Source organism: Pseudomonas sp. rhizo66, from assembly GCF_031931925.1.
Taxonomy (GTDB): Bacteria; Pseudomonadota; Gammaproteobacteria; order Pseudomonadales; family Pseudomonadaceae; genus Aquipseudomonas.
Genome location: NZ_JAUJWZ010000012.1, coordinates 113,686 through 196,083 on the forward strand (window position 1 = coordinate 113,686; position 82,398 = coordinate 196,083).

The following is an 82,398-nucleotide window of genomic DNA, read 5'->3' on the forward strand; positions in this document are numbered from 1 at the left end:
CTTGCAGGATTTCGCGCACCCACGCAGGAAGATCAGGGTTGAGGCGGTAATAGACCCATTGCCCCTGACGGCGATCAAGCAGCAAACCATTGCTGCGCAGTTGCGCGAGGTGGCGGCTGATTTTTGGTTGGCTGTCGTCGAGCGCACACATCAGCTCGCAGACGCAGAGTTCACCTTGATCGCAAATGAGCAGCATGGCGCGGGCGCGGGTTTCGTCAGCGAGGCTCTTGAAGACTTCGGTGGGGGTGATCATGGGATAGGCTCGACACATATGGAAATCCGAATATACGGATATCCATATGTACGGTCAAACAAGATCAAAAGATCGCAGCCTCCGGCAGCTCCTACAGAAATCGTTGTAGGAGTTGCCGTAGGCTGCGATCTTTTGATCTCAAAGGTTAAGCAACAACCCCTGCTCCGCCTCACACAACCCCACCACATAATCCCAAACCACCCGCAGGCGCACCGACTTGTGCAACTCGCGCCGCGTGCTGATCCAATAGCTGCGCTCGATGCTTTCATCCGGCAGCAACGGCACCAGATCGGGATCCGACTCGGCCATGTAGCAAGGCAACACCGCAATGCCCAATCCCGACCGCGCCGCCTCCTGCTGCGCGATGACGCTGGTGCTGTGAAACACAACCCGAGGGCTGCGACAGAAACTGTTGAGAAACATCAATTCCTGGCTGAACAGCAAATCGTCGACATAACCGATCCACGCATGCCGCCCGAGGTCTTCGCGGCTGTGCAGTGGCGGGGCTTTATCGAGATAGCGCTGGCTGGCGTAGAGCGCCAAGCGATAGTCGGTGAGTTTGCGCGTGACCAGCATGTCCGCCGCCGGGCGCTCGAGATGAATGCTGATTTCCGCCTCGCGGTTGAGGATGCTGACAAAGCGCGGCACCGCGACCAGTTCCACTTCCAATCCCGGATAGCGTTCGAACAAGCCGATCATGCGACTGGCGAGAAACTTGATGCCCAGCCCTTCGGTGACACCGACGCGAATCTTGCCCAGCGGCGCGGTGGATTGGGTGATCTCTTCCTGCGCCAGCAACGCCACGTTTTCCATCGCCTCAGCGTGTTTAAGCAGCGCCTCCCCTGCCGGGGTCATTTCGTAGCCTTGTGCGTGCTGGACGAATAGCGCGGTGCCGAGGCTTTTTTCGATGGCTTCGATATGGCGGGCGACGGTGGCGTGGGTGGTGTTGAGGCGGCGGGCGGCGGTGAGCAGGCGGCCGCTGCGTTGCAGTTCGAGAAAAAACCGCAGGTCGTTCCAGTCGAACATGGCGTGTCCTTGTCGGCGATGGTCAATGCAGGCTGTTTAAAAACGCACAGCGGCTGCGCAAAAACTAACATTCTTTTAACGAAAGCTAACAACTAGAGTGTCCGACAATAAAAACAAAAAGCGAGGTCAGGGAATGCAGACTTCCCTTGATGAATACGACTACATCGTGGTCGGCGCCGGCCCTGCCGGGTGTTTGCTGGCCAATCGATTGTCAGCGGATCCGCAGCAGCGCGTGCTGTTGCTTGAAGCCGGCGGACGCGACAACTATGCGTGGATTCACATTCCTGTCGGTTACCTGTTCTGCATCGGTAACCCGCGCACCGACTGGTGCTTCAAGACCGAAGCACAACCGGGCCTCAATGGCCGCGCGCTGAGTTATCCGCGCGGCAAAGTGCTCGGTGGCTGTTCGTCCATCAACGGCATGATCTACATGCGCGGCCAGGCCAACGACTACGATGGCTGGGCTGCCGAGGGCAATCCGGGCTGGGCCTGGAACGACGTGCTGCCGCTGTTCAAACAAAGCGAAAACCATTTTGCCGGTAACGCTGAATTTCACGGTGCCAAGGGTGAATGGAGGGTCGAACAACAGCGCCTGTCGTGGCCGATTCTGGATGCCTTTCGCAGTGCCGCCGAGCAAAGCGGCATCGCCAGCATCGACGACTTCAATCAGGGCGACAACGAGGGTTGCGGCTACTTCCAGGTCAACCAGAAATCCGGCGTGCGCTGGAACGCGGCGAAGGCTTTTCTCAAGCCTGTACGCGATCGGGCGAATCTGACGGTGCTGACCGGGGTTGAGGTGGATCGGGTACTGCTGGAGGACGGACGCGCCTCGAAGGTCAGTGCGCGTCATGAAGGTCAGAGCAAGCAGTTCAAGGCGCGCAAAGAGATCATCCTGTGCGCCGGCGCGGTCGGTTCGCCGAGCATTCTGCAGCGCTCCGGGATCGGTCCGCGGCCTCTGCTCGAACGCTTGGGCATCGGCGTGATTCATGAGCTGCCGGGCGTCGGCGAAAATTTGCAGGATCACCTGCAATTGCGCCTGATCTACCAACTGGAAAATGCCCGCACGCTGAACCAGATCGCTGGCAGTGTCTGGGGCAAGATGGGCATGGGCCTGCGCTATCTGTATGACCGCAGCGGGCCGCTGTCGATGGCGCCGAGTCAGTTGGGCGCGTTTGCGCGTTCGGGGCCGGAGCAGACTTCGGCGAATCTGGAATATCACGTGCAACCACTGTCGCTGGAGCGTTTTGGCGAGCCGTTGCACAGTTTCCCGGCGTTCACCGCGTCGGTGTGTGATCTGCGACCACAGAGTCGTGGGCGCATCGAAATCCGTTCGGCGGACCCGCAGGAGGCGCCGCTGATTCAGCCCAACTACCTCAGTCACCCTGAAGATTTACGCGTGGCGGCGGATGCCATTCGCCTGACCCGGCGCATCGTCAGTGCCCCTGCCCTGCAAGCGTTCAAACCGGTCGAGTATCTGCCCGGCGCCAGCCTGCAAAGTGATGAAGAGTTGCAGGAAGCGGCGGCGAAGATCGGTACGACGATTTTCCATCCGGTCGGCACCTGTCGCATGGGCAATGACGGTGATGCAGTGGTCGATGCGCAACTGCGCGTCCACGGCGTGCCCGGCCTGCGCATTGCCGACGCGTCGATCATGCCGCGCATTACCTCGGGCAACACCTGTTCGCCTACGCTGATGATTGCCGAGAAAGCCGCACAACTGATCCTCAACCCCAACACCAGGAGCAGCACCGCGAAATTGGAGCTGGCCCACCCCCTGTAGGAGCTGTCGAAGGCTGCGATCTTTTGATCTTTGGATTTTCCAGATCAACAGTAAGATCAAAAGATCGCAGCCTGCGGCAGCTCCTACAAAGAACCGCGTTTGATTCAAGGCATCACCCGGACACGCAACACCAGTGGAACAACAAAAACAATCACTGTGAGGGATACCGATATGTCAGAACACGCTCAGACGCTGGGCGCGGCGAGCAGCGCCGAGACCAGCAATGCCACACAAAAAGTCATCTTCGCTTCGTCACTGGGAACGGTCTTCGAGTGGTATGACTTCTTCCTCTACGGCGCCCTCGCGGCGGTGATCAGCAAACAGTTTTTCGCCGGGGTCAACGACACCACGGCGTTCATCTTTGCGCTGATGGCCTTCGCTGCTGGCTTTATCGTGCGGCCGTTCGGGGCGTTGGTGTTCGGTCGATTGGGGGACATGATCGGGCGCAAATACACCTTTCTCGCGACGATCATTCTGATGGGCGTGGCGACCTTCTGCGTCGGCCTGCTGCCGACCTACGCCAGCATCGGCATCGCCGCGCCGATCATTCTAGTGGTGCTGCGCATGCTTCAGGGTCTGGCGCTCGGCGGTGAGTATGGCGGCGCAGCCACCTACGTGGCCGAGCACGCGCCGATTGGCAAGCGCGGTTTCCACACCAGCTGGATTCAATCCACCGCGACCCTCGGCCTGCTGCTGTCACTGCTAGTGGTGCTCGGTTGCCGCTACTTTACCGGCGATCAGTTTGAAGTCTGGGGCTGGCGCATTCCGTTCCTGCTGTCGATCGTGCTGCTGGGCATTTCCACCTGGATCCGCCTGAGCCTGCACGAGTCGCCGGCGTACCTGAAGATGAAAGAGGAAGGCAAAACCTCGAAAGCGCCGATCCGCGAATCCTTCGGCAAGTGGGAAAACCTCAAAGTCGTGCTGATCGCCCTGTTCAGCATCAACGCCGGGCAAGCGGTGACCTTCTACGCCGCGCAGTTCTACGTGCTGTTCTTCCTCACCCAGTTCCTGAAAATGGACCCGGCGGTGGCCAACACCTTGCTGATCATCAGCGTGGTGATCGGTGCGCCGTTCTTCATCATTTTCGGCTGGCTGTCGGACAAGGTCGGACGCAAACCGGTGCTGATGCTCGGCTTGCTGCTGGCCACGGCGCTGTACTTCCCGATCTTCAAATCCCTCGCCCACTACGCCAACCCGGCGATCGACCAGGCCAGCCGTCAGGCGCCGATCACCGTGCTGGCGGATCCGGCGACCTGCACCTTCCAGTTCGACCCGGTGGGCAAAGCCAAATTCGACAGCCCGTGCGACAAGGTCAAAACCTTTCTGGTCAAGCAAGGCCTGCCCTACTCCAGCGCCGCCGCCCCGGCCGGCAGCGGCGTACAGGTCAGCATCGGTGACGTGAAGATCGACGGCTACGACGAAGCCGCCCTGCGTGGCGCCGTGACCCTGGCCGGCTACCCGCAACAAGCCGATCTGCAGCAGATCAACAAACCGATGATCGTGGCGCTGATCGTCGCGCTGATCATCATCTCGGCCATGTGCTACGGCCCGCTTGCGGCGCTGATGGTCGAACTGTTCCCGACGCGCATTCGCTACACCTCGATGTCGCTGCCGTACCACATCGGCAACGGCTGGTTTGGCGGGTTTCTGCCGACCGTGTCGTTTGCGCTGGTGGTGTACACCGGGGACATTTTCTATGGGCTGTGGTACCCGGTGCTGATTACCGGGGTGAGTCTGGTGGTGGGGATGATCTGTTTGCGTGAGACGAAGAATATTGATCTCGACAAGAACTGAAACTCACCCAGACAACTCAATCGGCGAGGGCTTTACCCTCGCCGTTTTTTTGCTCAGGCATCAGCCTTGATCACTTCGAACTTCACCTGATCCGGATAAAACGCCACGTAGTCGCGGATCGGCGCTACTGACACTTTCGGATTTTCGTAAGTCCACACCGCATTCGCCCCTTCATGCCCCGGCACTTGCAGACTGAAGTAGTTGGCATCGCCCTTGTACGGGCAATAACTGGTGTGATCGGTGCGGGCGAAATACTTTTCGTCGATGTCTTCGCGGGGGACGTAATAAACCGGCGGGTAGTTGGCTTCGTTGAGGATCAGCACGCGGGAGGACGTAGCGACCTGGATGCCGTGGAATTTCACCACCAGGCACCCGACAAGTTGTTCGAGGTTTATGACGGGACTGAGGCCGGAGCTTTTCATGGGGTTCCCCTGAATACGGCGAAGAGACCGGTTCAGGTATAGCCCATCGGTTCTGGTTGGGGTGGTTTTACAGCCGAACGGCCCATCAATTTCAAAAGCCCCTCACCCCAGCCCTCTCCCCGAGGGAGAGGGTGCCTACGGGGGTGTCTTTCGTTCTACATCGACCTGAAAGTCCTGCTTCGATTATGGATTCGGCAAAGCGCTATCAGGTCAATGTACTTCTGTAGCATCCCTCAATCGGTCTCCTCTACCTCTGGGAGAGGGAAGCGATGGGGGGATATTGGCGAGATTCACCGACTTGAACGATTGGCTTTGAATCCATAATCGACTCGGTTTTTCAGGTCGATGTATTTCGCCAGACAACTCGGTCAGTCCCCTCTACCTCTGGGAGAGGGTTAGGGTGAGGGCCGATCTTCAGGCATCACGCCAGAATATCAGTCGCCACCGCTTGCCCCACCACACCCACTGCAAAGTCCACCGAACCCTGCCCCGTCAGGTCAACCATCAGGCTGGTCTGATTGGTCTGCGCGAAGTAGGTCAGGATCGCGTCGCCGGCATGCCCGGTGAAGCCGCTGACAAAGTTCAGCGACGCCGCACCCGTGGCGAAACCAGCGATCCCCGACAAGTCGATCTTGTCCAGACCGCTGGTGAAATCCATGATCCAGTCCGGCGCGGTCATGGTCGAATCGCTGGCCGCGCCAAACACAAAGGTGTCTGCGCCTGCACCGCCCCACAAGGTATCGCCACCGCCACCACCGTAGAGGATGTCGTTGCCGGCACCGCCGAACAGATCATTGGCGGCCGCGTTGCCAATCAGCAGGTCATTGCCCGAACCGCCCACCGCATTCTCCACGGTCACACCGTAAGCAATCGACACGTTGCCCACCAGACCGCCGACATCGGAGAACGAGCCTTCATTGAGGTTGATCTTCTGGTTCTGGCTGAAGCCGGAGAAATCCAGCGTGTCGTTGCCGCCGCCATCCCACACCGAAAACACCACTTTCGACGACGCCGAAGTGGCGCTGTAGAAATCGCGCTCGGCGTTGGAGTTGAAGCCGTAAGTGGTGTCATCGGCACGGGTCGCGTAGTTGGCGCCATAGAGTTTTTGCACAGCGACGATATCGTCCAGCAACGGCGCCGAGGCGTACGCGCCGCTGCCGTCCTTGCTGAAGTTCTGCTCGGTATTGGCTTCGCTCCAATAGCTCATCAGGCTGTAGCCACGGGTGTCTTCAGCGTATTTGGCGTCGTTGTAGGTCGGGTTGCCGTTACCGGCGTTGTAGGCGCCCGGGTGCGACAGGCCGAGGGTGTGGCCGATTTCGTGGGTCAGGGTCTGGCGCCCGTAATTGTTGGTGTCCGGGGTCTTGTTGACCTGATATTGATCGTTGATCAGGTACCACGACTGGCCGTCATAACCACCGCCGCTCGGCAGATAAGCGAAAGCCGCGCCACCCGTGCTGACGTCATAGTTGCCGAAGGTCATGTGGCCATCGCCGCCCTTGCCTTCAGTGAAGGTGACGTTGGCGACGTCGGCCCAGGATTGCATAGCCAGCACAGCCTGAGCTTTTTGCTGGGCGCTGAATTCGCTGAAGTTGCCCAGCTTGACGTTGTAGTTCGCCGGTTTCTCGGTCAGGAACGTATAGCTGAGGTCGATTTTGCCATCAGCGTTCTTGTCGCCCCACGACAGGCCTTTGCGCAGGATTTCGTCAGCGGCCTGATCGGCAGTGAATGAGGGTTTGCCGTTGACCAGCCCGACGCCACGGTCATACAAGTGGCTGAAAGCATCGACCTGGTCGAAGGCGCTGGTGGTTGTGGATTTGGCTTGAGCCATGGTGGACTTCCTTGTTTCTGAGTAGTCAGTGTCGACAGACCACGGCGATCTTCTGGCGAGATCGTCCTGTCACTCGCGTGTTTGAATCGCTGAAAAACCTGACACAAGTGCAAACCGCAGGCTAATCAATTTCTCGATAGCCCAGGCTGCGTCCCGGTATTACCCGTCACGTGCTGCAATCCTTTTTATCTGTATATCCATACAGATAAAAGTTGCCGCTGAAGCCAAGTCCGGCCATTCTGTGCACCTGTGCGGATCTTGATCGACGTGGGTGGTTATGCGGTTGTACCTCTGTGAAAAACCTTCTCAGGCCAAAGACATTGCGGCCGTGCTCGGCGCCAGGCGTCGGGGCGACGGCTGCTGGCTGGGAACGGACGTCACGGTGACCTGGTGCATCGGCCACTTGCTCGAAACCGCCCCGCCGGATGCCTACGACGCGCGCTACAAGCGCTGGGTACTGGCCGATCTGCCGATCATCCCGGACAAGTGGAAAATGACCGTCAAGCCGCGCACCGCCAGCCAGTACAAAGCGGTCAAGCGCCTGCTCGGTGAAGCCAGCGAGCTGATCATCGCCACCGACGCCGACCGTGAGGGCGAGATGATCGCCCGGGAACTGGTCGAACATTGTCGCTATCGCGGGCCGATCCGTCGTTTATGGCTGTCGGCGCTGGACGAAGCGTCGATCCGCAAGGCTCTGGCGGCACTGAAACCGGGGGCCGAAACGTTCAGCCTGTATCACTCGGCGCTGGGCCGCTCGCGGGCGGACTGGCTGATCGGCATGAACATGAGCCGGCTGTTCACGCTGCTGGGGCGGCAATCGGGTTATCAAGGCGTATTGCCGGTAGGCCGGGTGCAGACGCCAACCTTGCGTCTGGTGGTGGATCGCGACCGCAGCATCGCCGATTTCGTGCCGGTGCCGTTCTGGGCAATCGATGTCGATTTGCTGCACAACGGCATCCCGTTTACCGCACAGTGGCGCGCGCCGCCGGACGTCTGTGACGATCAGGATCGCTGCCTGAATCAGGCGCTGGCCCAACAAGCCGCGGCAGCGATCCGCAGCGCTGCCAGTGCCCGGGTAGTGAAGCTGAAAACCGAGCGCATGCGTGAAGTGGCGCCCCTGCCCTTCGATCTCGGCACCTTGCAGGAAGTCTGTTCGAAGAAACTCGGCCTCGGCGCGCAGGAAACCCTCGACATCGCCCAGGTCCTCTACGAAACCTACAAAGTCATCACCTATCCGCGCAGTGATTGCGGCTATCTGCCGCTGAGCCAGCACAGTGAGGCGCCGGGGATTCTCGCCGCACTGCGTCAGGCCGATCCGGGTCTTGAGGCGCTGCAAGGCTTTCTCGAACCCCAACGCCGCTCCCGGGCATGGAACGACGCCAAGGTCAGCGCGCACCACGGCATCATCCCCACCGCTGCGGCGAAAAACCTTGAACGCCTGAGCGGCAAGCACCGCGCGGTCTATACGTTGATCCGCGCACGCTATCTGGCGCAATTCCTGCCCAATCACGAATACGATCGCACCCAGGCCGATTTCGATTGCGCCGGTGAAGCCCTGCGCGCAGTCGGCAAACAGATCATCGAACCGGGCTGGAAACGCGCACTGCCCGAAGCGCTGGCACCGGCCAAGGGCCGCGAAGCTCCGGCGCCACAAACCTTGCCGGCCCTTAGCCAGGGTGTCGAATGCGCCATCGCCGCGGTGAAACTCAAGGACCTGTGGACGCAACCGCCCAAGCCCTACACCGAAGGCGATCTGATCAAGGCGATGAAAAACGTCGCCAAACTGGTGGAAGACCCGCTGCTCAAACAGAAACTCAAGGACACCACCGGGATCGGCACCGAAGCCACCCGTGCCTCGATCATTCAGGGCTTGATTGATCGGGGCTATCTGGTGAAAAACGGTAAGGCCCTCGCCGCCACCCCGGCCGCGTTCAGCCTGATCGATGCGGTGCCCCGCGCGATTGCCGACCCCGGCACCACCGCAATCTGGGAACAGGCGCTGGACATGGTGCAAAGCGGCGAAATGAGTCTGGAAGAGTTCGTCACCAAACAAGCGGCATGGATGAGCAAACAGGTGACGCGCTGTTCCAGCCTCAGCCTGACCATCAGCGGCCCGCCACCAGCCGGTAAAGCGGCGGCCCCGTGGAAGAAGAAACGCAAATCGACCCGCAGCAAAACCACGGGCACCACCAAACGCGCGGCGAAACCGGCAGGCAAATAAAACGCGCTACTGTTTCTGCAAGGCTCAGCACTTTCAGGAACCCGGCGCATGGCCAATATCGAACTGCACCCCGCCCAACGCGATGAGCTGGACATCATCGAAAACCTCATGCAGTTCTACATGTACGACTTCAGCGAGTGGCTGCCGCTGAAGCTCGCCGAGCACGGCTTTTTCTCGATTCAGCCGAAAATCGACTACTGGCGTCACTCGGCCACCCAACCCTTCCTGATTCGCGTCGACGGCGAACTCGCCGGTTTCGTGACCGCCGACAACGAAACCCATCTCGCCGGCGCCGAACACAACATCGGCTACTTCTTCATTGCACGACGCTTTCGTGGCCAAGGCGTCGCGCAGTTTGTCGTCTCTGCCCTCTTGAGCCGGATCCCCGGTCAGTGGCAGATTTTCCATATCGACGCCAACCTGCCGGCACAGCGCTTCTGGGCTGGGCTGATCCCTTTGTTGACCGGCGGCGATTTCACCCGGCAGCAGCGTGAAGTGGACGGCTATCCGTGCACGTTCTATCGCCTGCGAACGCCTTTTTCCGTTGTCTGAACGGATTCTTTCTCATTCCAAAACAGCTTTGTCCGACAATATGTAGTGAACAAAAATAATCACTACAAAACCGTTGACGGCGTCGTTTTGCTTTTGCATGATGAAGACGTTCCCCGATCGGGAACACGCGTAACACGCTTGAGCAAACTCGTCTGACCGCCGAGTTGTTTTTTCCGGATACACGCTGCCCACAAGGCAGATTGAAGAAGCTGACCTGGCCTGAACGTCCAGTACAAGGACGAGAAGCGCTGGCGAAAATTCTCAAGACGCTTGTGGCCGACACGGTAAATGTCGTCAAGGAGCCTCCCGGTTTTCGCTGCTTCTCCTCGTTGTGACGCTATTGCGTAGCAGTTATTCAACACGACTACATGCAACAGATGCACGACCCCGTACTTCATACGGGCGAGCGCTGACGTCCTGGTTTCGGTGCCAGGGATCAACTAACCGATGGGCTACCTGTATTAGCGAATCAACTTTGAAAGATCACCAGACTGGTCAAGGGGCAATATCATGAATCTGAACAATCAACCTACTATCGAAGAACTGGCTCGTATGTTCGCTGCGCAGAAAGACAGCCACGACAGCCATATTCTGTGGATCAGCAAGTCGGGTCAGGTACATATCGACTGCCTGGCGACCCATGCTGACGAAGACGAGTTCGACCGCAACCATCAGAACCTGCTGGCCCGCTTGAAGATGTACCGCCGTGGCCACGGTTATGTTGGCAAGAAAGCCGCGGCCGACAAGGACTTCATCGGGAATGTTCTGCAAACGCTGAAACAGGCGTGGGATTCGATGCAGAACAACAACGAAGTTCGGGTGATTGATCGGTTCTGCTGAGTCAGTCATTAAATAATTGAAAGGCCTGCTTCCTTAAAGGAAGCAGGCCTTTTTTGGTTCGCTCGCATTGATATGGCGTGACTGGAATTGTAGCCCCTCACCCCAGCCCTCTCCCGAGGGAGAGGGAGCCGATCGAGTTGTATAAAGTCATTCGTCAACAGGGAACACCGAGTTGATTATGGATTCAGCAGAACACTTTCAGGTCGGCGTATTACTCCAACATCCCTCGGTCAGTCCCCTCTCCCTCTGGGAGAGGGTTAGGGTGAGGGGCTTCCCATGCCCAACACCAATTCCACAAACGCCACTGCCGCCGCACTGTGATAATTATTGCGCCGCCGCAACACCGCCGCCCCACGTTGCGGCGCCTCGCTCTCGACGCGCAACCGGCGCAACGCCCGATCCTCCGTCGCGATCGCCTGCGGCAGCATCGTCGCCACCGGCGAATGACGCACCACCTCCAGCAATGTACTCACCGAATTCACCTCGATCCGCACCTGCGGCGTAATCCCGTGCTGACGGAAATATTCATCCACCGATAGCCGCGTGATGAAGTCCGGCGCCAGCAAGGCGAAATCCAGTGAAGCGATATCTTCCGGCGTCAGTACCGAGCTGGACTCATACAGCGGGTGCTCACGCCCGACCATGATCGCCAGCGTTTCGGTAAACGCCGGAATGCATTCGATATCGGCGTTGCGCACGGGTGTAAAGGCAATCGCAATATCCAGCGAGTCATCCGCCAGACCCGCCTCGATGTCGTCCATCGACAGCTCGAAAATCTGCAAATGAATCCCCGGATACCGCGCGGCAAAGTCGCGCACCAACGGCCCGACCAGATACGCCATGAACGTCGGCGTCATCGCCAGGCGCAACGTCCCGCGAGAAAGATCCTTCACGTCATGCAACGCGCGCTTGCCCGCCTCCAACTCCACCAACACCCGTCGCGCGCATTCGATGTAGGCCTCGCCGGCATCGGTGGGTTTGACCGTGCGCGAAGTGCGATCAAACAGGTTCACCCCCAGGGTTTCCTCCAGTTGGCGAATCTGCTGCGACAGGGTCGGCTGCGACACGTGCAATGCCTCGGCGGCACGGGTGAAGCCGCCGTGATCGGCAACAGCCAGCAGATAACGCAAATGTCGCAGCAGCATGGGAACACCATCTATAGGCAGGGCTTATGCGAAGCATTGTATATCGGTCTTGGACGCTATGGATCAATCGGCAGAAGATGAATCCCACACAGCAAGCCAACCCCTGAAAGGAGTGACACCATGCAACAGTCCCACGCCTACAACGACACCAGCCTGGCCCTGACCACCCGCATTCTCGACGCCAAGGCACGCAAAGATCTGTCGTGGCAGGATCTCGCTGACGACACCGGCCTGAGCCTGGCGTACGTCACCGCTGCCCTGCTTGGCCAGCACCCGCTGCCGGAGAACGCCGCCCAAGTGGTCGGTGACAAGCTGGAGCTGAGCGCTGACGACGTCGCGGCGATGCAGATCATCCCGCTGCGTGGCAGCCTCAGCGGTGTGCCGACCGACCCGACCATCTACCGCTTCCACGAGATGATCCAGATCTACGGCACCACCCTCAAAGCGCTGGTTCACGAGCAGTTCGGCGACGGCATCATCAGCGCGATCAACTTCAAACTCGACATCAAGAAAGTCGAAGATCCGGAAGGCGGCTCCCGCGCGGTCGTTACCCTTGACGGCAAGTTCCTGCCCCTGCGTCCGTTCTGATCCGCACCAGCCCGCACACCGCGTGCGGGCCACTCTCCCCAAAAAGGTTACCTGTCACCACTGCGTCTGGAGGCTGTCCCATGCAAAAAATGCTACTGACCCTGGCCCTGCTCGGCGGTTTTTCCGTTCAGGCCTTTGCCGCTGACGAGGCCGTCGCCTACCGCTACGGCATGCAACTGGATATCGCCCAAGTGCTGAGCATCACACCGGCTGCCGACGTGTGTGGCGTGGTCCCGGTCGAGATGACGTATCTGGACAGCCACGGCGGCAAACACATTCTTCAATACAGCGAATTTGGCAGCGGTTGCTCGAACTGAGAGGACAACACCATGAAAAACCTGATTGATGGCTTCCTGAAATTCCAGAACGAAGCGTTTCCGCAACGCACCGAACTGTTCAAACACCTGGCGACCACGCAACAGCCAGGAACTCTGTTCATTACCTGCTCCGACAGCCGTGTCGTGCCAGAATTATTGACCCAACAAGAACCCGGTGAGCTGTTCGTGATCCGTAATGCCGGCAATATCGTGCCGTCCTACAGCCCGCATCCGGGCGGGGTTTCGGCGACGGTGGAATACGCAGTGGCGGTGCTTGGCGTAACTGACATTGTGATCTGCGGGCATTCGGACTGCGGCGCGATGACTGCAATTGCCCAGTGCAAATGCATGGATCACCTGCCCGCCGTCAGTGGCTGGCTGCAGCATGCCGAGTCGGCAAAAGTGGTGAATGAAGCGCGGCCGCATGCCAGCGACGCGGCGAAATTGAGTTCGATGGTGCGTGAAAACGTGATCGCGCAACTGGCGAACATTCAGACCCACCCGAGCGTACGTCTGGCTCAGGAGAAAGGCCTGCTGAATCTGCATGGCTGGGTGTATGACATCGAGACCGGTTCGATCGACGCGCTGTCCGCCGACCGCCGCACGTTTGTGCCGCTGGCCGAGCAACCGGCGACGTGCGCGATCCACGCAAACGCCCCCGCAGCCGCCTGAAATTCAAGCCATCCCTGTAGGAGCTGCCGAAGGCTGCGATCTTTTGATCTTGTTTTTAACAGCAAGATCAAAAGATCGCAGCCTTCGGCAGCTCCTACACGGGATCAGCGTTTTATTGTGAGATCGATCTGCGTCATCCGGCTACGAACAGTAAACACGCCGTCACCAGAAAGAATCGCACTGCGCGCAAACAAGCGCCCGCTCTCCCAGTTCGAAAGCCCCAGTTCCGGCTTGTTCAGCGCGTACTGGCCGTCAACCCAACGGGTAATGCCGTTGCCCACGAACGGCGCGTTGACCACGTTGTAGAAACGCTCTTGTACGGCTGCATCCTCACTGATCAAAGACACGGTGAATTGCGGGCTATAGCGGTTGAACAGCGCAATCGCCTGATCCAGATCATCGACGATCATCAGGCTGACTTCCGGGGTTTCTTCCCATTCCCACTCGCGGCCCAACGCCGATTCCGCCAAGGGTTCGGCCAGTGCTTCAGTCTGATAACCCTCGGCGCGATAGACCTCGACCGTCGCGTTCTGCCACTCACTCGGCAAGCAACCTTCGCTGCCTTCGACGATGTGTAATTTGCAGCCCTGGCCACGCGCGGTGCCGGCCTGTTGCAGCGCATCGAGAAACAACGGCACCAGTTCTGCCGCGCGATCACGCTGGATCAGGCACACGTTGAGGGTGTTGCACACCTTGCGATCCAACGAGTTGCGCACCACGGCGGCGAAACGTTTGGCATCGGCAGCGAGATCCGCGATCAACCACGCGCCCCCCGTGCCGTGCAGGCTGACGGCGGTGCCGGCCTGCTGGGCAATGCTGCCCAATTGACTGACCGCACGCCCCGAACCGCGCGCTACCGCCAACGACAAACGTCGGTCAGCGAACATCGCCCAACCGGCGGCATGATTGACACTTTCCACCAACGACACCGCACCGGCCGGCAGACCGGCATCGGCCAGTGCCGGGTTCAACGCGTGAGTAACGATGGCTTGCGCAGTGCCCAACGCATCGCTGCCAATACGCAGCACGGCGGTGTTACCGGTGCGCAGGACACCCGCCGCGTCGGCGAAGACGTTCGGCCGGCCTTCAAAGACAAACGCGACGATGCCCAGCGGCGAGACCACTTGTTCGACTTTCCAGCCATCGTGTTCGACGCTGCTGATGACTTTTCCCCGCGTGGCGGCGGCATCCCGCCAGGCACGCAGGCCGGCGATCATGTCGCGGCGCATGCGCTCATCAGCGAGCAGTCGGGTGGTGGAACGACCGCGCGCCTTGGCCCGCTCGATGTCCGCCAGGTTGGCGGACTCGATCTGCGCCCAGCACTCCGGACTTTCCAGACGTTGCGCAAACAGGTCGAAAAACTGGCTGATGGCCTCATCGGACACCGCCGACAACGCAGTGAATGCCGCTGCCGCACGCTCGATCGCCACGGACGCCGCTTGCTGATCCGCCACGGGGATCAACAGCAACTCGCCACTGACCTGCTCGACCAGCAGATGGTCACCGGGCTGAAAGCGCGCGGCCAGTTCGGGGCTGACCACGGTGACGCGGTTACCAGCGAAAGGGATCGGCGTGCCAGCGACTAGACGTTCGAGCGCGAGAGACATGAAGCGGATTCACCATGCAGGGAGCGGCCGGAAAATGTAGCGGATTACTCGATGAAATACACCTCCTCAAACACTAAAGAAACCTGTGGGAGCTGGCTTGCCAGCGATAGCGGTGGTTCAGGCAAATTCATAGTGACTGACAGGGCCACATCGCTGGCAAGCCAGCTCCCACAGGGTTTTGTGGTGTTTGGCAGATCGGGTCAGAACACTGACCAGCCAATCCGCGCGCTAAGCATCTCCAGCGCCGCCATCCCCGCCAGCGAGTTCCCGGCGGCATTCAGCTCCGGCGACCACACGCACACCGTGAACTGCCCCGGCACCACCGCGACAATCCCGCCGCCGACGCCACTCTTGCCCGGCAAGCCGACGCGGTACGCGAAGTTGCCCGCTTCGTCGTACAGCCCGCTGGTGGCCATGATCGAGTTGACCTGCTGGGTCTGCCGGCGCGTGAGGATCTGTTCGCCGCTGTGTTTGCAAAAACCGTCGTTGGCCAGAAAGCAGAACGCCCGGGCCAGATCAATGCAGTTCATGCGCAACGCGCAGTGGCTGAAATAGCTGCGCAGCACCGCTTCGACGTCATTGTGGAAGTTGCCGAACGACTGCATCAGGTAAGCCATCGCCGCATTGCGCGCGCGGTGCTGGTATTCGGAGTCGGCCACTTTGCCGTCGATCATGATCTGCGGATTGCCCGACAGGCGCCGGACGAAATCGCGCATCGACAGGGTCGGTGCGGCGAAACGCGACTGGTTGATGTCGCAGATCACCAGCGCACCGGCATTGATGAACGGATTGCGTGGCCGGCCGCGCTCGAATTCCAGCTGCACCAGCGAGTTGAACGGCTGCCCGGACGGCTCATGACCGAGGCGCTCCCAGATTGCTTCGCCGGAATGATCGATCGCCTGCACCAGGCTGAACACCTTGGAAATACTTTGCACCGAGAACGGCGTCTCGGCGTCACCGGCGCAGTACATCTCGCCGTCGTTGCCGTACACGGCGATGCCCAGTTGATTGGCCGGCACGGTGCCGAGGGCGGGAATGTAGTCAGCCACCTTGCCCTGCCCGATCAACGGGCGGACAGCGTCAAGAATCTCGTTCAACAGCGCTTGCATGCCGGGTTCCGAAGTCTCGCCCCATGGGATTGCGGGGACACTGGGGCTAGACGCTGCGCCCGCCCGTCGAATCACACCGGCCGCCATCGCACTGAATGTTCTAGGCTCAACCGCACATTCAAAACGGGAGAGCACCCATGCATCTCGAAGGCTCCTGCCATTGTGGCGAGGTCACATTCAGCCTCACCAGCACCCACCCCTACCCTTATCAACGCTGCTATTGCTCGATCTGCCGCAAGACCCAGGGCGGCGGCGGTTATGCGATCAACCTCGGCGGCGACGCAACAAGCCTCAAGGTGCGCGGGCGCAAACACATCAGCATCTACCACGCGAAGATGAAAGACGATGGCGCCAAGCGCGCCCATCGCAGCAGCGCCGAGCGGCATTTCTGCTCACTGTGCGGCAGCGGCCTGTGGCTGTTCAGCCCGGAATGGCCGGAGCTGATCCACCCGTTTGCCTCGGCCATCGACACGCCGCTGCCGGGGCCGCCGGAACACACGCATCTGATGCTCGGTTCGAAAGCAACCTGGGTGGAAGTCGAGGTTAAAGCGAAAGACAAACAGTTCGACGTCTACCCCGAGGAATCCATTGCCCAGTGGCATGAACGGCTCGGACTGACCCGTTAAATTCGCCACCTGCGCTGCCCTGTAGAAACTGCGGTGTTTTGACGTTGAAGGTCAGGATCAAAAGATCGCAGCCTCGTTTCACTCGACAGCTCCTACAGGTTTTGTGTGTGACAAAAATCCAATCGGCGCCATAAATCAATGTGGGAGCGCGCCTGCTCGCGAAGGGGCCGGTACAGGCACGGCATTAATCCAGATGCGCCCAGGTCATCCGGAACGACGCCCCACCCCAAGGCGAATCACCCACTTCAACCTGGCCGCCATGGGATTGCGACACTCTTCGCACCAACGCCAGGCCCAAGCCAAACCCGCCGGTACGCCGGTCCCGGCTGGCGTCCAGTCGCGAAAACGGTTCAAAGATTTTCTCCCGCCCATCCACCGGCACACCCGGCCCATCGTCATTGACCCGCACCTGGTAATAATCGCCCGTGCGTTCCAGCGTCACCTCCACGCGCTGCTCGGCATAACGAATCGCGTTGCGCAGCAGATTGATCACCGCCCGCGCCATGAATCGCGGTTCGATGCGCACCGTGTCGATCCGGCAATCAGCAATCAGCAACTGCACCCCCGCCGCCTCTGCTTCCAGCGCCACGCTGCCAACCACACTGTCGAGCCAATTGGCGGCCTCGATGTTTTCGCGTTTGATCACCGTCGCGCCGCGCTCAAGGCTGGCGTAGGTCAGCAGTTCCGAGACCATTTCTTCCAGCTCACCGAGGTCGGCGTACATGTCGGCAATCAGCTCGCGGTTCTGGCTGGCGTCCGGCTGCTGCTTGAGCTGGTCGAGCTCAAACGACAGCCGCGCGATCGGCGTGCGCAACTCGTGGGACACGGCGTTGGTCAGTTCCCGCTGATTGGCAATCAGCCCTTCAATGCGCGCCGCCATCAGGTTGAAGTGTTCGGCTAGGTCACGGATGTTCGAACGCTTCGACAACTGGATGCGCACCGACAGGTCGTTATCGCCGAAACGCTCGGCGGCCAGGCGCAGTTTTTCCAGATCGCGCCAGTGCGGACGCACCCAGAAAAACAGGACGATGCCGATCAACACGGCAATCATCAGGTAGGCAGCGGCAATATAAAACGGCATCAGGCTCGGTTCGGCCGGCAAGCGGATGCTGAGCAACTGCGGCCCTTCGTCAATCGCGGAAATATACTGGTTGTACTTGTCGCGGATCACCAGCAGCCCTTTGGCCAGCTCGGCTTTTTCCTCGGCGCTCAGGGCCAGTTCAGAGGCGTCGACCAGCGTCAGCCCCAAACCGTAATGCGGGCGGATGGTTTCCAGCTGTTGTTCCCGGGCCGGGCCGTCGAGGTCACGCAACTGCTGGCCCAATGTCCATGCCTGCCCACGCACGGCCTCGCGGTTGTAGTCCTGCATCTGATAATCGAGCAAGGCATCGAAGGTACGCTCGACCGTCTGCAAGGCCAGCACCAGACCTAACGTCATGACCAGAAACAGCCCGAAAAATAACCGCAGCATCTACAACTCCCACGCGAACGGATTAAACAGATACCCCTTGCCCCACACGGTTTTGATGCACATCGGTTCGCGGGGATTGTCTTTGAGCTTGTTGCGCAATTTGCTGATGTACACGTCGACACTGCGATTGAGCCCGTCGAAGGCAATCCCGCGCATGCGATTGAGGATGTCATCACGCGACAGCACTTTGCCGGCCGCGCTGGCCAGCAACCACAGCAGCTCGAACTCCATGGTGGTCATTTCGATAACCTCGCCCGCCAGTCGCACTTCACGGCAACTGCGGTCGACGCTCAACTGACCAAATTCCATGAAGCTCACCACGTTGCTGTCCGGCACCTGCCGTCGTTGTAGCGCTCGCAGCCGGGCCAGCAACACGGGTGGTTTGATCGGCTTGATCACGTAGTCATCGGCGCCGGACTCCAGACCGAGGATATGGTCGAGGTCATCTTCCTTGGCCGTCAGAATCACGATCGGCGTGTCCGACACGCTGCGAATCTCCCGACACACGTGCAAACCGCTCTGCCCCGGCAACATCAGGTCAAGCACCACGACTTTCGGCTTGAATTCCAGAAAAGCAGCCACGGCCAGATCACCGCGATGCACCGTGCGCACCTCGTAGCCGTGTTGTTCGAGAAAGTGGGCGATCAGCGCGGCGAGGCGCTCATCGTCTTCCACCAGCAGGAGTTTGCCAAAACCCAGGTTATCCATATCGACCATGTGCCGCCCTTGTGTGAAGTGGTCGGCATTATGGCGGCTTTCGTGGCGCAGGCGTTTGTTCCAGGCAGCAAAAACCGGCCGCTGGGGCCGGTTTTCGGTGATGTTTCATACTCTTAAGAGTTTTTAACATTCATGCACTGATCGCTATATCTGTAGGAGCTGCCGAAGGCTGCGATCTTTTGATCCGGCTTTTTCAAGAGCAAAAGATCGCAGCCTTCGGCAGCTCCTACACGGAGTCATGCGGTGACAGGCACACCGCTGTGGAAGCGGAATTCTTCATCCGGCGACTCGATCAGCTCCTGCTCGGCGGCGCGGACTTTTTCGATGACCTGAGCAATATCCTTCGCATCGCCGTACTGATAGGCCAATTTCAGATACCCCTGAAAATGCCGCGCCTCGCTTTTCAGCAGGCCAAAGTAGAACTTGCCGAGTTCTTCGTCCAGATGCGGCACCAGCGCCTCGAAACGTTCGCAACTGCGCGCTTCGATAAACGCGCCGACTACCAGGGTATCGACCAGTTTCACCGGCTCGTGGCTGCGCACGACCTTGCGCAAGCCCGAAGCGTAACGACCGGCGTGGAGCTGGCGCAGTTCGATCTTGCGCCGTTTCATGATGCGCATGACCTGCTCGTGGTGCACCAGTTCTTCCCGGGCCAGACGCGACATCATATTGATCAGATCGACGTGGGAATGGTACTTGGCAATCAGGCTCAGGGCGGTGCTGGCGGCCTTGAACTCGCAGTTCTTGTGATCGATCAGCAGGGTTTCCTGATCGGCCAGGGCAGCCTGAACCCAGGCGTCGGGGGTGCGGCAGCCAAGGAATTCGTGGATTTCGGGAAGGATCATGGGGCTCACGGTAAAAGGTGTTCGAGCGAAGGCCGCCGATTATACCGGCCTGTCCGCAGACCACCAGCGGCTGGCGTTGATATGCATCAAGTCGCGCACGATCGAGCAGCAACTATAGTTGTGCAACGCCGTGCCTTTTCTTTGCTGGAGACTCCGCTCATGCAAGCCATTCGCAGCATTCTGGTGGTCATCAACCCCGAACATTCGGAAAGCCTGGCGCTCAAGCGCGCCAAGTTGATTGCTGGCGTGACCCAGGCCCATCTACACCTGCTGGTGTGCGACAAGAAGCACGACCACGCCGCCATGCTCAGTGTGCTCAAAGCCGCGCTGCTGGCCGACGGCTACAGCGTGACCACCGAACAGGCGTGGAACGAAAGCCTGCACGAAACCATCATCGATGTGCAGCAGGCCGAGGGTTGCGGGCTGGTGATCAAGCAGCACTACCCGGACAGTTCACTGAAAAAAGCCCTGCTGACCCCGGCGGACTGGAAGCTCCTGCGTCACTGCCCTACCCCGGTGCTGCTGGTGAAAACCAGTACGCCTTGGAAGGATCGAGTGATTCTGGCGGCCGTCGATGTGGGTAATGCCGATGGCGAACACCGGCATTTGCACACGACGATCATTGATCATGGCTTCGACATTGCCAGCCTGGCCAAGGCGCATCTGCACGTGATCAGCGCCCATCCGTCGCCGATGCTGTCGGCGGCCGACCCGACGCTGCAACTGAGCGAAACCATCGAAGCGCGCTATCGCGAACAATGTCGGGCGTTTCAGGCGGAATTCGATGTCGATGATGAGCATCTGCACATTGAAGAAGGCCCGGCGGATGTGTTGATTCCGTTCATGGCGCACAAGCTGCAGGCAGCGGTGACCGTGATTGGCAGCGTGGCGCGCACCGGGTTGTCAGGGGCGCTGATCGGCAATACCGCGGAAGTGATTCTGGATGCGCTGGAGAGCGATGTACTGGTGCTCAAGCCGCAGGAGGTTGAGGATCATCTGGTGGAGCTGGCGGTGAAGCATTAAGCGCAAAAGATCGCAGCCTTCGGCAGCTCCTACATGAGAATGCGTTCTACCTGTAGGAGCTGCCGAAGGCTGCGATCTTTTGCTTTTTCAGGCGCCGAAGGCGTCTTTGAGGAATCCGGGGGCGATGTAGCGCTGATAGTGCGCTTCCGACAGCAGGAAAAATTCCCGATCAATGGCATCGCGCAGTTCCGGCAGATTCCAGTCGCGAAACTCCGGCAGCAATACCATCCCGTAGGCTTCCAGATTAATGATCACCCGCGCCCCACGGGCAATCAGCTGATAAGCCCAGCAATATTCCGACTGATGCGGCACGAAGCGGATCTTGCGCTGCTCCAGCTGTTCGCGCAGGCGCGCCGGATCGAAAATCTCGACCTTGGCCGCCATCACTTGTGACAGCAATTGCTCCAGACGCAACCACACCGCACGCTTTTCCTCCTCGTTGTAGCCATTCCAGTGGATCACTTCGTGGTGGAAACGCTTGCAGCCACGGCACACCAGATCACCGTAAACAGTGGAGCAGAGGCCGACACAGGGGGTCTTGATGGTCTGATTGGGCATAAGATAGGCAAAACACTGAAACGCGGAACAGGTCAGCATGTTAGCCCTTTGTCGGGCATTGATCACCCCTCAAACATCAGGGTCTCAGTCGCGCGCGGCGTTTGGCACGGGCACGCGCATTGCCACGAAAGTCCAATAGAGCGCGACTTACCTTTAAATTTTTTTTGCCGTAGAATCAGCCAGCCTTTTAAGGCGCCAATGTCCGTTAGAAGCTGTTTTCAAAGCGTCACGAGCACAGTCGTTCCTTCAGAGCGGTGTTGGCGAAGGGTTTTTCCAGCGGGGAAAAGCCCAACGCCAACCCTCATCAGCTCCCCGTTCTGCAGGCGTAAAACTTTGAAAGCAGCTTCTGTAAGGAATTGCCGGTAATTCTGGCCAAACGACCCACAACGTCGTGAGGTGCATGAGTACGGCAATTTCGGGATGAGCGTCCCGGACACCCATTTGGGACCACTGATGAGGGTAATAACTGTGCTTGAAGCCTACCGCAAACATATCGAAGAGCGTGCAGCCCTGGGTATCGTTCCCCAGCCGCTTAACGCCGAACAAACAGCAGGCCTGGTCGAGCTGCTGAAAAACCCTCCGGCTGGCGAAGAAGAATTTCTCGTTGACCTGATCACCAATCGCATTCCACCAGGCGTGGACGAAGCGGCCTATGTCAAAGCCGGCTTCCTGTCTGCACTGGCCAAGGGCGAAGTTTCCTCCCCTCTGCTGGACAAAAAGCGCGCTGTAGAACTGCTCGGCACCATGCAGGGCGGCTACAACATCGTCACTCTGGTTGACCTGCTGGACGACGCCGAACTGGCGCCAGTCGCTGCCGCGCAACTCAAGCACACTCTGCTGATGTTCGATGCGTTCCACGACGTCGCGGAAAAAGCCAAGAACGGTAACGTTCACGCGAAAGAAGTGCTGCAATCCTGGGCTGACGGCGAGTGGTTCAAAAACCGTCCGACCCTGGCCGACAAGATCAGCCTGCGCGTGTTCAAGGTCACCGGCGAAACCAACACCGACGACCTGTCCCCTGCTCCAGATGCCTGGTCGCGTCCAGACATCCCGCTGCACGCCCTGGCCATGCTGAAAATGGCTCGCGACGGCATCGTTCCTGATCAACAGGGCGCCATCGGCCCTATGAAGCAGATCGAAGAAATGCGCGGTCAAGGCTTCCCTATCGCCTACGTCGGTGACGTGGTCGGTACCGGTTCCTCGCGTAAATCGGCAACCAACTCGGTGCTGTGGTTCTTCGGCGACGACGTTCCTTACGTACCGAACAAGCGCGCTGGCGGTTTCTGCTTCGGCAGCAAAATCGCTCCGATCTTCTACAACACCATGGAAGATGCCGGCGCACTGCCAATCGAGTTCGACGTTTCCAACATGAACATGGGCGACGTGATCGACCTGTACCCGCATGCTGGCAAAGTCTGCAAACACGGCACCGACGAAGTCCTGACCACCTTCGAAATGAAGACTCCGGTCCTGTTGGACGAAGTTCGTGCTGGCGGCCGTATTCCGCTGATCATCGGCCGCGGCCTGACCGAGAAGGCTCGCGCCGAACTGGGTCTGCCACCGTTCGATCTGTTCAAGAAGCCGGAAGCCCCGGCTGAAAGCACCAAGGGTTTCACCCTGGCGCAGAAAATGGTCGGCAAGGCTTGCGGTCTGGCAGAAGGCAAAGGCGTTCGTCCTGGCACCTACTGCGAACCGAAGATGACCACCGTAGGTTCTCAGGACACCACCGGTCCAATGACCCGTGACGAACTGAAAGACCTGGCGTGCCTGGGCTTCTCCGCTGATCTGGTAATGCAGTCGTTCTGCCACACCGCGGCGTATCCAAAGCCGATCGACGTGACCACCCACCACACCCTGCCTGACTTCATCATGACCCGCGGCGGCGTTTCCCTGCGTCCGGGCGACGGCATCATCCACTCGTGGCTGAACCGCATGCTGCTGCCAGACACCGTCGGTACCGGTGGTGACTCGCACACCCGCTTCCCGATGGGCATTTCGTTCCCGGCCGGTTCCGGTCTGGTCGCGTTCGCCGCAGCCACCGGCGTTATGCCGCTGGACATGCCGGAATCGATCCTGGTGCGCTTCAAAGGCAAAATGAAACCTGGCATCACCCTGCGTGACCTGGTTCATGCCATTCCTTACTTCGCTATCCAGAACGGTCTGCTGACCGTCGAGAAGAAAGGCAAGAAAAACGCCTTCTCCGGCCGCATCCTGGAAATCGAAGGTCTGGAAGGTCTGACCCTGGAGCAGGCGTTCGAACTGTCCGACGCCTCGGCCGAACGTTCGGCTGCCGGTTGCACCATCAAGCTGTCGAAAGAGTCGATCACCGAGTACCTGCAGTCCAACATCACCCTGCTGCGCTGGATGATCGGCGAAGGCTACGGCGATGCGCGTACTCTGGAACGTCGCGCCCAAGCGATGGAAGCCTGGATCGCCAACCCGGAACTGATGGAAGCCGATGCCGACGCCGAATACGCCGAAATCATCGAAATCGATCTGGCCGACATCAACGAGCCTGTGCTGTGTGCGCCGAACGATCCGGACGACGCCCGTCTGCTGTCCAGCGTTGCTGGCGAGAAGATCGACGAAGTGTTCATCGGTTCGTGCATGACCAACATCGGTCACTTCCGCGCTGCCGGTAAGCTGCTGGATCAGGTCAAGGGTCAGCTGCCAACCCGTCTGTGGCTGTCGCCGCCGACCAAAATGGACGCTCACCAACTGACCGAAGAAGGCTACTACGGCATCTACGGCAAAGCTGGCGCACGTATGGAAATGCCAGGCTGCTCGCTGTGCATGGGTAACCAGGCACGCGTTGAGCCGAACAGCACCGTGGTTTCCACTTCGACCCGTAACTTCCCGAACCGTCTGGGCGACGGCGCGAACGTCTACCTGGCTTCGGCCGAGCTGGCGTCCGTGGCTTCGATCCTGGGTCGCCTGCCGACCGTCGAGGAGTACATGGAATACGCTGGCAAGATCGACAGCATGGCGGCCGATATCTACCGCTACCTGTCCTTCGACCAGATCGCCGAGTTCCGTGAAGCTGCTGCGAACGCCAATATCCCGGTCGTTCAAGCCTAACGCTACAACGCAATGAAAAACGCCGCCCATCGTGAGATGTGCGGCGTTTTTTTATGCCTGCTGGAGCGTGGTTATCTGTTCGGGCCTCATCGCTGGCAAGCCAGCTCCCACAGGGGTTTATGGCGTTTTAAAGAGGATGAGTTTTACACATGACCCTGTGGGAGCTGGCTTGCCAGCGATGGCGGAGTGTCAGTCGACATCATTGCTGATGACTCACCGCTTTCGCGCTCAAGCTCGGCTCCCGGGCAAAAAAAACCGCTGTGCCTGGGCAGGCACAGCGGTTCTTATCGAGTGAATCCGCGTTACATCGCCAGCTTATAAACCAGTGCCGAAATCGCCACCAGACCTACCGCCGTAACAAACACGTTAGACGCCTGACCACGATAGCGTGCCATCGCCGGAACCTTGCGAATCGCATACATCGGCATCAGGAACAGAATTGCCGCGATCACCGGGCCACCGATGGTTTCGATCATGCCCAGAATGCTCGGATTCAGCGTCGCGATGACCCAGCAGATCACCAGCATGAACGCCGCCACGATGCGATCCAGCGCCTTGGCACCCGGACGCTTACCGCTTTTGATGATCAGACCTTTGAGACCTTCGCTCGCACCGATGTAGTGACCGAGGAACGACTTGGAGATCGCCACAAACGCAATCAACGGCGCTGCGAAAGCGATGGTCGGATTGCTGAAGTGGTTGGCCAGGTACGACAGGATCGACAGGTTCTGCGCCTTGGCCTCGGCCAGTTGTTCCGGCGAAAGGGTCAGCACGCAACTGAAGACGAAGAACAGCACCATCGCCACCATCAACAGGTGTGCGCGGGACAGGATCTGCGAGCTGCGCTCTTCAGCGTGGACGCCGTAACGACGCTTCTGATCCACCGCAAACGCCGAGATGATCGGCGAGTGATTGAACGAGAACACCATCACCGGAATCGCCAGCCACAGCGTGTGCAGCAACGCAGACGGTGCCGGCACGTGCGAAGCCGTGGCGAGAATGCCGCCGTTCCAGTGCGGAACCAGGTACACCGCGAGGAACAGCAATGCGACGATAAACGGATACACCATCAGGCTCATCGCTTTGACGATCGCCTGCTCACCGCAACGCACCACGGCCAGCAGACCGAGGATCAACACGAACGACAGCAGCGCACGCGGTGGCGGCGTGATGTGCAGTTGATGCTCGAGGAAACTGGCGACCGTGTTGGTCAGGCCGACGCTATAGATCAGCAGGATCGGGAAGATCGCGAAGAAGTACAGCAAGGTGATCAGCGCACCGGCCTTGATGCCGAAATGCTGCTCGACCACTTCAGTGATGTCGGCGCCTTCACGACCGGAAAGCACAAAGCGGGTCAGACCACGGTGCGCGTAGAACGTCATCGGGAACGCCAACAGCGCGAGGATCACCAGCGGCCAGAAGCCACCCAGCCCCGCGTTGATCGGCAAAAACAGGGTGCCGGCGCCGATGGCCGTCCCAAACAGTCCCAACATCCAGGTGGTGTCCTGGCGATTCCAGCTCGAAAGTTCAGCGGGTGCTGTTGCATCAAAGCGCTCTTCGACGCTATTGGCCTGATCATTCATCCGGTCGGATCTCCGCATTCCGGTCACTTGCCACTCGGTCAGGACGCGTCGGAAAAAACCGACAGACATGCTCCGGCCGAAACAGGGGCGCGATTCTCCGCGATAAATGAGCAGAAGCAAAGACTTAGCTGAGGAATGGTTGTGCGGAGCAGATCAGTAGGGTGTCGTTTTCGGGAAAATGGCTGTCGCGCAAAGACACGCCGAATGTCGTTTTTAGTATGACCGTGCGAGTTCAAGAACACATTTCAGACCGAATGAAGAACCAGCGTTCCGATTGTGATGACGACCAGCGCAAATATTGCCCCCATGGCGAACCTGAATAATTCAGAGCGAATCTCCGCAGGGGACAGACCTTTCGACTCTTCAGCGAACTCGGCGTCCTCTCGTCGAAGTCGTTCGACTCTGGCCTTGGGATCTTCTGTGTACATGTTTATTGTCCTTTGCGAAGTCACGAGATCAATCTGCTATGCAAACCGTTGTTGAGCATCCGATACGCCTGATCGCAAACCATGATGCTTGCAGCGTTTCATTCAAAGCTTGGTCAATATCCCGAATACAGCCGTAATCGCAGTCAGCAGTCCCGTGCCTACGGCTACCGGGTACCAGAACCCTTCTCGCTTGAGTTTGTTTTCCTCAGCCATAAGCTTGCGCCTCTCGACAATGAGCTTGCGGGATTCGTTTTGTAGTCTTTCGAGTTCCAGGTTTTCTCGATCATTCTGAAGCATGTGCCTTCCTTGGCGTTTAGCACTGAGTGCCCGGGCTGCTCTGTGCCCTCATGATTTCGCATTCATCAACTGCCCGATAGCGGATGGATCTGTCGAATTCGTAGGCAAAATCCGCCAGTCAGGTAGGCAGCCTCATACAGAGACCTTTCAGAAAACACCTCGCGATCAAGTACCCGTGCCTTTCAATTTGGCCCACATGATCTAGCGTGAGAGGAGTCCCCTGCCCTGCGGAGCCTTCCCATGCCATTGGTTCGCGTCGACATCAGACAAAACCCCGACCCCACCTTCGCCAAACGCATCGGTGAGCAGATCTACGCCGCCCTGCGCAGTTGTATCGATGTGCCCGAGCACGACAACTTTCAGATCCTCACCGAACACGATGGCCAGCACCTCGTCTACGATCCGCAATATCTGGGGATCCAGCGCAGCGACGGCGTGGTATTCATTCAGATCACCATCAGTGAGGGGCGCACGGTGGAGAAAAAGCAGTTGCTGTTCAAAACCATCGCGGAGAGCCTGCACACACAGTTGGCGATACGTCTGGAGGACGTGTTCATCAATCTGGTCGAGGTGAAAAAAGAAAACTGGTCATTCGGCAATGGCATTGCTCAGTACGTCACCTGACCCCGCAATTGGCAGCCAGCTACCTGCCGAGGCGATCATCAACAGTCACCATGCAACCCTCGGCGGCGCTTCGTACGGTTGATCGACAGCGCGCAGATGCGTTTCTAAAGAAAACTCCTTGAAATTAACGCAACTTCACCGACTGCGATTGCGTCAATCACGGATTTGTAACTTTATCCTCCGTCCTACAACTGCGTGTACTTATCTAATGCCACCTGCGCTATGAATTACAGAACACCCCCATAAAAAGCCCCTCATTTATCGATACTTCAGAATATTCCTACAGCCAAAAACACCTAATAAAACCACGACGAAATATTACTAAAACCCAAATGACAGCCATTTGTTACAAGCAACTACGCAGCCATTGAACAATCCTCTTTTTCAGGCCTATATTTTTCACGCCCTGAATAACGAAAGACCAATCGCAAACAACCTTCCATGTTTGATAAAAGAGGAAAAAGCATGCAAAAGCACAGAATGACCGGCCTGCTGTTGGCCGCACTGCTTTTTACCCCACTCGCCAGCGCCGATGTCCGCGAACTGGCGTCTTCGCCGCGATGGCTGACCACCAAGGTCTACATCGATGGTGCGCCTGAAACAGACGTGAAAGCGAAGTACCCCGGCGTTGTAGGGATATCAACCTGGGATCCCGAACGTAATCGATATGAGTTCTTTTACACCGATACAGGTGAATCAAAGTACAACAATGGTGGAGGCGGTTATTTCTTTGTCACCGGTGACCAGAAACAGCACATCCTGGTACCCGATATCGGCCCGACCAAAACAATTGTCAGACGCCTGGAAACATTGAACGACCGTGAATTTACTTACTCTCGGGAAGTCCCCCGCGACATGATCGACAGCAATCCTCCTGTGCGTATTCATGTTGTTCACGCGCCATATACCGGCACCGTAGAAACCCGATCAGCCATCAAACAATAAAACCAGGAGTTCACATGCAAAAGACCGTCAAAACCCTGCTGATCTCGACGTTGCTGGCTTCCTCGGTGTATTGCGCCGGAGTCAACGCGCAAGCCGCCAGTCAACCGGCCAAAAATACTGTCGCCACTGCCGACAACGCCATGATGCTGACCGTGTTTCTGAAACATGATCAGACACGTCCGTTGAGCGAACTCAAGGCTCAGCTCACGCAACAAGGCTTCTACAAGACCTTCCCCCCCGCCGGGGTCGAAGTGGTGAGCTGGAATATCATGATGGGCATTGGCCAAGTGGTGACCGTTCGCTTCCCCGCCTCGCGGTTGGCAGAAGTGAACCTCGCCCTGGAAAACACCGCTTGGGGCAGTTACCGCACCGAGTTTTATCCAACCTACGATTTCAAGCCGATTGCCCTGGCAGAACAAACCAAAGCCCAAGCGGCCCAATGATGCCGACAGCACACCGGATCACCGGTGTGCTGCCACCCCTTGCTTCTTGCCCGAAGCCGTCCAGAATCAAAGCACCACTGCGCGAATGACAACAATTGCCAAGCCGCTGCGGATTCAGCACTCTGAAACGATTTTCGCGACCCACCCGCCGACGACCACAGGAGCCGCGCAATGCCCGCAACCGTTCTGGTACTGGTTGAAACCATCAATGACTATTTGCCGATACTTGAACATCAGGGTTTTCACCTGATCCTCGCCCCCACACCCGCCGAACGTGCGCAAGCCATCGCCACTCACGGCAGCCGCATCGACGCGGTACTGACCCGCGGCCCTTTGGGCCTGACCGCCGATGAAATCGCCGCCCTGCCCGCGCTGAAAATCATCACGGTCATCGGCGCCGGTTACGAGCAGGTCGACCTGCAAGCCGCCAGTAACCGTGGCATTACTGTTACCAACGGCGCCGGGGTCAATGCCTCGTCGGTGGCCGACCACGCGATGGCGATGTTGCTGGCGCTGGTCCGGGATATCCCCCGTTGTGACGCCGCGGTACGCCGCGGTGAATGGCCGAAGATCATGCGCCCTTCGCTGGCCGGCAAGCGCCTGGGGATTCTCGGTCTCGGCGCCGTGGGCATGGCGATTGCCAAACGCGCCAACCTCGGCTTCGACATGGAGATCAGTTATCACAGCCGCCAGGTGCGCAACGATGCGCCTTACACGTTCTGCTCGACGCCGACCGAACTGGCGCGGGCCTCGGATTTCCTGATCATCGCCACGCCTGGCGGCATCGGTACGCAGCACCTGGTGACCCGCCCGGTGCTCGATGCGCTCGGGCCGAAGGGCTTTATCGTCAACATCGCACGTGCCAGTGTGATCGCCACGGCGGATCTGATCACAGCGCTTGAACAACGCAAAATTGCCGGCGCCGCACTGGATGTGTTCGACCACGAGCCGCAAGTGCCGGATGCACTGAAAACCCTGAGCAACGTGCTGCTGACGCCACACGTCGCCGGCCTGTCACCGGAAGCGACTCAAGGCACGGTGGAACTGGTGGGCAAAAATCTCATGGCGTTTTTTTCGGGCGAACCGGTACTGACGCCCATTGCGTTACCACCGAAGCTCAACAACCAGCGCGTGCACTGAAGCACGCCGAACCACTTGTGGAGCGCTCGCCTCAGCCTTCCCTTTTACCCATGGCACCTGCGCTAAAACCTGGTCAGCCGCGACTTTTCGCGCACATTCCCAAAGGTGATTATCGGGCAACACGCTAGCCTATAAGACCGACTCGCGCTTGTGGCAACCCAAGCTCGCCATTAGATTAGCCAATGATGTCTGGCCTCCAAAATAAGCAGAAGGGATAAGCATGGCGCTTACTGACCAGTCCACCCGTATCCGCTCTGGCGAAGAACTCGATGCCAGCCTGATCGATCCGTACCTCAAGGCGCACATTCCCGGCCTCAGCGGCACACCTGCGATCAGCCAGTTTCCCGGCGGTGCGTCGAACCTGACCTACCTGCTGGAATACCCGGAACAGGAATTCGTCCTGCGCCGTCCACCGTTCGGCCACAAGGCCAAATCCGCCCACGACATGGGCCGCGAATTCCGCATTCTCAATCAATTGCGCGACGGTTTCCCGTATTGCCCGAAAGCCTACGTGCATTGCACCGACGAATCGGTGATCGGCGCCGAGTTCTACGTGATGGAACGGGTCAAAGGGATCATCCTGCGCTCGGAGCTGCCGCCGGAACTGGGCCTCGACTCGGAAAAGACCGAAGCTCTGTGCAAAAGCTTTATCGACCGTTTCGTCGAACTGCACCGCGTCGACTACAACGCCTGCGGCCTCGGTGATCTGGGCAAACCGCAAGGCTACGTCGCCCGTCAGATCAAAGGCTGGAGCGAGCGCTACGAAAAAGCCCTGACCCCGGATGCGCCGCACTGGGAAGCGGTGAAAGCCTGGCTCAACGACAAGATGCCGGACGACCATCCGACCTCGAGCATCGTTCACAACGACTACCGCTTCGACAACGTCATCCTCGACCCGCACAACCCGATGCAGATCATCGGCGTGCTCGACTGGGAACTGACGACCCTCGGCGATCCATTGATGGACCTGGGCAACACCCTCGCCTACTGGATCGAAGCCGGTGACCCGGCGCCGGTGCAACTGATGCGCCGCCAGCCGAGCCACGCGCCGGGCATGCTCACCCGCCGTGAGTTCGTCGATTACTACGCCGAACGTTCGGGCATCCAGGTCGACAATTTCGACTTCTACTACACGTACGGCCTGTTCCGCCTGGCGGGCATCGTGCAGCAGATCTACTACCGCTTCTACCATGGTCAGACCCAGGACAAACGCTTCGCGCAGTTCATTCATATGAACAAACTGCTGGAGCAGATGAGCTTGCAGGTCATTGCGAAATCGAGCCTCTGACGGCCCACACCCAGGAACCCTTATGTCCAAGACTCAGTTGTTCGACCTCGACGGTAAAATTGCTTTCGTTTCCGGCGCCAGCCGTGGCATCGGAGAAGCCATCGCCAAACTGCTGGCCCAGCAAGGCGCCCATGTCATCGTTTCGAGCCGCAAGCTCGACGGCTGCCAGCACGTCGCCGACGCGATCATCGCCGCCGGCGGCAAAGCCACGGCCGTGGCCTGCCATATCGGTGAAATGGAGCAGATCAGCCAGGTCTTTGCCGGGATCAAGGAGCAGTTCGGCCGCCTCGACATTCTCGTCAACAACGCCGCGACCAATCCGCAATTCTGCAATGTGCTGGACACCGATCTGAGTGCGTTCCAGAAAACCGTCGACGTGAACATCCGTGGCTATTTCTTCATGTCGGTCGAAGCCGGCAAGCTGATGCGCGAAAACGGTGGTGGCAGCATCATCAACGTCGCGTCGATCAACGGCATTTCGCCGGGGATCTTCCAGGGCATCTACTCGGTGACCAAAGCGGCGGTGATCAACATGACCAAGGTCTTCGCCAAGGAATGCGCGCAATTCGGCATTCGCTGCAATGCCCTGCTTCCGGGGCTGACCGACACCAAGTTTGCCTCGGCACTGGTGAAGAACGATGCGATTCTCAAGCAAGCGCTGACGCAGATCCCGCTCAAACGCGTGGCCGATCCGAGCGAAATGGCCGGTGCGGTGTTGTACCTGGCGAGTGATGCTTCGAGCTACACCACCGGGGTTGCGCTGAATGTGGATGGTGGGTTCCTGTCCTGATCCGGATCTGAAATCGAACCTGCAGGAGCTGCCGAAGGCAGCGATCTTTTGATCTTGATCTGAGTAAATCAAAGTCAAAAGATCGCAGCCTTCGGCAGCTCCTAGGTGGGATTGGGGTTAACCAGGACTTTCGGTAATTGCCAGCTGAAAGGCACCGGCAGCAAACACAGCAGCAAACATCCCGCCCCCGCCAGCCACGCCGCCAAACGCAATCACCATCACCCCGGGCAAGTCGAGCTGACTGCGCATTGCCGCACGGCAAACACCACGCCGGCCACCAGCACAATCCACTCAACCCGGGACTGACGCCCCGCCGGCGCTATTGCGTGACGCAACGGGTGGTCGTGATGTGTCGAGTCACCTGCCCGTCGGCGTACACGTCACCGGCGACCTCAGTGTTTTCGAGCACCTGACACGTACGCTCCGGCAGTGGCGGCGGCGCTGCCGGCGGAGGGGGTGGCGGACTGGCACAACCCGCCAACAACACTGCAAAAAAAGCCAACGACAACACGCGTTTCCCAAGATTGTTCATAGGACGACCCGCGATGAATGGAAGAGCCACTCCCGCGACCGAACCGACCACGGAAGACCTGACCACTCATTCTTTATAGCCGAGCCCCCCGCAAGCGCCAGTGAATCGGCCGGATCAGGAGAAAGTGGCTGTCGATTTTGCGTTGGGATTCGAAAAGATTGGCAGATTGGAATGCGCTCTGCCCGACAAGACCTCATCGCTGGTCCGATCGAGACTGGTCGGCTGTCAGGCCGCCTTCGCGAGCAGGCTCGCTCCCACCGAAAAGCCAAAGCACAACAGCGCACACCGCACAGCGCCCACCGCACATCGCTTCCGCTCCTCACCACTCAACAGGATGAGCGTTAGCTCGGCTGCAGCTCTTGATCTTGATTCACCGGCCGCGTCGGCAGGCTGAGTGGAGGGATTGATCCGGGGGTGGGAGCGCAGCGACCGTTTGGCGCAGCCAAACACAGCGAGAGGAGGTGCAGCGAAGCAAACCGTAGGCGCTGCCCCCGGATCGATCCCGGAGCGAAGGAACCCCGAGCCCCAGCGAGCGGGCCGAACGTTGCGGCAAGCCTTTTTGGGTACTTTTTCGGCGTCTGGAAAAAGTGCCTCGCCGTAAGGGCGAAACCGCCAGCCGCAACCCCGAAAGAAACGGATATACACCCAAAACCCCAAGAGCATGGTCGGCCCAAAGGCCGCCAAGCCCAACCCCAACCCCAACCCCAAAAGGCCTAAGCCAAATCCGGGTCCCGAGAAGAACGCAACGTGTTGCTCTCAAGCTCATACCGCAATTCTTCAATCAAAGCATCCACCGACTCCGGCGTCCGCAGCGCATTAAGTTTCAGCCCACTGATGACCAGATCCACCTGCCCCGAAACCGGGTGAAAAAGCTTCACGGTCAGCGAATGATCGCCATCCACCAGACACTCACACGCCAGCGGCGAAAAACTGCGTTCAAGCTGCGTGCGCAACTGCGCAACATTCATCATCAGACTGTTCCTATAACGACTGCAAAGGGCCGCGATCCCGAGCCAGAAAAAAACTCGTATCGCACCCCGCCAGACTAAGAACAGCCGTCGACCGCCAACACCTCAATTTGCACCTGCTGAACTAGTGCATTTGCACCTCAGCGCTGGCCCTTGGCGCCCCGCTCCCCGGAAAACAATCCACGCTCGCGCGCCCAGACAATCGCCTCACTGCGGCTGTGCACATCAAGCTTGGAATACACCGTGGCGACATGATTGCGCACCGTGTTCGGCGCCAGTTTCAGCCGCGCAGCGATCTCCTTGTCCGCCAGTCCTTCACAGATCAACCCCAGCACATCACGCTCACGCGCCGTCAGATCGGTGAACGAAACGCTGGGCAGTTGCGGCGAATTGACCTTCTTCACATTGGCCAGTTTCTCGATCAGCGTGCGGCTGAACCACGACGCATCTTTCATCACCTCTTCAATCGCCGCCACCAATTCCAGCTCGGTACGCTTGCGCTCGGTAATGTCCATCAGCACCAGCAAATAACACAGTGTGTCCTGAATATTCACGGTGTCAGCGGACAGCGCGCACTCGAGCAGATCCGCATCCTTCTTGCGCACCCGCACATCGACCCGATCCACCCGGCCGTTTTTCGCCAGCGCCGCCAGCAACCGCGTGCACGCAACGCTGTCGTCGATAAAGTCCAGCTGCGTCACGGTTTTGCCGAGCACGTCTTCGCTGTCATAGGCCAGGGTTTCGAGGAACGCCTGATTGACGTCGATCACCTGCTGCTCGTCGGCACTGCAAATCAGGATCGGCACCGGCGTCAGGCGAAACGCCTTGGCAAAACGCTCCTCACTCTGCCGCAACGCCACCTCGGCCTTGTGCCGCATCTCCATGTCGACGAAAGAAAACAACATGCAATCTTCATCGTTGAGCGTCAGCGGCTGACCGGCCACGATCACCTGCTTGCTGCTGCCATCGGGCAGGCGCAGCTCGGCCTGCATCTGCGGAATGGTCGCGACGTCGCGCAGGCGCTGAATAGCCAGATCCCGGTGTTCGGCCTGCTCGAAAATGTCGATTTCATAAGAGGACGTGCCAATCACCTGTTCACGGGTGTACCCGGTCATTTCCAGAAACCCCGGATTGACCTTGATGTAACGCAGATCACTAAGGCGGCAGATCACCGCCGGTGCGGGGTTGGCGTTGAAGGTCCTTTCGAAGCGCTGCTCGGCGTTGGCCCAATCGGTGACGTCGCTCATGATCAGCACCAGCGACTCGGGCTGCCCTTCGCGGTCCGTGAGAATCATGCTGCGCACGCTGTGCACCCAGATACGTTCCGGGTCGTCAGTCGGCGACACTTCAATCAGCACGTCATTGAAACTCTCACAGCGCGCTACCCGGCTGATCGGGTAGTTTTCGGCGGTGATCGAATGATTATTGCGATAGCGCAGGTTGAACTTCTTGGCGTATTCGTCGGCATTGTGGCCCAGATCGGTGATCCGCTTGACACCGTGCATGGCCAGCGCGGCTTCGTTGGCCCATAGAATGCTCTGATCCAGCTCTAGCAGAATCACCCCGTCGGACAGCCCGGCGATGATCTGCTGCAACTGGCGGCGGTTGGTTTCGGTGGTCAGGACTTCCTGGCTCATTGGATCTCCACAAGTGATACGCCCATTCGAAGAGTACGACCGCAGCCGATCGTGATCGTGCAGCGCCATTCGCACACAATACTCCCCGCTCCAGGAGAGGCCGAAGGCTGCGATTTTTTGATCTTGATCTTTAACAGATCGCAGCCTTCGACAGCTCCGACACGGACGTAGACATTCGCGCAGCCGGCGTTCGTCGACTAACGTTAATACCTCATCGGATTGAGCCCCTGCCCGCAACACTTGGCTCTTGATCAAGGAGAGACTGATGACGTCGCGTCGCAACATCGAACAGACCTACCGCAACTGGTCCAGCCCGATTCTGCTAGAGCTGAAAAAACGTGAACACCAAATGGCGCCGGTCGAGCGTCAGGCGCTGGAGAATGTTCTGGTGGAACGAAGGTTGCTCGACACTGGCAACCCGGATGGCATTGAGCGGCGCCGTAATAGCGGTGACTGACGCTCGGTCCCATCGGCTTGAGGCGGCTCACTGAGTGTGTACGCCGTCCATTCAGTGGAATGGTAATAGCCGATTTATGGCACGTTCGGACGCTTGATCGGCTTTTTGGATTGTTGCAACATCGGCACAGCTTTTCCAATGGATGGAGTCGAGCATGCTGGATGCAAACGCTAGCCACATTACCTTCACTGTTGGAGGCGCCAACGCCGACCTGCAAGTCCTCAGCTTCACCGGTCGCGAAGCCCTCAACGAACCGTTCCGTTTCGACCTCGAACTCGTCAGCGCCCGCCCCGACCTCAAACTCGAAGAGCTGCTGCACAAACCCGGCGTCCTGACCTTCGGCCCGACCGGCGAAGGCAAGATCCACGGCTTGGTGTATCGCATCGAGCAAGGCGACTCCGGCAAGACCCTGACCCGTTACAGCCTCAGCCTGGTGCCACAACTGGCCTACCTGCTGCACAACCACGATCAGCAGATTTTCCAGCAACTGACCGTGCCGAAGATCATCGCTCAGGTCCTTGAAGATCGCGGCATCCTCGCCGACGCCTACAACTTCCAGCTCGGTGCCGAATACCCGCAGCGCGAATACTGCGTGCAGTACGACGAATCCGACCTGCATTTCATCCAGCGCCTGTGCGAAGAGGAAGGCATTCACTTCCACTTCCAGCACAGCAGCAGCGGCCACAAACTGGTGTTCGGCGACGACCAGACCGTGTTCCGCAAACTGAAACCGGTGAGCTACCAGCAAGACTCCGGCATGGCCGCCGACAAACCGGTGATCAAGCGCTTCAACCTGCGCCTGGAAACCCGTACCACCCGCGTCAGCCGCCGCGATTACGACTTCGAAAAACCGAAGATCCTCCCCGAAGGCACCGCGAAAAGCACCTTTGCCCCGGACCTCGAGGACTACGACTACCCCGGCCGTTTCACCACCCGCGAGCGCGGCAAGTTCCTCTCCACCCGCGCCCTCGAACGCCATCGCAGCGACTACAAACTCGCCGAAGGCAAAGGTGACGAACCGACCCTCACCAGCGGCCATTTCCTCACGCTGGCCGAACACCCGCGCGCCGAATGGAACGACCTGTGGCTGCTGCTGGAAGTCTTCCACGAAGGCAAACAACCGCAAGTGCTCGGCGAAAACGTCACCAGCGACGTCACCGACAACAAAAGCGATTTCCACCAGGGCTACCGCAACAGCTTCCTCGCCACCCCGTGGGACGCGCACTACCGCCCTGCCCTTGAACACCCGAAACCAAAAGTCCTCGGCAGCCAGACCGCCGTCGTCACCGGCCCCGCAGGCGAAGAGATTCACTGCGACCAATACGGCCGCATCAAGGTGCAATTCCACTGGGATCGCGACGGTCAGTCCAACGACAAAACCACCTGCTGGATGCGCGTCGCCAGCGGCTGGGCCGGCGCGGCGTACGGCGGCATCGCCATCCCGCGCATCGGCATGGAAGTCCTCGTCACCTTCCTCGAAGGCGACCCCGATCAGCCACTGGTCACCGGTTGCCTGTACCACAAGGAAAACGTCGTCCCCTACGACCTGCCGGCAAACAAAACCCGCAGCACCTTCAAAACCCTGAGTTCACCGGGCGGCAAGGGCTACAACGAGTTCCGCATTGAGGACAAGAAAGGTGTAGAGCAGATCTACATCCATGCCCAGCGCGATTGGGACGAGAACATTGAGCACGACCAGAAGATTCGCGTCGGTAACGAACGGCATGACACCGTTGAAGCCAATACACTGAGTGAGTTCAAGGTTGAAGAGCACCGGATTACGCATCTGGATCGTAAAAGCGAAATCCGCGCGGATGATCACCTGACGGTTGGCGTGACTCGACACCTGAAAGTCGGCACCGCACAGTTTGTCGAGGCCGGCAGCGAGATCCATTACTACGCCGGTGACAGAGTCGTCGCCGAGGGTGGCATGGAACTCACGGCCAAGGCTGGCGGGAGTTTCGTCAAGGTCGACGCCGGCGGCGTGACCATCAGCGGTGCCGAAGTGAAGGTCAACACTGGCGGCGCGCCGGGCGTGGGGACCGGCATCGCCATTCTTGCTCCGCTGATTCCCGGACTGGCCGCGACTGACACGGCCGGCAACTTGATGGAACGGGCCAAAACCAATCCCACCTGGCTTGAACTGAACCTGCACTACGACAATCTCGAACCCGTACCCGGCGCGTCTTATCGCGTTGAATTCGCCGATGGCTCGACTCGCGAAGGTGTGCTCGACAGCGACGGATTCGCCCGGCTGGAGGACGTGCCAAAAGGCCCCGCGAAAGTCTATTACGGTGAAGACCCACGTCCCTATGAGCGTCCGGCTGTGGCCGTGGTTGACGCTTCTGACGACAAAATTGACGAGGATCTGCGAAAACTGGGTTTCGACCCCGCCACCGTTGATCTACAGGCATTGGTCGAAAAAGCCGCAGGGAGGCTGGCATGAGCGCACAAACAAGCAGCAACGACGACCGCACCGGGGCTTATCAGGAAGCGGCTATCGAACTGGGCAAAGGCATCGCGATGGGTGCGGTGCCGTTTCTGGGCCAGGCCATTGACGTGTACGACACCATTGAATCCGCCGTTCTGCTGTACAAATCGGACACGCCCGGAGCCAAGGAAGATGCCCAGTTCGATTTGCTACTGGCAGTGATCGGCTGGATACCCGGCGCGGGTGACGGCTTGAAAAAAAGCATGCGTATCGTCAACCGCAACCCTCAACGATTCGCCCCGGTGTTGTTCGATCTGCTGCGGTTCGTCTTGCAGGAATGCGGCATCAAGACCAGTCCGGAAGAACTCCTGTCACGGATTTTCAACGCCGGCAAACTGCGCGCGGAAATGGACGACATTATTTCCGCAATCAGGAGTTCCTCTGTTTATAAGGGCTCGCCGGGTTGGGTTCAAACCGCCGTGGTGACCGTACTCGCTACCGCCCGAGACAACATGCCGGCGATGCTTGGCATCGTTGAAAAACGCCTGATCAAATGGAAAGGCATGCAGCGCAACAGCTCCGCCGCCGCCTCCGGCTCCAGTCACCCACGACGCGGGGAAAAACCCGCCAACCGCGATTCCACCGTCGGCACCCAAGGCAAGGACGGCGCCAGCGGCACCCATTCCAACCGTGTCGAATCCTCCAGGGTCGGCGTTCAGGCGCCTTCGAGCATTTTGAATGAAGGCCTGGGCGTCAGCGGCGAACATATCGCCGATTACATCTGCGCAGTCGAGTTCGGCTGGGGCAAGGATTGGGATGGACATGACAAGGGGGCCGATGGCAAATGGCTGGAGGGGCTGCCGAGTGCCACGAAAAAAGGAAAACTGTCGAAAGGTGGAAGTCCGAAAGCCAGGCATGTTCTCTACAAACTCACAGACGGAGCCAATGGTACGGGGATTGATTCCGTCTGGCGCGCAGACCCGGCCAATAATCAGGGGAAGACATTCGCAATTGTTGAAGCGAAAGCAAGTCGTGATGAGGATGGCCCCAAGTTCATGCGTAAACCGAACAATACTCGTACTCCCGGCATCTCCTCAAAGCTTGGCGCAACCGGACTGCCCGACACGGATACACTGCTTGAACCGCAAGATCCGGTACAGGCTGCTCCCGCCGAAAAAAGCAGAGGTAAACGGGCTAAAACGAAACAACCGACCCCCTCGGCAGATAAGAAAGCCAAACCAACAGCCGCGAGAAGTACGGAAATTCTTGTTCAAATGAGCAAGGAGTGGATCCAGAAAAACATTGGAAACGCCGTTCCGTTGCGACTGGTAGATCAAGTCTCTGCCTCATATAGTCGTCATCTTTTTTATGCGCCGCTCTTCCATCCGAAATGGGGTCCTAAAGAACATGCGGAAGCTCGTCTGAAGAACAGTGATGAGCAAACCCATAGAAACCACTCGGCATTTCATTACAAGGACTCGGAAGTAAAAGCTTTTGTAAACAAGCGCAAAAAATCTCTTGCCGCGAAATACGGGGCGCAACCTTCCTTGAATCTTGAGTAGAGCGGCCATGAAGAAAAGACAAAAACTCCTTAGCGACGCTCAATATGTGGAGTTTCTCGCCTACAGCGTTGACACCGAGGAATTCTGGAGAAACAACACCTTTGAATCTGACTCCCCGGAACAGGAAGCCTCTCTGCGGGCGAATCACTTCAAGACAGTTGCGTTAAAAAAGCTGCTGATCTCCTACACCGCCGGCGTCGATATTCCAGAGTTAGAACCCCTGCTTGAAGACCTGATTTCAAAATATGAAGTACGTCAGCAAAAACTGGCAGCGTTCGAACAGATCGCGAACATCTCTCCACTGGCTATCGACAGCTGGCTTGACGAATATGAGGAATGCGTCCAAGTAATAAGTTTGTGTGTCCTGCTCCACCGCACTGATCTTCTGAAGCGGTTCACAAGCTTGTTGGACAATGCCGGCTTCAAGGGAGAGGACGCACTTTACGAAGATCTTCTCTGCAAAGTTTTGCCTGATCGAGACGATGTTGATGAGTGGTTTCACGATGTCTACACGCCGTTGTTACAGGCGATTTACGCAGACGAAAAAGAAGAAGCTTCCGAGCTGCTACTGACCTATTGCAAACAATGGTATCCCGCATTCCGGCATGCGCCTTGGCACGACGCTCATCTACAGGGAGAGGACGGGAACTACGTGGGCTACTGGGCGTTTGAAGCTGGCGCCGTCGCATTTTTGTATGGCATCGATGATCACGCCGTCGACCATATGGTTTACCCGAAAGATCTGGTCGACTACGCGAGAAATCATCAAAGCCCACGAATGACACAAGTCGGCCGAATCGTTGCCGGCGATGCATGCAGCCGAACCGGCTATTGGTTCACGCCCGCTCAGGCGAACTCCCGTCGTCATTTCCAACAGGGTGAACTCATGCCGAAGATCAATGACTCCCGCTGGGGTGACACACTTTGGTATTGGTCGGGGGAAGCGTGAGTAGATTCAGCTGAGCAATCCGGCGCTTTTCAGCAGTTCGTGCAAGCCTTTCGGCACCAGGGGCGCCTGCTCGCTGAAGCTTGAGCTGTCATGCCAACGCGCGGTGAAGGGCGCGCCGTCGCTTTCATGGCCATCGATCTGTGCGTGGTCGTAGACGCCCGGATCGATAAACGTCGCGTCGTATACCTGGACAATTTCGTGTCCCGGTTTGCCGTTGTAAACGAAAAGACTTTCGAGTGTGCCGAGCAGACGCATGTCCGTCATGGACAACCCCAACTCCTCCTGCACTTCACGCACGATGGTTTCGGCGCTCGTCTCGCCGAATTCGATGCCGCCGCCGACGGGCCGAAAGCAGGTTTGCTGGCTGACCGGGTCGCGAAATTCGTTAACCAGAATTTTGCCGTTGTGATGAAAAACGCAAAGTGCGAGCGCGCGAATGCGGTGTTCGGCCATGACTGAAGTCCATTTACAGGTGTGGGGCGCGGCATTTAAACATGCTTTGCGCGACACACCCGTGGACGTCACTGGAAAAGGGTCGCTTCAGACCGGAGAAATCGTTGCGAGCAGGCCGATCAGAATGGTCAGTGTCAGAAAGCCACCCAGAAAAAACGCCATCTTGTTCATGTTGCTCTCCTCAATGCTGAGCTTGCGGTGCACTGGGCGCTTCGGGATGAAGAACTGCCGCGAGTGCCGAACCGTGGGGCTATTTTGAGCAGATGACTGAGCCGGTAACAGAGGCAGATCCAGTGAAATAATGCGGATCAGATGCGCATCTGATCCGCATGGGCCATGGCCCGGTATTCAGATCGCGGCACGAGGGTTCAATTTCGGCGTGGTTGATCTAGCGTCATTGCCGTCGCGACAACAACAAGAAAAATCCTGGAGTGAACATGACCGACCTGAACCTGCAACCCAACGTCGCCGCATCGCTGGGCAAATGGCACGAAATGATCCGCACCGGCAACCTCAGCGCCCTGCCCGGCCTGCTCGACCCGCAAGCCGTGTTCCGCTCGCCGATGGCCCACACGCCTTATCCGGGCGCACCAGTGGTGTCGATGATTCTCAACACGGTGTTCGAGGTGTTTGAGGATTTCCGCTATCACCGTGAACTGGCGACTGCCGATGGCTTGAATGTGATTCTGGAGTTCAGCGCCAGGGTGGGTTCGAAGGAGTTGAAGGGGATCGACATGATTCGCTTTGATGAGAACGGGAAGATTGTCGAGTTTGAAGTGATGGTGCGGCCACTCAGTGGTCTGCAGGCCTTGGGCGAAGAGATGGGTCGGCGGCTGGGGGCTTATCTGGCCAAGGCCAAATCCTGAGCACATGAAAGCCCTGTAGGAGCTGCCGCAGGCTGCGATCTTTTGATCTCGATCTTTCAAAAGCAAGATCAAAAGATCGCAGCCTCGTTTCACTCGACAGCTCCTACAAAACGCTTTGCCAGAAAAAAGCCCACTGACCGTCGCCGGTTCAGTGGGCTTTGTGTGTCAGGGTTCTAGTTACAGAGCCATGTCACGTGCAGCGTTTTCCTTCGGAGCTTCAGCTTTCTGAGCTGCAGGCGCAGCCGGAGCAGCAGCCTGACCGATCACTGGAGGTGTCGGCAATTCGAGGATTTTGGCGGTGTAGGCCCACTCTGCAGCCACTTTGGCTGGATCGTTGTTCAGCTGAGTGCCGTAGCTTGGAACGATCTGGTGCAGCTTGGTTTGCCACTCAGGAGTAGCCACTTTGTCTTTGAAGACTTTCTGCAGCACGCTCAGCATGATCGGTGCAGCGGTCGACGCGCCTGGCGATGCGCCCAGCAGACCGGCGATGGAGCCGTCTTGCGCAGCAACGATTTCGGTGCCCAGTTTCAGCACGCCGCCAGCGGCTTCATCACGCTTGATGATTTGCACGCGTTGGCCGGCTTGCCACAGGCGCCAGTCTTCGGCTTTGGCGTTCGGGAAGTATTCCTTCAGCGCGTTCAGACGGTCTTCATCCGACAGCATCAGTTGGCCAGCCAGGTACTCGACCAGCGGGTATTCCTTGATGCCGACCTTGGTCATAGGCCAGATGTTGTGGGTGGTGGTGCTGGTCAGCAGGTCCAGGTACGAGCCTTCCTTCAGGAACTTGGTGCTGAAGGTCGCGAACGGGCCAAACAGGATGACGCGCTTGCCGTCCAGAACACGGGTGTCCAGGTGCGGAACGGACATCGGTGGTGCGCCAACCGACGCTTTGCCGTAGGCCTTGGCAAGGTGCTGTTCAGCGATGGCCGGGTTATCGGTCACCAGGAACGAACCACCAACCGGGAAGCCAGCGTATTCCTTGGCTTCCGGAATGCCCGACTTCTGAAGCAGGTGCAGTGCACCGCCGCCCGCGCCGATGAACACGAACTTGGCGTCGGTTTCGGTTTTGCTGCCGTCTTTCAGGTTTTTGTAGCTGACGCGCCAAGTGCCATCGGCATTCTTGGTGATGTCCTGGACTTCGCTCGACAGTTTCAGATCGAAGTTAGGCTTGGTCTGCAGGTACGCAGCGAACTGGCGGGTGATTTCGCCGAAGTTCATGTCGGTACCCAGCGGGCTCCAGGTGGCCGCGATTTTCTGGTTCGGGTCACGCCCTTCCATCATCAGCGGGACCCACTTCTTGATCACAGCCGGGTCTTCGGAGTACTGCATGCCGGCGAACAGCGGGCTCGCCTGCAGGGCTTCGTAGCGCTTTTTCAGGAACTTGATGTTGTCATCGCCCCACACGAAGCTCATGTGCGGAGTGGTGTTGATGAACGAGCGAGGGTTCTTCAGAACGCCTTGCTGAACCTGCCAGGCCCAGAACTGACGGGAGACCTGGAACGCTTCGTTGATCTCGACGGCTTTCGGGATCGTTACGTTGCCTTTGTCGTCTTCCGGGGTGTAGTTCAACTCGGCGAGCGCCGAGTGACCGGTACCGGCGTTGTTCCAGCCGTTGGAGCTTTCCAGGGCGACGCCGTCGAGGCGTTCGACCATTTCCATCGACCAGCTTGGCTCCAGCTCATTGATCCACACACCGAGGGTGGTGCTCATGATGCCGCCGCCGATCAGCAGGACGTCGACTTTCTTTGCTTCGTCAGCATTGGCGGATGTCATCCCCATCGCCAAAGCCAGACCCAGCAGGGCTGTGTTCACTTTCTTAAACATCTGTTGCACCTATGATAAAACGCCTTCCGCCCGCCGCTGTTATCTGTATGCGATCCGCTTTGATGACGCTCAGGCTCGCGTCGCAGATTCCGGCACACTTCAATTTTGACGGGTGGGCACACAAGGCCGACATGCTGCATCGACCTCAGTTAATGTCCCTTCTGAACTGACTTCTTATCATTATTGGCTCAGCTACTTGAGCGACAGGGATTCCGTCAGCCCGCCCGAAGGCAAGCAAACTGAATAAGGTCAAACCAAGTTGGCGCGAAGAATATCACGTCAGGGCAAACCCGCGCGTCTGTTCCCGACTTGAGAGTCTTTTTCCGCTCTGGACACTATCGGCCGACGAAGGCTGAACATGACCCCCGACGACCAACGCTTTGAAGCAATGCCTTATCCAAAGATTTTCTGCTAGGTTGTACGATGACTGACGAACACAGTCATCAACTCATAACAACAAGGAAACTACCTCATGACCAAGACCCGACTCCTGATCGGTTTTCTCTGCGCCTTCAGCGGCTACGCCATGGCCGCCTCTGCCCCGGCGGAAAAGGATGTCGCCCAAGCGGTGGATCATCTGACCCAGGCGATGCTGCACAAGGACATCGCCGAACTGAACGCGCTGACCGCGCCCAACCTGACCTACGGCCACTCCAGCGGCAAGATTCAGGACAAGAAGGAATTCATCGCCGACATCGAAACCGGCAAGAGCGCGTTCAAGACCCTGGAAATGCAGAACCAGACCATCACCCTGTCCGGCGACACCGCGCTCGTGCGCCATCACTTCTCCGCACAGGCGTTAAAGGGGACAGAGGTGGTGCCGACCGAGATCGAGAATTTTCAGATCTGGCAGAAACAGCATGGCAAGTGGTTGCTGGTGGGGCGGCAGGCGTTCAAGTTCTGATTGATAAAAAGGACTCCGCCTGAAATGAGTAGAGGCAGAGTCCTTTCCCACAAAAAACTGGCGCTATACCTGAGTCGTCGCATTTCCCACTCCTGTTTCCATCCCGCCCTGATATGCTGCACCGCTATACCGCATCAGCTCGTCTCTATGGAGTGATCAATGACCCGACTACGCGTCAAGCATTTTGGCCCTATCCGTAACGGTGTGAAGAACAATGGCTGGATAGAGTTCAAACGTGTGACCGTATTTGTGGGCAATCAGGGCTCGGGGAAGAGCACATTGGCCAAACTGTATTCAACCTTCTCGTGGATTGAAAAGGCACTGGTGCGAGGCGACTACGACGCAAAATGGTTTGAACGAAAAAATAAATTCATCAAGCCCTACCTCATGTATCACAGGCTCGAAAATTATCTTTCTGCGGATACTGAGATCGAATACGAAGGTGAAGCCTACGTAATCCATTATTTGCGCGGACAGCTGCATGTCAGTGAATTGAAAGGCAGAAAATATCACCTGCCTCAAATCATGTATGTGCCTGCAGAACGCAATTTCATCGCCTACGTCCGGCACCCCCGGGAATTGAAGCTTTCTTCGGATTCGCTGAAAGAGTTTTTGACTGAGTTCGACGCGGCGAAAGCCAATATGAAAGGGGCACTACGCCTACCGATCAATCAGGCGGAACTCGAATACGACAAACTGAATGACATACTCAACATCCGCGAATCAGACTACAAACTGAGATTGGCTGATGCGTCCAGTGGTTTTCAATCAGCTGTACCGCTACATCTCGTGAGCCACTACTTAGCCAACACCGTTCAAGAGCGAAGTGAAGAGCGGCAGGAAACCATGAGTACCGAAGAGCTGGAGCGTTTCAGAAAGGAGGTTGTGGAGATTTTTTCCATCGACTCACTGACAGAGGAACAACGCCGTATTGCTCTCTCTGCATTGTCAGCAAGGTTTAACAAAACTGCTTTTATAAACATTGTTGAAGAACCCGAACAGAATCTTTACCCACGATCACAATGGAGCGTTCTGCAAAGCCTTCTTCAGTTCAATAACCAAGGGCAAAACAACCGTCTGGTACTGACAACTCATAGCCCTTATGTGGTGAGTTACCTGACGATCGCTGTGCAGGGCAAACATCTGCACGACAGCATATTGGAGAAGCGCGCAGAGACCCTGCTAACCAGCCTCGCCAAAGTAATACCCCTGCACGCGTTGGTAGACGCTAATGAACTGGCGATTTATCAAGCCGATGAAACAACTGGAAGCATCGAAAAATTGCCCATGTCGGGAGGCATTCCGTCGGACCATAACTACCTCAACGAATCACTTCGTGAAGGTAATGATTTGTTCGATCAACTTCTCGATATCGAGGAGGCATTGGAGGCGTGAATTTCCTCAATGCTCAATGTCAAAGTGGCCCTTACCACCAAGAACGGTTTGGCCTGTGCGACAACACATCGCGTCCTGTCGCCTACGCCGATCCAGAGTCAGAAGAGACCTGGATCGCCACAGTCAAAAACCCGGATAGTAAAGCGGTCCTTTTCACAGCCATCGACAAATGCGTGATTGGTGACACTGAAGAACCGGGTCGAGGTCGATGTGACTGCATGCTGACCACAAATAAGCAGCTTTACTTGGTTGAGTTGAAAGAAAGAGGCGGTAGCGCATGGAAAAATCATGCGATTGAGCAGCTCGAGTCGACAATTCAATTTCTGCAGACAACGCATGGTGAGGAGTATCTGGATAACTTCAGTCCTAAAAAAGCGTTCGTTTGCAATCGCAAGAAAAAGCCCTTTGTCACCATTGAAACAGATAAAAAACAACATTTCTTCAGAACATATAAATTCAAACTGGACATACAAACGACGGTACTTATCGTCTGAAAGCATTCCTGTTACCTATTTGCCTGACATTCAACTCAGGTTCGGGTCATTCCCCCGCTTTCACAACCGAAACCGATCCACCGACTGCGCCAACTGCCCCGCCAAGCTCGACAACTCATCTGTAGTATTCGCTGTTTGCCCGATCACCCGGCTGTTGCCCTCGGACATTCCGGCAATCATTTCCACCTGATGGGCAATTTCGTTACTGGCCTGGCTCTGCTCGCCAATCGTGCGGGTGATGTCGTTGACCAGTTGTGTCGTGCTCAACGTCGCCTCGAGGATTTCACGAATCGCTCGCTCGACATCCGCCGTCACCGCCATGCCCTTATCGACCTGCGCGACGCCCGCCTCCATGCTGCTGACCGCCTCGCGGGTGCTGTGCTGAATGCGCGCGACCATTGCGGCGATTTCCTGGGTCGAGGCGCTGGTGCGTGCCGCCAGACTGCGCACTTCGTCAGCCACCACTGCAAACCCCCTGCCCTGTTCCCCGGCCCGGGCCGCTTCAATGGCGGCATTGAGCGCCAGCAGGTTGGTCTGGTCGGCAATGCTCTTGATCACTTGAATGATGTTGAAAATGGCTTCGGATTCCTTATCCAGCGTGCGGATCACCTGGGCCGACTGTTGCGCTGATCGAGCGATATCGTCCATGTCGCTGACCACTTGATGAATCACGCCGCCGCCCTCCTTGGCCAGGGTTTCGGCCTGACTGGCCATGCTCAGTGCACGTTCGGCGTGGCGGGTGATTTCCTCGATGCTTGCAGTCATCTGGCTGGCGGCCGCCGCCATGGTGCCGGCGGCCACGCTTTGTTGCTGGCTGCTGTCGGCGACCTGATGGCAGCCGTGGCTGAGTTGTTCGCTCATGCCGCTGACACCGTGAGCATTGCGCCGCACCACATCGATCATGTTGCGCAAGTCGCGCTGCATGGTCGCCAATGTGCGGATCAGGACACTGGCTTCATCCTTGCCGGACGGCTCGGCGATCGGCTCGCTGAGGTTGCCGTGGGCGATGCTTTCGGCGATACGGCTGGCGGCCTTCAACGGCCCCAAGATGCTGAGAATGACCCAGCGCCCCTGAATCAGGAGCAGCACAAGACTGGCGATCAACACCACGCCGAGCGCGACGTTGGCGCTGTGGATGGCTGATTCGGTACCTTCGCTGGTCTGCCGGGTATTGGACTCGATCAACTCGCTCAAAGCGGCCATTTGTTCTTCGAGCTGACTGAATGCCGAGTTGAAGGTGCCCAGTTCCTGCTGAGCGGCATCAGGATTGTCCAGCGCCAACCCGACGATCCGCTCGCCGGTATTGATGTAGGTATCGAGGCTCGGCTTGATCTGCTCCAGCGCTGTGCGCAATGCCGGGTTGATCGGCAACTTGAGGTTGTCTTCAAGCACCTCACGAAAATGCCCCGCATGCTCGTTGATCGAATCGCGCACCTCGGGCGCCGTGCTGGTGCTTTTGCCCAGACCCACCAGCATTGCCGAATAGACATCGGCGCGCAGGGCGTCGTGCATCATGTCGGCTTCCATGTGGTTGCGCAGCGCGCTCATGCTGACCGCGTTATCGCTGACCGCCGAGGCCATCCGCTGGTTGCCGACGTAACTGACCAGACTCACGATCAACGCCGTCAGCAGACTTGTCACAATCAGCAACACTAAACGCAGTTTAATCGACACCGGATTTTCCTCTCTCGTTACGCCCGTAAGCGCTTGTCAGCCTTCAGTTAAGCCTATTTGCGCAGGTCTGCCGCGCCAGAGCGTGTCAACAGGTGTCGGCACGCTGGCTAAACGCAGCAAAACTTTCGGATTGCGCGGCAAGTCTCACTTTGCAACGCAGGCGGATGTGCGTTCATCGCCGGTTAATGCCGGCAGGCTATTGAGTCCGTCGTTCTGAACACTCTTGCAGCAAAAGGAAAATGCTTATGAAACGCGCATTGTGGTTGGGTTTGCTCGGCACCTTGGCCATTGGAACCGCACAGGCGGCGACGGAAAAAGTCGCCATCAATCTGGTCAGCGCCGACGGTGCGCCGCAAGCGATCGGCTCGGTCACCATCAGTGAGACGGCGTATGGCCTGTTGTTCACGCCCGAGCTGAAATCCTTGCCGGCCGGTGTGCATGGCTTCCATGTGCATGAGAACGGCAGTTGCGAGGCCGGCATGAAGGACGGCGTGAAAGGCGCTGCACTGGCCGCTGGCGGACATTTCGACCCGCAAAAAACCGGCAAGCACCTCGGCCCGTATGCTGACGGTCATTTGGGTGACCTCCCGGCGATTTATGTGACTGCGGACGGCATTGCCAACTATCCGGTACTGGCGCCGCGCCTGAAAAAAATCTCCGAGATCAAAGGCCACGCGCTGATGATCCACGCCGGGGGCGACAACCACGCCGATATGCCGAAACCACTGGGCGGTGGCGGCGATCGCATGGCCTGCGGGGTGATCTGACTCATCGCAGCTTGAAAAACGGGCAACCCGCCATGGCGTTGCCCGCATCTGTTTTGCAATAACTCGGACTTTTCTGCACCACGGAACTCCCGTCGCGCGCGCCCCTCTCACATTATGTAGACCTTCCCTTTTTGCTTCGCGCTTGTGGAGGAACACCGTCATGCGCAAGTTAGTGCTCATTTCTTCCTTACTCTTATGCCTGCCTGTCGGTTCGGCGTTGGCCCGCGTCGATGCGGGTGATGTCGCCACCTCAGCGGGTGTCTCCGCGTCGCTGTATTCGACCTTCAAGGATCACAAAATGGTGATTCCGGCCCGTGACGACTTGTCTGCATTTGTCGCCAGTGGCGGGGCCATTCGTGGGGTTTATCTTGAATCGGTACTGCAGCAGGCTCGCCAGGACAATCCTGGCCTCAACGCCAGCGATGAAGATCTGGCCAACGCGATTCTGGTGCATTACGAAGGCCTGAATCAGTAGCCGTCACGGAAAAAGCAGGCGATGGATGGCCGCTGAAGGCGCATAGGCAAAACTGTCCGACGGCCTCTATGATGGAGGCCATGACGACTTCTGTGCCCTTGCGCTCCCCTTGCCCGCCCGGCGCCTGCATTTGCGGGCGCGACCCATTGCTGGAGACACCTGGCGCGGATTTGCGCATCCTGCGTCTGACTCGGGACGAAGAGAAGCGTCTGCTTGCTCGCCTCGAAATGCTCAAAGACCTGAATGACCTCAAACATCTGCAACAGCGGATGTTTGAGCAATTGGGCATCCGCGTCGACGTCGCTCCCGGTTTCAACGAAGTGCGCACCATGCGTGGCATAGCGATTCAGATCGAAGAGTTACCCGGCCTGTGCCGCAAGACCCGCGCCGCAATTCCGGCCGCCATTCGCCGCGGCCTGGAAAACCACCCGGAAATCGCCTTCGAACTACTCAACGCCCACGACTTGCTGCGGGACACCTGATCACTTCTTCAGCCCCAGACGTTTGCGCATCTCGACGGTGATGCTCTGGCGGGTTTTCTTCATATCGGCCCATGGCTCGTCGCCAACCTCCGACAATCGCTCATGAACGTTGTGCACGTTCCACTGATTGCCGCCCTTGATCTCGGCGACTTCTTCGCGAAACAGCGGCACGGAGACCGGCAAGCCTTCGCGGGTGCGCGCGGCGTAAGCGCAAATGGTGGTGGCGCCCAGACCGTTGCGCAGGTAATCGATAAAGATCCGCCCGACGCGGTTTTTCGGCCCGGACACCGCAGAAAAGCGGTCCGGCAACAGCTTGGCGATATGCGTGACGATGGCGTGGCTGAAGTCCTTGACCTCGTCCCAGCCGAGTTTGCGGGTCAATGGCACCACCAAATGGATACCCTTGCCGCCGCTGGTTTTGAGGAACGCCTTGAGGCCCAGTTCATCGAGCACGGTCAATGTCAGCGCCGTCGCCTCGACCATGCTTTTCCACGGCAGCGCCGGATCCGGGTCGAGGTCGAGGACGAAGCGATCGGGTTTGTCCAGGTCAACCGTGGTCGCGTTCCAGGTATGCAGTTCAACGGTGCTCATCTGGACCGCACCGATCAGCGCTTCGGCGTTGTTGATCAGCATGACCGGTTGCCCGGTGACATCCTTGTCCAGCGTGGTAATGCCGGGGATCGCCAGGCGTTCGGCGTTTTTCTGGAAGAACAATTCGCCGGCGATGCCGTCCGGGGCGCGCACCAGTGCCACCGGACGATCCTTGAGCTGTGGCAGGATCCATTCGGCAACACTGGCGTAATACTCGGCCAGTTGCATCTTGGTGGTACCGCTGACCGCATCAATGACGCGATCCGGGTGAGTGATGCGCACCTTGCCGTTGGCCAGTCCAAGTTGTGACGGCGCGGTTTCTGCGCTGCTCGCCGGGGCTTTTTTCGGCGCTTTCTTCGTGGCTGATTTCTTCTCTGCAGTCTTCACCGGTTTCGCTCGCTCCTCAGTGATGGCTTTGGCCGGTTTGTCATTGCGCAAGCCATGGAACACGGCGTGGCGCACCGAACCGTCCTTGGTCATTTCCGCAAACGCGACCTCCGCCAGCAGTTTCGGCTTGAGCCAGTGCACGCCTTTGACCTCGAAGCCGCTGGGTGGATTGACCACTGCAGCCGTCTTCACCTGCAACGGTTTGAGCTGGGCCAGAATGCTTTTCAACGTCGCCTCGTTGAAGCCGGTGCCGACCTTGCCGGCGTAACGCAACTCGCCACTGTCGCGATCATGCAGCCCCAGCAACAACGCGCCAAAGGCACTGCGTGAACCCTTCGGATCGGTGTAGCCGACGATGACGAACTCCTGGCGGTGTTTGCACTTGAGCTTGATCCAGTCGCTGCTGCGCCGGGATATATACGGCGAGCCGAGGCGTTTGCCGATCAGGCCCTCCATCTGCATCTGGCAGGCGCTGTTGAGCAGCGCATCCGGGGTTTCGTCAAAGGCTTCGGAGAAGCGCAGCAGCGGTTGTTCATGACTGCCGAGCACCGTGGCCAGCGCGGCGCGACGTTCCTCGACCGGCACTTCGCGCAGGTCGACACCATTGAGATACGGCAGATCGAACAGGTAGTAGAGGATGTTACCGCTGCGCCCGGCTTCGAAAGCATTTTGCAGGGCCTGAAAATCCGGGACGCCGTGTTCGTTGGCGACGACCATTTCGCCGTCGAGCCACGCCGATTCCAGTCCCAGCGCGGCCAGAGCGGCGGCCTGTTGCGGCAGCTTGTGTGTCCAGTCATGGCCGTTGCGGGTGAACAACTGCACTTGATCATGATCGATGCGCGCCATAATCCGGTAGCCGTCGAATTTGATCTCGTAACTCCACTGCCCTTGCGGCGCACTGTCGACCAGCGTGGCCAGTTGCGGCTTGAGTTGCGTCGGCAGTTTGGCCTTGTGCGCCCCCGTGAGCTTGCCGGTCGGGGTCTTGCGCGTTTTTGCTGCGGGCTTTTTCAGCGGTTTGCTGTGCTCGGCGGCCAGCTTTGGTTTGGTGACGAGCGTGCGTTCGCTCAACACGCTGTCCGGTTCGGCTGCCAACACATCGTAGTCATCCTGCGGCCGTGCGGCGCCGTCCTGATGCTTGATCAGGAACCACTGCTCCTTCTTGCCCGGCATGTGCGTGCGCACCAGGTTCCAGATACCGCCGAGCTTCTCGCCTTGCAGCTCGAACTTGAGCTTGCCCTTGGCGTAGGCCTCGTGCGGATCTTCCAGTGGAATCCACACGCCACGATCCCAGACGATCACATCACCGGCGCCGTAATGCCCTTGCGGAATGTTGCCTTCGAATGTCGCGTAATCCAGCGGGTGATCCTCGACATGCACCGCCAGCCGCTTGACCTTGGGGTCGAGCGACGGCCCTTTTGGCACCGCCCAACTCTTCAGTGCGCCATCGAGTTCCAGACGAAAGTCGTAGTGCAGATGCGACGCGTCGTGCTTCTGGATGCAGAACTGCAAAGCATGCTCGGCAGCGGTTTTACGTCCAGATCGCTTGACAGCGGCGGGTTCCGAGGTCGCCGAAAAATCGCGCATGCGGTTGTAGTCGTCGAGGTTCCTGTTCATCGTGCACCTGCCTTGTTTCAGCCCATTCGGGTCACGGTCAGCGTCACCACTGCGATGCGGTCGACCCGTTGATACCCGGGGTTGAGCAGTTCTTCGCCGAAGACATCCGGGTCGAGTTCGCGGTACGTCCAGCCGAAGCGTTTTTCATCCAGGCGTGGCAGCACGGTGTCGAGGAACGGATCGCGACCGTCGACCATCGCCACACCGGTGTAGAGCAGCAGTGAACCGCCGGGCGCCAGTCGATTCAGTGCCTGCTCGACGATGCGCAGCGACAGCCCCGCCCCGAGCGTACCGCCACCGTGGCGATAGGCGCGCTCTGCCGGATCGGCCATGTACGGCGGGTTGGCGACGATCAGGTCGAACTCGCCGTCGACGCCTTGCAACAGATCACTGGCGCGCACTTCGACGTTGGCGACTTCCGCCAGTGCCGCATTGATCGCGGTCAGGCGCAGCGCCGCAGGGTTGATGTCCAGCGCCAGCACCTCTGCCTCGCGTCGGGCCCGGCCGATCAGAATCGCACCGACGCCAGCGCCACAACCGATGTCCACCGCACGATGGATTGGCGCGAAGTTCTGCTGCAGGTGGGTGTGAATCAGTTGCGCGAAACGGTAGGTGTCGGGGCCGAAAAACACCGCGTCAGCGGCCTCGGTGGGGAACGCCGAATGCACGAACAGCAAATCATCCAGGCTCGACCAGCGCACCCGACTCTTCAGCTCACCTTCGTAGTGATCAATGATCTGCGCGTCTTGCAGTTGCCGCTGTTCATCGGCCGACAGCAATCCCGGCGCGAACGGACGCGACCAGCCGAACACATCGCGCAAAGTGTCGGCCATCTGGCCCTCGTCACGCTGATTGACCCGATGATGGGTCAACGGCGTCGGGGTGACGAACCGATATCCATCTGCCAACAAGCGTCGGCCCAATTGCAGCAGCACGAGGTCGTTGGGGCAGAGTTGCTCTTCCTGATTCATCGGCAAGGTCCTTAAGGCAAACGGGATTTGAGTTCGATAAAACGCCGGGTGGCGAGCAGCCCGGCCGGATGTGCATGGCGGGCCGGGGCGAGCCAGGGGATCAGAATCGCCATTTGCGCCAAGGCATCCTGACCTTGCAGCGCGGCATTGAGCGCCTGTACATCGGGATCCTGCTCAAGCCCTTCGATGGGCGCTGCCGTCTGACTGTGCCGTCGCATGGGTCTGGGTTTATCCGATGAGGTCCAGTTGCCGGCAATCCAGTCGTGCACCAGTTGTTTTTCGTAGGCATTGAACACGCCAAACATCGCCGCACCGTCGCCCGCGATCAGTTGCCAAAAACGGCTGGCCTGCGGATCTTCGTGGCGTTTGATCCAGCCCTTGTTCTGCAATGCCTGGAGGAATCCGGGCAATTGCTCCGGTGCCGCCAGCCACTGATTGACGGTCTGCCCTTCGAAACGGCAGTAATCGGAGTGCATGTGCTGAGCGAATGGGCATTTGCGTTCAAGCATCGCCAGCAACTCGTGCTCAAGGTCGAAACCGTCGATGATCGCGCGACTGCCCTGCCCCAGATCGTTGAGCCGATAGCCCAGCGCTACCCGGCGCAGAAACTCGGCTCGATCGGCCTCGAGCGGCAGCAGGTCAAGCGCCGCCTGCACGGCTTTTTGCGCATGGCCGGTGCTGGCGTTGTCGATGGTCACATGGAGGGTGAAATAGTACGGATCGATGCCCAGCTCACTGAGTTCGTAGCTGCTGATCAACAGGTGCAACGGCAGTTGTTCGTAACCGAGGTTGTAGCCGATCACCTCGGGCAGATAATCAGTACCACAGACACCGAGGGCCAGTTGAATTGCGCCTTGCAGGTAGCGTTCATCGTCGATGGCACTGCTGTCCTGCAGATCGTGCTCGGCGAGCAATTTCTGGTAAATCACCACATGGTTCTGCGCCGGATTGCCTTCGCCCAGTTCTTCCAGAAAGGTTCGCAGCAGGCCTTGGTAACGCGGGTCTTGCCAGCGCGGCAACAGACCATAAAGCCATGCACCGTCGACCAGTTTGGTCGGTGCCACCGCTTGCAGGAAATACAGAGCCTGGGCCTTGCCACGAAAGAATTGCCGAGGCCCACCGGCCTTGCGCTGTTGCAGATAGTCGGCGTATTGCCGGGCGACATCGGCGCAATGTTCGGCTACCCAGGCGTGCCATGTCGTCGGATCTTCGGGCAGCGAGTCGGTAAGTTGCGCGGCGTGTTGCAGTTGCTCCTGCAAAAACGCCTGCGCAAGGTCATGCGGATTGTCTTCGCGCAACAACGCTTCATAGACCTGGCGGATGTTCCCGGCAGCGTTCATCAGGAGCGGTTGGGCAGGCGCAGCCTGCAGGGGGGTCAGGACAGTCATGGCAAAATTCTCGGTCGGTTGGCAGGACGCTGTTCCACACGCCTCTACAGCAGCAGAGAGGCGGCGCCTGCGAAAAATTCAATCGACGTGAAAATTGCCCGGACGGACGGCCACCTGCGCCGTCTTCGCATACACCGCAATCCCCTGTAGGAGCTGCCGAAGGCTGCGATCTTTTGATTTTGATTTTGATTTTAGAAAACAAGATCAAAAGATCGCAGCCTTAGGCAGCTCCTACAGGGTTACATCCTGCAATGGGTTTGACCGGCGTGAGAGCGAGGGCTGGCTAGAGTTCGAGAATGATATTTTTTGGAGGGCAAAGGAATGCCTGCTGCTGTAAAGGCGTGTGGATTGCGTAAGGGGCGTTATAGCGAGGCAGGACGTATTTATCTGCTCACCGCCGTCGTTCACGAACGTCAGTCGGTGTTTTCGGATTGGCGTTTGGGAAGACTGCTAGTAGAGCAAATGCGTGCAGCCAATGACGAGGGAATGGTTCAGTCACTGGCGTGGGTTGTGATGCCCGATCATCTGCATTGGCTGATTGAATTGAAACACTGTTCGTTGGCAGCGCTCATGTGCCGCGTCAAATCGCGCAGTTGTCGCTCGATTAATCTCAAGCGCGGCAGTCAGGGAGGGATATGGCAGCGCGGTTATTACGACCGGGCGTTGCGTCGCGACGAAGATCTAAAAGCGGCTGCCCGATACATCGTTATGAACCCGTTGCGCGCCGGTTTGGTTGGGCGTGTGGGGGACTACCCGTTGTGGGATGCAATTTGGCTATGAAAATCAAAAGATCGCAGCCTTCGGCAGCTCCTACACGGAATGATGGACACCCTGTAGGAGCTGCCGAAGGCTGCGATCTTTTGATTTTGCTTTCAGGCCTGACCCTTGGCCTGCTGTTCCAGGTGCACCTGCAACTGCGGGTCGATATTCAACGCGGCTGCCAGCTCGTCCAGATAGGTGCGTTCGGCGTCCTGCTGGTCGTCCACCAGCATCACGCTGGCCAGGTACATTTCGGCGGCGACAGCCGGGTCACCGTTTGACGCTTGCGCCACTTCGTCAGGGTCCAGCGGCTTGGCGACTTCAGCGTCAAGCCATTGCTGTAATTGCGGATCATCGGTGTGTTTGCCGATTTCGCTGCTGATCAGGTGTTTTTCGGATTCATCGATACGACCATCAGCCTTGGCCGCCGCAATCAACGCGCGTAGCACCGCGTGGCTGTGTTCTTCTATTTCCGGGCCGGCAAGAAGGTTAGCCGTTTGCGGCGCTTGCTGCGATGCCGCACTCGCCTGGTTGCGTTGCCAGGCCTGATACGCCTGGAACGCCATCATGCCCAGCGAGGCCAGCGCCGCGTAGTTGGTGCCTCCCGAACGGTTTTGCGTGGCGCCACCGCCGCCCAGCGCCCCACCCAAGGCGCCGCCCAGACCACCAGCGCCGCCAAGCAAACCGCCGAGCAAGCCGCCTAATCCGCCAAACCCGCCAGCCGCAGAGCCACCGCGTGTGCCAGTGGAATCCGCACCACCGAGCAATCCACCCAGTAACCCACCTAAACCGCCCGAACCAACGCCGGCAGACGCTGAAGATTGTTGCCCCGCCGAGGCCCGGCCTTGTAGCAGTTGTTCGAGCAAATCGCTGGTGTTCATGACGTCATCCTCAAGCATTGGCAGTCACTGCATCTGGCAACGATAGACCCGTGCGGCCATAGCGCCAGCACCGTTTGGCTGGTGCTCGAAGCTCTGACGGATTTCGCCCGCGTATTTTTTTGCCGGCCAGCTAAGATTGATCAGTGGTGAACCTTATCCCGGCCAGACCGGTCGATAGCTGCAACCCCGACCCGGTTTGCCGGCGCCCTTCCCGCCAAGGGTAATACCCGGCTTGCTTCACTTTCTGGAGAACGCCCCCGTGATATCGACCGTACACATCGCCAGGCTCAAAGCATGGGGCGCCCATGGTTTTACCGCGACTGGCGTGGTCACCGCTTTTCTGGCCACCCTCGCCCTGTTGGAAAACCAGCCGACCCATTGCCTGATGTGGCTGGGCGTGGCGCTGATTGTCGACGGCCTCGACGGCGCACTGGCGCGCAAGGTCAATGTGCAATCGGTGCTGCCGAGCTTCGACGGTTCGATCCTCGACCTGGTGATCGATTACCTGACCTATGTGTTCATTCCGGCACTGTTCATCTATCGCTACATTCCGTTGCCCGACTACACGTTGCTGCTGACCGTGTCGCTGATTCTGGTGTCGTCGCTGTTCTGCTTCTGCAACGTCAATATGAAGAGCAAGGACAACTACTTTGTCGGGTTTCCGGCTGCATGGAATGTGGTCGCGCTGTGCCTGTACATCATCGGCCCGGGGCCGTGGATCACCTTCCTGACGGTGATAGGCCTGGCGCTGCTGACGGTGACGCGGATGAAGTTCCTGCACCCGTTCCGGGTACGCCGGTTCATGCCGATCAACATTGCGGTGACGGCAATCTGGCTGCTGTGCAGCCTGTCGCTGGTGCTCAACCATCCGGTGATCAATCCGTTGGTGATGGGCTTGTGGCTGCTGATGTCGGCTTACTTCCTGGGGATCTGCATCTGGCGCACGGCGCTGGAATGGTTTGAGCGGCCGCAGGTGAAATAGGCTCAACTACCAAAATACCTACCCCTGTGGGAGCGAGCCTGCTCGCGAAGACGGAGTTTCAGACAACATCTTTGTTGAATGACATACCGCTTTCGCGAGCAGGCTCGCTCCCACAGGGGTCTCCATCGTCATAAAAGTCGGGGGTGAATCAGCGCTTGGTAATCACCACCTCCAGATACTCACTCGGCACCACCAGCGACCCCTCTCCCGCCCGATTCAACCGATTGAGCAGATCCGCCAGATCACTTTCCAGCGCCTGCCCGCTCGCTGGCGGCAATGCGGCGAAGGCCTTGTGCACCGGCCCGTACCAATGGCGAAAGATGTCGATGAAATGCGCCGCCGAGCGATAGCGAAAATTGAAGTCTCGGCGCGTCACGCGCAACAGGAAATCGCGGTCATCGAAATGTTTGTGCAACCAGGCATCGGAGCCCCAATTCGAGGGGGGCTGGGCACCGGCAGGCGGCGGCAGATGCCGGCCAAGGGTCTTGAACATCTGGCCGACGAAACCTTCCGGGGTCCAGTTGGCCAGACCGATCCGCCCGCCACGGCGACAAACCCGGCCCAGTTCGGCAGCGGCCTTGTCCTGATCCGGTGCGAACATCACACCAAAGGTCGACAGCACCGCGTCGTAACTTTCATCAGCGAATGGCAGCGCCTCGGCATCGGCGACCTGAAACGTCACGTCCAGATGCTCCGCCCGGGCCCGATCCTGACCACGTTCCAGCAACGCCGCGACGTAGTCGGTCGAGGTGACCCGGCAACCACGCCGTGCCGCCGCCAGCGTCGCGTTACCGTTGCCGGCAGCGACATCCAGCACCTCCTCATCGCAACGCAAGTCGCAGGTTTCGGCGAGGTTTTCGCCGACGATTTGCAACGTCGTGCCGATCACGGCGTAGTCGCCACTGGCCCAGGCGACTTTCTGGCGTTCCTTCAGGGCAGTCAGATCAATCGGGGTACTCATGAGCATGAGCTCCGCAGCAGGTGGGGTCGTTGGTCATTCGGCCGTCGTCGGATCGATGACCGTCATCACCCGCGCCACACTGTTGGCAGGAAACCCGCCGAGCCTGGCGTGTTCGCGCACCTGCTCTTCGTCAGGCGCGATGTACACGCAATAGATTTTGTCGGCGGTGACATAGCTTTGCAGCCACTGCACCTGCGGCCCGAGATCACGCAATACCTGACAGGACGTTTGCGACACAGCTTTGAGTTCTGCTTCGGATAGCTTCCCGGCCCCTGGAATCTCGCGTTCAATCACGAATTTAGGCATGGCAACCTCGCGCTCTTGTTATGAGGCAAGGCCGGCAGTGACCCTGCTCGCTCACTATCGCGCCGAGACCGCTCGGCGTCCCTGCCAATCGTCTGGCAACCCCGTAAAACCGGGGGTTTGCCGATGAGCGGTGGACATCTGTAAAGCGTCTGGAACACCTTGAGGATTGCCAAGGTTGGGGGATTGGTTTCTGATGCCCCCTCGCCTCTGGAACGGACTCGACGGATGTCACTGCAAATCGATTGGCTCGCGCATCACATGCACCACAGCGACCGCTATGCCCAATGGATTCACCAACAATTCCCTTACGAATACGTCGACCAGCCGTTGGCCGAATGGCAACGTGAGTTTGCCCAAGGCCAACGCAATGGTGACTGGTCCTGCCTGATCGCCATGGACGGCGAACACCTGGTCGGCGGTGCGGCGCTGGCACGCGATGACCTTACCCTGCGCCCCGACCTCGGGCCTTGGCTGGCCTGCGTATTCGTCAGCCCTGACGCACGTGGGCAAGGGTTGGCGGAACGCTTGATTGAAGGGATTTGTCAGGAGGCAAAAACCTGCGGCTTTGCGCGGTTGTACCTGCACACGCAGAACAAGCAGGACTACTACGCCAAACGCGGATGGCAGGTCCTGGAGCGTTTTCGCGCCTGGGACAACGAACAATGGCTCATGGTCCGCGACCTCTGAGCCATTGGTTTTGTTGATCAAGCGGCAGGTGCCTTCGCCTCCTCCAGCAACTGCTGGATCATCTGTTCCTGCGCTTCGTAGCGACCTTCACCGAAGTGGCTGTAACGCACCTGCCCTTTGGCGTCGATCAGGTAATGCGCCGGCCAGTACTGATTGTCGAAGTTGCGCCAGATCGCATAGTTGTTGTCGATGGCCACCGGGTAGGTGATGCCGAGTTTTTTCACCTGATCCTTGACGTTGTCGATGATCCGCTCATAGCCGTATTCCGGGGTGTGTACACCGATCACCACGAGGCCGTCCTTCTCGTACTTCTTCGCCCAGTCTTTGACGTACGGCAAGGTGTGCTGGCAGTTGATGCAGTCATAAGTCCAGAAATCCACCAGCACCACCTTGCCGCGCAGGGACTCGGCGCTCAGCTCAGGCGAGTTGAGCCATTGCACAGCGCCGGCCAATGACGGCATCGCGCCTTTGCCCTGCTCCATCGGCGAATCCGCGCGGACTTTGCTGACGAAGTAGTCGACCACCTTCGGCACGTTTTCCAGCACGCTTTTTTCGACGCTGGCGACGCCTTCAGAGGAGGTGTTCGCCAGCAAGGTTTTGTCGAAACCGGTGGCGATCACCGCCGCCGTCGCCAGTACCGCAACCCCGGCACCGCGGCGCAACCAGCCGGTGAACGGGATCGACGGTTTCAAGCGGTTGACCAGCCCGCGCCCGGTGAAGATCAGTGTGCCCAGCGACAATGCACTGCCGGCGCCGTAGGCCAGCAGCAACAGGCTGGTCTGCGCGTTGGCGCCTTGCAGCATGGCGCCGGTGAGGATCACCCCGAGAATCGGCCCGGCGCACGGAGCCCACAGTAACCCCGTGGCCACGCCGAGCATGATCGAACCCATCGGCCCAGCCTTTTTCCGGGTGTCCGGGTCGAGGCGGTTGCCAAGCATCACGAACGGTCGCGTCAGCCAGTCACCGACGCGCGCCGAGATCAGCGACAGGGCGAACACGCTCATCACGATCAATGCGACATAACGGCCACTGTTGCTGGCCTGAATCACCCATTCGCTGCTGACCACGGCGAGGCTGGAGATCAGCGCGAAAGTCAGCGCCATGCCGCCGAGCGTCAGCACAATCGCTGCGCGGCTGCGTTGCGCGCCGGCAAACAGAAACGGCACCACCGGCAAAATACAGGGGCTGAGCACGGTCAGCAGACCGCCGAGAAATGCGATGAGGTACATAGTGAGTCACCCTTGATCAATGAATGTGACGAGCATTCAGACGCTCTGGCTTTCCAGCCAATGACTTTGCGGCGTACGGCTGGCGCCATTCTCGGCAAACATCTGGCCCTGCGGCGTGCGGCTGGAGCCATCAGCGGCAAACATCTGGCCTTGTGGCGTACGACTGGAACCGTCAGCCGCAATCAGGCCATCGCTGCCCTGCTTGGCCACCGGCGTCACTTGAAAGCAGCTGCCGCTGTGGCAGCTATGCTGTTCAACCGCAGCGTTGGCATGGGCGGCGACACCGGCCAGGGAGAAAGCAATGGCGGTCAAAAAGCGCGATACGTTGTTCATGGTTGTGTTCCTTCTATAAAGAGTGGGTCTGATTGCCGTTGATGACTCAGTTGTCGTTGTTGCAACCGTCGGCAAATTTGCTGTAATCGAGCACGCGGGTTTTGCCGGCCGAATCGAGGTAGGTCATGCGGGCCTCGACGATGCCGCAAGACACCGAGTTGTCCTTCTTCAGCGAGATCACTTTCTGGATATCCAGGTGGGTGCCGTAGGTGTAGGTTTGCGGGGTGGCGGCGGCTTCGGCCCGGGCCGACAAGGTGCAGACGTTCAGGGCGGCAAACAGGCAGGCGGCGATAACGGATTTGTTGATCATGGCGGTACTCCTCAAGGCTTCAGTGGGTTTGAGCCGAGGCGATCTGTGTGGGCCTCGATGGAGCCTATTTGAAGCTTGCGAGGTATCGCCTCTGTGTCAGGAACGGGCACGTTTCAATCGCTGTGTATCCCTGCCATCGAGGGATACACAGCGATACAAAGCCCTGAAAAATTCGCGATTTTGCGTTCCCGTGTATCCGCCGCCACGGCAGATACACTGCAATACAAAGGCAGGCAGGCGAGCCATTGAAGGCTCTATAGACTGCACGGCATTCCCTTTCTGACTGAGGCTTGAACCGATGGATCATGTCGATCACATTCTCATCGTCGACGACGACCGCGAGATCCGTGAGCTGGTGGGCAACTACCTGAAGAAAAACGGTTTGCGTACCACGGTGGTCGCCGATGGCCGGCAGATGCGCAGCTTTCTCGAGGCCAACACCGTCGACCTGATCGTGCTCGACATCATGATGCCCGGCGACGATGGCCTGCAGTTGTGCCGCGAATTGCGGGTGGGCAAACACAAGGCCACGCCGGTCCTGATGCTGACCGCCCGCAACGATGAAACCGACCGCATCATCGGCCTGGAAATGGGCGCCGACGATTACCTGACCAAACCGTTCGCCGCCCGCGAATTGCTCGCGCGGATCAACGCCGTGCTGCGCCGCACGCGGATGCTGCCGCCAAATCTGGTGGTCACCGAGGCCGGTCGCTTGCTGGCCTTCGGCCGTTGGCAACTGGACACCTCGGCCCGTCACCTGCTGGACAAGGACGGCACCATGATTGCCCTCAGCGGCGCCGAATACCGTTTGCTGCGGGTGTTTCTCGATCACCCGCAACGGGTGCTCAGCCGCGACCAACTGCTCAACCTGACTCAGGGCCGTGATGCCGATCTGTTTGACCGCTCGATCGATTTGCTGGTCAGCCGTTTGCGTCAGCGTCTGCTGGATGATGCGCGTGAGCCGGCCTACATCAAGACCGTGCGCAGCGAAGGTTATGTATTCTCGCTGCCGGTCGAAATTCTCGGTGCTTCGGCATGAGCGTCAATCTGCACTGGCCGCGCACCCTCGCCTCGCGCCTGTCGCTGATTTTCCTGATCGGCCTGCTGCTCGCTCAGGCGCTGTCGTTCGGTGCGCAATATTACGAGCGTTACCAAAGCGCAAAGAACACCATGCTCGGCAATCTGGAAACCGACGTGTCGACCTCGATTGCGATCCTTGATCGCTTGCCTGCCGAAGAGCGCCCTGCCTGGCTCGAGCGTCTGGCGCGAAAAAATTATGGCTACCTGTTGAGCGAAGGCGAACCGGGCACGCCGATCGACGCCGGTGATGTGCCGGTGGCGGTCACCTCGATCACTGAAGCCATTGGTGAACGCTATCCACTGACCTTCACCGATATTCCCGGGCCGAAGAAACACTTTCAGGGCCATCTGCGCCTGAGCGACGGCAGCCCGGTGACCATCGACGTGCGCCCCGCCATGGTCCCGTTATCGCCCTGGTTGCCGGCGGTCTTGCTCGGCCAACTGGCGTTGATGATCGCCTGCACCTGGCTGGCCGTGCGTATCGCGATCCGTCCGCTGACCCGGCTGGCCAACGCTGTGGAAACCCTCGACCCCAACGCCCACCCGATCAACCTCGACGAAAGCGGCCCGAACGAAGTGGTCTACGCGGCGCGGGCGTTCAACGCGATGCAGGCGCGCATCGCCGCTTACCTCAAAGAACGCATGCAACTGCTGGCGGCGATTTCCCATGACCTGCAAACGCCGATCACGCGGATGAAACTGCGCGCCGAACTCATGGACGATTGCGCCGAGAAAGACAAACTGTGGAACGACCTCAGCGAGATGGAACACCTGGTGCGCGAAGGCGTGGCCTATGCGCGCAGCATCCATGGCTCGACCGAGGAAAGCCGCCGCACCAACATGGATTCCTTCCTCGAAAGCCTGGTGTTTGACTATCAGGACATGGGCAAGCAGGTACAACTGATCGGCAAGAGTGCGGCGGTCATCGACACCCGTCCTCATGCGTTGCGCCGGGTGCTGGTGAACCTGACCGATAACGCACTGAAATTCGCCGGAGCTGCCGAAGTGTGGGTCGAAGCCAACAAGGGCAGCCTGGCGATCACGGTCATGGATCGCGGCCCCGGCATCGCCGATGCCGAACTGGCCCAAGTGCTGCAACCGTTCTATCGCGTGGAAAACTCGCGTAATCGCGATACCGGTGGCACCGGGCTAGGGTTGGCCATCGCCCAGCAACTGGCCATGGCCTTGGGTGGCTCGCTGACCTTGAGCAATCGCGAGGGTGGCGGGTTGTGTGCGGAGCTGAAACTCCCCCTGCACTCCTGATAACAGCGAAAATCCCTGTGGGAGCGAGCCTGCTCGCGAAGGCGTCCTGTCAGTCGATGTTCAAGTTGACTGACAGATCGCTTTCGCGAGCAGGCTCGCTCCCACAGTGTACGGCGCAATATTAGTACTCAAGGTGCCAGACCGATCACCTGGTCCTCATGCATCTGCCGCAACAACATCAGGCCGTTATCCATGAACGAATTGCTGGCGGGCTGCCCGGCCTCCTGCGCCAAACCTTGCAACTGCTCGCGCCCCGTCAACGACGCAAACTCAGTGATGCGCTGCAACAACCGCCAAGCCAACGGGCTCAGTTCGGAAAACTGCACACTCCAGTCCGTCGCACGCCGTACCAGCAAGAGAGTCGGTTGAGCCGGTGGCGTGGCAGGCTGATGGTTCGGATCGAGTGCATGCACCGGCCAGACATACGCCAATGGCCAGGCCAGCGCCGAGATCTGCAGCGGGCGCTCCAGCAACAACGCCGGGTCCGTCCACGGCAGCGCTTGGGCATCAGATTGCTGCAACACCATCTCGACCCATTCGTAATGCGCCAGCTCCAGCAGAAACGCCGGCCACTCGCCCTCGCGCAACACCTGCGGTGACGCAGCGAGATAATCGAGAAACGTTTGGGCAATCTCGCCGAACTTCGGGGTTTGCGCGCGCCAGTCGCGCAAGAAACCTCGCACCAGCCGGCCCCAGCGTTGCGCCCCGATGATCCGGATCAACACCGGAAACGTGCCGCTCAACAATTGCGAGACGTTGTTGAACACCAGATCGCGATAAACGTTGACCCGCGCCACGTTCATGTCGGCCGGGGGCGATTGGTGTTCGGGATCGCGCAAATACCGGGTCAACGTCTGTTGTTGCTGCAGCAGGTTATCCACGTTGACGACCTCCGGCTTGCAAGTGGCGAATGGTCTGCAGCTCGGCAACCAGTTCGGAAAACGCCGGAAAATTGAAATCCCGCTCAAGCAGCGTTGGCTGCGCGCCAAACCGCGTGTAGGCCTCGGCCAGCAGAGACCAGACCTGCGGTTTTACCGAGGCGCCATGGGTGTCGATTTTCAGCGTATCGGACTCATCGAAATGCCCGGCCACGTGCATGCCGACCACCCGGCCCGGCTCGATACCGGCAAGGAACGTTTGCGCATCGAACCCGTGGTTGATTGCATTGACGTAGACATTGTTGACGTCCAGCAGCAGATCGCAATCGGCCTCGCGCAGCACGGCATTGGTGAAGGTCACCTCGTCGATGTCCTGACGCGGCGCGGCGTAATAGGAGACGTTTTCCACCGCCAGACGCCGGCCGAGAATGTCCTGCGCCTGACGGATTCGCGCGGCAACGTGCTGCACCGCCTCTTCGGTGAATGGCAACGGCAGCAAGTCGTACAGGTGCCCGTCATCGCTGCAGTAACTCAGGTGCTCGCTGTACAGCGGCACGTTGTAATGGTCGAGAAACCCCCGGACTTCCCGCAAGAACCCGACATCCAGCGGCGCCGAACCGCCAAGTGACAGCGACAAGCCGTGACAGGACAACGGGTAGCGTTCGGCCAGTTCACGCAACGCCGCGCCATGGGCCCCGCCGACGCCGATCCAGTTTTCCGGGGCGACTTCGAGAAAGTCGAAAGCGCCGCTGCGTGCGGTTTGCAGGTCTTTCAGCAGACCACGGCGCAGACCGAGGCCGACGCTGGGTGACAGCGATGAGGACGGGGGATGCATGGCAGTTACCTCAACAGTGGATTTTCCACATTTGAGCCGCCGGCTGTATCACGGCTGTGTACACATGACCGGGCATTTGCAGCCCTGTGTATCCTCAAACCACCGCGATACACAGTGATACACACCGAAAAACCTGTGGGAGCGAGCCTGCTCGCGAAGGCTGCCGAACAGTCGACCACGATGCTGACTGTACCGGCCTCTTCGCGAGCAGGCTCGCTCCCACCAAGGTTTTCGTTGTTCACAAAGCCAGCGCCAGCCCCGGACCGGGGCTAGACTCTTTTATTACCCAGTCGAGGGGGACGCAGGACGTCAGCTGTGCCCTGCCCAACTCCGTGACCACCGCCCGGTGGCGCACGCCTCGACCTACGACGCCGCCGGACCGTGATCCTGTTTCAGGAGCACACATGATGGATGAGACGAAGCTCAACGAATTCATGGGCAAACTGGTCAACGACATGGGCGGCGCGGCGATGCTGGCCAATGTCATCGTTGGCGAAGAACTCGGGTTGTACCGGGCAATGGCCGACAGTCAGCCGATCAGTGCCGATGCCCTCGCCGCCAGAACCACCTGCAACCCGCGTCTGGTACGTGAATGGCTCAGCGCCCACGTAGCATCCGGCTACATGGAGCACCATGACGGCCAGTTCCGTTTACCCGAAGAACAAGCGCTGGCCCTGGCCATCGAAGACTCACCGGTGTATGTCGCCGGCGGCCTCGGGGTGGTGGCGTCGTTTTTCCACGACAAGGACAAACTGGTCAAAGCCATGCGCGGCAACGGCGCCCTGTCCTGGGGCGATCACCACCCATGCATGTTCACCGGCACCGAGCGTTTCTTCCGGCCCGGCTACAAAGGTCACCTGATCGCCGAATGGCTGCCGGCGCTGGACGGCGTGGTGGCCAAGCTTGAGCAAGGCGCGAAAGTCGCCGACATCGGCTGCGGTCATGGCGCCTCGACCGTGATCATGGCCCAGGCGTTTCCCAATTCGCGCTTCGTCGGCTACGACTTCCACGCACCCTCGATCACTGTCGCCACCCAGCGCGCCGAGGAAGGTGGAGTCAGCAGCCGGGCGAGGTTCTTTCAGGGTTCGGCAAAAGACTACCCCGGCGATGACTACGACCTGATCTGCTATTTCGACTGCCTGCACGACATGGGCGATCCGGTCGGCGCCGCCCGTCACGCCTATGACTCGCTGAAAGACGATGGCACGGTGTTGCTGGTCGAGCCGTTCGCCAACGACACACTGGACGACAACATCACCCCGGTCGGACGGCTGTTCTACGCAGCCTCGACGTTTATCTGCACCCCCAACTCGCTGTCGCAGGAAGTCGGCCTGGGCCTGGGGGCGCAGGCGGGGGAAGTGCGTCTGCGCAAAGTATTTGCCGAGGCCGGTTTCAAGCAATTCCGCCGGGCTACGCAAACGCCGTTCAACCTGATTCTGGAGGCACGCAAGTAACCTGCGCGGGTCGCGTGCTAACCTGCTGGCACTGCCCACTTCGGAGCGCTGACCATGCTCGACAGCCCGACCCGCGAACACCTCGACACCCTGCAAGAGGTGATGGCCGATGGCGATTTCATTGTGCTGACCGGGGCCGGCATCAGCACGCCGTCGGGCATTCCGGACTACCGCGACCGCGACGGTGTACGCCGTGGCCGGCAGCCGATGATGTATCAGGAATTCCTCGCCGCCCCGGAATCACGCCGCCGCTATTGGGCGCGGGCCATGCTCGGTTGGCCGAGGGTACGTCAGGCGCAACCGAATGCGGCTCACGAGGCATTGGCCGATTTGCAGCACGGTGGGCTGATCCGCGACTTGATCACCCAGAACGTCGACACCCTGCACGATCAGGCCGGCAGTCACGATGTGATCGAATTGCACGGCAGCCTGCATCGCGTTGTGTGTCTGGACTGCGGCCAGCGCAGCGAGCGCGATTCGATTCAACAATTGATGGAGATGCACAACCCGTATCTGGCCGGGGTTGATGCGGTGCAGGCGCCGGATGGCGACACCCTGCTCGACCCGGCCTTCGAAGCGCGCTTTAAGGTGCCGCACTGCCCGCATTGCGCTGGCGAGCGGATGAAACCGGACGTGGTGTTTTTCGGCGAGAACGTCGCGCAGCCCACGGCGGCAAGGGCGATGGCGGCGGCAGAAAATGCGGCGGGGATGTTGGTGGTGGGTTCTTCGTTGATGGCCTATTCGGCGTTTCGCCTGTGCCGGGTGATTGCCGATCGCGGTAAGCCGCTGATCGCAATCAACCTGGGCAAGACCCGGGCGGATGATTTGCTGGATTTGAAGATTGAAGCGTCGTGTGAACAGCTTTTGCCCCTGTTGGTCAGGGAGCTGGATCGGTGAGTTGCTGCATTCTGCGCTCGACTCAGGACCCAAGCCCCTCACCCTAGCCCTCTCCCAGGGGAGAGGGAACTGACCGAGTTGTAGTCAAGCGATACACCGACCTGAAAATTTCGCGTCGAACCCATTTTCTGAAGTGCCCCCGATCAGCTCCCTTCCCCCTCGCCCCCTTGGGAGAGACGGTTGGGGTGAGGGGGTATATCTCACAGTCGCCCGAGATCTTCAGCCTTGAGAATATCGAACAACGCCTGCGCCGCTGCCGACAGTTCATTGCCCGGTTCGGTCAGCACGCCGATGGCCCGCTGCACCGAATCATCCAGGGTCAGGCAATGGGCGCCCAGCTCCTGCATCTGCTCGGCGCACAACGCCGGCACGGCACTGACGCCCAGGCCGCTGGCGACCATCCGCCCAACCGTCGCCAATTGATGGCTTTCAAACTCCACCGGCAACTTCATGCCCCGCACCTGCAGGTGCTCTTCGAGCATCACCCGCACCGTTGATGGTCGCTGCAAGGTGATGAACGGCTCCTGCAACAACGTCTGCCAATCGATTTCGCCGCGCTGTGTCAATGGTGAATCCTTCGACACCACCGCGACGAAGCGATCCATGTACAACGGCGTGAACGTCATCGAGGTGTTCTGCATCGGCTCGAATGCCACACCGAGTTCCACCTGACGGTCACGGACCATTTCCAGCACTTGCTCGTTGATCACGTCATTAACCGTGACGTTGACGTTCGGATACCGCGCGCGAAAGGTCTTGAGGATCGGCGGCAGCAGGTTGCCAGCAAACGACGGCATCGCCGCCAGCGTCACCCGCCCGCGCTGCAAGCTGAAGCGTTGGCGCATTTCGTCTTCGGCGTTATCCCAGTCGGCAATCAAGCGCCGCGCCAGTGGCAGCAAGGATTCGCCTTCGGCAGTCAGCGCGACATTGCGGGTGTTGCGGCTGAACAGGCGCCCGCCCAGGCCCTCTTCCAGCGCTTTGATGGTCAAGCTCAACGCCGATTGCGAGAGGTGCAGACGCTCGCAGGCCACGGCGAAACTCAAGCTCTGGGCGACGGCGAGGAAGGCGCGGATCTGTTTGATGGTCATACTGAAACCTCAGGATTGTCGGTGCATCGTGGTACATGATCGTTCCCACGCTCCTGCGTGGGAACGATCAAGCGTTAAGCCGCACGCCATAACGCGATTATTGAGTTTTATCTATTAATCAACCTTAAAAATCAACTTAACAAATATATCCTTCAGCGCGACACTCCAACCATTCGGCTAGCCAGCCGCGCGCAAATAATAAAAGAGGTGCATATGGCAGGTTTCGACAAGCGTGTGAGTTCCTACGAGGAAGCCCTGGCCGGGCTTGAGGACGGCATGACCGTCATCGCCGGCGGCTTCGGTCTGTGCGGCATTCCGGAAAACCTGATCGCCGAGATCAAGCGCAAAGGCACCCGCGGCCTCACCGTCGTCTCCAACAACTGCGGCGTCGACGGTTTTGGCCTCGGCGTGCTGCTCACCGATCGTCAGATCAGCAAAGTCATCGCCTCCTACGTCGGCGAAAACAAGCTGTTCGAAGAGCAACTGCTCAAGGGCGACATCGAAGTCATCCTGACCCCCCAAGGCACCCTCGCCGAGAAGATGCGCGCAGGCGGCGCCGGCATTCCGGCCTTCTTTACCGCCACCGGTGTCGGCACCCCGGTCGCCGAAGGCAAGGAAGTGCGCGAATTCAAAGGTCGCAAGTACCTGATGGAAGAATCCATCACCGGCGACTTCGCCATCGTCAAAGGCTGGAAAGCCGACCACTTCGGCAACGTCATCTACCGTCACACCGCGCAGAACTTCAACCCGCTGGCGGCTACCGCCGGCAAGATCACCGTGGTTGAAGTCGAAGAAATCGTCGAACCCGGCGAACTCGACCCCTCGCAGATCCACACCCCGGGCATCTACGTCGATCGGGTCATTTGCGGCACGTTCGAAAAACGCATCGAACAGCGCACCATCCGCAAATAATTCAGGCTGACGGAGAACAAGAACATGGCACTTACCCGCGAACAAATGGCTCAGCGCGTCGCCCGCGAAATGCAGGACGGCTTTTATGTGAACCTCGGCATCGGCATTCCGACCCTGGTCGCCAACTACATTCCCGACGGCATGGAAGTCATGCTGCAATCGGAAAACGGCCTGCTCGGCATGGGCCCGTTTCCGACGGAAGACACCATTGATGCCGACATGATCAACGCCGGTAAACAAACGGTAACCGCGCGCATCGGCGCGTCGATTTTCAACTCCGCCGAATCCTTCGCTATGATCCGCGGTGGTCATGTCGACCTGACCGTACTCGGCGCGTTCGAAGTGGACGTCGAAGGCAACATCGCCTCGTGGATGATCCCCGGCAAACTGGTCAAGGGCATGGGCGGCGCGATGGATCTGGTGGCAGGCGCCGACAACATCATCGTGATCATGACCCACGCATCGAAGGACGGTGAGTCCAAACTGCTCTCCAAATGCAGCCTGCCGCTGACCGGCGCCGGCTGCATCAAGCGTGTGCTGACCGACCTCGCCTACCTGGAAATCGAAAATGGCGCTTTTGTCCTCAAGGAACGCGCACCTGGCGTCAGCGTCGAGGAAATCGTCGCCAAAACCGCTGGTAAACTGATCGTCCCGGATCACGTACCGGAAATGCAGTTCGCTGCCCAGTGAGGAATTCGAAAATGCAAGACGTCGTAATTGTTGCCGCCACGCGTACCGCGATCGGCAGTTTCCAGGGTTCGCTGGCCAGCGTGTCCGCCGTTGATCTGGGCGCGGCGGTGATCCGCCAGTTGCTCGAACAGACCGGCCTGGACGGTGCGCAGGTCGATGAAGTGATCATGGGCCAGGTGCTGACCGCCGGCGCCGGCCAGAACCCGGCGCGTCAGGCTGCGATCAAGGCTGGCCTGCCCCACGCCGTACCGGCGATGACCCTGAACAAAGTGTGCGGTTCGGGCCTCAAGGCCCTGCACCTCGGCGCGCAGGCGATCCGCTGCGGCGACGCTGAGGTGATCATCGCCGGCGGTCAGGAAAACATGAGCCTGTCCAACTATGTCATGCCGGGCGCACGCACCGGTCTGCGCATGGGCCATGCGCAAATCGTCGACACCATGATCAGCGATGGTCTGTGGGATGCGTTCAACGACTACCACATGGGCATCACTGCCGAGAATCTGGTCGATAAATACGAGATCAGCCGCGAACAGCAGGACGCCTTCGCCGCAGCCTCTCAACAGAAAGCCGCCGCTGCAATTGAGGCCGGTCGCTTTGTCGATGAGATCACGCCGATCCTGATCCCGCAGCGCAAAGGCGATCCGGTTGCGTTCAAGGTCGACGAACAGCCGCGTGGCGACACCACTGCCGAATCCCTGGCGAAACTGCGCCCGGCATTCAAAAAGGACGGCAGCGTCACGGCGGGCAACGCCTCGTCGCTGAACGACGGCGCCGCCGCCGTGATTCTGATGAGCGCAGAAAAAGCCAAATCCCTCGGCCTGCCCGTACTGGCGAAAATCGCCGCCTACGCCAACGCTGGCGTTGACCCGGCGATCATGGGCATCGGTCCGGTGTCGGCGACCCGCCGCTGCCTCGACAAGGCCGGCTGGAATATCGACCAGCTCGACCTGATCGAGGCCAACGAAGCTTTCGCTGCGCAATCGCTGGCCGTGGCCAAGGATCTGCAATGGGATCTGGACAAGGTCAACGTCAACGGCGGCGCCATTGCGCTGGGCCATCCGATCGGTGCATCGGGTTGCCGCGTGCTGGTGACGCTGCTGCATGAAATGATCAAGCGTGATGCGAAAAAGGGTCTGGCGACCCTGTGCATCGGCGGCGGTCAGGGTGTGGCGCTGGCACTGGAACGCGCATAACCAGAGTTCAACAGCGAACGGCGGATCCACGACATCCGCCGCTTGCTGGCAACAAAAACCCGGTGCGACTTGCGTTGCACCGGGTGTTTTTTTGCCTGTTTAAAATGTGCGTTGAATGTTCCGGCGCCTTCGCGAGCAGACTCGCTCCCACAGGGAATGCATTTCAAAATGTGGGAGCGAGCCTGCTCGCGAAGAGGCCCGCCCGGCCAGCGAAAATCTAAGGCTTGCGCAACAAATACGTATCCATGATCCACCCATGCTCCGCCCGCGCAGCCTTGCGCACCCGCTCGATCTCATCAGCAACATCCGCCAGCCTGCCACTGATCAAAATCTCGTCCGGCGTGCCGAGGTACGCGCCCCAGTAAATCTCGGTCTGCTGATCGGCGACCCGCTGATACGAGTCTTCGGCATCAAGCATCACCACCAGACTGTCCGCATCACTCACCTGCCCCGCCGCCAAACGTCGACCGGTGGTGATTTCGATGGAGCGACCGATGGTGTTCAACGGCACCTTGTGCTGCGCCGCCAGCGCCTGAACGCTGGTGATCCCGGGGATCACCTCAAACTCGAAGGCACACGCGCCCGAGGCCAGAATCGCCTGGAGGATGCGCACGGTGCTGTCGTACAACGCCGGATCGCCCCACACCAGGAAACCGCCGCACTGGCCGTCAGACAATTGGTCATTGATCAGGCGCTCAAAGGTCTGCTGCTTGGCGCGGTTCAGCTCATCGACACTGGCGGTGTAGTCAATATCGCCGCGTTCGCGCTCCGGGCTGTGGGCCTCGACGAAGCGATAGTCAGGGTCGTCGATGTAGCGCTCGCAAATCTCGCGGCGCAGGTCGATCAGCTTGTCCTTGCTCTGGCCTTTATCCATCAGAAAGAACACGTCGACCCGATTCAGCGCCTTCACCGCCTGCATCGTGATGTAGTCGGGATTGCCGGCACCGATGCCGATCACCAGCAGTTGTTTCATCACAAAGCTCCTTTAAGACACAGGCGCCAGCGCCCGGTGAAGCGCAGTTCAAGCATCGACAATGGTTCGACATCAATGTCATGAAACGCCGAACCGCGCATCACGTGGGTCAGCGCGGCGCGGATGACAAACGGATGCGTCACCGCCACGACATGTCCTGGCGTGGCTTGCAGACTGGATAACCACGTGGCCACGCGCTCGCACAACTGCGTCACCGACTCACCGCCGTGGGGGCTGACTTGCGGGTCTTCGAGCCAGGCGTGCAGCGCTTCTTCTTCCGAGGCTTGCAGGGTTTTGATTGACTGGCCGTGCCAGCGTCCCCAGTCACAATCGCGCAGCGCCTCATCAACTTGCGCGTCTGCGCCAAACCACGCCGCTGTCTGTCGCGTGCGCAACTCCGGCGCGCAAATCAAGCGTCGCGCGGCGTCGAAATGCTCGGTTAATGCCCCCGGCGCCAGCCCACTATTTTCAACAGGCTCATTCGTAGGAAAACACGCCAATTTCTGTGCGACGGTTCGCGCATGGCAAATCAATGTCAAACGAGTGGTCTGCACAGGGATCGCTCCGGTGGGCCTTCATGAAAATCAGCGGCACAAAGCCGTTCTGTCGGTAATTGTGCCGTAAACCGAGGGCTGTGGGACGGTTGACTGGCCCCGGCAAGTGCGGACAGAAGCAGAAATACGGCAATCTCTGACGCTATTGTGGGCGATGGACTACAAGCTCTGTCGAAATCCGTGTAGCCCTTGTTACACGGGCATCTCGCCCCGTTTTGGGGCCTTTTCAACACGTTGAAAAATTCACTAGACATGTAACGCCAGTTACATAAATACTGTTTTGACGGATTATGAAGCGAATTCAACACCCTCATCCAGCAGGAGCCCGGATGCCCCCTCTCAGAGACCTGATCACCGATCCCGGCCTGGATCTTACGCCGTCGGAGCGCAAAGTCGTTCGCGCCTTGCTTGATCAGTACCCACGCAACGGTCTGGGACCGATGGCGCGTCTGGCCGAACATGCCGGCGTCAGCGATCCGACCATTGTGCGGCTGGTGAAAAAACTCGGCTTCGGCGGTTACGCCGAATTCCAGGATGCCCTGCTCAGTGACATGGACCATCGCCTGCGCTCGCCGCGCACGCTGTTGCAACCGCGCGCCCATCAGCACAAGGACGACGCCTGGAGCCACTATCTGGGCGACAGCCATCGCCTGCTGGTCGAAACCCAATCGCTGACTCAACCCGAAGACGTGCGCATTCTCACCGACTGGCTACTCGATGCCCGGCATCAGGTGTACTGCTTCGGTGGGCGCTTCAGCAGTCTGATGGCCACCTACCTGCTCAATCACCTGCGTCTGCTGCGCCCCGGCTGCTTTGCTCTGGAAGACAACGCGCAACTGCCTGATCGCCTGTTCGATCTGCAACGTCAGGATGTGGTGTTGCTGTTCGACTATCGCCGCTACCAGACCCAGGCCCTGCGGGTCGCCAGCGCGGCAAAGAACAACAACGCGCGCGTGGTGCTGTTTACCGATATCTATGCCTCGCCGCTGCGCGAGCTGGCCGACCTGATCATCAGCGCCCCGGTGGAATCGGCGTCGCCGTTCGACACCATGGTGCCGGCGCTGGCGCAGGTCGAAGCACTGATCGCCTGCCTGACCTTGCGCACCGAAAACCTCGCCGATCGCCTGGAAGGCATCGATGCCCTGCGCAATGACTTCAACACCCACCTGCTGGAGGATAAATAAGGATGTTCAGCCTTCCCCACCGCTCGCCCCGGGACTTGCCGTTTGTCACCGATCACACCGCACTGTTGCTGGTGGACATGCAGCGTGCCTGGCTCGAACCGCAGTTCGACGCGCACCTCAACGGGCCTGACGCCGAGTATTTCCTGACCCGTGCACACATGCAGGTGGTGCCCAACCAACGTCGTTTGCTCAGCGCTTTTCGCGAGGCGCGGCAGAATGTGCTGCACACCATTATCGAAAGCCTTACTGCGGATGGTCGCGATCGCTCGCTCGATCACAAACTCTCGGACATGCATCTGCCCAAGGGCAGCGTGCAGGCACGGATCATCGAAGACCTGAGCCCGGTGGAAAACGAAATCGTTCTGCCGAAGACTTCGTCCGGGGTGTTCAACTCGACCAACATCGACTACGTCCTTCGCAACCTCGAAACCCGTCACCTGATCATCGCTGGCATCGTCACCGACCAATGCGTTGACATGGCGGTACGCGACGCCGCCGATCGCGGTTATCTGGTCACCCTGGTGGAAGATGCCTGCGCCACTTACAGCGCCGAACGCCATCACGCCTGCCTGAATGCGATCAAGGGTTACTGCTGGATCACCGACACCGACACCGTGCTCGCCCGCCTGCAGGAGATGCAGCCATGAGCGCGCGCCTGTCACCGCTGCCGATGACCACGCTGGTCACCACCGACCTGATCGGTATCACCCGGGGCCGCTCGTTTCCCACCGATGAGATGGAACATTATCAGGCCGCCGGTTGCGGCTGGGTGCCGGCCAACAGCGCGTTGACGCCGCAGGACATCATTGCCTCGACCAATCCGTGGGGCGCGTATGGCGACCTGCGGCTGATTCCCGACCTGAGCAGCCGCGTCACTGTCGGCAACGGCCCGGACGCCGACGCACCAGCGCTGGATTTCATTCACGGCGATATCCGTGAAACCGATGGCCGCCCGTGGGGCGCCTGCCCGCGCACGCTGTTGCGTGATGAAATCGAGCGTTATCGCGATGAACTGGGCTTGCAGGTCAACGCTGCGTTCGAACACGAATTCAACCTGCACGCCGGTTTTGCCGAACATCTGGCGTTTTCCCTCGAAGCCCAGCGTCAGGGTGCCGAGTTCGGCGGCTGGCTGCTCAGCGCCCTGCGCGCCGGCGGGGTCGAACCGGAAATGTTTCTGCCGGAATACGGCAAACACCAATACGAAATCACCTGCCGCCCGACGCTCGGCGTGGCGGCGGCCGATCGCGCCGTCAACGTGCGCGAGATTACCCGCGAGATCGCCCGGCAAATGGGCCTGGACTTGAGCTTTGCGCCGAAGACCGCCGCCGACGCGGTGTGCAATGGCGTGCACTTGCACGTCAGCCTGCTCGATCTGGCCGGCCAGCCGATGCTTTACGACGCGGGCACCAGCAACGGTCTGTCGAGTCTCGGCCAGCATTGGGCGGCGGGGATCCTGCATTACCTGCCGGCACTCTGTGCCTTCACCGCACCGACGCCGGTGTCGTACGAGCGCTTGCAACCGCATCACTGGAGCGCGTCCTACGCCTGTCTGGGCCAGCAGAACCGCGAGGCGGCGCTGCGCATCTGCCCGACCGTGACCCTCGGCGGCAAGTCCGTGGCCAACCAGTTCAACCTCGAATTCCGCGCCATGGACGCCACCGCTTCGCCGCATCTGGCCATGGCTGCGCTGTTGATCGCCGGGCGACTAGGCATCGAACAGCGCCTGGCGCTGAACGCGATCACCAACGAAATCCCCGATTCACTCAACGACGAGCAACGCAAGGCCCGGGGCATCGTCGCCCTGCCCGCCTCGCTGGCCCAGGCGCTGGATTGCCTGCGCAACAGTGGCGCCTTCAGCGAATGGCTGCCCAAGCCGCTGCTCGACACCTATTACGCCCTTAAAACCGAGGAACTGGCGCTGACGGAACAGCTCTCGCCCGCTGACTTGTGTGAGCACTATGCACGCCTGTACTGAATCCACCGAGCTGGGGTTGTACACCCGACCGGCCTACAACCTGAGCCGCGCCGATTCGACGCACCCGCTGATTCTGGTGTGCGAACACGCCAGCCGCTACATCCCCGAGGCCCTGAACAATCTGGGCCTGGACGAGGTCGCCGCTGGTGAACACATCGCCTGGGACATTGGCGCGCTGCAACTGGCCGAGCAGTTATCGGAAAGGCTCGGCGCAACCCTGTTGAGCGCCAATTATTCGCGCCTGCTGATCGATCTGAACCGGCCACGCCACGCCCCGGACAGCATTCCGGTGCAGAGCGAAATCTATCAGGTGCCGGGCAACCGCGAACTGGACGAAGCCACCCGCGAATACCGTCGCCAGACCCTGTTCAAACCGTTTCACGCGCGCTTGCAAACGTTGATCGACGCACGCGTGGCACAGGGCCAAGCGGTGCGTGTGGTGGGGATTCACAGTTTCACCCCGGTGTTTTACGGCCAGCCGCGACCGCTGGAAGCCGGCGTGTTGTTCGGTCAGGCCAGGGCCTACGCGCAACGCCTGCTCGACGGCCTCGGCGAGCATCCGCTGAAAGTGGCAGGCAACCAGCCGTACAAGATCGATCCGCTGGGCGACATGACCGTGCCCGTGCACGGCGATGCCCGTGGCCTCGACTCGGTGCTGATCGAGGTGCGCAACGACTTGCTGCGCAGCCCCGAAGCGGTATCACGCTGGGCCGGATACCTCGCGCCATTGCTGTAATGCAAGACTGCTGACGCTGTAAACGATGGACCGATAACAACTAAAACGACCGACTGGCTGACAAGGAGTTGCGCTTCATGGAAATTGAAGAATTCGGCTACAAGCAAGAGTTGAAACGTAGCCTGACGCTGACCGACCTGGTGGTGTACGGGATGATCTTCATGATCCCCATCGCCCCGTTCGGTGTGTATGGCTACGTCAACGCCGAGGCCCCGGGGATGGTGCCGCTGGCGTACATCATCGGCATGGTGGCGATGCTGTTCACCGCGCTGAGCTACGGCAGCATGGCCAAGGCCTTTCCGATTGCCGGTTCGGTGTATTCCTATGCGCAACGCGGCCTCAATCAGCACGTCGGCTTCATCGCCGGTTGGCTGATGCTGCTCGATTACCTGCTGATCCCGCCCCTGCTTTACGTTTACGCGGCGATGGCCCTCAACCATTTGTACCCCGACATCCCGAAAGTCGGCTTCATTCTGGCCTTTCTGGTCAGCGCCACCTTCGTCAACCTGCGCGGGATCACCTTCACCGCACGGATGAACATCATCTTCCTGCTGGCGCAACTGGTGGTGCTGGGGATTTTCCTGTTCTACGCCTGGAATGCCCTGCACAACGGTGGCGGTAACGGCGAATTGACTCTGGCGCCGCTGTATCACCCGGAAACCTTTAACTTCGCCCTGCTGATGCAAGCGGTGTCGATTGCGGTGCTGTCGTTCCTTGGCTTCGATGCGATCTCCACGCTCGCCGAAGAAATCAAGGGTGATCCGGGCAAAAGCGTCGGCAAAGCCGCGTTGATCACCCTGATGGTGATGGGCGTGATTTTCGTTGCGCAAACCTGGATCGCCACTGATCTGGCGGCGGGCATGGGTTTCAAATCCGCCGACACCGCGTTCTATGAAATCGCCGAAATCGCCGCCGGCAGTTGGCTGGCGACCCTGACCGCTGTCGCGACGGCTCTGGCCTGGGGCGTGGCCGTGGCCATCACTTCGCAAGCCGCAGTCTCGCGCCTGCTGTTCGGCATGGCCCGCGACGGCAAACTGCCAAAAGTGCTGGCCAAGGTGCACCCGAAACACAACACGCCGTACCTGAGCATTTATCTGGTGGCAGTGCTGTCGCTGGTGATCTGCTACCTGTTCATCAACTCGGTCGACACCCTGACCTCGCTGGTCAACTTCGGCGCGCTCAGCGGTTTCATGCTGCTGCACCTGACAGTGATCAACTACTACTGGCGTCGGCAGAAATCCGGTCAGGTCGTGCGCCACCTGATCTGCCCGGTGATCGGCTTCATCATCGTCGCGGCCATCATGTACAACATGGGCGTCGATGCGCAGAAACTTGGCCTGATCTGGATTGCCCTGGGTCTGGTGTACCTGTTCTTCCTCAACAAGTTCGGCGCCAGCACCGCGCTGCCTGACCCGAGCAACGGCTGACAAGAAAAAGAGCGGCGTCTGACAACAAATCAGGCGACCGCCGATTTATCGCGTGGAAACCGACAGTGATAGTCAGGTTCGGCGAATTTGCCGAACCTTTTGATACAGGAGTACATCCATGCTGGTCTTACGCCCAGTCGAACAGACTGACCTGCCCCAGCTACAGCAATTGGCCCGCGACAGTCTGGTGGGCGTGACTTCCCTGCCGGACGACAGCGACCGCCTGCGCGAGAAAATCGCCGGTTCCTGCGCCTCGTTCGCCAGCGCGGCGCAGGCTAACGGCCCGGAGAACTACTTCTTCGTGCTGGAAGACCTGGACAGCCAACGGCTGGTCGGCTGCTCGGAGATTCTCGCGACGGCGGGCTTTGACGAGCCGTTCTACAGCTTGCGCAACCGCCATTTCACCAGTGCATCCCGCGAGCTGAACATTGAGCACGGTGTGCCAGCGCTGTCGCTGTGCCATGACCTCAGCGGCCACACGCTGCTGCGCGGTTTTCACATCGATGCCGAACGGGTGCGTACGCCGTTTTCCGAATTGTTGTCACGGGCGCGCCTGTTGTTCATCGCCGCCCACACGTCGCGCTTTGCCGAGGCAGTGATTACTGAACTGGTCGGCTACAGCGACGAGCAAGGTCATTCGCCGTTCTGGGATGCGCTGGGCAAACACTTCTTTGACCTGCCCTACGCGGAAGCCGAGCGGCTGTGCGGGCTGCAGAGCCGCACGTTCCTCGCCGAACTGATGCCGCAATACCCGATCTACGTGCCGATGCTGCCGCAAGCGGCGCAGGACTGCATCGGGCGCATCCACCCGGACGGGCAGGAAGCGTTCGACATCCTTGAGCGTGAAGGCTTCGAAACCAACAGCTACATCGACTTGTTCGATGCTGGCCCGACCCTGTATGCGCGCACCGCCAACATTCGTTCGATCGCCCGCAGCCAGACGGCAACGGTGCAGCAACGGCCACAAATCGATGCCCGTGGCCGTTATCTGCTGAGCAACGACGCGCTGCACGGCTTCCGGGCAATCATGGCCGAACTCGATTACCAGACCGATCAACCGCTGGCCCTCACCCCTGCAATGTGTGCGGCGCTGAACGTGACCGATGGCAGCCCGATCCGGCTGATTGCCCTGTGAAACCTATTCGGTTCCGCAGCCAACGACAGTGCCCGAACAGGCGCGCAGAAGGAGTTACAGCATGATTGTCCGCCCGGTCAAAGTCAGCGACCTGCCAGCCTTGATGGCGCTGGTGCAACAGGCCGGCCCGGGGTTCACCACCCTGCCGGCCAATGAAGATCGCCTGTCCCACCGGGTTCGCTGGGCGCAACGAGCGTTCGCCGAACAGGTGGAACGGGCCGACGCGGACTATCTGTTTGTGCTTGAAGACGACGACATGCGCGTAGTCGGCGTCAGCGCCCTGGCCGGGGCGGTCGGCCTGCGCGAGCCCTGGTACAACTATCGGGTCGGGCTGACGGTAAGTTCGGCGCCGGATCTGGGCATTCAGCGGCAGATTCCGACGCTATTTCTCAACAACGAACTGACCGGCCAATCGGAGCTGTGCTCGCTGTTTCTCGGCCATGATCAGCGCCACGGCAGCAATGGCCGCCTGCTGTCGCTGGGGCGCTTGCTGTTCGTTGCCGAGTTTCCGCACCTGTTCGGCGAAAAGATAATCGCCGAACTGCGCGGCAGTGCCGATGAACACGGTTGTTCGCCGTTCTGGGACAGCCTGGGCCGGCATTTCTTTCAAATGGACTTCAGCCATGCCGATCACTTGTCCGGGCTGGGCAACAAATCGTTCATTGCCGAACTGATGCCGCGCCAGCCGCTGTACACCTGCATGCTCACCGAACAAGCCCAGGCGGCGATCGGCCAGGCACATCCGAATACCGAGCCGGCGCTGAAAATCCTGCAGGCCGAAGGTTTCACCCACAAAGGCTACATCGACATCTTCGACGGCGGCCCGGTGATCGAAGCGCCGGTGCGCTCGATCCGCACCGTGCGCGAAAGCGTCGAGCTGACCCTGATCCTCGGCAGCCAGGACGAACAAGCGCCGCTGTGGCTGATTCACAACCGGCGTCTGGAAAACTGCCGCATCACCGTCGCCCGCGCCCGCCGGGTCGGCAGCAGCCTGGTGATCGACCGCCTCACCGCCAAGCGCCTGCAACTGCAACCGGGCAATTCGGTGCGGGCGGTGATGTTGCCCAATCAACAGCAACAGGCGGTGGCGGCCTGACGGTCACCACCGCAAAAAGGTAAATCCTTTCAGCAAAAGGGCCCGCGGCAACCTGTCCCTTGCAAATTCGTCATGATCCTTGACCCATTCGCGTGATAGCCTTTTCATTCTTCGGCGTTGACACCTTTGTTCAAGCCTTTCCATTCCTTTGTATTGGTGGAACTTGTATGACCCGGCTTTCCCATCAAGATTTGCGCCGTAACTTCCGTCAACTGCTGGCTTCCGACACCTGCTACCACACGGCATCGGTGTTCGATCCGATGTCCGCGCGCATTGCCGCAGACCTGGGTTTTGAAGTGGGCATCCTCGGCGGTTCCGTGGCCTCTTTGCAGGTGCTCGGCGCCCCGGACTTTGCCCTGATCACCCTCAGCGAGTTCGCCGAGCAGGCCACCCGCATCGGCCGCGTCGCCCAATTGCCGGTGATCGCCGACGCCGACCACGGCTACGGCAACGCCCTCAACGTGATGCGCACCATCGTCGAACTGGAACGCGCCGGCGTCGCCGCCCTGACCATCGAAGACACCTTGCTGCCGGCGCAATTCGGCCGCAAATCCACCGACCTGATCACCGTTGCCGAAGGCGTCGGCAAGATCCGCGCGGCGCTGGAAGCCCGGGTTGATACGGAAATGGCGATCATCGCCCGTACCAATGCCGGCATCCTGCCGAATCAGGAAATCATCAGCCGCACTCGCCAATATCAAGCGGCCGGCGCTGACGGTATTTGCATGGTCGGGGTTCAGGATTTCGATCAGCTAGAACAAATCGCCGAACACCTGACCGTACCGCTGATGCTGGTGACCTACGGCAACCCGGCGTTGCGCGACGACAAGCGTCTGGCCGAGCTCGGTGTACGTGTGACCATCGATGGCCATGGTGCGTACTTTGCGGCGATCAAAGCGACGTATGACAGCCTGCGTGAGCAGCTACAGATCTTTACCCAGGCGTCCGATCTGAGCGCGACTGAACTGACGCACACCTACACCCAGCCGGAGGAATACATTCTCTGGGCCAAGGAATACATGAGCGTCAAGGAGTGATGGGTTGGCCGGGCTGACGCCATCGCTGGCAAGCCAGGCTCCCACAGGTTTTGCGGTTCGACATCAATTGATGGTTCAACACCAAACCCTGTGGGAGCTGGCTTGCCAGCGATTAGGCCTGCCGCTACACCGCTAAACCGGCGTCTTGTAAGCCTCTTCCCGCTGCACCGCCCGCGCCTGAATCACATTCAGAATCGCACAGCCCTCGCGCATCAACAGATGCACCGCGCTGGTCACCCGCGTCAGATCACAATCGGAAATGCCCTTGAGGTTGAGACTGGCAAAGGTGTCGGCCAGATCGCGCACAACCACAAACCGGTGCATCGCACAGGCGGCCATGTCGCTGAGTTCTGAGTGGGTATTGAGGAAGAGCACCGGGGATTCGACGTCGTAGGTGTCGATGGGGAGGAAGCGGGGCATTACTTGGTCGGTCATAGAGTTCACTCCAAATAGGGGTCAGGTGCTGTATTTGACCGGCCAAGATCGTCGCAGATTTTTCTGCGAGCCGAGACTATAAGAGCCGCGCTCAACGGCCGCAATGAGCGTTTCTGTCGGACTTTTCGGTATTTTTGTACGCCGTCCGCGCCTTCCACTTTTCCCACAAAAGCCCCTCACCCTAGCCCTCTCCCAGAGGGAGAGGGAACTGAATGGGGGATGCTCGGGATCTACGCCGACTTGTGATACCGCGCTGAATCCGACTTTGAATTCAAAT

79 protein-coding genes and 1 pseudogene (1 of these 80 only partly in view) are annotated in these 82,398 nt (G+C 59.3%); 46 read left to right on the forward strand and 34 right to left on the reverse strand.

Annotated features, from left to right (window positions below):
- Both QZR14_RS15980 and QZR14_RS15985 read right to left on the reverse strand, forming a co-directional pair.
- A protein-coding gene (locus QZR14_RS15980; protein ID WP_311997075.1) for a metalloregulator ArsR/SmtB family transcription factor crosses the window boundary here: on the reverse strand, positions 1-253 show its 5' portion. Its footprint begins 95 nt before the window's first position; only the first 253 of its 348 coding nucleotides appear in the window; it begins with the start codon at positions 251-253; its stop codon lies off the left edge, out of view.
- Between the two features lie 138 nt (positions 254-391).
- A complete protein-coding gene (locus tag QZR14_RS15985) occupies positions 392-1,279 on the reverse strand; it encodes a LysR family transcriptional regulator (RefSeq protein WP_311997076.1) in 888 nt (295 codons plus the stop codon).
- A 133-nt stretch (positions 1,280-1,412) separates the two neighbouring features.
- Between QZR14_RS15985 and QZR14_RS15990 the strand changes: the two genes are divergently transcribed.
- Both QZR14_RS15990 and QZR14_RS15995 read left to right on the forward strand, forming a co-directional pair.
- Positions 1,413-3,059, forward strand: a complete 1,647-nt coding sequence (locus QZR14_RS15990; RefSeq protein ID WP_311997077.1) for a GMC family oxidoreductase — start codon at positions 1,413-1,415, stop codon at positions 3,057-3,059.
- A 171-nt stretch (positions 3,060-3,230) separates the two neighbouring features.
- Entirely contained in the window at positions 3,231-4,853 is a 1,623-nt protein-coding gene (locus tag QZR14_RS15995) for an MFS transporter (RefSeq protein WP_311997078.1), read from the forward strand.
- 53 nt (positions 4,854-4,906) lie between these two features.
- On the opposite strand, the gene QZR14_RS16000 is transcribed toward QZR14_RS15995, so the two are convergent.
- The gene (locus QZR14_RS16000; protein ID WP_311997079.1) at positions 4,907-5,275 is read right to left on the reverse strand and encodes a DUF427 domain-containing protein; all 369 of its coding nucleotides are present in this window, start codon (positions 5,273-5,275) and stop codon (positions 4,907-4,909) included.
- A 421-nt stretch (positions 5,276-5,696) separates the two neighbouring features.
- Entirely contained in the window at positions 5,697-7,103 is a 1,407-nt protein-coding gene (locus QZR14_RS16005; protein ID WP_311997080.1) for a serralysin family metalloprotease, read from the reverse strand.
- 277 nt (positions 7,104-7,380) lie between these two features.
- Here QZR14_RS16005 and QZR14_RS16010 point away from each other — a divergent pair, with 277 nt between their 5' ends.
- The 3 genes from QZR14_RS16010 (at position 7,381) to QZR14_RS16020 (ending at position 10,716) form a co-directional block, all read left to right on the forward strand.
- The gene (locus tag QZR14_RS16010) at positions 7,381-9,324 is read left to right on the forward strand and encodes a DNA topoisomerase III (RefSeq protein ID WP_311997081.1); all 1,944 of its coding nucleotides are present in this window, start codon (positions 7,381-7,383) and stop codon (positions 9,322-9,324) included.
- A 48-nt stretch (positions 9,325-9,372) separates the two neighbouring features.
- Positions 9,373-9,876, forward strand: coding sequence for a GNAT family N-acetyltransferase (locus QZR14_RS16015; protein WP_250606761.1), 504 nt, complete (start codon positions 9,373-9,375; stop codon positions 9,874-9,876).
- 510 nt (positions 9,877-10,386) lie between these two features.
- Positions 10,387-10,716, forward strand: a complete 330-nt coding sequence (locus QZR14_RS16020) for a hypothetical protein (RefSeq protein ID WP_007910633.1) — start codon at positions 10,387-10,389, stop codon at positions 10,714-10,716.
- A gap of 257 nt (positions 10,717-10,973) precedes the next feature.
- On the opposite strand, the gene cynR is transcribed toward QZR14_RS16020, so the two are convergent.
- A complete protein-coding gene (gene cynR, locus QZR14_RS16025) occupies positions 10,974-11,861 on the reverse strand; it encodes a transcriptional regulator CynR (protein WP_250606762.1) in 888 nt (295 codons plus the stop codon).
- Between the two features lie 120 nt (positions 11,862-11,981).
- On the opposite strand from cynR, the gene cynS reads away from it, so the two are divergent.
- The 3 genes from cynS (at position 11,982) to QZR14_RS16040 (ending at position 13,438) form a co-directional block, all read left to right on the forward strand.
- Positions 11,982-12,449, forward strand: a complete 468-nt coding sequence (cynS, locus tag QZR14_RS16030; protein WP_194934597.1) for a cyanase — start codon at positions 11,982-11,984, stop codon at positions 12,447-12,449.
- A gap of 80 nt (positions 12,450-12,529) precedes the next feature.
- On the forward strand, positions 12,530-12,766 hold the full coding sequence (locus QZR14_RS16035; RefSeq protein ID WP_250606764.1) for a DUF2790 domain-containing protein: 237 nt from the start codon (positions 12,530-12,532) through the stop codon (positions 12,764-12,766).
- 12 nt (positions 12,767-12,778) lie between these two features.
- Positions 12,779-13,438, forward strand: a complete 660-nt coding sequence (locus tag QZR14_RS16040; protein WP_250606765.1) for a carbonic anhydrase — start codon at positions 12,779-12,781, stop codon at positions 13,436-13,438.
- Between the two features lie 104 nt (positions 13,439-13,542).
- On the opposite strand, the gene QZR14_RS16045 is transcribed toward QZR14_RS16040, so the two are convergent.
- Both QZR14_RS16045 and glsB read right to left on the reverse strand, forming a co-directional pair.
- Positions 13,543-15,045 (reverse strand): aldehyde dehydrogenase family protein, encoded by a 1,503-nt coding sequence (locus QZR14_RS16045; RefSeq protein ID WP_311997082.1) that lies wholly within the window; start codon positions 15,043-15,045, stop codon positions 13,543-13,545.
- A gap of 200 nt (positions 15,046-15,245) precedes the next feature.
- Complete coding sequence (gene glsB, locus QZR14_RS16050) at positions 15,246-16,154, reverse strand: glutaminase B (RefSeq protein ID WP_007911001.1); 909 nt, start codon at positions 16,152-16,154, stop codon at positions 15,246-15,248.
- Positions 16,155-16,291: 137 nt separating this feature from the next.
- Here glsB and QZR14_RS16055 point away from each other — a divergent pair, with 137 nt between their 5' ends.
- Positions 16,292-16,780 (forward strand): GFA family protein, encoded by a 489-nt coding sequence (locus QZR14_RS16055; RefSeq protein ID WP_311997083.1) that lies wholly within the window; start codon positions 16,292-16,294, stop codon positions 16,778-16,780.
- 184 nt (positions 16,781-16,964) lie between these two features.
- Here the strand turns inward: QZR14_RS16055 and QZR14_RS16060 are convergent, their stop codons facing one another.
- The 3 genes from QZR14_RS16060 to QZR14_RS16070 all read right to left on the reverse strand — a co-directional run bounded on the left by QZR14_RS16060 (position 16,965) and on the right by QZR14_RS16070 (position 19,813).
- A complete protein-coding gene (locus tag QZR14_RS16060) occupies positions 16,965-18,251 on the reverse strand; it encodes an ATP-binding protein (RefSeq protein ID WP_250606768.1) in 1,287 nt (428 codons plus the stop codon).
- Positions 18,252-18,959 (reverse strand): winged helix-turn-helix domain-containing protein, encoded by a 708-nt coding sequence (locus tag QZR14_RS16065; RefSeq protein ID WP_093437091.1) that lies wholly within the window; start codon positions 18,957-18,959, stop codon positions 18,252-18,254.
- 245 nt (positions 18,960-19,204) lie between these two features.
- On the reverse strand, positions 19,205-19,813 hold the full coding sequence (locus QZR14_RS16070; RefSeq protein ID WP_311997084.1) for a tRNA-(ms[2]io[6]A)-hydroxylase: 609 nt from the start codon (positions 19,811-19,813) through the stop codon (positions 19,205-19,207).
- A gap of 159 nt (positions 19,814-19,972) precedes the next feature.
- Here QZR14_RS16070 and QZR14_RS16075 point away from each other — a divergent pair, with 159 nt between their 5' ends.
- Positions 19,973-20,836, forward strand: a complete 864-nt coding sequence (locus QZR14_RS16075) for a universal stress protein (RefSeq protein WP_250606769.1) — start codon at positions 19,973-19,975, stop codon at positions 20,834-20,836.
- 87 nt (positions 20,837-20,923) lie between these two features.
- Here QZR14_RS16075 and QZR14_RS16080 read toward each other — a convergent pair whose 3' ends face one another.
- Positions 20,924-21,394, reverse strand: coding sequence for a DUF1289 domain-containing protein (locus QZR14_RS16080; RefSeq protein ID WP_250606875.1), 471 nt, complete (start codon positions 21,392-21,394; stop codon positions 20,924-20,926).
- A 468-nt stretch (positions 21,395-21,862) separates the two neighbouring features.
- Here QZR14_RS16080 and acnB point away from each other — a divergent pair, with 468 nt between their 5' ends.
- Positions 21,863-24,472 (forward strand): bifunctional aconitate hydratase 2/2-methylisocitrate dehydratase, encoded by a 2,610-nt coding sequence (gene acnB / locus QZR14_RS16085; RefSeq protein WP_250606876.1) that lies wholly within the window; start codon positions 21,863-21,865, stop codon positions 24,470-24,472.
- 302 nt (positions 24,473-24,774) lie between these two features.
- Here acnB and QZR14_RS16090 read toward each other — a convergent pair whose 3' ends face one another.
- Positions 24,775-26,055 carry an HAAAP family serine/threonine permease gene (locus tag QZR14_RS16090; RefSeq protein ID WP_250606771.1) on the reverse strand — a complete coding sequence of 427 codons (1,281 nt, stop codon included), beginning with the start codon at positions 26,053-26,055 and terminating at the stop codon, positions 24,775-24,777.
- A gap of 530 nt (positions 26,056-26,585) precedes the next feature.
- On the reverse strand, positions 26,586-26,780 hold the full coding sequence (locus QZR14_RS16095; protein WP_007911016.1) for a hypothetical protein: 195 nt from the start codon (positions 26,778-26,780) through the stop codon (positions 26,586-26,588).
- Positions 26,781-27,020: 240 nt separating this feature from the next.
- Between QZR14_RS16095 and QZR14_RS16100 the strand changes: the two genes are divergently transcribed.
- The 6 genes from QZR14_RS16100 (at position 27,021) to QZR14_RS16125 (ending at position 32,010) form a co-directional block, all read left to right on the forward strand.
- Positions 27,021-27,404 (forward strand): tautomerase family protein, encoded by a 384-nt coding sequence (locus QZR14_RS16100; RefSeq protein WP_250606773.1) that lies wholly within the window; start codon positions 27,021-27,023, stop codon positions 27,402-27,404.
- A gap of 465 nt (positions 27,405-27,869) precedes the next feature.
- Positions 27,870-28,349, forward strand: coding sequence for a DUF4822 domain-containing protein (locus QZR14_RS16105; protein ID WP_250606774.1), 480 nt, complete (start codon positions 27,870-27,872; stop codon positions 28,347-28,349).
- A gap of 14 nt (positions 28,350-28,363) precedes the next feature.
- Entirely contained in the window at positions 28,364-28,792 is a 429-nt protein-coding gene (locus QZR14_RS16110; RefSeq protein ID WP_250606775.1) for a hypothetical protein, read from the forward strand.
- Positions 28,793-28,963: 171 nt separating this feature from the next.
- Complete coding sequence (locus QZR14_RS16115) at positions 28,964-29,932, forward strand: 2-hydroxyacid dehydrogenase (RefSeq protein WP_311997085.1); 969 nt, start codon at positions 28,964-28,966, stop codon at positions 29,930-29,932.
- A 220-nt stretch (positions 29,933-30,152) separates the two neighbouring features.
- On the forward strand, positions 30,153-31,220 hold the full coding sequence (locus tag QZR14_RS16120) for a phosphotransferase family protein (RefSeq protein WP_311997086.1): 1,068 nt from the start codon (positions 30,153-30,155) through the stop codon (positions 31,218-31,220).
- Between the two features lie 22 nt (positions 31,221-31,242).
- Complete coding sequence (locus tag QZR14_RS16125) at positions 31,243-32,010, forward strand: SDR family oxidoreductase (protein ID WP_034152479.1); 768 nt, start codon at positions 31,243-31,245, stop codon at positions 32,008-32,010.
- 1,245 nt (positions 32,011-33,255) lie between these two features.
- On the opposite strand, the gene QZR14_RS16130 is transcribed toward QZR14_RS16125, so the two are convergent.
- Positions 33,256-33,513: a DUF1652 domain-containing protein gene (locus tag QZR14_RS16130; protein WP_250606778.1), complete on the reverse strand. Its 258-nt coding sequence runs from the start codon at positions 33,511-33,513 to the stop codon at positions 33,256-33,258.
- Between the two features lie 137 nt (positions 33,514-33,650).
- A complete protein-coding gene (locus QZR14_RS16135) occupies positions 33,651-35,147 on the reverse strand; it encodes a helix-turn-helix transcriptional regulator (RefSeq protein ID WP_250606779.1) in 1,497 nt (498 codons plus the stop codon).
- 265 nt (positions 35,148-35,412) lie between these two features.
- On the opposite strand from QZR14_RS16135, the gene QZR14_RS16140 reads away from it, so the two are divergent.
- The 4 genes from QZR14_RS16140 (at position 35,413) to QZR14_RS16155 (ending at position 40,546) form a co-directional block, all read left to right on the forward strand.
- Positions 35,413-35,604 carry a hypothetical protein gene (locus QZR14_RS16140; RefSeq protein WP_250606780.1) on the forward strand — a complete coding sequence of 64 codons (192 nt, stop codon included), beginning with the start codon at positions 35,413-35,415 and terminating at the stop codon, positions 35,602-35,604.
- A 154-nt stretch (positions 35,605-35,758) separates the two neighbouring features.
- Positions 35,759-38,050 carry a type VI secretion system Vgr family protein gene (gene tssI / locus QZR14_RS16145; RefSeq protein WP_311997087.1) on the forward strand — a complete coding sequence of 764 codons (2,292 nt, stop codon included), beginning with the start codon at positions 35,759-35,761 and terminating at the stop codon, positions 38,048-38,050.
- Positions 38,047-39,597 (forward strand): hypothetical protein, encoded by a 1,551-nt coding sequence (locus QZR14_RS16150; protein WP_311997088.1) that lies wholly within the window; start codon positions 38,047-38,049, stop codon positions 39,595-39,597. The genes tssI and QZR14_RS16150 overlap by 4 nt, the downstream gene beginning before the upstream one ends.
- Positions 39,598-39,604: 7 nt before the next feature.
- Positions 39,605-40,546, forward strand: a complete 942-nt coding sequence (locus tag QZR14_RS16155; protein ID WP_311997089.1) for a PoNe immunity protein domain-containing protein — start codon at positions 39,605-39,607, stop codon at positions 40,544-40,546.
- 6 nt (positions 40,547-40,552) lie between these two features.
- On the opposite strand, the gene QZR14_RS16160 is transcribed toward QZR14_RS16155, so the two are convergent.
- Positions 40,553-40,999 (reverse strand): NUDIX hydrolase, encoded by a 447-nt coding sequence (locus tag QZR14_RS16160; protein WP_250606784.1) that lies wholly within the window; start codon positions 40,997-40,999, stop codon positions 40,553-40,555.
- Between the two features lie 437 nt (positions 41,000-41,436).
- Here QZR14_RS16160 and QZR14_RS16165 point away from each other — a divergent pair, with 437 nt between their 5' ends.
- Positions 41,437-41,865: a nuclear transport factor 2 family protein gene (locus tag QZR14_RS16165; RefSeq protein ID WP_250606785.1), complete on the forward strand. Its 429-nt coding sequence runs from the start codon at positions 41,437-41,439 to the stop codon at positions 41,863-41,865.
- Positions 41,866-42,042: 177 nt separating this feature from the next.
- On the opposite strand, the gene mqo is transcribed toward QZR14_RS16165, so the two are convergent.
- The gene (mqo, locus tag QZR14_RS16170) at positions 42,043-43,689 is read right to left on the reverse strand and encodes a malate dehydrogenase (quinone) (RefSeq protein ID WP_311997090.1); all 1,647 of its coding nucleotides are present in this window, start codon (positions 43,687-43,689) and stop codon (positions 42,043-42,045) included.
- A 472-nt stretch (positions 43,690-44,161) separates the two neighbouring features.
- Here mqo and QZR14_RS16175 point away from each other — a divergent pair, with 472 nt between their 5' ends.
- From QZR14_RS16175 to QZR14_RS16185, 3 genes are all read left to right on the forward strand, one after another.
- A complete protein-coding gene (locus QZR14_RS16175; protein WP_250606787.1) occupies positions 44,162-44,593 on the forward strand; it encodes a nuclear transport factor 2 family protein in 432 nt (143 codons plus the stop codon).
- Between the two features lie 159 nt (positions 44,594-44,752).
- The gene (locus tag QZR14_RS16180) at positions 44,753-45,988 is read left to right on the forward strand and encodes an AAA family ATPase (RefSeq protein ID WP_311997091.1); all 1,236 of its coding nucleotides are present in this window, start codon (positions 44,753-44,755) and stop codon (positions 45,986-45,988) included.
- A complete protein-coding gene (locus tag QZR14_RS16185) occupies positions 45,985-46,482 on the forward strand; it encodes a hypothetical protein (protein ID WP_095047488.1) in 498 nt (165 codons plus the stop codon). The genes QZR14_RS16180 and QZR14_RS16185 overlap by 4 nt, the downstream gene beginning before the upstream one ends.
- Positions 46,483-46,542: 60 nt before the next feature.
- Here QZR14_RS16185 and QZR14_RS28090 read toward each other — a convergent pair whose 3' ends face one another.
- Together QZR14_RS28090 and QZR14_RS28095 are read right to left on the reverse strand one after the other, a co-directional pair.
- Positions 46,543-47,406: a methyl-accepting chemotaxis protein gene (locus QZR14_RS28090; RefSeq protein WP_442967405.1), complete on the reverse strand. Its 864-nt coding sequence runs from the start codon at positions 47,404-47,406 to the stop codon at positions 46,543-46,545.
- Positions 47,401-48,156: pseudogene (locus tag QZR14_RS28095) on the reverse strand (MCP four helix bundle domain-containing protein); the annotation flags it as partial. The gene QZR14_RS28090 and the pseudogene QZR14_RS28095, both read right to left, overlap by 6 nt.
- A gap of 245 nt (positions 48,157-48,401) precedes the next feature.
- On the opposite strand from QZR14_RS28095, the gene sodC reads away from it, so the two are divergent.
- The 3 genes from sodC (at position 48,402) to QZR14_RS16205 (ending at position 49,880) form a co-directional block, all read left to right on the forward strand.
- Entirely contained in the window at positions 48,402-48,923 is a 522-nt protein-coding gene (gene sodC / locus QZR14_RS16195; protein WP_250606790.1) for a superoxide dismutase [Cu-Zn] SodC, read from the forward strand.
- A gap of 160 nt (positions 48,924-49,083) precedes the next feature.
- The gene (locus QZR14_RS16200) at positions 49,084-49,398 is read left to right on the forward strand and encodes a DUF2388 domain-containing protein (protein ID WP_007919602.1); all 315 of its coding nucleotides are present in this window, start codon (positions 49,084-49,086) and stop codon (positions 49,396-49,398) included.
- A gap of 80 nt (positions 49,399-49,478) precedes the next feature.
- The gene (locus QZR14_RS16205) at positions 49,479-49,880 is read left to right on the forward strand and encodes a hypothetical protein (RefSeq protein ID WP_250606791.1); all 402 of its coding nucleotides are present in this window, start codon (positions 49,479-49,481) and stop codon (positions 49,878-49,880) included.
- On the opposite strand, the gene ligD is transcribed toward QZR14_RS16205, so the two are convergent.
- The 3 genes from ligD to QZR14_RS16220 are packed head-to-tail and all read right to left on the reverse strand — an operon-like array spanning position 49,881 to position 54,831.
- A complete protein-coding gene (gene ligD / locus QZR14_RS16210) occupies positions 49,881-52,472 on the reverse strand; it encodes a DNA ligase D (protein WP_311997093.1) in 2,592 nt (863 codons plus the stop codon). It lies immediately after the preceding gene.
- A 17-nt stretch (positions 52,473-52,489) separates the two neighbouring features.
- Positions 52,490-53,443, reverse strand: coding sequence for a class I SAM-dependent methyltransferase (locus QZR14_RS16215; RefSeq protein ID WP_311997094.1), 954 nt, complete (start codon positions 53,441-53,443; stop codon positions 52,490-52,492).
- 11 nt (positions 53,444-53,454) lie between these two features.
- Positions 53,455-54,831: an iron-containing redox enzyme family protein gene (locus tag QZR14_RS16220; RefSeq protein ID WP_311997095.1), complete on the reverse strand. Its 1,377-nt coding sequence runs from the start codon at positions 54,829-54,831 to the stop codon at positions 53,455-53,457.
- A 321-nt stretch (positions 54,832-55,152) separates the two neighbouring features.
- Between QZR14_RS16220 and QZR14_RS16225 the strand changes: the two genes are divergently transcribed.
- Positions 55,153-55,611: an REP-associated tyrosine transposase gene (locus QZR14_RS16225; RefSeq protein WP_311997096.1), complete on the forward strand. Its 459-nt coding sequence runs from the start codon at positions 55,153-55,155 to the stop codon at positions 55,609-55,611.
- A gap of 92 nt (positions 55,612-55,703) precedes the next feature.
- Here the strand turns inward: QZR14_RS16225 and QZR14_RS16230 are convergent, their stop codons facing one another.
- Positions 55,704-56,471, reverse strand: a complete 768-nt coding sequence (locus tag QZR14_RS16230; RefSeq protein WP_311997097.1) for a tellurite resistance TerB family protein — start codon at positions 56,469-56,471, stop codon at positions 55,704-55,706.
- A gap of 259 nt (positions 56,472-56,730) precedes the next feature.
- Between QZR14_RS16230 and pcsA the strand changes: the two genes are divergently transcribed.
- On the forward strand, positions 56,731-57,453 hold the full coding sequence (gene pcsA, locus QZR14_RS16235; RefSeq protein ID WP_105709010.1) for a phosphatidylcholine synthase: 723 nt from the start codon (positions 56,731-56,733) through the stop codon (positions 57,451-57,453).
- 148 nt (positions 57,454-57,601) lie between these two features.
- Here the strand turns inward: pcsA and QZR14_RS16240 are convergent, their stop codons facing one another.
- Together QZR14_RS16240 and QZR14_RS16245 are read right to left on the reverse strand one after the other, a co-directional pair.
- Complete coding sequence (locus QZR14_RS16240; protein WP_311997098.1) at positions 57,602-58,414, reverse strand: class I SAM-dependent methyltransferase; 813 nt, start codon at positions 58,412-58,414, stop codon at positions 57,602-57,604.
- 33 nt (positions 58,415-58,447) lie between these two features.
- Positions 58,448-58,720 (reverse strand): DUF4242 domain-containing protein, encoded by a 273-nt coding sequence (locus QZR14_RS16245; RefSeq protein ID WP_250606798.1) that lies wholly within the window; start codon positions 58,718-58,720, stop codon positions 58,448-58,450.
- A gap of 225 nt (positions 58,721-58,945) precedes the next feature.
- On the opposite strand from QZR14_RS16245, the gene QZR14_RS16250 reads away from it, so the two are divergent.
- Positions 58,946-59,407, forward strand: a complete 462-nt coding sequence (locus QZR14_RS16250; RefSeq protein WP_311997099.1) for a GNAT family N-acetyltransferase — start codon at positions 58,946-58,948, stop codon at positions 59,405-59,407.
- Between the two features lie 17 nt (positions 59,408-59,424).
- Here QZR14_RS16250 and QZR14_RS16255 read toward each other — a convergent pair whose 3' ends face one another.
- Genes QZR14_RS16255 through QZR14_RS16265 form a run of 3 tightly spaced genes read right to left on the reverse strand, consistent with a single transcriptional unit; the run spans position 59,425 to position 61,279 of the window.
- The gene (locus QZR14_RS16255; protein WP_311997100.1) at positions 59,425-60,636 is read right to left on the reverse strand and encodes a cytochrome c biogenesis protein DipZ; all 1,212 of its coding nucleotides are present in this window, start codon (positions 60,634-60,636) and stop codon (positions 59,425-59,427) included.
- Positions 60,637-60,672: 36 nt separating this feature from the next.
- Positions 60,673-60,969: a hypothetical protein gene (locus QZR14_RS16260; RefSeq protein ID WP_311997101.1), complete on the reverse strand. Its 297-nt coding sequence runs from the start codon at positions 60,967-60,969 to the stop codon at positions 60,673-60,675.
- A gap of 46 nt (positions 60,970-61,015) precedes the next feature.
- On the reverse strand, positions 61,016-61,279 hold the full coding sequence (locus tag QZR14_RS16265) for a DUF2790 domain-containing protein (RefSeq protein ID WP_311997102.1): 264 nt from the start codon (positions 61,277-61,279) through the stop codon (positions 61,016-61,018).
- 298 nt (positions 61,280-61,577) lie between these two features.
- Between QZR14_RS16265 and QZR14_RS16270 the strand changes: the two genes are divergently transcribed.
- Both QZR14_RS16270 and QZR14_RS16275 read left to right on the forward strand, forming a co-directional pair.
- On the forward strand, positions 61,578-62,318 hold the full coding sequence (locus QZR14_RS16270; RefSeq protein ID WP_311997103.1) for a response regulator: 741 nt from the start codon (positions 61,578-61,580) through the stop codon (positions 62,316-62,318).
- Positions 62,315-63,622, forward strand: a complete 1,308-nt coding sequence (locus QZR14_RS16275; protein WP_311997104.1) for a sensor histidine kinase — start codon at positions 62,315-62,317, stop codon at positions 63,620-63,622. The genes QZR14_RS16270 and QZR14_RS16275 overlap by 4 nt, the downstream gene beginning before the upstream one ends.
- Before the next feature lie 128 nt (positions 63,623-63,750).
- On the opposite strand, the gene QZR14_RS16280 is transcribed toward QZR14_RS16275, so the two are convergent.
- Both QZR14_RS16280 and QZR14_RS16285 read right to left on the reverse strand, forming a co-directional pair.
- Positions 63,751-64,503 carry an HvfC family RiPP maturation protein gene (locus QZR14_RS16280; protein ID WP_311997105.1) on the reverse strand — a complete coding sequence of 251 codons (753 nt, stop codon included), beginning with the start codon at positions 64,501-64,503 and terminating at the stop codon, positions 63,751-63,753.
- Positions 64,496-65,335, reverse strand: a complete 840-nt coding sequence (locus QZR14_RS16285) for an HvfB family MNIO-type RiPP peptide maturase (protein ID WP_250606806.1) — start codon at positions 65,333-65,335, stop codon at positions 64,496-64,498. Before QZR14_RS16285 ends, QZR14_RS16280 begins: the two co-directional genes overlap by 8 nt.
- A gap of 407 nt (positions 65,336-65,742) precedes the next feature.
- Here QZR14_RS16285 and QZR14_RS16290 point away from each other — a divergent pair, with 407 nt between their 5' ends.
- A complete protein-coding gene (locus QZR14_RS16290) occupies positions 65,743-66,789 on the forward strand; it encodes a class I SAM-dependent methyltransferase (protein ID WP_250606877.1) in 1,047 nt (348 codons plus the stop codon).
- 54 nt (positions 66,790-66,843) lie between these two features.
- The gene (locus QZR14_RS16295) at positions 66,844-67,686 is read left to right on the forward strand and encodes an NAD-dependent protein deacetylase (RefSeq protein ID WP_250606807.1); all 843 of its coding nucleotides are present in this window, start codon (positions 66,844-66,846) and stop codon (positions 67,684-67,686) included.
- A 200-nt stretch (positions 67,687-67,886) separates the two neighbouring features.
- On the opposite strand, the gene QZR14_RS16300 is transcribed toward QZR14_RS16295, so the two are convergent.
- A complete protein-coding gene (locus QZR14_RS16300; protein ID WP_311997106.1) occupies positions 67,887-68,774 on the reverse strand; it encodes a LysR family transcriptional regulator in 888 nt (295 codons plus the stop codon).
- A 213-nt stretch (positions 68,775-68,987) separates the two neighbouring features.
- Here QZR14_RS16300 and QZR14_RS16305 point away from each other — a divergent pair, with 213 nt between their 5' ends.
- From QZR14_RS16305 to QZR14_RS16315, 3 genes are read left to right on the forward strand one after another with little or no spacing between them, the layout of a single operon-like run.
- On the forward strand, positions 68,988-69,686 hold the full coding sequence (locus QZR14_RS16305; RefSeq protein WP_311997107.1) for a CoA transferase subunit A: 699 nt from the start codon (positions 68,988-68,990) through the stop codon (positions 69,684-69,686).
- 24 nt (positions 69,687-69,710) lie between these two features.
- Positions 69,711-70,376 carry a CoA transferase subunit B gene (locus QZR14_RS16310; RefSeq protein ID WP_116031285.1) on the forward strand — a complete coding sequence of 222 codons (666 nt, stop codon included), beginning with the start codon at positions 69,711-69,713 and terminating at the stop codon, positions 70,374-70,376.
- A gap of 11 nt (positions 70,377-70,387) precedes the next feature.
- On the forward strand, positions 70,388-71,569 hold the full coding sequence (locus tag QZR14_RS16315) for an acetyl-CoA C-acetyltransferase (protein ID WP_311997108.1): 1,182 nt from the start codon (positions 70,388-70,390) through the stop codon (positions 71,567-71,569).
- A 217-nt stretch (positions 71,570-71,786) separates the two neighbouring features.
- On the opposite strand, the gene cobF is transcribed toward QZR14_RS16315, so the two are convergent.
- Both cobF and QZR14_RS16325 read right to left on the reverse strand, forming a co-directional pair.
- Complete coding sequence (gene cobF, locus QZR14_RS16320) at positions 71,787-72,542, reverse strand: precorrin-6A synthase (deacetylating) (protein WP_311997109.1); 756 nt, start codon at positions 72,540-72,542, stop codon at positions 71,787-71,789.
- Positions 72,542-73,096 carry a histidine phosphatase family protein gene (locus tag QZR14_RS16325; protein WP_311997110.1) on the reverse strand — a complete coding sequence of 185 codons (555 nt, stop codon included), beginning with the start codon at positions 73,094-73,096 and terminating at the stop codon, positions 72,542-72,544. Before QZR14_RS16325 ends, cobF begins: the two co-directional genes overlap by 1 nt.
- A gap of 329 nt (positions 73,097-73,425) precedes the next feature.
- On the opposite strand from QZR14_RS16325, the gene QZR14_RS16330 reads away from it, so the two are divergent.
- The 8 genes from QZR14_RS16330 to QZR14_RS16365 all read left to right on the forward strand — a co-directional run bounded on the left by QZR14_RS16330 (position 73,426) and on the right by QZR14_RS16365 (position 81,686).
- Entirely contained in the window at positions 73,426-74,280 is an 855-nt protein-coding gene (locus QZR14_RS16330) for a MurR/RpiR family transcriptional regulator (RefSeq protein ID WP_034152527.1), read from the forward strand.
- 2 nt (positions 74,281-74,282) lie between these two features.
- A complete protein-coding gene (locus QZR14_RS16335; protein WP_194934636.1) occupies positions 74,283-74,927 on the forward strand; it encodes an isochorismatase family cysteine hydrolase in 645 nt (214 codons plus the stop codon).
- Positions 74,924-76,255, forward strand: a complete 1,332-nt coding sequence (locus QZR14_RS16340; protein ID WP_311997111.1) for a glutamine synthetase — start codon at positions 74,924-74,926, stop codon at positions 76,253-76,255. The genes QZR14_RS16335 and QZR14_RS16340 overlap by 4 nt, the downstream gene beginning before the upstream one ends.
- Positions 76,239-76,991, forward strand: coding sequence for an N-formylglutamate amidohydrolase (locus QZR14_RS16345; RefSeq protein WP_250606814.1), 753 nt, complete (start codon positions 76,239-76,241; stop codon positions 76,989-76,991). The genes QZR14_RS16340 and QZR14_RS16345 overlap by 17 nt, the downstream gene beginning before the upstream one ends.
- Before the next feature lie 77 nt (positions 76,992-77,068).
- Positions 77,069-78,418, forward strand: a complete 1,350-nt coding sequence (locus QZR14_RS16350; RefSeq protein ID WP_250606815.1) for an APC family permease — start codon at positions 77,069-77,071, stop codon at positions 78,416-78,418.
- A 118-nt stretch (positions 78,419-78,536) separates the two neighbouring features.
- Positions 78,537-79,553, forward strand: a complete 1,017-nt coding sequence (locus QZR14_RS16355; protein WP_250606816.1) for an arginine N-succinyltransferase — start codon at positions 78,537-78,539, stop codon at positions 79,551-79,553.
- Between the two features lie 61 nt (positions 79,554-79,614).
- A complete protein-coding gene (gene astA / locus QZR14_RS16360) occupies positions 79,615-80,649 on the forward strand; it encodes an arginine N-succinyltransferase (protein ID WP_311997112.1) in 1,035 nt (344 codons plus the stop codon).
- 167 nt (positions 80,650-80,816) lie between these two features.
- Complete coding sequence (locus tag QZR14_RS16365; RefSeq protein ID WP_311997113.1) at positions 80,817-81,686, forward strand: isocitrate lyase/PEP mutase family protein; 870 nt, start codon at positions 80,817-80,819, stop codon at positions 81,684-81,686.
- A gap of 132 nt (positions 81,687-81,818) precedes the next feature.
- On the opposite strand, the gene QZR14_RS16370 is transcribed toward QZR14_RS16365, so the two are convergent.
- A complete protein-coding gene (locus tag QZR14_RS16370; protein WP_311997114.1) occupies positions 81,819-82,121 on the reverse strand; it encodes a hypothetical protein in 303 nt (100 codons plus the stop codon).
- Positions 82,122-82,398: the final 277 nt, after the last annotated feature.

What these genes read in the sequence shown, in the direction of transcription:
- QZR14_RS16090 (WP_250606771.1), bottom strand. Translation starts at nt 26,055, where the DNA reads ATGAATGATCAGGCCAATAGCGTCGAAGAGCGCTTTGATGCAACAGCA.
- QZR14_RS16040 (WP_250606765.1), top strand. Translation starts at nt 12,779, where the DNA reads ATGAAAAACCTGATTGATGGCTTCCTGAAATTCCAGAACGAAGCGTTT.
- QZR14_RS16065 (WP_093437091.1), bottom strand. Translation starts at nt 18,959, where the DNA reads ATGGATAACCTGGGTTTTGGCAAACTCCTGCTGGTGGAAGACGATGAG.
- QZR14_RS16345 (WP_250606814.1), top strand. Translation starts at nt 76,239, where the DNA reads ATGCACGCCTGTACTGAATCCACCGAGCTGGGGTTGTACACCCGACCG.
- QZR14_RS16020 (WP_007910633.1), top strand. Translation starts at nt 10,387, where the DNA reads ATGAATCTGAACAATCAACCTACTATCGAAGAACTGGCTCGTATGTTC.
- QZR14_RS16255 (WP_311997100.1), bottom strand. Translation starts at nt 60,636, where the DNA reads ATGTACCTCATCGCATTTCTCGGCGGTCTGCTGACCGTGCTCAGCCCC.
- ligD (WP_311997093.1), bottom strand. Translation starts at nt 52,472, where the DNA reads ATGAACAGGAACCTCGACGACTACAACCGCATGCGCGATTTTTCGGCG.
- QZR14_RS16270 (WP_311997103.1), top strand. Translation starts at nt 61,578, where the DNA reads ATGGATCATGTCGATCACATTCTCATCGTCGACGACGACCGCGAGATC.
- QZR14_RS16130 (WP_250606778.1), bottom strand. Translation starts at nt 33,513, where the DNA reads ATGATGAATGTTGCGCAGTTGCGCACGCAGCTTGAACGCAGTTTTTCG.
- QZR14_RS16100 (WP_250606773.1), top strand. Translation starts at nt 27,021, where the DNA reads ATGCCATTGGTTCGCGTCGACATCAGACAAAACCCCGACCCCACCTTC.
- QZR14_RS16200 (WP_007919602.1), top strand. Translation starts at nt 49,084, where the DNA reads ATGCGCAAGTTAGTGCTCATTTCTTCCTTACTCTTATGCCTGCCTGTC.
- QZR14_RS16230 (WP_311997097.1), bottom strand. Translation starts at nt 56,471, where the DNA reads ATGAACACCAGCGATTTGCTCGAACAACTGCTACAAGGCCGGGCCTCG.
- QZR14_RS16285 (WP_250606806.1), bottom strand. Translation starts at nt 65,335, where the DNA reads ATGCATCCCCCGTCCTCATCGCTGTCACCCAGCGTCGGCCTCGGTCTG.
- QZR14_RS16175 (WP_250606787.1), top strand. Translation starts at nt 44,162, where the DNA reads ATGACCAAGACCCGACTCCTGATCGGTTTTCTCTGCGCCTTCAGCGGC.
- QZR14_RS16240 (WP_311997098.1), bottom strand. Translation starts at nt 58,414, where the DNA reads ATGAGTACCCCGATTGATCTGACTGCCCTGAAGGAACGCCAGAAAGTC.
- QZR14_RS16365 (WP_311997113.1), top strand. Translation starts at nt 80,817, where the DNA reads ATGACCCGGCTTTCCCATCAAGATTTGCGCCGTAACTTCCGTCAACTG.
- QZR14_RS16245 (WP_250606798.1), bottom strand. Translation starts at nt 58,720, where the DNA reads ATGCCTAAATTCGTGATTGAACGCGAGATTCCAGGGGCCGGGAAGCTA.
- QZR14_RS16125 (WP_034152479.1), top strand. Translation starts at nt 31,243, where the DNA reads ATGTCCAAGACTCAGTTGTTCGACCTCGACGGTAAAATTGCTTTCGTT.
- QZR14_RS16340 (WP_311997111.1), top strand. Translation starts at nt 74,924, where the DNA reads ATGAGCGCGCGCCTGTCACCGCTGCCGATGACCACGCTGGTCACCACC.
- QZR14_RS16310 (WP_116031285.1), top strand. Translation starts at nt 69,711, where the DNA reads ATGGCACTTACCCGCGAACAAATGGCTCAGCGCGTCGCCCGCGAAATG.
- QZR14_RS16080 (WP_250606875.1), bottom strand. Translation starts at nt 21,394, where the DNA reads ATGCCCAATCAGACCATCAAGACCCCCTGTGTCGGCCTCTGCTCCACT.
- QZR14_RS16150 (WP_311997088.1), top strand. Translation starts at nt 38,047, where the DNA reads ATGAGCGCACAAACAAGCAGCAACGACGACCGCACCGGGGCTTATCAG.
- QZR14_RS16060 (WP_250606768.1), bottom strand. Translation starts at nt 18,251, where the DNA reads ATGCTGCGGTTATTTTTCGGGCTGTTTCTGGTCATGACGTTAGGTCTG.
- QZR14_RS16370 (WP_311997114.1), bottom strand. Translation starts at nt 82,121, where the DNA reads ATGACCGACCAAGTAATGCCCCGCTTCCTCCCCATCGACACCTACGAC.
- QZR14_RS16355 (WP_250606816.1), top strand. Translation starts at nt 78,537, where the DNA reads ATGCTGGTCTTACGCCCAGTCGAACAGACTGACCTGCCCCAGCTACAG.
- QZR14_RS16260 (WP_311997101.1), bottom strand. Translation starts at nt 60,969, where the DNA reads ATGAACAACGTATCGCGCTTTTTGACCGCCATTGCTTTCTCCCTGGCC.
- QZR14_RS16160 (WP_250606784.1), bottom strand. Translation starts at nt 40,999, where the DNA reads ATGGCCGAACACCGCATTCGCGCGCTCGCACTTTGCGTTTTTCATCAC.
- QZR14_RS16335 (WP_194934636.1), top strand. Translation starts at nt 74,283, where the DNA reads ATGTTCAGCCTTCCCCACCGCTCGCCCCGGGACTTGCCGTTTGTCACC.
- QZR14_RS16305 (WP_311997107.1), top strand. Translation starts at nt 68,988, where the DNA reads ATGGCAGGTTTCGACAAGCGTGTGAGTTCCTACGAGGAAGCCCTGGCC.
- glsB (WP_007911001.1), bottom strand. Translation starts at nt 16,154, where the DNA reads ATGCAAGCGCTGTTGAACGAGATTCTTGACGCTGTCCGCCCGTTGATC.
- QZR14_RS16070 (WP_311997084.1), bottom strand. Translation starts at nt 19,813, where the DNA reads ATGATCCTTCCCGAAATCCACGAATTCCTTGGCTGCCGCACCCCCGAC.
- QZR14_RS15995 (WP_311997078.1), top strand. Translation starts at nt 3,231, where the DNA reads ATGTCAGAACACGCTCAGACGCTGGGCGCGGCGAGCAGCGCCGAGACC.
- tssI (WP_311997087.1), top strand. Translation starts at nt 35,759, where the DNA reads ATGCTGGATGCAAACGCTAGCCACATTACCTTCACTGTTGGAGGCGCC.
- QZR14_RS16330 (WP_034152527.1), top strand. Translation starts at nt 73,426, where the DNA reads ATGCCCCCTCTCAGAGACCTGATCACCGATCCCGGCCTGGATCTTACG.
- mqo (WP_311997090.1), bottom strand. Translation starts at nt 43,689, where the DNA reads ATGTTTAAGAAAGTGAACACAGCCCTGCTGGGTCTGGCTTTGGCGATG.
- QZR14_RS16155 (WP_311997089.1), top strand. Translation starts at nt 39,605, where the DNA reads ATGAAGAAAAGACAAAAACTCCTTAGCGACGCTCAATATGTGGAGTTT.
- QZR14_RS16250 (WP_311997099.1), top strand. Translation starts at nt 58,946, where the DNA reads ATGTCACTGCAAATCGATTGGCTCGCGCATCACATGCACCACAGCGAC.
- QZR14_RS16015 (WP_250606761.1), top strand. Translation starts at nt 9,373, where the DNA reads ATGGCCAATATCGAACTGCACCCCGCCCAACGCGATGAGCTGGACATC.
- QZR14_RS16205 (WP_250606791.1), top strand. Translation starts at nt 49,479, where the DNA reads ATGACGACTTCTGTGCCCTTGCGCTCCCCTTGCCCGCCCGGCGCCTGC.
- sodC (WP_250606790.1), top strand. Translation starts at nt 48,402, where the DNA reads ATGAAACGCGCATTGTGGTTGGGTTTGCTCGGCACCTTGGCCATTGGA.
- cobF (WP_311997109.1), bottom strand. Translation starts at nt 72,542, where the DNA reads ATGAAACAACTGCTGGTGATCGGCATCGGTGCCGGCAATCCCGACTAC.
- cynR (WP_250606762.1), bottom strand. Translation starts at nt 11,861, where the DNA reads ATGCTGCTGCGACATTTGCGTTATCTGCTGGCTGTTGCCGATCACGGC.
- QZR14_RS16115 (WP_311997085.1), top strand. Translation starts at nt 28,964, where the DNA reads ATGCCCGCAACCGTTCTGGTACTGGTTGAAACCATCAATGACTATTTG.
- QZR14_RS16290 (WP_250606877.1), top strand. Translation starts at nt 65,743, where the DNA reads ATGGATGAGACGAAGCTCAACGAATTCATGGGCAAACTGGTCAACGAC.
- QZR14_RS16000 (WP_311997079.1), bottom strand. Translation starts at nt 5,275, where the DNA reads ATGAAAAGCTCCGGCCTCAGTCCCGTCATAAACCTCGAACAACTTGTC.
- QZR14_RS16265 (WP_311997102.1), bottom strand. Translation starts at nt 61,279, where the DNA reads ATGATCAACAAATCCGTTATCGCCGCCTGCCTGTTTGCCGCCCTGAAC.
- cynS (WP_194934597.1), top strand. Translation starts at nt 11,982, where the DNA reads ATGCAACAGTCCCACGCCTACAACGACACCAGCCTGGCCCTGACCACC.
- QZR14_RS16010 (WP_311997081.1), top strand. Translation starts at nt 7,381, where the DNA reads ATGCGGTTGTACCTCTGTGAAAAACCTTCTCAGGCCAAAGACATTGCG.
- QZR14_RS16140 (WP_250606780.1), top strand. Translation starts at nt 35,413, where the DNA reads ATGACGTCGCGTCGCAACATCGAACAGACCTACCGCAACTGGTCCAGC.
- QZR14_RS16055 (WP_311997083.1), top strand. Translation starts at nt 16,292, where the DNA reads ATGCATCTCGAAGGCTCCTGCCATTGTGGCGAGGTCACATTCAGCCTC.
- QZR14_RS16120 (WP_311997086.1), top strand. Translation starts at nt 30,153, where the DNA reads ATGGCGCTTACTGACCAGTCCACCCGTATCCGCTCTGGCGAAGAACTC.
- QZR14_RS16220 (WP_311997095.1), bottom strand. Translation starts at nt 54,831, where the DNA reads ATGACTGTCCTGACCCCCCTGCAGGCTGCGCCTGCCCAACCGCTCCTG.
- QZR14_RS16300 (WP_311997106.1), bottom strand. Translation starts at nt 68,774, where the DNA reads ATGACCATCAAACAGATCCGCGCCTTCCTCGCCGTCGCCCAGAGCTTG.
- QZR14_RS28090 (WP_442967405.1), bottom strand. Translation starts at nt 47,406, where the DNA reads ATGCAGCGCGACTTGCGCAACATGATCGATGTGGTGCGGCGCAATGCT.
- QZR14_RS16035 (WP_250606764.1), top strand. Translation starts at nt 12,530, where the DNA reads ATGCAAAAAATGCTACTGACCCTGGCCCTGCTCGGCGGTTTTTCCGTT.
- QZR14_RS15990 (WP_311997077.1), top strand. Translation starts at nt 1,413, where the DNA reads ATGCAGACTTCCCTTGATGAATACGACTACATCGTGGTCGGCGCCGGC.
- QZR14_RS16165 (WP_250606785.1), top strand. Translation starts at nt 41,437, where the DNA reads ATGACCGACCTGAACCTGCAACCCAACGTCGCCGCATCGCTGGGCAAA.
- QZR14_RS16075 (WP_250606769.1), top strand. Translation starts at nt 19,973, where the DNA reads ATGCAAGCCATTCGCAGCATTCTGGTGGTCATCAACCCCGAACATTCG.
- QZR14_RS15985 (WP_311997076.1), bottom strand. Translation starts at nt 1,279, where the DNA reads ATGTTCGACTGGAACGACCTGCGGTTTTTTCTCGAACTGCAACGCAGC.
- QZR14_RS16215 (WP_311997094.1), bottom strand. Translation starts at nt 53,443, where the DNA reads ATGAATCAGGAAGAGCAACTCTGCCCCAACGACCTCGTGCTGCTGCAA.
- QZR14_RS16045 (WP_311997082.1), bottom strand. Translation starts at nt 15,045, where the DNA reads ATGTCTCTCGCGCTCGAACGTCTAGTCGCTGGCACGCCGATCCCTTTC.
- QZR14_RS16135 (WP_250606779.1), bottom strand. Translation starts at nt 35,147, where the DNA reads ATGAGCCAGGAAGTCCTGACCACCGAAACCAACCGCCGCCAGTTGCAG.
- QZR14_RS16275 (WP_311997104.1), top strand. Translation starts at nt 62,315, where the DNA reads ATGAGCGTCAATCTGCACTGGCCGCGCACCCTCGCCTCGCGCCTGTCG.
- QZR14_RS16350 (WP_250606815.1), top strand. Translation starts at nt 77,069, where the DNA reads ATGGAAATTGAAGAATTCGGCTACAAGCAAGAGTTGAAACGTAGCCTG.
- QZR14_RS16095 (WP_007911016.1), bottom strand. Translation starts at nt 26,780, where the DNA reads ATGCTTCAGAATGATCGAGAAAACCTGGAACTCGAAAGACTACAAAAC.
- QZR14_RS16180 (WP_311997091.1), top strand. Translation starts at nt 44,753, where the DNA reads ATGACCCGACTACGCGTCAAGCATTTTGGCCCTATCCGTAACGGTGTG.
- QZR14_RS16295 (WP_250606807.1), top strand. Translation starts at nt 66,844, where the DNA reads ATGCTCGACAGCCCGACCCGCGAACACCTCGACACCCTGCAAGAGGTG.
- QZR14_RS16110 (WP_250606775.1), top strand. Translation starts at nt 28,364, where the DNA reads ATGCAAAAGACCGTCAAAACCCTGCTGATCTCGACGTTGCTGGCTTCC.
- QZR14_RS16105 (WP_250606774.1), top strand. Translation starts at nt 27,870, where the DNA reads ATGCAAAAGCACAGAATGACCGGCCTGCTGTTGGCCGCACTGCTTTTT.
- QZR14_RS16225 (WP_311997096.1), top strand. Translation starts at nt 55,153, where the DNA reads ATGCCTGCTGCTGTAAAGGCGTGTGGATTGCGTAAGGGGCGTTATAGC.
- astA (WP_311997112.1), top strand. Translation starts at nt 79,615, where the DNA reads ATGATTGTCCGCCCGGTCAAAGTCAGCGACCTGCCAGCCTTGATGGCG.
- QZR14_RS16005 (WP_311997080.1), bottom strand. Translation starts at nt 7,103, where the DNA reads ATGGCTCAAGCCAAATCCACAACCACCAGCGCCTTCGACCAGGTCGAT.
- QZR14_RS16315 (WP_311997108.1), top strand. Translation starts at nt 70,388, where the DNA reads ATGCAAGACGTCGTAATTGTTGCCGCCACGCGTACCGCGATCGGCAGT.